Genomic DNA, 113,863 nt, shown 5'->3' with positions numbered 1-113,863 from the left:
CGAGACCCATGATCAGCATCCCGGCCGCGACGAGCCAGAAGCCCTGCAGCTGCGCGAACAGCCAAATGCCGGTCGTCATCGCGGCCATTCCCGTGACGAAGGTGGCGCGTCGTGATCGGGCGGCCATTAGAGCGAACAGTGCCGACCCCGCGAGGGCACCGACGGCGAACGCCGACATGGCGAGGCCCAACTGCCCGGGTTCGCCGATCTCGTTGAAGTGGCCGGGCAGCAGCAGGCTGATCATCGGCGGGGTGACCAGGCTCGCGAGAAACGCGAATATCAGCATTGCCCGCAGGGCGGGTGTGGTGCGGATCAGGTCCAGGGCACTCCCGGCGCCCGCGGCAGCAGTCTGGAATGCCTGCCCCATGACCGGAACCAACGCCGTGAGCACCGCGGCGGCGGCCGATGAGGCGGCGGTGACGGCAACGACGTCGATCGGATCCAGCACGCTGAGCAGCAGGCCAGCCAGAGCCGGTCCGGCCAGGAACGCCAGTGAGAACCCGGTCTGAAAGAACCCGGCCACCGCGGTGACCGACGTTCCCGAGATCGACGCGACGTCGGCGAGCATCGACTGACGAGCCGTCATCCCCGGAACATCGAAGACAGCGCCCGCAACACCCAGCACCACGAACCACGGCACCGACAACCCCACCGTCGAACTCACCACGATCAGGCCGAGTACCGATGTGGCGCTGCCGAGATCGGAGACGACAGCCACGTTGCGTGCCCCGAATCGGTCGATCAGCCGACCACCGGCGAACGTTGCCGGCACCGCAGCGATACCCGCTGCCGCAGCGATCAGACCTGCCGACGACAGGCTTCCGGTCGTCGCCAGCACCAACCAGGGCAGGACGATCGTGATGGCCGAGTTGCCGAACAGCGACAACGAAGCGCCACCGATGTACAGAGGGACGGCAAGACGGATTCGACTCATGCTTCGATGATCGGCATTGACGTTGCGTCAAGGTCAAGATGAATCTGCAGTTGTTGCCGAAGACCTAACCGTCGAGCATGTCCGCAGGCTTGGGATCGAATCCGGCCAATAGCGCTCGGAGTCCATATTCGAAGGCATCCTCGGATCGCTCGCGCAGGTCTCCCGCGGTGTCCAGTGCAGCTCTCAGTTCCGGTTCCACGTCGCGGCTGCTGAGCCACGGCGCCTCGGGAGCTGCCAGATCCAACGCCGAACCCAGCACGTAACTGTCGAGCACGGTGATGATGCGGAGCACGTCGGCGGGCACGAAGCCGGCGTCTGTCAGCACCCGCGCCAGCGTGTTGTACATCCCGAACGCAGCGCTGCTGTTCACGGCCTGAGCCGTCAGCAGCGGAATCAGCCGCGGGTAGCGTCCGTAGCTGTTTCGGTAGCCGCGTGCGATCCAGGCGAGCGCCTCACGCCACGGCACACCGACCTCCGGCATCGCCACCTCGGACATCGCCCGGCCCCGCAGCAACTCGATGATCTCGTCACGTCCGGACACGTGGTTGTAGAGCGAGGACGGACTGACCTTCAGCTTCTTGGCCAGCTGAGGCATGGTGAATCCACCCGACTCTTCGACGAGAGCCAGGGCCGCCGTCGTGATGCGATCGAGGTCGAGCAGGGGTGCCGACGGTCGTCCCACAGCATTTCTCCCGTATCTGTTGCGTTCGAGGCAGACATCCACGATACTTAACGAATTACATTCGTTTTAACAGGAGATCAGCATGCTGACACTCACTAATCTCTCGGCTCCCGAGGCTCTGACCCGCACCACCCCGACCGATCGCGCGCCGCTCCGCGTCGGACTGGTGCAGCATCGCTGGAACCCCGATGCCGCAGCGTTGAAGACCGAACTGCTCGACGCCATCGCCGCTGCCGCGGACCTCGGGGCGAAGGTCGTCTTCCTGCCCGAGATCACCCTGTTGCGCTACCCCGCCGACACCCGCGCCGGAGCCAACCCGGGCAGTGAAGCCGAGGATCTGCTGACCGGGCCAACGTTCACTCTCGCCGCCGAGGCCGCAGCCGCGAACGGGATCGTCGTCCATGCCTCGCTGTACGAGAAGTCCGAAGCCGCAGACGGATTGGGGTTCAACAGCGCCATCATGGTCTCGCCGACGGGAGAACTGCTGGCCAGAACCCGCAAGCTGCACATCCCCATCTCGGCCGGCTATTACGAGGACACCTACTTCCGGGCCGGTCCGGCCGAGGACCCGTATCCCGTGTACTCCCCCGCGGAACTCGGTGGAGCGAGAGTGGGCCTACCCACGTGCTGGGACGAATGGTTCCCCGAGGTCGCGCGCAGTTACGCGCTCGGCGGCGCAGAGATTCTCGCGTATCCGACGGCCATCGGGTCCGAGCCGTCGTTCCCGGCCTTCGACACCCAACCGCTGTGGCAACACGTCATCGTCGGCCACGGCATCTCGAACGGCCTGTTCATGGTGGTACCCAACCGCTGCGGCAACGAAGGCGAGATCACCTTCTACGGCTCGTCGTTCATCTCCGATCCGTTCGGCCGCATCCTGATTCAGGCACCCCGAGACGAATCAGCCGTCCTCGTCGCCGATCTCGACCTCGATCAGCGTCGAGAATGGTTGGAGCTCTTTCCGTTCCTACTGACACGCAGACCCGACACGTACGGCCGCCTCACCGAGCCGGTGAACACCGACGCCCCGTACGGTGACGGACATCCCGCGACTCCGGTGATCAAATGACAACCACTGCAAGAACATTCACGATGCCGTCCGAGACCGCTCCGCAGGACAAGGTGTGGATGGCGTTCCCGTGCGAGGGCTACTCCCTCGGAGACGACCCGGCGGCCAAGCACGAGGCCCGCTCCACGTGGGCGGCCGTCGCACACGCTGTTGCCGCGTTCGAGCCGGTGACCGTCGTCGTCGATCCGGCCGAACGCGCCGTCGCGTCGACATACCTCTCGCGCGACATCGACATCGTCGAAGCACCGTTGAACGACGCCTGGATGCGCGACATCGGTCCGACATTCGTTCACGCACAGGACGGTTCGGTCGCGGCCGTCGACTGGGTCTTCAACGGCTGGGGTGCGCAGGACTGGGCGCAGTGGGACAAGGACAGTCGTATCGGCGAGTTCGTTGCGAATCACGCCGCAGTGCAGCGAATCACGTCGCCGATTGTCAACGAGGGCGGCGGCATCGCGGTCGACGGCGCAGGCACCGTGCTGGTCACCGAGACCGTACAGCTCGATCCTGGGCGCAACCCCGGGCTGTCGAAAGCCGACATCGAAGCGGAACTGGCACGAACCATCGGTGCGCAGCACGTCATCTGGCTGCCGCGCGGACTGACGCGCGATTCCATGCGTTTCGGTACCCGAGGACACGTCGACATCGTCGCGGCCATTCCGTCACCGGGAACAGTGCTGGTGCATCGGCAACACGACCGGGCTCACCCCGACTACGAGGTCAGTTCACTGATCGTCGACACCTTGCGGGCCGCCCACGACGGCTCGGGCGCGGACTGGAACATCGTCGAGGTGCCGGCTCCGCGGACATTGCGTGATGCCGACGGTTTCGTCGACTACAGCTACATCAATCATCTGGTCGTCAACGGCGGCGTGATCGCCTGCAGTTACGACGACCCGTCCGACGCCGAAGCGGCTGCGATCCTGCGCGACGCGTACCCGGGCCGGGATGTGGTGACCGTGGATGCGAGGCCACTGTTCGAGCGAGGCGGCGGGATTCACTGCATCACCCAGCATCAGCCTGCGGCGAGGAATCTCGAGTGAGAAGTGGGGCCCTACGAGCTGCGACGAACCTCGAGCTCTTCGCCGACGGTGACGGTGAGCGATTCGGTCACGCAGTCCAGGCGTCCGTCGAGACGCAGTGAGACGTTGTATTCGCCCGGCTTGAGGTTGAACGTGGTGATGGTGATGCTGGTGGCGTTCTCGTCCACGATCACGCGCTGACTCAACGACAACATCCCGTTGTGCAGTACTTCGCACATCTGCCCCGGCAGGACGTTGTCGACGTGGACCGTGATGGCCTTCGGTCCGCCGAGTGCCTCGATGGTGGGCTGCGGCGTGCTCGACCCGACGAGTCTGAGGTAACTCTTGTCTCTGCGCACGGCCTCGACTTCCCTGTTAGCGTGCTCCACCAGAAGGTGGACGTCCGACGTGGTCTCGTTGGTGCTTCGTGGCGCGATGGAAGACGGATTGGTTTCACACGTCGTCATCGGCCTCGACCCCGAGCCTCTCTTTACATCGGGGGCGCAATCGTCCGCGTTACGAACCCGCCTCCGACCAGCCCACCCACAGCCGCGAACATCCAGGGAATCTCGATGTCATCGGTCAGAACATACCTCTCGCTCCTCCGATCTGCGAGCGGACTGTTCGAAACGATATCTTTACGTATCCTTGCGCCCTGTAATACTCGGCGCGAGTGATCAAGGACACGAGAGTCAGTCCGTTTCCTCGAAGCCCTGTAGTTCGGCCTTCTCGGCGGCGAGCTCGGCTTTGCGTACCCGACGCTGCCTCAGCTTGACGATCACGATGGACACGCAGGCTCCTGCGGCCGCACCGGTTGCCAGACCCACCCACGTCGCCAGACTGCCGTCGCCGAATGTGTCGAACAGTCGAACGATTGCACCGAGACTACCGACGAGGTAGAGAACGACGGCTATCGCGAGGCGCGGGCGACGAAACTCCTGCGCCGAATACACCTCGACGCCCCTCGATCGGGCATATCCCTGCACTACCGTCGACGCGACGATCAACGCGAGCAGAATCCCCAACGCCACCCACGCTCCGGTCACGCCCGCCGCATAGGGCAGGATTGCCGCCGAGATCAATCCGATCCACAGCAGCGACTGGAATCCGACGGCCGAGGCCTCGTTCCAGATGTCGCGTTGGAGTTCGTCGGCGTAGAACTCGTCGTCGAGGTCGCCGACGAATCGGGCTGCTCTGACGAATGCGCTCATGATTCTGCCTCTCCTTCGTTTCCGAACAGTGTTTCCACCGTCGTATCGAGTGCACGGGCCAATCGCAGTGCCAGGTAGACGCTCGGCGCATAGTCGCCGCCCTCGACGGAGACGATGCTCTGTCGGCTCACCCCGCAGATTTTGCCGAGTTCTGCCTGGGTGATCCGTGCCTGTTTGCGATGTGCGCGAACGTTGTTCGTTCCGGACATGCCAGAAAGTCAACTCTGCTTGTCATAAAATGTCAAGAGGAGTTGTCATCCTGCGGCATTTACGTCCACGTAACGCGGGAAACAGACTCGTGACCGCAGAACATACCGACGCAATAACTTCCCTTTACTGTTCGCAATCGCGAATACAACTCCGTATACAAAACCTCCGAAAGGGCCGTAGATGCCTGCTGTCTCGAAGCGCATGTCCTTCAAGCGCGTCATGGTCGTTCCCGCAGCGCTGGCTGCATTGAGCCTCGTTGCCACCGCCTGCGGAAGCAAGGCGAGCGATACCGCCTCTGCCGACGGCGGCGGCAGTTCTGCCGCCTCGTGTGTCGACACCTCCGGTGACACCATCAAGGTCGGCTCGCTCAACTCCCTGTCCGGCACCATGGCGATCAGCGAAGTGACGGTGCGTGATTCGATCGCACTGGCCGTCGAGCAGATCAACGCAGCGGGCGGCGTCAACGGCAAGCAGATCGAGGTCGTCGCCGAGGACGGCGCGTCCGAGCCGACGGTGTTCGCCGAGAAGGCCGAGAAGCTCATCAGCAGCGACTGTGTCGCAGCGGTTTTCGGTGGATGGACCTCGTCGAGCCGCAAGGCGATGCTGCCCGTGTTCGAGGACAACGACGCTCTCCTCTACTACCCCGTGCAGTACGAGGGACTCGAGGCGTCGGACAACATCTTCTACACCGGAGCCACCACCAACCAGCAGATCATTCCGGCGCTGGACTATCTCAAGGAGCAGGGCGTCAAGTCGCTGTACCTCGTCGGTAGCGACTACGTGTTCCCGCAGACCGCCAACCGCGAGATCAAGGCCTACGCCGCGGCGAACGACATCGAGATCAAGGGCGAGGACTACACCCCGCTCGGCTCGACGGACTTCTCCACCATCGTCAACAAGGTCCGCTCGGCCGATGCGGACGCGGTGTTCAACACCCTGAACGGCGATTCCAACGTCGCGTTCTTCCGCGAGTACACCAACGCCGGCCTCAAAGCTGCTGACATGCCGGTCATCTCGGTCTCCATCGCCGAGGAAGAGGTCGCCGGCATCGGTGCGGCCAACATCGAGGGCCAGCTGACCGCCTGGAACTACTACCAGACCGTCGACAGCCCCGAGAACACCAAGTTCGTCGCCGACTACAAGGCGAAGTACGGTGCCGACAAGCCCACCTCGGACCCCATGGAAGCCGCGTACACCTCGGTCTACCTGTGGAAGAACACCGTCGAGAAGGCCGATTCCTTTGCCGTGGCGGACGTTCAGGCCGCGGCCGACGGAGTCAGCTTCGCCGCTCCCGAAGGCGAGGTCGTCATCGACGGCGACAACCACCACATCTCCAAGACCGCCCGCATCGGTGAGATCCGCGCCGACGGACTGATCTACACGGTGTGGGAGTCCCCCGAGCCCATTGCACCCGACCCGTTCCTCGAGACCTACGACTGGGCCTCCGACCTCAACTGACCGAGAGTGCCTGCGGCAGTGGTGCGGTTGAGCGCCCTCTGGGGCACCTAACCGCACCACTGCCGTAGGCACCACCGAAGGAGCTCCCCTATGGACGTCGTGATCGGACAGTTGTTCACCGGCCTGTCGATCGGATCCATTCTCTTGCTCGCCGCCCTCGGGCTCTCACTGACGTTCGGTCAGATGGGCGTCATCAACATGGCGCACGGCGAGTTCATCATGGCCGGTTCGTACACGGCCTACGTGGTGCAGCAGATCGTCTCCACCGGCGGCGCATCACTGTTCATCTCTCTGATCGTCGGCTTCCTCGTCGGCGGCGCCATGGGAGTGTTGTTGGAGGTCACGCTGATTCAGCGCATGTACCACCGACCACTGGACACCCTGCTCGTCACGTTCGGCGTCGGGCTCATCCTGCAGCAGCTCGCTCGCGATATCTTCGGGGCACCGGCGGTCAACGTCGTGTCCCCGGGTTGGCTGACCGGCGGCGTCGACATCCTCGGTGCCGTGGTGCCCAAGACCAGAATCTTCATCCTCGTCCTCGCGGTCGTCGCCGTTGTTGCGCTGTCGATCGCGCTGAAGAAGACCGCGATGGGTCGACGCATCCGCGCGGTGGTGCAGAACCGCGATCTCGCAGAGACCTCGGGCATCTCGAGCCGCAGGACCGATATCTCGACGTTCTTCCTCGGCTCCGGACTCGCCGGCGTGGCCGGCGTCGCACTCACCCTGATCGGTTCCACCAGTTCCACTGTGGGACAGAGCTATCTGATCGACGCCTTCCTGGTGGTCGTCGTCGGCGGTCTCGGCCAGATCAAGGGCGCGGTCATCGCGGCCTTCGCTCTGGGAATTCTCAACTCGTTCATCGAGTACAGCACCACGGCCTCGATCGCCAAGGTCATCGTGTTCGTGCTCATCGTGATCTTCCTGCAGGCCCGACCGCAGGGCTTGTTCGCCGTCAAGACAAGGAGCCTGGTATGAGCGAGTTCATCGCCAAGCGCGGCGCTCTACTGGGATTCGCGCTCGCCGCGATTCTGTTGTTCGCAGTCGCTCCGGCCGTCCTCAGCGACTTCCGGCTGAACCTGCTGGGCAAGTTCATCTGCTACGCCATCGTGGCCGTCGGAATCGGATTGGCATGGGGCCGAGGCGGAATGCTCACCCTCGGTCAGGGTGTCTTCTTCGGTATCGGTGCCTACATCATGGCCATGCATCTGAAGATCTCCGACGCCGATCTCCGCGGCGACGACGTACCGGACTTCATGTCGATCGCCGGAATTCGTGAACTGCCCTCGTACTGGGTGCCGTTCACCTCACCCATCACCACGATCCTGGGCATCCTGTTCGTGCCGGCCCTGGTGGCGCTGGTACTCGGTCTCGGCGTGTTCAAGCGTCGGGTCAAGGGCGCGTACTTCGCGATCCTCAGCCAAGCACTGGCTGCAGCGTTCGCGATTCTGCTCATCGGCCAGCAGACCACCGGTGGATCCAACGGCCTCAACAGGTTCCGCACCTTCTTCGGGTTCAACCTCAACGACCCGGCCAACAAGCAGATGCTGTTCTTCATCGCTGCAGGCGTACTCCTCGTCGTCGTCGCCATCACCCGCCAGCTGATGTACTCGCGCTACGGCGAACTGTTGGTGGCGGTACGCGACCAGGAGGAGCGAGTGCGGTTCCTCGGCTACGACCCCGCCAACGTCAAGATCGTGGCCTACGTGGCGGCGGCGTTCTTCGCGGGTCTCGCAGGCGCGCTGTTCGTTCCGATCGTCGGCATCATCTCCCCCAACGACGTCGGCATCGTCCCGTCCATCGCGTTCCTCATCGGTGTCGCGATCGGCGGTCGTACCACCCTTCTCGGCCCGGTCCTCGGCGCGCTCGGTGTCGCCTGGGCTCAGACCACGCTGTCCGAGCAGTTCCCGTCCGGCTGGACGTACGCGCAGGGGCTGCTGTTCGTGGTGGTCGTCGGGTTCTTCCCGGCGGGTGTCGCCGGTGTGTTCGCGCTGCGCAAACGCAAGAAGCAACCCGATCCCCAACCCGAGTCGAGCGACGAGCCAGAGAAGGAACTCGCACGATGATCCACGTCGAAGGTCCACAACCCACGTTCGGCGGCAACGCCGGCATGTCGAGTCAGTACCTCGAAGTCCGAGACCTGACAGTCAGTTTCGACGGCTTCAAGGCCAACACCAACGTCGATCTGACGCTGATGCAGGGCGATCTGCGTTTCCTCATCGGGCCCAACGGCGCAGGCAAGACCACGCTGATCGACGCCATCACCGGCCTCGTCCCGGCGACCGGCTCGGTCACCAAATCCGGCGTGGAACTGCTCGGCAAGAAGGTGCATCAGATCGCCCGCCTGGGCATCGGCCGAACCTTCCAGACGGCCAGCATCTTCGAAAATCTGACGGTATTGCAGAACCTGGACATCGCCGCCGGGTCCGGTCGGTCCGTGCTGACGATGTTGCGTCGTCGAGGATCGGTACTGCCGCAGATCGAGGAGGCTCTCGAGACCATCGGCCTGACGGCCGAGCGGGACAAGCCGGCAGGAATTCTCGCGCACGGTCAGAAGCAGTGGCTCGAGATCGGAATGCTGTTGGTGCAGAACGCCGACGTGCTGCTGCTCGACGAGCCGGTCGCCGGCATGAGTCACGAGGAACGTGAAGAGACGGGACAGCTGCTGCAGCGCATCGGCGGTGAGCGGACGGTCGTGGTGGTCGAGCACGACATGGACTTCATGCGCATGTTCGCCACCTCGGTGACGGTGTTGGCAGCCGGACGGGTCCTGGCCGAGGGCACGGTGGCCGAGGTGCAGGCGGATCCGAAGGTCCAAGAGGTCTATCTCGGTACCGCGGCTGCGGGCGAGGAACTCGATCAAATCGCAGAAGAGGGAGCCGGTCATGCTTGAACTGGTCGATGTGCGTACCGGTTACGGCCGCAGCGAAGTCATTCACGGTGCGTCGCTGACGGTTCCGGCCGACGGTGTCGCCGCCGTGATGGGACACAACGGTGCCGGCAAGACCACCCTGCTGCGGGCAGCGGTCGGGTTGCTCAAGGTCAATTCCGGCAAGGTCATGTTCGACGGCGAGGACGTGAGCGCGTTGCGCCCCAGCGCCCGCGTCGCCCGCGGGCTCGCCTATGTGCCGCAGGGCCAGCAGTCGTTCGGCCAGCTGACGACGGCCGAGAATCTGCAGGTGGTCGCCGACGGCCGCAAGCGCGGCAAGACGCTGATCGACGAGGCACTCGATCTGTTTCCGGCTTTGAAGGAATTGCTCGGTCGTAGAGCGGGATTGCTCTCGGGCGGTCAGCGCCAGCAGCTGGCGATCGCGAGGGCCCTGATCACCGAACCGCGAATGTTGATCCTGGACGAGCCCACCGAGGGTATCCAGCCGTCGGTGGTTGCCGAGATCGAACGCACCGTCATCGAACTGACTCGACGCGGCGGTCTCGGAGTGTTGTTGGTGGAGCAGCACATCGGCTTCGCTCTGGAGTCGGCGCAGAACTATTACATCCTCGAGGCCGGCCGCATCACGTCCACCGGCGTGGGCGGAGCCGAGTCCGAGGCCGACGTCCGCGCAGCCATGGCGATCTGACCGGAAACATCGTGCCGCGCAGGGACCTTCGCGAGAAGGTCTATTCGTCACTGCGCCGGGATCTGATCTCCGGTGCCATCAGTTCCACCGAACGGCTCGGCGAGGAGCGTCTCGCCGAGCTGTACGGTGTCTCGCGCACTCCGGTGCGTGAGGCCTTGGCCAGATTGCAGGCCGATGGTCTCGTCACTCGCGACGACGCCGGGCTGCACGCCTATCGTCCGCGACTGAGCGACCTGCCCGATCTGTACGAGCTCCGCTCCACTCTCGAGGCTCGCGGCATCACGCGCTCGACATCCCAGTCCGTCGACCGGGCGTCGCTGTCGAACCTGTTGGACACCTGGAACGGTTTGCGGGACGACCCTCCCGGCACCACCGACGATCTGGTGTCCCTGGACGAGAACTTCCACGTCACCTTGCTGGCCGCGTCGGGTAATCCGGCTCTGACCGAGGCGCTGTGCACCGTGAACGCCAAGGTACGTCCGGTTCGGATACTCGGCGGACTCGACGCCGCAGCCGTGGTCTCGGCCATCGATCAACACATCGACATCGTCGAACGCGTGCTCGCCGGGACCCTGGACTCGGCACTGGAACTGCTACTCGCCCATATCGATTCATCACGCGATCGAGTGGTCGCGCGGGCGCAGCAGGCGGCGGCGCTGGCTGGCGCGGTCCGGATCTGATGCGTCAGCCGCGACCCGAGAGAATCCGATCGATGTCGTCGAGCACGGTCTGCCCACCCATGGGCCCGACCCCGGTGATCCAGTACGACATGTCCACCGCGTGTGGGTTCGGCAGGATCGAGGCGTTGGCGGTGATCGACGCCGGAATTGCCGCGGGGTCCGACGGGTCGGTGGCGGTGACGACGATCAGATCCGCTGCCGCCTGAGCCGCCAGCTCCGGCGAGATGTCGACAGAGATCTCGTCCGCCCATTCCGGCCGCGGCGGAGTGGTGAAGCCGGCACATTCGAGGGTGCTCCCGGCGAACGACGACGGCCCGTACAGGGTCAGCTCACCGTTGCGCGGCCTGATCAGTTGTGCCGTCTGCCCGGCAGTGTCGAATTCCTCGGAGATCTCCACACACCGGTCGTCGTAGTCGGTGAGCAGTTCCTCGGCGTCGTTCTCCTTGCCGAGAGTGCGCCCGACGAACCTGACGTTCTCGCGCCACGGATCGGACTGGGATGCCATGAACACCGTCGGTGCAATGGCGGCGAGTTGGTCGTAGTACTCGGCGTGTCGAGTCTCCGTGCCCAGGATCAGATCTGGTTGCAGGGCCGCGATGTCCTCGATGGTCGGTTCGGCAACCGTACCGACGGTCGCGATGTTCGCCGCTTCGGTACCGAGGTACGACGGCACGCCGCTCGTCTCGCTGAGCACGGCGGTGCCGACGGGCATTACGCCGAGGGCGACGGTGGTGTCGAGCTCGACCGGCTCGAGGGTGACGATGCGCAGCGGGGTCTCGGGAACCTCGACCGTTCCCCGGACGGTCTCGATCGATCTCGTGGCGCTGCCTGCGCTGTCGGGGGCAGCGTCGGTGGACGAGCACGCCGTCGCAGTCACTCCGAGGGCGGCGATGGTGAGCGCGAGGGCCGTGATGCGGGCCTGGGACTTCGTCAAGGGTCCTCCGAGGAAAAGTTGTGCCGAATGACAAGAAGGGTAGCCTAGCCTTTTACGACCCGGTGACGTCCGGCCGGGCAATCGGTACGGTGTGGCTGTGACCACACCACGCATTCCGTCCGGTACCGCCAGAACCCTCGGGCCCATCAACTGGGTCATCTGCAAGGTGATCGCCAAGGGTGCGGGGGTGCCCAATCCTCACTTGTTCACCACCCTCGGGCGCACCGGTGGGCTGTATCGGGCATGGCTGTTCTACAGCGGCCACCTGATGCCCGGCGGGAAGATCTCACGCAAGGAAACCGAAATGGTGATCCTGCGCGTGGCGCACCTGCGCGATTCCGCCTACGAGATGGACCATCACATCCGGCTGGGCAAGCGGGCGGGCATCGACCGCGATCTGCTCGAGCTGATCAAGACCGGACCGGACGCACCGGGACTCTCGACGCGGTATCGGACCATCCTCGCTGCGGTCGACGAACTCATCGCCACCAAAATTCTCTCCGACGCGACCTGGAACCGACTCGCCACCCAGTTCGACGAACGACGACTCATCGAATTCGTCCTGCTGGTCACTCAATACGACGGCCTGGCAACCACTCTCGGCGTTCTGCGAGTGGAGCGGGACTACGGCGACCGGCCTCCGCGACCATGATCGACTCTGCCGAGACCGCATTGCACCGCGCACTCGAGATGATCGAGCCCGAGGTGCTGCGGGGGCTGGCGCGCACCGACGGCGGGTACGTCGAACTCTTGCCGAACGTGCCCGCACCGAATCCGTCGCCGGCCAGCATCGCGATGAACAACCGCGTGGTGGCGGCGATCTACGAGAAGGTGTGGCGCCCGTTCGGTGTATCGATGATGGGCGTCGCCGGCATGTCCATGTCGGAAGAGCGCGCGAAAGCCGTTGCCGACCTTCGATTGAACGGCCCGCAACGGGTACTCGATGTCGCATGCGGGCCGGGCAACTTCACCAGGTTCCTCTCGGAGGCTCTCACCGGTGACGGGCTCGCCGTCGGGTTCGACATCTCCGAGGCGATGATCGCCCGCGCCGTGCGAGACAACCGTGGCCCCCGCGCAGCGTATGTGCGAGGAGATGCCGCCCGACTGCCCTATGCCGACGGCGCGTTCGACGCCGTGTGCTGCTACGCCGCCCTGTATCTCGTTCCGCAGCCGATGACGGTGCTGGACGAGCTGATTCGCGTCGTGCGCCCGGGTGGACGCATCGCGATCATGACCAGCTGCGAGCCTCGCCCGGCACCGCTGGGTACCGTCGTCGGCTTCGGAACCGGCCTGGCCGGTGTCAGGATGTTCCCGAAGAACCTGTTCGTCGACGTGTTCGAGGCGTCGGGACTGACCGAGGTCCAGCAGGACGTCCGGGGGCTGGCCCAGTTCGTCAGTGCCACGAAACAGTAACGGGCAGAGACGAACCGGACGGCCCCGGTTCAGCCGGCCGGTGGGGTCATGTTCTCGCGGCCTTCTTGCCGGCTGCCGCCCCGAGGCGATTGAGAGGTGCGAGCAAGTCCTGGTACCGCGGACCGAAGACGCGCGGAATCGCGTCGAACACACGGGCATCGGGGCCGATCAGCACCCGGGGCTTGTTTCGCTCGACTCCTGCGAGTATCACCTTGGCTGCTCGCGTCGGGGTGGTCAGCGCGATTTGTTGGAAGCGGCGCGAGGCCTCGTCCGGGGTGCCGAGATCGTCCATTCCGCGGGCGTTGGCCACGATGTTGGTCTTGATGCCGCCCGGGTGAACGCACGTCACTCCGACGGGATGTCGGGCGACCTTCATCTCCTGACGCAACGCCTCGGTGAAGCCTCGAACGGCGAACTTCGCCGAGTTGTACGCGCTCTGGCCGGGAATACCCATCAGGCCGAACACGCTCGAGACGTTGACGAGGTGGCCGTCACCGGAATCGATCAACGCCGGCAGAAAAGCTTTGGTGCCGTTGGCCACCCCCCAGAAGTCGATGTTCATGACCCACTCGAAATCGTCCCAGATCATGTCCACCACATCGGCACCCAGCGCGACGCCCGCATTGTTGGCGACGAAGTTGACCCGACCGAAATCTGCGATGACGGCGTCGGCATGCGAGTACACCGCAGCCCGGTCCGATACGTCCAGCCGGTACGGCACCGTCCTCGCCCCGATCTTCTCGCACAGGACCACGGTCTCGCCCAGTCCTTCTCCGTCGATATCGGACAGCGCGAGCTGTGCTCCACGGTTCGCCAGATTCAGCGCGAGCGCCCGACCGATCCCCGAACCTGCACCGGATACGACGGCTACCTTGTTCTCGAAATTTTTCATGTCCGCACTTCTTCCGCGTTCTGCTTGTCGGTACCGGCTCCGGTCGGGAGCAGGGATTGATTGTCGGCCGGGTCGAACTTCTCCGTGCTGAGCCAGTGACTCCTCATCGCCGATCGTTCGGCGGCACGACTCCGGTCAGCCTCCACAGCGCCGCGGTGACGGTGCCGTCGAGCATGCCGGCCGACTGCAGGAAGGCGACGGTGTTCGCGGAATCCCGTCGTCGGATCTCCGCTCGTCGACGCCGCGACGCGAACGCGCCCCGAACGGGGCCGATGCCGATGGAGCGGTACACCTCGAACGACACACCGAGACGGAGAATCACGTTGGCCAGGACGGCCAGGAGGACGCGGTTGTACGCGCGCGCCACTGCATTCGACTTGCTCTGAGCTGCAACCACTTCCGAGCGGGCGAAGGCAAAACGGTCCGCACTCTCGAGCCGGTGGATCTTCACGGCCTGCCGAACGTGGGGTTCGATGCCGGGATCCGTCACCGCAGCGGCCATCGACCGGGAGAAGGTCTCCTCGACCAGCAGGGTGGATGCGTGCGACGCCGCACCGAGCGGCAGGAAGACCAACAGTTTGACGGCAGTGGTCGTGCCCCGTGGCGGCTTGTAGGGTGCCACGTCCGTGGCGCGCACCAGCCGTCCGAAAGTGATCGTGGTTCGTGAACTGCCCGCGACCTCGTCGAATGCATTGCGAGACGCAGCGCTGTTGAGCCCCTCCTCCGCTGCCCGTCTGAGTTGGTTACCGGTCAGCATCGCCGTCAGGTACGCCACCGTGCTCCATCTGCTCACCGCCTCGTGCAGGGCCAGGGTGCGCTTGTCCTGCTGGGCCAGCCTGGCCCACAGCCGAGTGCCGTGCAACGTCACCGAATCGGGAGGAAGTGCGAAATCCTCACTCTGCCAGGGGGATTCCCAGTCGATATCGACATGGGGATCGTACTGCACCGCCGACGATCTCGGACTCATGCCAGATCGTCCGGCATGGCGCGGGTCATCTTCCACAGTCGACGGGTGACGACACCGTCGCACATTCCGGCGTCGGCGAAGAAGCGGATCATGGGCTCGGAGAAGAACTGCATGTTGGTCTTGTAGGTGGGGCTGGCCATCGCGGTGACGATTCCGCGAATCGGGTTGATACCGACGGATCTGTACACCTTGGGGTTGATCAGGGCCAAGTACGTGAAATTGGCGATCGTCGCGAGGATGACGCGGTGGACGGCACGGTTCACCCGGTTCGTCGCGTTCATCGCGCGCACCATTTCCTCACGCGCGTAAGTGATGTGACGTGATTCTTCGATGACGTGGATTCGCATCATCTGGCGTAGGTGCGGCTGCATCTCGGGATCGTTCTGGGCTTCCCGCTGCGCCCGATCGAGCACCTCTTCGATGAGCAGCACTCCACCGTAGGTTGCCGGTCCCAGCGGCAGAAATTGCCCCAACTTGCCCATGAGCAGGGCGGGTTTGGGCATCAGATACGGAGTCAGCCCGGTCTTCTCGATCAGCTTCCCGAACATGATCGAATGGCGGGATTCCTCGCCGATCTCGGCTATCGAATACAACGAATGATCGGAGAACGTGCCTCTGCCGAAAACTCGCAGCAGGTTCGTACTGAGCATCCCTTCGGCGTAGATCCCGAACGAGAGAATGCTGACGATCTCGTGCCGGCCCAGTTCGCGACGCTGCTCTTCGGTCAGCTTGTCCCACAACCTGGTTCGGTAGAGCGAGATGCGGTGCTCTGGCATCCATCGAAGGCCTTCGACCACCGGAGAATCCCAGTCGATGTCTACTTCGGCGTCGTAGAACTTGTTGGCAGTCGACTTCAGCAGCCGACTCGCGGTCTTGTCCCGTGGTCCCACCGTCCGCGCCCCCGCCGCAGACAAGTCCTCGGTCGCCAACCTGGTCGACGGCCTTGCCGCCGCAGACCCCGAGCCATCCACTCCGTCACCGAACAGTGCACGCTTCACAACCGATCCCCCCTCGCGATCGACGACTCCCCCGAGACCACATCTATCCGAAACTCACGGTAGCCAGTACCGGCGGTAGTAGGTAATGTACGAAGTGTGGTTCAAGTCACCGGACGTGTCAACCCCGAGAATGGGCGGCGCTCGACACCGTGCAAGAAGATCGATGCGCGCACCGAACGCTGGCGTGAGCACCGGCTCGCGGTGCGACGAGAGTTCGTCGCCGCCGCTCTGGTCGCCATCGACGAGCACGGTCCGAACGTCAGCATGGGCGACATCGCGAAGGCTGCGGGCACCGCCAAGCCCAAGCTGTATCGGCATTTCGCCGACCGGTCCGATCTCTACGCCGCAATAGTCGAGCATGTCCAGACAATGCTGTGGGAGACCATCATGAGCACGGTGGACCTGCTCGAGGATTCGGTCACCGAGCTCATCGATCGCAGTGCCGCCGGCTATGCCTCGGTGGTCGCAGACCACCCCAACCTGTTTCGCTTCCTCGTCCACGGCCACTTTCTGGCCCGCACGAGCGGCCGAAAGTCGGAGGCGTCGTCGTCGGACCCGGCGTTGGAGTCCGCGCGTGCCGCATCCGACAGCGTGGCGCGAGCTCTGGCCGACGCCGTCCGAGGACCGGGCGTCGACACCGCGACGGTGGAGATGATCGCGTACTCGACGTTCGGTGCCGTGGCGACTGCGACGGACTGGTGGCTCGGAGGTTCGGACGACCATCGGCCCGCCATGTCCATCGACGCGTTCACCACACATCTGGCCGCCATCGTGCGCGGTCTCGTCGAGTCCTCGTGTGCACTCACCGGCATCGACATCCGATCCGATCGACCCCTGCACGTTGCGTTCGTTCGCGAGGAAGGAAACGACAACCTGTGAGCGATCTTTCCGGAAAGCCCGACTACCGAGGCCCGGCAGTGCTGGCGTTCGACACCCCAGCAGCCGAGTTCGAGGTGCAGATCGATCTACGCGGGCACTCTCAACCCATCGACGGCATCTTTCGTTGGTACGGCCGCGTCCGGCCGCACGAAGAGCTGCGAGAGTTCATGGACGCTGCAGGCAGCAGCCGCAAGGGCCGGCTCAGCACCGACAGCGGCGAGGCGGCGGTACTGGTGAGCGACGTGGACTTCTGGGGCCGATATCGCCTGCAGGGCACAGGAATGCCGCCGTATCCCGTCGAGCCCGAGACCGACCGGGACAGCGACGTCGGTGCCATCGATGCGGGTGCGCCCTCTCCCGAATTCCTGGCTCTGCAACGCGCTCTGGCGCTGATCGAACCTGCCGAGTTGCGCGGCACCGCCGACACGACCGGCGGCTACGTGGAGCTGCTGGGCGGCACGCCCGCACCCTCGCCGACTGCCGCGAGTCGCGCCATGAACAACCCGGTGGTCGCGTCCATCTACGAAAAGCTGTGGCGGCCCGCCGGTGTCGCGATGATGGGGGTCGGCGGCATCTCGATGTCCGCCGAACGCGCCAAGGCCGCGGCGGACCTGCGACTGTCCGGAGACATGAGAGTGCTGGACGTGGCCTCCGGGCCCGGGAATTTCACCAAATACCTCTCGAACCACCTCAGCGGAGAGGGCGTCGCCGTCGGGTTCGACATTTCCGAACAGATGATCCGCCGCGCCGTTCGAGACAACCGCGGGCCTCATGCCGCCTACGTGCGGGGAGACGCACGAACGCTGCCGTTCGCAGACAACACGTTCGACGCCGTATGTTGCTTTGCCGCACTGTATCTGATCCCGCAACCGCTCGACGTGGTCGAGGAACTCGTCCGTGTTCTGCGACCGGGCGGCCGCATCGCGATCATGACCAGCTGCGGCCGCAGCGCCGCCCCGGTCAAGTCGGTGCTCGGTGCCGTATCGGGGCGTCTCGGCGTGCGCATGTTCGAGAAGGACCAGTTCACGTCGATCTTCTCGGCCGGCGGCATGACCGAGATCAAGCAGGAGGTACGCGGCCTCGCGCAGTTCGTCAGCGCTACCAATGCCCGCGCAACGGAGAGAATCTAGGTCTTGGGACCGTAGTCGCTGACGATCCACTGACCGTCCTGGTCGGTGACCGTCACCAGCAGGAGATTCGGAACGTTGCCGGGGTCGGGCTGCTGTACGTTCTGTGTCGTCTGCTGCGCGAACACCGCCACCTTGTACTCTCCACCGGATTCGGAATCGATTGCCGCCGAGAGGACCTCACCGGTCGCCACCACCTGGGACTCGTTCATGATCGCGGTGAGTGCTTCCCGGACACCGTCGTACCTGTCCTGCAGTGACTGCGACGCCCCTTGGTCGACTCCTTCGAAGAAGGCGTCGAGGTTGCGGTAGTCGTACGTCAACGACCGTGCGGTGTACTCGGTGGCCGTGTTCAGCGCCATCTGCCGGTCCTGCTCGTGTGCACGTTCGGCTGCCAGATCGCCTGCCGCAGAATGCCACAGCACACCGAACACCACCGCCAGCACTGCCCCCGGTACGGCCGCACCCACGACGGACCACCGGATTCGGCGTCGCCGCGTCGAGTTCTCGGGCGCGGTCGCTGTCTTGTCCTCGGGCACTGCTTCTGTCTTCTTTTCGGATGCATCTACTTCGACCATGAGGGGGTCACTCCAATCAGTTCGGAATCTGGACGGACAGTTTGGCCGGTCCGCCCGGAGGGAAGACGGCCTGCAACATGTCGACGATGGAACCGGTGTCCACTCGCATCGGCTTGATGGGCGCGGTGTACGGCTTCAGAAGCGTTGCGATGAGGGCAAGGTCGGGTGACAGGGGCGTCAGATACTGATCGATCTTCGGGCCGATCTTGCCGAGTGGATCGTCCCAGACGTCCGCGCCGACGTACGAGTAGTCGTTGAAGCCCTCGAGCAGATTGGCCACACCCGAACCCGTCGCACCGACCCACGGCGCCGCGTCGGTCATGACCGGGCCGTAGCCGTAGGCGTTGCGTCCGCCCTGTTGAGCGTTGTCGTAGAGCCTTCGGATCTCACCGCTCTTGTCACGCAGCGTCGCCGACAGATATCGGAAGGCCTCCACCAGGCGATCGACATCGCCTTCGCGACCGTCGACAGCTGCCGACGCGGTCTCGGTCAGCCCCCTCACTGCGTTCGTATCGAGCTGCGCGGCAAGGGAATCACCCAGGCTCAGGGCCTCGCTGACGGTGATCGACGCGCGGACCTGCTCGTTGCCGATCTCGTCCCCGTCCGTCAGGTCGGGACCTCCGGTTCCTCGCGGGCGCAGATCCAGGTACTGCTCCCCGGCAGCGGACAGATTCGCAACGACCACCTCCGAGTCCGCGGGAATTCGATGATCGGCGTCGAGGGCGAGAGTGACGTCGAGCCCGCCCGGAACCACCGCGATGCTCTCGACCCGACCGACGTGGATTCCGCGCGAGGTCACCTGCGAGGTGTCCATCAAACCGCTCGACGTATCCATGTGCACCACAACGCGGTTGGTACTCCGCGTGGGGTTCATGTCCAGGACGCCGACCGTCAGGTAGACGACACCGACAACCGTCATGGCCATCAATGCGAGGAGTGAAACGACTGTGCCCGGCCTCATCGCACGATTCCTATCCCGCGCAGGATCCCGATCATGTCGTCCGCCAGTGCACCGGCTCCGCCATCGGTCGAGACCGAGCGCACTGCGATGTTCGGTGTCGACTCGAAGTAGGGAATCAACCGCTCCCGCAACAGGGTGTTCGCCTTCTCCATGTTCATCGGTACCGAGGAGTCGGAATTGGCGATCGCGATCAGTGCCGGTGAGATCGTCTCGACCGCGCCCTCCAGTTCCGGGTACGGACCGGCGAGAACGTCACCGATGTTCTGCGACATGTACCCCAGCGTGAAGATCATGTGCACGACGCTGAAGAGCACATCGGCCAGTCCGTCCGATCGTCTCGGACCGAGTTCGAGGACGCGTTCGACGCCGTCTCGCTGTGTCACGACGGTGTTCGACACCTTCTCCGCCGCTCCGAGGATTCGATCGATCTCGGGGGTGTTGTCGCCGAGGTCGGTCAGTGCGATCCGCGCCGCGTTGTTGACCTTGTCGATCTCCGCCGGATCGGGAGAAATGGCGGCGTTGACGTTGTTCACCGCCTCCTGCAGCTGAACGTAGTGACCACCGGTCACCAGATTCGACACTCCTCGCAGCACGTCCTCGACGTTGTCGGCCGGAACCGTACGTTCGACCGGAATGACATCGCCGTCTCGAAGGTACGGCCCGGCGTCGCCCCCTCCGGCGCGAGTCGAATCCTCCGGCGGTTGCAGCGAGATGTAGATCTCGCCCAGAATCGACGACTGCCGAAGCTCGGCGACGGTGTCGGACGGCAGCTGCACATCGGCGGACAGGTCCACCGTTGCCACGGCGGTCGACCCCACCAACTCGACGGTGTCGAGGACACCCGCGTCGACGCCTTCGACGATCACCTTCGCTTTTTCCGGAAGATTGAGCACGCTCGCGAATTCGATTCGCAAGGAGTACTTGTCGCCTGCCACGTAGCTGCCGGGAATCGGCAGGTCGGCCGGGTCGACGCTGCACCCGGACAGCAGGGCGACACAGCACAGCCCGGTGATCGCGCGCCTCATCGCCATCCCGCCGAACCCAGTATCAGCTGCACCAAACCGACATCTATGACATCGCCTCGTTGCTGGTCCGCCGAACACGTCGGTCTGTACTTGTTGAGCAGAGCGCAGACCTCGTTGGGAGAATTGGTGTCGATCTCGAACTGCGGCGGGTGGTAGATCACCCGACCGCTCCTGGAATCGTTGTCGTACATCGTCATCAAGTTCTCGCCTACGGTCGGCACCTGCGCCAGGATGTCCTTGATATCGCCCACCCGCCCGAGTAGTACGTCGACCACCGGCACCGCTTGGTCGAGAAATGCGTAGACCTTCTCGTCGTACTTCGCGACGTTGCGCGCCAGCGGCGGAATGAATTCGGTGGTCAGAGCGACCGTGGTGCCGAAGGACTGGGTGAACTCCGACAGCGTGATCATCCCCCGCTTCAGATTGTCGAGCAGCTTCGCCACCTCGGGCCAGCTCACCACGAACGTGTCGATCAGGCCGTCGAGGTTGTCGATCAGACGCCGCACGGTGGTGTCCTTGTCGGCAGGATCGCCGACCAGCTGCGCCAGTTGCCGAAGACTGTCGTTGAGCTGGGTGCCGGAGCCGCGGAGCGAATCGTCGACCGAACGCAAGGTGTCGCCGAGGATCTCGTCGTGGTTGCCCTCGGCGTCGGCCGGACCGAGCAGATCCGACGCCAGACCCGACACGGCGTTGAGTGTGTCGCTGATTCCCAGTGGAGTTCTGGTGCGATCCAACGGAATACAACTCGACCGGTCGAACTCGGGACCGTCGATGTAGGGCTGTGTGAATTCCACGTGCCGGTCGGTGACGATCGAATTCGACAGTGTCACGGCCCCCACCTCGGCGGGCAGCCTGAGGCTGTCGTCGATATCCATGGTGACCACCACCGCGGCGTCGCTGTTCTCGATGCGTGTCACCGTTCCGACGACCACACCGAGCATCATGACCGAATTACCCTCGTACAACCCCACCGTGTCGGTGAACTCGGCACACAGCGAGGAGTTGCCCGCACCGGGGTCGATGACCGATGTGGCGGACGCAACCGAACCGACGAGCGTGACTACGACTGCTGCCGCCACGGCGATGCGTACCGATCTGCGTCTCATCAGCACACCCTCCCCGGCAACGGAATGCACACGCCGACACCGACGACCGTGTCCTGCGACTGGTCGATCACGGGACCCTGCCCGCCGCCGATCAGAGCGGCGAGACCGTCCGAGCTTTCCTTCATGGTCGTGATCGCCCCGTCCACGTCACCCAACTGTGCGAAGAGCTTCTGCGTGATCTCCTCGAGTTGGACGATCGACGGCTCCAGCCCCTTCTCGAATGCGACCACGGGACGGTGGAAGAGCTCGAACATTCTCCCGAGCAGGTCGAAAGCACTGACGACCTCGACGCGCTTGTCGCCGAATCCTTTGGTCAGGGTGCCGAGCTCGCGTACGAGTTCGGTGAGCATGACCCGATCGGCGGCCAATGCACCGACGTACTCGTCCGATACGACGAGTCCGCGCTCGAGTTGATCGGACCGCGTCGCGAGCGTGTCGGTGAGCGCAGACAGGTTGTCCACGATCGCGCGAGTGGACTGCGGCTGTTCGCTGACGGCCTTGTCCAACTCGGCCACGGTCTCCCGCAGCGTCGAACCGTCGATGTCGCGAACCAGCGGTGTTGCCGACTCGATCGCGTCGGACAGTTCGTAGGGCAGCTCCACCCGCTCCGGCGGAATCGGTGCCGAGCCGAGCTCGCCGTCACCGTGCGAGGTGAGCATCACGTAGTGACCGCCGATCGGTGTCAACAACTTCACCGTGACGGTCGACGCATCGCCGACGAAAACATCGGAGCGAACGCTGAATTCGACGTCGACATGCGCACCGGCCAGCTCGACCGAGCGCACCGACCCGACCGCGATACCGGCGATCCTCACTTCGTCGCCCGGCTTCACCCCGGCTGCCGAGCCGAACTCCGCGGTGTAGGTCCGCTCGCCGAACGGAATCGTGTACAACGCCGCCGCGATCAGGAGCAGGACCAGAGAGGCCGCGACACCGACCGCGCCCCAGAAGAAGTGGGCTTTGTTCTCCGATTGCTCGTCACGAACGCCCTTGCGCAGTACGCGGCTCATCGGCACACCACCAAATTCTGTCCGCCGAGCACGATCTGCCCGATCCCAGGGATGTCCTGCTGTCCGCGACTGCAAGAGTACGTCTGTGCGCCCGGCTCCGGAATGCTCGCATTGAGTCCGGTCAGCAATCCCGGCGCGAGTGCCAACATCTCGGTCACCTGTTCGGTCTGCGGAAGCATTCGACGCAGTGCCCCGTCGACCGGCGCGTAGCTGTTGTCGTACGCCCGCTCGAGACCCTCCATCAGTCCCACGAACGGTCGCAGCCCGTAATTGGCCTGATCCAGCGACGCGAGCACGCCGTCCATCTGGGTGCTGAGCTTGGAGACCAGACCGTGCAGTTGCTCGAGAAGGTCTGCGACCGAGGCGGATTGGCCGCCGATCGAGTCCGAGATCTGGCCGAGGTTCTCGATCAGCAGCCCGATGATCGATTCACGCTGTACTGCGAATTGGGTGATGCGATCCACGTCGCGCAGGACCGGACCGAGTCCGGACCCATCACCCTGAACCATCCGGAGAATGTTCTCGGTGAACTGATTGAGCTGTGCGGTGTCGAGGGTGTCGAAGATCGGCTCGAAACCGTTGAACAGCTTCGAGATGTCGAAGGACGGAATCGTTCGATCCTTGGAGATGGTTGCCCCGACCGCCAACGGGGCTCCGGTCGCCGAATCCTTCTGCACGAGTTCGACGTACCGCTGCCCCAGAAGATTTTGATACCGAACCGCAGCCTGGGTGTTGGCGAAAATCGGCCGTCGGTCTTCGATCTCGAACTCGACCCGCGCGAGGGCACCGTCGAGTTCGACCGACGACACCTTGCCGATCTGCACCCCGGACATGCGCACGTCGTCGCCCACGTACAAGCCCGACACGTCGTCGAACTCCGCGCCGTAGGACGACAGCGGTCCGCCGACCGGGGTGCGAAGAGCAGCGACGATGATCACCGCACACACCGCGGTCACCGTGAAGAAGACGAGCAGTTTGACCGCGGGGCCCGCTACCTTCTTCATCCGTTCGCCTCCTCTAGTGCGGCAACGGCTCCGGCCAGATTGGGCATGGTTTCGACTATCAGGTCGAGTTGCAGCTGAGGCTTCCCGTCGACGACGGGAAATGCGTCGGAGATACCGTCGAGCACCTGCGGCACTCGGTCGTAGCTGGGTGCCAATGTGCCGATCGACGCGGTGATGGGCACCAGCAGGTCCAGCACGGTGGACAGCAGCTTGGACAGGTTCGGATTGTTCGCCTTCAGCAAGTCGCCCACCGGAATCATCAGCTGATCGCTCAGACCGTCGTTGGCGGCGATGGTTCGCGCTCGGTCGGCGGGTGCCTCGACGTACACGCTCTTGTCCACCACTCCCACCACCAGATCGAGCAAGGGCGGAACCAGGTTGCCGATTCCTTCGCCCAGTTCGGCACCGCGATGCAGCTTCCAGGCCAGCGGGTCGATCTGGTTGTTCGCCATCATCTGAGCAGTCTCGAAGTACGGCTTCAGGTTTCGACTCACCTCGACGGAAGTGTTCGCGATGAGGTCCAAGAGGTGGTCCACCTGCTCGGTGTCGAGAACCTCGGTGAGGTCGGCGACTCGCCGGAAGACTCCGGTCACCGTTGCGCCTCGCAGGTCTTTCGACACTTCGAGGGTCGAGTTGTCGGCCAGGGGTGCACCCGTGCCGTCGGAGACCAATTCTATTGCAGTGGAACCGAATACGTTCGACGACGAGAATTGGGCCTGCATGGTGTCGGTGAGCTCGCCCGCCTGGCTCGGATCGATCTCCAGTTGCAGCCGCTGCCGTCCGAAGCCGACGGTCTCGATGTTGTCGACCGTGCCGATGGACAGACCACGGAACTTCACCTCCGAACCGGGCGTCAGACCGTCCCCGACCGATGCTGCGTCGAGTGTCAGCTCGAAGGGCGAATCGAAGGCCCCGCGTGCGTAGGCGGTGAGGCCGCCGGCGAACACTGCCACGGCAACGGCCACCGCCAGCCCGCGCAGGCGTAGCGTGGCCGGCCCGGCCGATCGTCCCGTCAGATCGTCGAAAACTGCCATCTCTACCCCGAAATCCTTATGCCCGAGTCGAATCCCCACAGGACGAGCGTCATGATCATGTCCAGTACCACCACGGCAACGAGGCTGGCCCTGATGGCGCGGCCCGAGGCGCGCCCGACTCCCTCCGGGCCGCCCGAGGCGTAGTACCCCTGATAGCCGTGGATCAGGATGATCGTCACGACGAACACCGCGGCTTTCAGGAGTGAGAACAGTACGTCGACCGGCTGCAGGAATGCACTGAAGTAGTGGTCGTAGGTGCCCGAGGACTGTCCACCGACAACGCGAACCACCACGGCACACGACAGGTAGCTCAGAATGAGGGTCAGCAGGTAGAGCGGCACGATCGTGACGATTCCCGCGATCACCCTGGTGGTCACGACGAAGGGCATCGACTGAATCCCTTGAGCTTCGAGGGCGTCGATCTCCTCCGAGATGCGCATCGCCCCGATCTCGGCCGTCATCCGGCAGCCCGCCTGCGTCGCGAATCCGATGGCCGCGATCATCGGGGCCAGCTCGCGGGTGCTCGCGTAGGCGGAGATGAATCCGGTCAACGGCTCCATTCCCACCATGCCGAGGGAGTTGAATCCTTCGATCCCGACGGACGCACCCACCGCGACCCCCAGCACGACCAGGACCGACACGGTTCCGCCACCGACGATCAATTTGCCACTGCCCCAGGTGATGTCGCTGAGGATCAGCAGCATCTGACGCCGATAGGAGCGGACGGTATGGGGTATCGCGGCGAGAACCTTGACGCAGAACGTCAGTTGATGGCCCAGCATTTCGAGTACGTCGAACGGCCTGCGCCCGAGGTATCTCACCCCACGTGTGAGGTGAGCGGTGCCGTGCACGGTGTAGCGCGAAGGGGTTGCCATCTCAGCCCAACTTCTGTGGCATGAACATCGCAACCAACTGCGTGATCACGACGTTGACGGTGAATGCGGACACCACACCGAGCACGACGGACGCGTTGACCGCGTTGGCTACCCCGCGCGGTCCGTGGGCGGCGGACAACCCTCGCTGGCAGGCCACGATGATGACGATGACCCCGAATATCTCGGTCTTCACCAGGGCGACGACCAGATCCGTCACCGAGGCGAAGGACGCGAACGAGCTGATGTAGCTACCGGGCGTCCCACTCTGAAAACCGACGTTGATCGCATAGCCCGCGGCCAGTCCCATGAAGATGATGAGGATGCACAGGAACGGTGCCACCAGGAGGATGGCGGCCAGCCGTGGTGTGACCAGCCGGCGAACCGGGTCGATTCCCATGGTCGACATCGCGTCGATCTCGTCCCGGATGGTGCGCGCACCCAGATCGGCTGCCACTGCTGCGCCGGCTGCACCGCCCAACAGCAGTGCCGCGACGATCGGTGCGCCCTGGCGGATGACCCCGAGGCCACCCGCGGCTCCGGCGATGGACGTCGCACCGATCTGATCGGTGAGACTGCCGACCTGAACGGACACGATGACGCCGAACGGAATGGATACCAGTATTGCCGGCACCACCGTGACGGTGACGACGAACCAGGCCTGATCGATGGTGTCGCGCCACGGATGTCGCAGTGTGAGGATGTCGCGGACGAGGTGGACGAAGGCCAGTACGCCCAGCTCCAGAGTTCGGCCGAACGTCCGGAATCCACCGGCAACTCCGTCGCTGACGCGTGCGAGCGTCGATGTCGGCGACGACAATTCCCCACCCCCCGGCTTCCTGTTCGGCGCGACTCCCCCGCGCAGGAACGGAAATTACCAGCCGACCGTCGACCAAGTGACGTTTTCTTCACTTACCGAGCTATGACAAGTCACAGACTTCGCCGGGCCGCGTGAGGGTTCCGAAAAGCGACCGGGCCGAGGGGCACCGACGACAACGGCGGCGACCACCGAAGTGGTCGCCGCCGTTGGTCCGTGCAGTGAAGATCAGAAATTGATCATGTGCCCTGCGAGGCCGTGGATCGCTTCCTGCAGTGCCTCCGACAGCGTCGGGTGCGTGTGGACGTTGCGGGCCAGCTCGTTGACCGTGAGGTCCCACTTCTGGGCCAAGGTCAGCTCGGGTAGCAACTCGGAGACGTCCGGTCCGATGAGGTGTCCGCCGAGCAGTTCGCCGTGCTCGGTGTCGGCGATGAGCTTGACGAAGCCGGTGGCGTCGCCCAATCCGTGCGCCTTGCCGTTGGCGGCGAACGGGAAGTTCGCGACCTTGATGTCGGAACCGCGGGCCTGGGCCTCTTCGCGGGCCTGATCCTCGGTGAGTCCGAAACTCGCGACCTGCGGCTGACAGAACGTCGCACGCGGCATCATGCGGTAGTCGTCGATCGGCAATGTCTCTGCGCCGCCGATGGTTTCGGCTGCGACGACAGCCTGCGCCTCCGCAACGTGGGCCAGCTGGAGCTTGGCCGTGACGTCGCCGATGGCGTAGATGTGCGGGACGTTGGTTTGCATGGTGTTCGTGATGCCGATGGCACCGCGATCGGTGAGCTCCACGCCGGTCTTCTCGAGGCCGAATCCCTCGACGCGGGGCGCGAATCCGACGGACTGCATCACCTTGTCGACGGTGAAGGTCTCGCTCTCACCGGACTTGTTGTGCTTGATCTCGACGGTGACCTTGGAGCCGTCGTCGTCGATGCTCTGCACACCTGCGCCGGTGATGACCTTGACGCCCAGCTTCTTGTACTGCTTCTCGATTTCCTTCGAGACGTCCTTGTCCTCGTTCGGAAGCGCGCGATCGAGGTACTCGACGATGGTGACGTCGACTCCGTAGTTCTTCAGCACGTAGCCGAACTCCATGCCGATCGCACCGGCACCGACGATGAGGATCGAGCCCGGGAGCTCCTTCGTCATGATCTGCTCTTCGTAGGTGACGACGTTCTTGCTCAGCTCGGTACCTGGAAGCAGCTTGGTGGTGCTGCCGGTCGAGATGATCGCGTTGTCGAACGTGATCGTCTCGGTGCCCCCCTTGGTCAGCTCGACCTCGATGGTGTTGGCATCGGTGAACGTGCCCTTGCCGTCGTACTCGGGGATCTTGTTCTTCTTCATCAGGAAGTGAATGCCCTTGACGCGGCCGTCGGCGACCTTGCGGCTGCGATCGAACGCTGCGCCGAAGTCGAAGGACGCTTCACCCGAAATGCCGAACAGCTTCGCCTCTTTGGTGAAGAGGTGCGCCAGCTCGGCGTTACGGAGAAGTGCCTTCGAGGGGATGCAGCCGACGTTCAGGCAGACACCGCCCCAGTACTTCTTCTCGATGATGGCAGTGCTGAGTCCGAGTTGTGCCGCGCGGATAGCGGCGACGTACCCACCGGGACCGGCTCCGAGGACAACGACGTCATAGTGTGAGGTCACGAGTCCCCAGCGTAGTCGTGCCATCCGACGCTGTCTCGACCTGGTCTTCGTTACCAGCCGGTAGCTGCGCGGGCGCCGACCGACCCGGCGGCGCATCTGCTGCTAGAACTGTGGAATGGCAATCTCGGACGACCCGTACCTCTGGCTCGAAGACGTCACCGGCGAGGAGGCTCTCGATTGGGTCCGCACTCGTAACGGGGTGACCGTCGAGGAACTGGCCGGAGACGCGTTCGATGCCACCGAGTCCCGCATCCGCGAGGTACTCGACACCGACGCCCGCATTCCGTACGCCCGTCGTCGTGGGCAGTTCCTGTACAACTTCTGGCGCGACGCCGAACATGTCCGCGGCCTGTGGCGTCGAACGACGATGGACGAGTACCGAACCGAGAATCCGGTGTGGGACGTGCTGCTCGACCTCGATGCACTGGCCGGCAGTGAGGACGAGAACTGGGTGTGGGGTGGCGCGCAGGTGCTGCGTCCCGATCAACGACTGGCACTGGTGACGCTCTCCCGCGGCGGGGCCGACGCGACGGTGGTCCGTGAGTTCGATCTCGACTCCCGCACCTTTCGCGCCCCGGAGGACGGCGGATTCGCCCTACCGGAGGCCAAGACCGACGTAGGTTGGATCGACGCCGACACCGTCTTCGTGGGAACGGATTTCGGACCCGGTTCGCTGACCGAATCGGGCTATCCGCGTATCACCAAGCGGTGGCATCGCGGCACCCCGCTCGCCGACGCCGAGACCGTGTACGAGGGTGCAGCACAGGACATCTCGATCTCCGCCTGGCACGACCGGACCCCCGGATTCGAGCGCGACTTCGTCCAGCGTGCCACCGACTTCTACAACTCCGAGACCTACGTGTTGGACGGTTCGGCCCTCACCCGGATCCTGACGCCGACGGACGCGTCGACCTCGGTGCACGAGAACTGGTTGCTGATCCGCACGATGACGCCGTGGACGGTCGGCGACCGAACCTATCCGGCCGGCGCGCTGCTCGCTGCAGATTTCGACGAGTTCGTCTCCGGCACAATCGCTCTGACGGTTCTCTTCGCCCCGGACGCGCACACGTCACTGCACCAGTACGCGTGGACCGAGAATCACCTGCTGCTGGTGACGCTGCAGGACGTACGGACGAAGTTGCACGTGCTGACCCCCGGCGCGAAGGAGTGGGACGTCAGCACGATCGACGGGCTGTCCGACCTGACGTCCACCGAGATCGTAGGCACCGACGCCGAGGAGAACGGTGACGAGTACTTCCTCTCGTCGTCCGGCTACCTGACACCGGCGACACTGCTGGTGGGCACGGTGGGCGGCGAGCTCGAAGTCCTCAAACAGGCTCCGGCGTTCTTCGACGCCGACGGCCTGACGGTGGAGCAGTTCTTCGCCCGGTCCGACGACGGTACCGACATCCCGTACTTCGTCGTCCGACGCGCGGATTCCGGACCCGGACCGACGTTGCTCTACGGTTACGGCGGCTTCGAGATCTCGATGACACCCGGCTACAGCGGTGCAACCGGACGCGCGTGGCTCGAACGTGGTGGCACCTACGTCGTCGCCAACATCCGCGGCGGCGGCGAGTACGGACCGTCGTGGCACACCCAGGTACTGCGTGCCGGACGCCATCTGGTGCACGAGGACTTCGCCGCTGTCGCACGCGACCTCGTCACCCGAGGCATCACCACCACCGAACAGTTGGCCGCTCAGGGCGGCAGCAACGGCGGCCTGTTGATGGGCATCATGGTGACGAAGTACCCGGAACTGTTCGGCGCGTTGGTATGTCAGGTCCCACTACTGGACATGAAGCGGTACCACCTGCTGCTCGCGGGCGCGTCCTGGGTGGCCGAGTACGGCAATCCCGACGACCCGGACGAGTGGGAGTTCATCTCGCAGTACTCCCCGTACCAGAACGTGGTCGCCGCATCCGAGCGTCGGTATCCGCCGATTCTGATCGCCACGTCCACCCGCGACGATCGCGTCCATCCGGGACACGCACGCAAGATGGCCGCTCGGTTGGCCGAACTCGGTCAGGACGTGAGCTACTACGAGAACATCGAAGGTGGGCACGGCGGGGCGTCGGACAATGCGCAGTTGGCGTTCAAGACGGCATTGACCTACGAATTTCTGTGGCGGCACCTCGCTCGCAGCTGACGCTCAGCCGGCGAGCGCGTCCTCGAACATCGGCCAGGAATCGTGCAGGTCGTCCTGCCAGTAGCCCCACGAGTGGGTGCCGCGCTCACGCAACTCGAAGTGGGCCGGGATGTCGAGCTGCTCGAGGGCCGTCTTCAGCCTCCGAGTGCAGTCTCCGGTCGCCACCTCGATGGCACCGCCCACGACCATCTGGTTGAGCAACACGAAGCCGGGCCCGTTGGGATTGGTGCCGTCGAGGGTGTCCGATGCCCCGGCCAGTCCGCTACCGTTGGAGACGTACAGCGCTGTGCCTCGCAGCTTTTCGGCGTTGACCACCGCATCGTTGCGTACCCAGTCCTGATGGTCGTCCGGCCCCCACATGTTCGTCACGTTCGCGCCGAGCGCCATGGACACGACGGTCTTGACGTATGCCCGTCCCAACGGGTCGGTGGTCGACGCGCATCCGCTGTAGGAACCGACGGCTCGATACAGCCCCTGGTGGTGAGCGGCGAGGTTCAGGACCGAGGTCGCGGCCATCGAGATACCTGCAATCGAGTTGCGGCCGTTGGTATCCAACAGATCGTCGACGAGCGGCGGCAGTTCGGCCGTGAGGAACGTTTCCCACTGGTTGCGTCCGAGCCTCGGATCGTCGTGCTGCCAGTCCGTGTAGTAGGAGTAGGCCCCGCCGACGGGAGTCACCACGTTGACGTTCTTGTCGGCGAAGAACGACACGACGTCGGTCTGGGTGTACCAGTCCATTCCGTCGAGTCCGCCGCCCGCGCCGTTGAGCAGGTACAGAGTGGGGCTCGGAGTCGTCCGATCAGGAGATCGCAGGATCTTGAGTGGGATCGTTCGGTTCATCGCGGCGGAGTGGACGAACGCCGTCATGGCGGTGTCGTCGGCCACCTCGGTGCGCACCACGTACGACTCCGTCGGACCGGCCACCGAGTCGGCCGGGGCCGCGGAGGCGTGTGGGTGCGCTACTGCCGCGACGCATGCCACCACGCACAGGACGACGACTCTGCGCAGCGCACGCGATCGGCGACACCGCTCCCCACCACCGATTCGACCTACCGAATCCCCCTGGCCGTTCATAGTCGTGCTCACTATCGTCGTCGAACAATTGCTGGTTCAAAAACTTTCTACACCAAAACGAACCGAAAGTAGGTAAAAATGACGAATAGCGTGTGAAACGACCAAAAGTTAGTTCGTGCGAATTACCTGTGCATCCACTCCGCAACGAGGTCGGCGACCGCCGTGGGGTTACGGATCCAACCGTTGTGCCCGAGTGGCTCGTCGACGTGCACCGAGGTGACATCGGCACGGGCGAGCTTGCGTACGAGGTTGTCCATCGAGCCACGAGGCGCGAGGTCGTCGCCCTCGATGGTCACCGCAAGCACCGGCAGCGTCAGACGGCCCATCCGTTCCTCGTAGTCCATGTCGGCCCCAGCAGGCTCGATCGACCCACTGCGCGCGAACCGGGACCAATCGTCGATCAGAACCCGCGACTGCCGACCGAATCCGCCGATGCCGATGCGATCCCCCGGCCAGAACCCGGCGATGTTGCTGGTGATCGCCATCGCCGCCGCGCCCACGTACAGCGGTACACCTCGGGTCGTACCGAAACCGCGGTGATACGGCGAGCCCGACGCCACCAGGATCAATCCGCCGAGCCTGCCCCTGATGCGCGCGGCGTACATCGAGCCGAGCTGCCCACCCATGCTGTGCCCGAGCAGGTACGGCGTCGCCTCCGGGAACTGCTCGCGAACCACCTCGAAGATCGCCGGTAAGTCGACCGACACCAGCTCCTGATACCCGTACCGACTCGCCGAACTCGGCTTGGGCACACTGTCTCCCTGGCCGCGCAGGTCGCCGATCGCGGCATGGAAGCCGCGCGCGACGAGCGCCTCGGCGAACAGTCGGTAGTAACCACCGGGAATGCCGAGGCCGGGAAGAACGACGATGACGGGCGCATCGTCGCGGCCTTCACCGGGGAACAGTGAGACCGGCACCGTCGAACCGTCGGGCATCTGAATCGGAACCGTCTGCATCGGGCAACCCTATGCCGAGGACTCACCGGCCCGCCCCGATGCCCCTGGGAATCGGACCGCTACCGAATCATCGAGTCTTGCAGGACTTCTCGACCGATCCAACTACTTCGAACCACGAAAGCCGGGCCCGACGTCGCGTCGAGCCCGGCTGATGGTCGTGGATCAGATGGACGGACCGGGGATCTCGACGGTGCCCGAGCCGCTACCTTCCGAGCTACCCAGCGCGAGCAGCTGAAGCAAGATCGCGAGCAATTCCATGAATTCTCCTTGAAGAGAGTGGGATTCGATGCCGAACCGGCATCACGAATACCGCGCCGATGTCGCGGGTGGACCTTGCTGGAGGCTCCGACCGGTTCTCACGAATCCGAGGCCGACGGTACGGAACCGAGGTACGTCAGTCCGAAGAGGAACTGATACCGGAGAACAGCTGGAGGAGGATCGCGAAAAGGTCACCGAGGTCAGCGGACATGGAACTACTCCTTCATCGAGGGGGGTATGCAGATCTGCTGTGACTTGTGTCACGCAATGATCTCTGCAAGAAGATTTCTACCTCAGAAGGTCACGCTCTGTACACGGAAATGACAGTAAAAGTCGAAAATCTTGGTGCGATATCACAAAACGGTGACGGTGCCGAGACGTCGCGGCCGCCCCCGACTGCGACCGCGACGCGCTACGGACGATTAAGCGGCGCTACCCGATGTCAGCACGCCGACGATCTGATCGACGATCGCGTCGACGATGCCGTCGTAGACGCCCGAAGCGATGTCGGAAATGAACTGTGCTGCTGAACCCATGAGAACTCCTGATGCTCGGGTGTACGTACAGCCGTAGGTAATACGACCTCCCTCGTTCTTACCGCACGCTAAGGTTCGGCGCAGCACCCGGTACCAACTCGAGACCCCGGAAAGATGATGCCGCAACGGTTCACCGGAAATCTCACCGGTTCTACAGTGAAAACTATTCGCCGATCACGTCTTTCGCGCGACCCACGAGCAACGGGTCTGTTTCGCCGACTATCTCGGGATCCTTGTTGGCATAGTCGAACTTGTTGAGCACAAAACGCATCGCGTTGATGCGAGCCCGCTTCTTGTCGTTGCTCTTGACGACCGTCCACGGTGCGAGATCGGTGTCGGTGGCGCGAAAATTCTCTTCCTTCGCCGCGGTGTACGCATCCCACTTGTCCAGCGAGGCGAGGTCCATGGGCGAGAGCTTCCATTGCCGCACCGGGTCGACCTGCCGAATGGCGAAGCGGGTGCGCTGCTCGTGCTGCGACACCGAGAACCAGAACTTGGTCAGACTGATGCCGTCGTCCACGAGCATCTGCTCGAACAGCGGTGCCTGGCGAACGAAGTGGGCGTGCTGCTCGTCGGTGCAGAAACCCATGACACGCTCGACGCCCGCCCGGTTGTACCAGGACCTGTCGAACAGGACGATCTCCCCGGCCGCGGGCAGGTGTGCGATGTAACGCTGGAAGTACCACTCGGTCGACTCGCGCGCCGACGGCTTCTCCAGCGCAACCACACGGGCACCGCGCGGGTTGAGGTGTTCCATGAATCGCTTGATCGTGCCGCCCTTACCGGCGGCATCTCGGCCCTCGAAGACGATGACGTGCCGTCGTCCGGTCTCCTTGGTCCACATCTGCAACTTCAGGAGTTCGATCTGCAGCAGGCGCTTCTCTAGCTCGTACTCGGCACGCGTCATGCGCTCGTCGTAGGGGTAGTTCTCGCGCCAGGTGTCGACGACGTGGCCGTCGGGGACGGTCAGCAGTATCGGATCGTCGTCATCGGAGTCGTCGACCGCGAAGCCCGAGGTGTCGGCAAGATCTACCGCCTTGGTGATGTCGAGCAAGTCGCTCAGGTTCGTGCGTGGAGCCTCACCGTTGCGCAGATCATTGTCGGTCATGTGCCGAAAGTTAGTGCTCATCGGTGACCGACCGATGGCGATTCGGTGAACACCCGATGCATCCGGTTTCAGCGCCCCCGATACCGCTCCGCAAGGGGGACGGAACGGAATCGGCGGCGTCGAGTACCGACCGTAGCCACCGAGGAACAACCAGGTCCAGCGCTCGAGTCAGAAAAGTCCAGGACCTTGGTACGGCACCGATCGATCGGCGAACGGTCCGATTCGATCGATACCGGCCCCCGATCGAACAGCAGCCGGCTTCACGCCGCTGCCTTCCGACAGATCTCTTCGGACATCTCTCCCGTCGAGCACAGGTAGGCGAGTTGCGCGTCCGCTGCTGTGGTCCCCTCGTCCAGGACGGGTGGAACCGGGTATCCGGATGCGGCGCACAGATCCGGATCTGCATCGCCGAGTGAACACAGGTACTCGAGTTGGGCCGAGGCGTTCGAGGTGCCGGAGTCAGCAGGCGGCGTGGGATATCCGGACCGCCCGCACAACGCGAGGTCGGCTTCTCCGGTCGAGCAGAGGTACCTCAGCTGAGCCTCGGCTGCCGACGATGCATTGTCCACGGACGCCGGATAGGGGTATCGCGACTGCTCGCACAGCAATCGGTCCGCTTCACCCGTCGAGCAGAGGTACTTCAGCTGAGCTTCGGCACTGTTGTTCGGTCCCTCCGGCTGCGTGGTCGGTATCGCGGAGGCACTGGTCGCGTCGGCACTGCCGGTGCGCTCGGGTGGCGGCGTCACCGAGCTTGCCGTCGTCGACGAAGCCGGCTGAGTGGTCGACGACGCGGCGGTGGCCGAAGGGGACGAGGATTCGTCGGCACTGTTCGAGCTACACGCACCGAGCGCCACGGTGGCGAACGCGAGCGCGGTCACGGCGAGGAGTTTCATTGCGAGGCCCTGCTTTCTGTCGAGGGCCGGGTGACCGACCGGTTCGGTGATGCGACGGGCTCCATCTCTCGGTTGCCCGAATCCAGGAGTTGACAACGGTTTCGACGCACCCGGGCGTGAGACTCGACGCGAAGGCCCCGGACATGAATTCCTGCACGGGGGAGCCGGCGAAACGAGTCCGTGTTCCGTCTCTGGTGAGGTCGGCGGCCGACAACTGTCCGGGTATCGACAGGTGACTGGCGGGGCTTGCCGACCCGTCCTTCCGGTAGGCCAGAAGATGCAGAGTGGACACCGGCCCGGAGGCGTCGCAGTAGTACGGCGACAAGTCGTCGAACAGCGCCGAACTCATGCAGTCCGATGCCGGCGGAACAACGGACACGCTTGCGTCCTCTGCCGGCATGCAGTGAATGATCGAGTCGTCCATGCCTTGGCCGATCAAGATCGGGACGGGCTTTCCCTCGGACATGGGCACTTCGGGGTACGGGCTGGTTCCACGCGGACCGGGCATGTTCCAAGTGATCCAATCGCACCAGGCACCGATGCCTTCGTCGGGCGGCGCGGCACAGGCCGCGTCGAGCCCACCGGGAAAGTACTCACCGACCGTGTACGGGTCGGGCAGATTCCAGATCGACTGCACGAGCATCTGATTCGTCCGCGCGTCCCGGTACGGAGCGGTCGCTGCCTGTACCTTCTTCGATTCGGTTTCCAGGCACAACGACGTGATCGTCCGGACGCTCTGCTGCCCCTGAGCGGTGAGAATGGCGTCGGGAGTGATCGCACCGATCCCGGGGAACGCCGGAAGTGCGGCGTCCGGAGACATCGGCACAGATGTCGCGAAGTTCGACCACGACCCGAATATGTAGGAGAACAGCGCCGGTCCGATCTGCAGTTCGAGCGCGGGTATCGGCAGTCCGACAACTTCGATCGTCTTGTGCATCTCCCAGTCCGCCAGGCCTCGGGCATCGGAACCGGGCGCGGCGACGAAAGTGGAGGCCGGAGCCAACCCGACGACGCCGGCAAGTTCGATCGTCGGAGTCGGCTTCGACGGCGAGGTGCTGGAGTAGTACGTGTCGGCCATCTGCCCGGCCCACAGCGCGGCATGACCACCCTGCGAATGGCCCCAGGTCACCATCTCGTACGTGTCGATCTTCTCCGAGTCCGCATGCTGCTCCTCGACCAGTTGGGCAAGTGCGCGTACCGAATCGAGGACATTTGCCGCAGCGACCCGGCCGACGACATACGTGTCGTTCGGTTGATAGTCCGTCGCAGCGACCGACCACCCTTGGTCGAGCGCGTACTGCAGTGCGCCGTTGTCGGGCGTTCCTTCGTACTCGCCGAGTTCGTTCCCGATCCCCACCGCGCCGATTCCACCCGGCATAGGTCCCCAGAACAGTTTCTCGGGGTTGCTCGATGGAAGGCACCGCTGATCCAAGCCGACCGTTCCGTGCGACCAGGCCAGAATGTCGGCCTTTCCATCGACTACCCGGGGACCGGATTCGGGAATCGCCGCCATGCCGCACACCAACTGCAGATCGGTCTCGTCGACGCCCATCGACACGTAGAGAATTCGCCATACTGTTGCCCGTACCGGAAACCCTTCGGCTTGTTTGCCGACGGGATTCAACGGCTCGGATTTGATCAGATCGCCGGTTCCGGCACCCTCGGGCACTTGCGAACCGACACCCATCGGACCACTGCACACCGAGGTGTCCTGCGACACGGGCTGTTCCGGCGTCGACGGCTCATCCGAGTGGCGACCGCACGCCGCGAGCACCAAGACGAGTGTCAACAGCATCGAAGTGGTAGAAGATGCCTTGCCCAGGCGACGGCGCATGGCGCACAGCGTAAGTCAGGTACGGCTACGGGCGCAGGGATTCGCAGATCGAGGTCCGTGGAACACCTCGGAACGCAAACGGATCCGTTTGTCGGGGTAGATATGGGTGAAATCCCCGATGCGCCGAAAGGCGTTGATGACGCAGACTTTTCACCATGACATTCGAGAGCGGTTCCCCCAGAGAATTCACCCGGTCCAGTTCGCAGAAGATGATCGGAGGTGTATGCGGCGGCGTTGCCGAATATTTCGGCTGGGACGTCAACATCGTCCGCCTCGCCACCGTTGCCGGCACGGTCCTGACCGGCGGCACCGTCGTGCTGATCTACCTGGCGGGGTTGATGTTGATGCCGCTCCGGGCGTGACCCGGCGACGGACACAGAAAAGGCCCCGCCGCCTCTGATCAGAGACGCGGGGCCGATCTGTACCGAATCTAGCTGGAGCCGAAGCTACCGGTGCTGTCTCCGAGGAGTCCCTCGAGCAAGCCGTCGAGCAGTCCGCCGGTGATGAGGTCGCCGAGGCCGCCTTCCTCGCCGCCACCGAGGATGGGCAGGAGATCGGTGATGAGGTCCAAGAACATGGGTAAGGCCTTTCGAGAAACGTCGAGGGGGTATTACGGGTGATGCAAGAGCGTCAGAAACATATCGTCGGCAACTCGGTACAGTCCATCGTTTCGGACAAAAAGGACCCACCGACTGTTTCGGGCCCCGAAACGCGACGCAGACTCAGCCCTCGGTCTTCCCGGTGATCAACCAGCCGCAGGGTGCGGCGAGCTCGTCCGCCTCGGCGGGTCCCATCGAACCGGGCTCGTAGCTCTTCACCTCGGGCGGGTTGCTCAGCAAGGGAGCCGCGACATCCCACACGTGCGCCAGACCGTCCGGCCTGGTGAACAACGATCGGTCTCCGCTGAGCACATCGAGGATCAGGCGCGCGTAGGGGCTGAGCGGCTCCGCGTCGGGCACCGACTTCAGCGGCAACGCCAGATGGCCGACCGACAGATCGAAATCCGGGCCCGGCTCCTTGACCGTCATGGCGATGTCGATGCTGCCGTCTCCGGACAGATCGAAGGACAGCACCGCCCCGTCCTCGGGCAGCTCGGTGAGCGGACTGTCGGCGGGCTTGCGGAACACCAACGACACCCGCTGCGCTCCGACACCCAGCATCTTTCCGGTGCGCAGCAGGAACGGCACTCCACGCCAGCGGTTGGTGTCGACCCACAGCTTGGCCGCCACGAACGTGTCGACCTCGGAATTGTCGTCGACTCCCTCGACGTCGCGGTAACCGTCGTACTGACCGAGTACCACCTCGTCGGTGTCCAGCGCCCGGAACTTCCCGATCACCGTCTCCCGAGCCGATTGCAGATCCTCGGCCTTCAGTGACGCCGGCGGTTCCATCGCCACCTCGGCCGCGACCTGGAACAGGTGCGTGACGAGCATGTCCAGCACGGCACCGGTCTCGTCGTAGAACTCGGCGCGGTCGTCGATGTCGAGGGTCTCGGGGACGTCGATCTGCACCTGCGCAACGTGCTCGGAGTTCCAGATGCCGCTGATCATGCCGTTCGCGAACCGCAGCACGTGCAGATTCTGGGTCGCTTCCTTGCCCAGGAAGTGGTCGATTCGGTAGACCTGCTCTTCCTCGACAACCTCGTGAACGGCTTTGTCGAGTTCCTCGAAATTGCTCTGAGAGGTGCCGAAGGGCTTCTCGTAGACCACCCGGGAACCCTCGGCGAGATCGTGTGCACCCAGGGCCTTCGTGTAATCGACGAAGGTGCTCGGAGGCAGAGCGATGTAGTGCACCAGTTGGGCATCGTCGCCGATGTCCTTCTTCACCTCGGCGACGACCTCGGGCAACTTACCGGGATCGTCGACGGTGAAGCCGTTGCCCGCGAAGCGGATTCGCTCGGAGAATTCGGACCAATCGCCGTCGTCCACGTTCTCGGCGAACTCGTCGAGGACGCTGCGGACGTGATCGCGGAACTCGTCGTCGGAGGTGTCCTTGCGGCCGTTGCCGATCAGGACCCATTTCTCGGGCAGCAGGCCCTCGATATGGAGTTGGTAGAACGACGGCAGGACCATTCGCTTCGCGAGGTCTCCGGTTGCGCCGAACAGGACGAATACAGTGGGTTGCGAGGACGCCATGACCTCCACTATGCACCGACCCGGGCCGAGCATGGCTACAGTCGGTGTGATGACCAGATCACGGTTTCACGGTGAGATCTACGGGGTAGGTACGACGTCCGGCGTGCGGATCGTCGTCGGGCATTGGACGCGGTCGCCGCTCGGAGAATTCACCGACGTCATGGTCCAGTTCGCAGACGGACAGCGCCTGCTGATAGCCCCCAACGAGGATGTGCGCGAATTCGTCACCGCCACATACACATTCGACTCCACCGAACTGGTTCCGGTGACCTTCGCCGCGGAGCCGAATGGATGGCGATCGGTGCAGGCCGGTGACCTGTCGATCAGGATCCGCGTCGCCGGGCCGACCGTGCTCGGTCGCGCATTGAGCATCGTGCCCGACGCGGTGTCGACGGCACCGTGGTTCTGCGCGATCAGCGACCCCATCGCCCGAGTCGTACTGCGCGGAGTCCGCACCCGCGGCAGCGCAGGCGGGGGCCGACGCGAGTACTACGGTGCCAGGCACCAACATCGCGTCACCGACGTCTCCGCATCGTGGCAGGGCGAGGACCTCGGATCGCTCACCCCCGTCACTCCCCCGGTGACATTCGGATTCGGCAGCACCCCGGCGGCACCGTCGGTCACCTCCATCACCACGACGATCGACAGTTAGAAAGCCACCCGAGGGACGAAGGTCCCTCGACGTCGGGACGTAAAGGGCTGCTGCGACAGCAGCGCAGCGGCCAGGGTGGTGACGTGACCCTCACTGCACCACCCCGCCCCTCGTCCGACACCCACCCCGCTCTGTCTCCCGCTGCCGAGGCCGTCGTCCGAGCCACTGCCGGTGTGGTCGCGGAACACTCCGAAACGATCAGCGCCCGCTTCTACGAGTCGATGCTCGGCGAACGCCCCGAGCTGTGGCGTCTGTTCAATCGCGCGAATCAGGAAACCGGAGAGCAGAGTCGGGCACTGGCCGCGTCGGTAGTCGGCTACGCCGTGCAACTGATCGACCCGGACGCACCGTCGTTCGAGCCGGTGTTGCGCCGCATCGCCGGCAAGCACATCACCCTCGGCATCACCCCGGAGCAGTACACCCTCGTCGGCCGACACCTGCTCGGTGCCGTGGCCGACATCCTCGGCGCTGCCGTCACTCCCGCCGTCGCCGCCGCGTGGGACGAGGTCTACTGGCTGTTCGCCACGCAGCTCATCGCCACCGAAGCGCGCCTCTACGCAGCGGCAGACATCGACCCCCACAATCCGCTGCGCCCGTATCGCGTGATGCGGCGCACGCAGGAAAGCCCCGGCACGGTCTCGCTCGTCCTCGAACCCGCGGACGGCGCTCCCCTTCCCGCACTCGCGGCCGGCCAGTACGTCACGGTGTTCGTCGACCTCGCCGACGGCACCCGGCAGCCGCGTCAGTACAGCGTCTCGTCCATCGCCTCCGACACCCGCCTGCAGATCACGGTGGCACAGGTACGCAACGGTCCGCCCGGGCAGGTCTCGACTCACCTCCAGGAGGCCGTCGACGTCGGCGACATTCTCGAAGTGAGCGGTCCTGCAGGTGATTTCGGAGTACCTACCGGCGAAGGACCGCTGCTGATCGCCACGGCCGGTGCCGGAATCACCACCGTGCTGCCGCTCGTCGAGCATCTCGCTCGAACCCAGCCCGGCCGCAAGCTGATACTGGCCCACGCGGACCGCAGCCGCGCCGACCACGCATTGCGACAGGCGATCGCCACTGCGGCCGAAGCACTCGACGACGTCGTCGATCACGCCTGGTACGAGACCGTCGACGCGGACGATTCGACGTCGTTCACCGGATTGATGGATTTCGACCGGCTCGACTTCACCGCGGACACCCACGTGCTCAGCTGCGGACCGTTGCCGTTCCTGCGCGCCGTCCGGCTCGCGGCCCTTCAGCGCGGCGTACCGCCGGAGCGCATCTCCTACGAGGTGTTCGGGCCGGACCTGTGGTCTCCCGTCACCGTGACCGAATGAAGAAAGTCTCGCTCGACGCACTCGTCGACACGCAGATCGCGGCAGCCACCGCCGCCTCGTCGCGTCGGGCGGCGGTGGCGGTGTACGGGGGCCACGACCACGCTCTCCGTCAAACACTGATCGCGCTCGCTGCCGGTGCCGAACTGTCCGAGCACAACAACCCAGGAGAGGCCACCGTGCATGTCCTGTCCGGTCGGGTCGAATTGGTCAGCGGCAGCAATGTGTGGTGCGGAATGTCCGGAGATTTCTTGATCGTCCCCGAAGCGCCGCACTCCTTGCGAGCCATGACAGATGCGGCCGTGCTGTTGACGACGGTGGTCGCGTCGGCCTAGACCACCGAAGCGCCGGATGCTCTCAGATCGTCCAGGGCCGCGGCGGAGGTCTCGGGAGCAACCCCGGCGACGAGGTCGGTGAGGACGCGGACGTCGAATTTCTCGGCGACGGCATCCTTGGCCGAGGCCAGCACGCAGTAGTCGGTCGCAAGCCCGACGACGTCGATGTCGGTGACCTCGTTGGCGGCGAGTATCTCGGCCAGGGGTGTCCCATCCTCGGTGACGCCCTCGAACGCCGAGTACGACGGCTTGCCCTGCCCCTTGTAGACGTGCACGTCCACCGAACCGGTCGCGTAATCGGGGTGGTACTCGGCACCGACCGTGCCTGCCACGCAATGCACCGGCCACGTGGTGACGAAATCCGGTGCGGCATCGGTGGCGAAATGCCCGCCGTTGTCGCCCTCCGCGTCGTGCCAATCCCGCGAGGACACCACGAGGTCGTAGTCGTCGCCCTGGCGCGCCAAGTACGCACTGATCCTGCGAGCGACCTCCGCCCCGCCGGCCACCGCCAGCGCGCCGCCCTCGGTGAAATCGTTCTGCACATCCACAACCAACAGCGCACGAGTCATGGATCCCAGTATCCTCGACGGGTGCGCGTGTCTTCTCTGCTGACCTACCCAGTCAAGGGATGCGCAGGTGCAGCGTTGGATTCTGCCCACGTGAGCGCTACCGGCCTCGAGCACGATCGCGCATTCATGATCGTCGACGCCGACGGCGCATTTCGTAGTCAACGTAGCGACCCAGGCCTCGCGGTCGTTCGATGCTCGGTGACGGACGAGTCGCTGACGCTCGACCACGCAGCGATGGGTTCGGTGACCGTGGCCATCGACCGCGACTCCGAGTCGCGCGACATCACCATGTTCCGAGCGCCGATGCGGGGCATCGATCAGGGCAACGAGGTCGCGGGCTGGCTGACCGAGGTGATCGGAGAACCGTCGAGGCTCGTCGCCGCGCCGCGCGACCTAGGCCGGATCACCGACGGAATATCGCCCGGCGCAGCCCAATTCGCCGACAGTGCGGCAGTCCACATCCTCTCGACCGCCACGCTAACCGGGCTCAATTCCCGACTCGACGCCGCATTGCCGATGAATCGATTTCGTCCCAATATCGTCGTCGACGGCTGGGACGAACCGCATCGGGAAGACGAGGTGCGGGAGGTGACCATCGGATCCACGCGTCTCGCGTACACCAAGCTGGCGATCCGGTGCGCCGTCACCACCGTCGAGCAGACAACCGGTGAGCGCACCGGCCCCGAGCCGCTGCGCACCCTGGGTGACTACCGCCGCGGCCGACAGAAGGGCGTTGCCTTCGGGTCGAAATTCTCCGTGCTGCAGAACGGCACGGTGACCGTCGGCGACGAACTACGCGTCGAGAGTTGGGGCGAGTCGGAGCTGTAGCTCGCGATGATTGTCCACTCTGTGCGTTCGCAGACGGCTTTCCGTCTACGAGAACGAATTGTGGACAACCATCGCACTTGCTTCCGCTGCTATCAGCGCCGCCAACTGGATCCGTGCCTGCCCTGCCCGCAATTCCCGGGAGAACACCGCACCTGCATCGACCAGATCGTGTCCACCCCCGCCGCCGCCGTACGTCGGCGAGGTCTCACCGAACGGCACCCGCGTCGTGACGACCACGTGCACCCCAGCAGCCACTGCTTCTTTCACCGCATGCACCACGCCGGCGTTGGTGTTGCCCGAGCCCAGAGCCTGGAGCACGATGCCAGACGCCCCCGCCTGGCGGCACGCATCGACCTGCAGACCGTCGGCACCGGGATACAGCGCGACGATGTCCACGCGGACCCCGGCAATGGATTTCCACGGCAAGGGTTTCGGTCGCGGCAATGCGGCGGAGCGGAACGCGTCGAGCTCGGTGGTGTGTTTCTTGATCGCACCACGCGCGGGCAGCAAGCGCCCACCGAAGGCGATCAATACACCCCGCTCGGACTGCGCTGCTGCCACTGCCGCAGCAATGTTGCCGGGGCCGTCCGGATCGGCATGATCGGCAGTGCGCTGCGCACCGGTGAACACCACCGGACGCTCGTCGTCGTGGAACAGATCGACGTACAACGCCGACTCCTCCATCGTGTCCGTCCCGTGCAGCACCACCACTCCGACGCATCCGTCCTCGGCGAGCGCGTCCGCCACCGCCGTCCGGATGGTGTCGAGATCCGCGAAGTCCAAGGCCGAGCTGTCCTTCGACATCACCTCGCGCACCGCGACGCCGTCGACATCCACCCCGACACCGGCGACCGGACGAGAGACACCGTGCTCGTCGCGACTACTGGCAATCGTCCCACCGGTGGTCAACAGGGCGACAAACTTACTCACTGCGCGCCGCCACCTCTCGGATTCGTTTGCGGCACAGGAACCAACCACCGACGAGCATCGGCGCGATGAGCAGGATCGACGCCACCGTCCAGGTACCGACCGGTTTGTCGAAGGCCATCAGCACGAGTACACACGCCAAGAAGCCTAGCGTTGCGTATCCGGTGTACGGGGCACCGAACAATCGGAACGCAGGTCGAGTGACCGCACCGGTCTTGGACAGCGACCAGAACTTCAGCTGACACGCCACGATGACGGCCCAGGCGCTGATGATGCCGAGAGCGGCGAGGTTGAGGACGATCTCGAATGCCTGCGCCGGGACCACTGCGTTGAGCACGACGCCGAGCAGCGTCACCACCGACGTCAGTGCGATTCCGCCGTACGGCACACCCGATTTGTTCATCCGCGCAGCGAATGCGGGAGCCGAACCGGCGATCGCCATCGAATGCAGGATGCGTCCGGTGGAGTAGAGGCCGGCGTTGAGCGAGGACAGTGCCGCAGTGAGGACCACGAGGTTCATGATCGCGTCGGCGCCCTCGACGTCGATGGCTCCGAAGAACGTCACGAATGGACTCTCGCCGGCCTGATAGCTGGTGTACGGCAACAACAACGAGAGCAGCAGCACCGAGCCGACGTAGAACACGACGATACGGATGATAACGGTGTTGATCGCCTTGGGAATGACCTTCTCGGGGTTCTGCGTCTCCCCGGCAGCGGTGCCGACCAGCTCGATCGAGGCGTACGCGAACACCACGCCCTGGATCACCACGATTGCAGGCAACAGCCCGTTGGGGATCAGTCCGCCGTTGTCGGTGAGCACGCTCAACCCCGGCTCCTGCCCGTCGATGGGCGTTCCGAAGATGACGAAGTAGGTACCGATCAACAGGAACGTCACCAGTGCAACGACTTTGATGAGCGCGAACCAGAACTCGAGCTCACCGAACACCTTCACCGACACCAGGTTCAGACCGAGAACGAGCAGCAGGCCCCCGAGTGCGAACACCCACTGGTCGATGTCGCCGAGCGGGGCCCAGTACTTCCTGAAGAAGTTCATGTACAACGCCACGGCCGTCACGTCGACGACCGCCGTCATCGCCCAGTTCATCCAGTACAGCCAGCCGGCCGCGAAAGCGACCTTCTCCCCGAAGAATTCGCGCGAGTACGAGACGAACGAGCCCGAGGTCGGCCGGTGCATCACCAGTTCGCCCAGAGCGCGCAGGATCAGGAAGGCGAAGAATCCGCACAGCGCATACACCAGTACCAGCGCCGGACCTGCGTCACGGAGGCGGCCACCGGCTCCCATGAACAGCCCGGTCCCGATGGCACCGCCGATGGCGATCATCTGAATCTGACGTGGGGCCAGCTCTTTTCGATAACCGGGGTCTTCCTCGGTGAAGGCCTTGCGGGTATCGACACTCCTGTTCTCGGTGCTCATCGCGTCACCTCGTCGACGTCTCGGGAGCATCTGCATGCTCGACGGGTGCCACTCGAAGGTTGGCGAGGTGCTCGGGACTCAGGAGCCGATCGAGCTCGTCCCGGGCCAGCAGCCCCTTCTCGAGTACGAGGTCGACCACATTGCGCCCACTGACCAACGCTTCCTGGGCAATCGCAGTCGATTCGACGTATCCGAGATACGGGCTCAGCGCGGTGATCAGGCCGATGGAGTTCTCGACGCGCTCACGCAGCAGATCGACGTTTGCGGTGATGCCGTCCACGCAGCGATGCGCGACGGTGCGGCACGCGGCACTCAGATGCGCCATACCGTCGGACAGGGACTTGACGATGATCGGCTCGAATGCGTTGAGCTGCAACTGTCCGGCCTCGGCCGCCATCGTGATCGTGACGTCGTGCCCGATCACCTCGTAGGCGACCTGATTGAGCACCTCGGGGATGACGGGGTTGACCTTTCCGGGCATGATCGACGAACCCGCCTGCATCGGAGGCAGATTGATCTCGTTGAAGCCTGCCCGCGGACCGGACGACAGCAGCCGCAGATCGTTGCAGATCTTCGACAGTTTCACCGCAACCCGCTTGAGCACACCGGACAGGTGGACGAACTGGCCGACGTCCTGCGTTGCCTCGATCAGGTCCGTTGCCGTCACCAGCGGCAGACCGGTGATCGTCCGCAGATGTGCGACGGCCGATTCGGTGTATCCGGCAGGAGCGTTGAGTCCGGTACCGATGGCGGTGGCTCCGAGGTTGATCTCGTGCACCAGCAGCGCTGCTTCCTCGAGCCGCGAGCAGTCCTCGTCGATCATGATCGCGTAGGTGCCGAACTCCTGACCGAGAGTCATCGGCACCGCGTCCTGCAGCTGTGTGCGGCCCATCTTGACGACGGTGGCGAACTCGCTTGCTTTGCGGCCGAACGAATCCCGCAACACCTTCATCGAGGCGATGAGCTCGTGGACCGCGAAGATGGTCGCGATGTTCACCGACGTCGGATACACGTCGTTGGTGGACTGCGACGCGTTCACGTGCTCGTTGGGGTGCAGCATGCTGTACTCGCCGTGGGCGTGCCCGAGGATTTCCAGCGCACGGTTGGCGATGACCTCGTTGGCGTTCATGTTGGTCGAGGTGCCCGCACCGCCCTGGATGACGTCGACGACGAACTCCTCGTGCCACTGGCCGTCGAGGATTTCCTGGCACGCCGTGCGGATTGCTTCCCCGCGGGTGGCGTCGAGAATTCCGAGATCCTGATTGGCCGACGCAGCCGCCCACTTCACCGCTGCTAGTCCGCGAACGAGGTGCGCATTGGTGGAGATCGGACGCCCGGTGATGGGGAAGTTCTCGAGAGCGCGCAGGGTGTGGATCCCCCAGTACGCAGTCGTCGGGATGTCGCGTTCCCCGAGAAGATCCTTCTCGATGCGGGTATCGGCCACGGTTGCGCTCCTAGGTGAGGGTGTCCAGCTGTCCGGCTGTCTGACAGGTAAAGTGTGGCGCAGAACACCTCATCGGTCAACCCCAGGCTAGGATTGCGTCATGAACCTGTCGGACAGCTGGGCAGTCAGTGCGCCCACGAATGCCCGAATGAGCGCAGCCGAGGCGGTGTTCGCCGACCTCCGCTCGGCGATCGCGTCGGGCGATCTCCCCGTCGGGCAGAAGTTGCCTTCCGAGGCCGCGCTCGCCACCCGGCACAGCGTCAGCCGCTCGGTCATCCGTGAGGCGCTACGTTCCTGCCATGCCCTCGGCCTGACCGAAACCAAAACGGGCCTGGGCACTTTCGTCGTTCGCGACCGCGTCGGAAGCGACCTCGACATCGGCAACTACGCCGCCCGCGAGCTCATGGAGGCCCGCCCCCACGTGGAGATTCCCGCTGCCGGCTGGGCCGCGGAGCGTCGCACCGACGAGGAGTTGACGGTGCTCGCCGGTCTGGCCGACGAGATGCGCTCCGAGGACGACCACGAGGCCTGGGTACTGCTGGACGCGCAGTTCCACACGGCGATCGCGCGAGCGAGCAAGAACCGCGTATTCGAGGCGATCATCGTCGATATTCGGGATGCGTTGACGCGGCAGTCGGAGACCCTCAACCTCGTCGCACATCGGCAGCAGCAATCCAACGTCGAACACGACGCGATCGTCGACGGCATCCGATCCGGCGAATACGACGCGGCAGCCCGCGCCATGACCGTGCATCTCGATGCGGTCCGGGGTGCAGTGGAGTCGCTCGCCGATAGGCCGGATCAGTAGTACGACTAGGCCGGGAGTGGAGCCTGCGGAACGATCCCTACTAGGCCGGGAGTGGAGCCCGCGGAACGACCCCTACTAGGCTGCTGCCGTGACGAAGGTATTGAACTCTCTCCCGGTCGGTGAACGAATCGGCATTGCATTCTCCGGCGGTCTCGACACCTCGGTGGCCGTGGCGTGGATGCGCGAGCACGGCGCAGTGCCGTATGCGTACACCGCCGACATCGGCCAGTACGACGAGCCGGATCTGTCCGATGTGCCCGAGCGCGGCCTGGCCTACGGGGCCGAGCAAGCGCGGCTCATCGACTGCCGCGAGCCGCTCGTCGAGGAGGGCCTGGCTGCACTGACCTGCGGCGCATTCCACATTCGTTCGTCGCTGCAGACGTACTTCAACACCACCCCGCTCGGCCGCGCGGTCACCGGCACGATGCTGGTCCGCGCCATGCAGGAAGACGGCGTCTCGATCTGGGGCGACGGATCGACGTACAAGGGCAACGACATCGAGCGGTTCTACCGCTACGGCCTGCTCGCCAATCCGCAGCTGCGGATCTACAAGCCCTGGCTCGACGAGGCATTCGTCGCCGAGCTCGGCGGCCGGCACGAGATGTCGCAGTGGCTCAGCCAGCGCACGCTCCCCTACCGCGACTCTGCCGAGAAGGCGTACTCCACCGACGCCAACATCTGGGGTGCCACCCACGAGGCCAAGAGCCTCGAATACCTCGACACCTCGCTCGAGATCGTCAACCCCATCATGGGCGTGAAGTTCTGGGACCCCGAGGTGGAGATCGCCGCCGAGGAGGTCACCGTCGAGTTCGAGCGCGGCCGCCCGGTCCGCATCAACGGCAAGACCTTCGACAGCGCTGTCGACCTCGTCATGGAGGCCAACTCCATCGGCGGTCGCCATGGTCTCGGCATGAGCGACCAGATCGAGAACCGCATCATCGAAGCCAAGAGTCGCGGCATCTACGAGGCCCCCGGCATGGCGCTGCTGCACATCACCTACGAACGCCTCGTCAACGCCGTCCACAACGAGGACACCGTCGCCTCTTACCACAACGAGGGCCGTCGACTCGGACGCCTGCTGTACGAGGGACGCTGGTTCGATCCGCAGGCGCTGATGCTCCGTGAGGGCCTGCAGCGGTGGGTCGGCAACGTCGTCAGCGGCAGCGTGACACTGCGACTGCGCCGCGGCCAGGACTTCACCATCGTCGACACCCAGGGCAGCAACTTCAGCTACCACCCCGAGAAGCTGTCGATGGAACGCAGCCAGGGCCAGGCATTCTTCCCCGGCGACCGCATCGGCCAGCTCACCATGCGCAACCTCGACATCGCCGATTCACGCAGCAAACTCGAGCAATACGCCGCGCAGAATCAACTCACCGCTTGGGGCGACCTGATCGGCGAACTGCCCGCAGGCGGAGCCGACGCCATCGCAGCAAGCGGCCCCGACAGCTCCGTCGACTCCTCGGCACTCGACCACGCCGCCATCGAGTCCGGTACCGACTAGAACTGCTTGCGCAACTGGGTCGTTCCGCAGGCTCCACTCCTGCCCGAACTCGCAGTTATGCACGGATTTCCGCCGATTTCCGTACATAACTGCGAGTTCGGCGGGGTCAGTCTTCTGCAGGCTCGACCAAGCCCTGATGCTCGTCCCGCTCCGCCCATTCGAGTAACTCGTCGATGGCGAACACTGCGTCGTCGATGCCGGCGTGCAGGTCACCCAACTCGGCGAATCTGGCCGGCACCGTGAACATCGTGAACTCGCGCGGGTCGACGCTCGCGACCTCGTCCCAGGAGATCGGCGTCGAGACCGTCGCCTGTTGATTTCCGCGCACCGAATACGCGCTGGCGATGGTGTGATCGCGGGCATTCTGGTTGTAGTCGACGAACAATTTCGACGGGTCGCGGTCCTTGCGCCACCACGTCGTGGTCACGTCCTCGGGTGCGCGACGCTCGACCTCACGCGCGAAAGCCAGCGCAGCCCTTCGTAAATCCTTGAATCCGTAGGCCGGGTCGATGCGCACGTAGATGTGCAGTCCATGACCGCCGGAGGTCTTGGGCCAGCCGACGGCTCCGAGGTCTTCCAACACCTCCTGAACGACCCCGGCGACGCGTCGCACTCGGTCGAAGGGGCAGTCGGGCATCGGGTCGAGGTCGATGCGCCACTCGTCGGGCATCTCCACGTCGGCGCGGCGGCTGTTCCACGGATGGAACTCGACGGTCGACATCTGCACCGCCCAGGCCACGTGCGCCAACTCCGTCACGCACAATTCGTCGGCAGTGCGGTTGTAGCGGGGGAAGGTAACCTGCACCGTCTCGAGCCACGGCGGCGCTCCGTTGGGTACGCGCTTCTGGTGCACCTTGTCTCCGGCGAGACCCTTGGGGAAGCGGTGCATCATGCAGGGCCGCTCCCTCAGTGCCCGCACGATGCCGTCGCCCACGCTCAGGTAGTAGTTCACCAGATCCAGCTTGGTGGCACCGCTGTCGGGGAAATACACCCGATCGGGGTTGGAGATTCGTACGGTGCGGTCGCCGACCGGCAACTCGATCGACGGTGAGCTACTGGCCATGAGATCGAGCGTAGGCGATCACGAACGCAGCGTGATGCCGTATCGGTCTCGCTTGCGGTAGATGGTCGCTCGGCTCATGCCGAGTTCCTCGGCCGCGTCGTTCATCGTGATGCCGGGTTGCGAGAGCACGCGAATCATCTCGTCCCGCTCGAATGTCTCGATGCGGGTGAGTCGATGGGTGGTGTGCGACAGCACCTCCGGCGACAGGTGTTCGATGCCGATGACGTCTGCGCGGATCGCGGCCCGATGCATGACCGTCGCCAGTTCCGCGACGTTTCCCGGCCAGGCGTACTCCCGCAGCGCCCGCTCGGCGGCGGTGGTCAGCCTGACGGCCCGGCCGCGTACCCGGCCCGCGAGGTGCAGGGCGAGCGGCGCGATGTCGTCGGGCCGATGTCGCAGGGAAGGCAATTCGACGACTGTGCGCAGCAATCCGGCGAGTGCATGCGGAACGTCGTCGTAGTTCGATGCCGTGACGGTCACCGGCACACCTGCCCCTGCACGACGAAGCAGTTCCGCCAACGTGTCTGCCGCACGGGCGGGCAGCCTGTCGACGTCGCGGATGACCACGGCGGTATCGGGTTTCGGCAATTCGGGGGTCCACAGGTCGAGCCAGGCCTCGACGTCACGGGCAGCGGGCGCACCGGCGCTGAGGATGCGGCCGCGGGGCCGAGATGTCCGCAGCGCTCGGGCCAGGACGGTAGCTCGTCCCGATCCCGCCTCGCCGACCATCAGCACCGAACCGTGATCGGCCAGCGCCGATGTCGCCGAGCCCAGTGCACTGCGCCAGGCCGACGAGAGGTCGTCGACGATGCCGGATCCTGCTCCGCTGTGCGCGGTCTCGACTCGGAAGACCTCACCGCGCGGTGCGGGCCTGGGCTGCTGGCCCTGCGACCGTGCGAGCATCATCGCCGAGGTGTTTCCGGCCGCCGATTGAGCAAGGGCCAGAAGCAGATCCGAGGACGACTGCGACCACGTCGTGAGATTCACACACCCCTCCACCCGGCCGGTCAGTGGATCGAGAACGGGAGCGGCCGCACACGTGTACCCGGCCAACGAGAGCGAGTAGTGTTCGTCCGCCTTCACCACCGCAGGTACCCGATCCGCCAGCGCGAGTGCGAGTCCGTTGGTGCCGGTCTGATCCTCGGCGTAGGAGAACCCGGGTGCCAGGTGCACGCGATCGAGCGCGGCCAGCAACTCGCGGTCCGCGCTGACGCGATCCAGTACGAGACCGTCGGCGTCGGTCAGCATCATCGATACCGGCTCGTTCGCCAGCGTGTCGCGCAGACCGTCGAGCACCTCCCGGCCGCAGCGATAGAACAGGGATTCGCCGTCGTACGTTCCGGAGAAGACGGGAGCAACCTCGTCGAGCGAGACCCCGTACCGCTGACTGCGGTGCCAGGATGCGAGCAGCCGGTGCGAGACGGCAGCGAGGGGCTCGGAGTGGAGTCGGGCTCGCACGAGACCCTCCGGTTCAGCCATGTGACCCACGTTACATTCGCATGTCGCAATCTCACCCCGCCGATCGTCTCGAATTGAGACGTCGCGGGGCCCTCGAGGCGGCCCCACAGCCCTACCGTCGTGCACAGATCAACGTGACCCACGTCACGCACTGCAATTCGGGAGGCCCACCGCATGTACACGAAAAACGGCGAGAACTACTTCATCGTCGACGCACACATCGCCCTGTGGGATGCGCGCGCGGAGAACCAGCGCAACATCCACGGCAAGCAGTTCATCGACTGCTTCTACGACTACCACCGCAACCTGTCCCCCGAATCCGAGCTGTGGAGCTACGAGGAGTACCTCTACCAGGGCGGTGAGCGGCTGATGCACGACCTGTTCGAGATCGGCTACGTCGATCACGCCATCTTCCAGCCGGCCCACCTCGGCGAGTTCTATCACCGCGGCTTCGGCCAGACCGACGAAGCATCGGCACTGGCTGCGGCCAACCCGGACAAGCTGACCTACAACCACCACTTCGATCCTCGCAACGGCGAGCGTGGCCTCGACCAGCTACGCGCGGACGCAGAACGATTCGGGCTGAAAGGCGTCAAGCTCTACACAGCCGAGTGGAACGGCGATTCCCGCGGCTACAAGCTCGACGACGACTGGACGCGGCGCTACCTCGAAGTGTGCCGCGAGGTCGGCATCAAGAACATCCACGTGCACAAGGGCCCGACCATCCGCCCGCTCGACCGTGATGCCTTCGACGTGGCGGACGTCGACCACGTGGCCACCGATTTCACGGACCTGAACTTCGTCGTCGAGCACTGCGGACTGCCGCGGCTCGAAGACTTCTGCTGGATCGCCACCCAGGAACCGAACGTGTACGCCGGACTTGCCGTGGCCATTCCGTTCATGCACACGCGTCCGAAGTATTTCGGGCAGATCATGGGCGAGCTGCTGTACTGGCTGGGCGAGGACCGCATCTTCTTCTCCTCCGACTACGCGCTGTGGACGCCCAAGTGGTTGGTCGAAGGATTCGTCGATTTCCAGATCCACGAGTCCCTCGACGAATACGCGCCCATCACGATCGAGCAGAAGAAGAAGGTGCTCGGGCTCAACGCCGCGAAGATGTACGACATCCCGGTGCCCGCCGAGCTGCAGCTGCCCGACGCCGACGAAACCGAGACCGGACCGCGTCAACCCGAACGCGCCGACCTCGCGGGGGTGTGACGTGTCGGTAATTGCAACCCTGTCGAGGCACGACGAGGCGTTCGCCGCTCTCGGACTCGTCCTCGATCCCGAATTGGACGAGCCCATCACCGATCTCGGGTTCGTCCGATCCCTCGAGGTCGACGACGGCGTCGTGCATGTTCATCTCCGGCTGCCGACGTCGTTCTGTTCACCGAACTTCGCGTATCTGATGGCGGGAGACTCCAAGGACGTGCTGACGGCGTTGCCATGGACCGAGCGAGTGCTGGTCGAGCTCGACGATCACCACGACTCGGACAAGATCAACGCCGGCCTTGCCGCCGACGCCGGCTACCGCGGCACTTTCGGACACGAAGCCGAGGAGAACCTCGACGAGCTACGAGCGACGTTCCGCCGCAAAGCGTACGTAGCTGCGATGGAACGCTCGCTCAAAGCATGGTTGCGGGCGAATCCCGATGCGACCGAGAACGATCTGTCGACGGTCGTGCTCGGGGATCTTGCGGACGACCGAACGTCGAACGCATTGCTCCGCCGCCGTGAGGCACTCGGACTTCGCACGGATCCGGCCGCCTCGGCTCTGGTCGATCACGCCGGCCGCCCGCACACCGGGGACCTGACGATGGTGATGCGGCGAGCCCGCGCCACCCGCGTGTCGATCGACGGCAACGCCCACTTCTGCCGCGGACTGCTGCAGACCCGATACCCCGGCGCCGAGGAACAGCAAGTCCCACGCGCAGAGGGCGCATTCATTCCCCTGACCACTGTCGCTGTCCCACAACGCACTACACAGGAGCATTCACGATGAGCACGATGCGCGCCGTCCAGGTTGTCGGCTACCACCGGAAGCTGGAGATGACCGAGGTCCCGATTCCCGAAGTGCAAGGCCCCCTCGACGTGATCGTGAAGATCGGCGGAGCAGGCGTGTGCCGCACCGATCTGCACATTCTCGAAGGCCAGTGGGCCGAAAAGTCCGGTGTCACATTGCCGTACACGATCGGCCACGAGAACGCTGGCTGGGTGCATGCGGTGGGATCGGCCGTCACCAACGTCACCGAGGGCGACAAGGTGATTCTGCATCCGTTGGTCACGTGTGGACTGTGCCGCGCCTGCCGGTCCGGCGACGACGTTCACTGCGAGACAAGCGATTTCCCGGGAATCGACACCAACGGTGGGTACGCGGATTACCTGCGGACCAATGCCAGGACAGTGGTGAAGATCGACGACTCGCTCGAGCCGTCCGCGGTGGCCGCACTCGCCGACGCCGGCCTGACCGCCTATCACGCGGCGGCGAAAGCGGCCCGACGGCTCACACCCCGCGACAAGTGTGTCGTCATCGGTGCGGGCGGTCTGGGCCACATCGGCATTCAGGTTCTCGAGGCACTCTCCCCCGCCGAACTCATCGTCATCGACCGCAACGCCGACGCGGTCAAGCTTGCGCTGACCCTCGGTGCCGATCACGCGGTGGTCGCCGACGGCAGTCAGGTGGACCAGATCATGGAGCTCACCGGCGGGTTCGGTGCCGAGGTGGTGCTCGACTTCGTCGGCGAAGGTGGTTCCACCGCAGAAGGATTGGCGATGACCAGACGAGCCGGCGACTACCACGTCGTCGGATACGGCGAGAACATCGACGTCCCGACGATCGACCTGATCTCCGAGGAGAAGAACATCGTCGGCAACCTCGTCGGGTCGTACAACGACCTGTGCGATCTGATGTCGCTCGCCGCGCGAGGCGCGGTGAACCTGCATACGCAGACCTATGCGTTGGACGACTTCCAGAGCGCCATCGACGACCTCGACAACGGACGTGTTCGCGGACGCGCGATTCTCGTACCGTGAAAACGGGTAGTAGCAAGAACCATCACTTCGACCACGAGGAGCACCGTTGATCTTCATCACCGCCAAGTTCAAGATCAAGCCCGAGCACGCCGACAACTGGCCCGAGATCTCACGCGACTTCACCGAAGCGTGCCAGGCCGAGGAAGGGTGCCTCTGGTACTTCTGGTCGCGCACTCTCGACGACCCCACAGAGTACGTTCTGGTGGAGGCCTTCAAGGACCCCGATGCCGGTGCGACGCACGTGAATTCGGATCACTTCAAGCAGGCACAGAAGGATCTCCCGCCGTACCTGCAGGAGACGCCGAAGATCATCAGCCAGGAAGTGGACGGCACCGACTGGAACGAACTGGGCGAGCTCGCGGTCGACTAGTTCGAGCCGCGATCCCGGACCACCTGGCCCAGCGTCACGATGGCGTCGGCGAACTGCCCAGGTAGTTCCTGAGGCGGGTTGTGGCCGCAATCGACCTGACGAACGTCGATCAGATCGTCGAAGTGTGCCGCGTGGTCCGGGCGGCCGTACAGCGAGGCGACGGTGTCCTCGGTCGGATCGATCACGACCGTGGGCACCGTGATCCTCGGTTGCTCGGTCAGCAACTCCTGGGTCGCTGCGTAGGCTGCGTCCCCCACCTCGATGCCGTAGCGGTGCCGGTAGGAATGCACGGAGACGTTCACGAAGTCGGGGTTGTCGAACGACGGTGCGGTGGCCGCGAATTCGGAGTCCCCGAACCGCCAGGTGGGCGACCAGTCCGTCCACAGTGTCTGTGCGATCTCTGCGCGGTACTCCGCGAGCCCGGCCCGACCCCGCTCGGAGTGCAGGTAGTACTGGTACCAGAACCGCTTCTCCAGGTGCGGGGCCACCGGCGTCGACACCGCCGCGGCGATGTCCTGGATCAGATAGCCGGAGACGCTCACCAGGCCCGACACCAGCTCCGGCCACATCGCGGCAACGACGCAGGCCGCTCGCCCACCCCAGTCGTAACCGGCGACGATGGGCTTGTCGAGTTCGAGCGCAAGGATCAGCTCGCGAAGATCGTGGCCGATCGCAGCCTGTTCACCGGAGCGCATCGTGGCCGCGTCTACGAACCGGGTCGGACCGAAACCGCGCAGGTACGGCACCACCACGTCGTAACCGGAATCGGCGAGCAGCCTCGCGACGTCATCGTAACCGCGCGGGTCGTAGGGAAACCCGTGCAGCAGCACCACCGAACGCCCGGACGGATCACCGAATCGGTCGAAGGCGACGTCCAGCACCCCTGCGCGAATCATCATGGGTCCATGTTCGCATTGTCGGGCAGAGGGTCAGCTGCTCAGCACATCCTGCATGCCGGGAGCGAGGACATCCGACAGATCCGCCCATGGAACTGTGATCGTGACGAGGCCGATTCCGTAGGCCCCGACCTGGTAGTCACCGAAGTGAATGTTCATCCCTTCCGGTGACGCCGTCCAGTTTTCGAAGTTGGCCACGGTCGGCTCGATGCCCGAGCGCTCGAAGCTCTCGCCGGCCCGGGTGGTCGGAAGAATTCTTGCTGCCTGATCGGAGAGCCGAGCCAGACCTGCGTCGAGATCGGTGAACGCATCGTCGAGGGAGATCGGTTGCGCGGTGTCCGCGTCGATCGTCACGGTCGCTATCAGAGAGTTGCCATGCGCTCCGGGCGGGACGGCGATCCACCCGGTGATCTGCTCGGCACTGATCACGCGGCTCCCCACGTGGGTCGTCCCCGTCGAGTAGCCGTCGCTGAGAGCGAAGTCGTTCCCGTAGTCACCATCGATCTGATCCTGGAGCGCCGCGCGCATCGACTCGTTGAACTCCGCCGTCACGGCGGAGTCCCCACCACTGAGCTGCGGAATGGCCACGTCGTACGTCGCATTCCCCGTGGAACCGGCGACGCGGGTGCTGCCCAGAACGTACGGCTCGGCGGCGTCCGGCTCCTCGGTGGGCTCGGTCGCTGCTGTCGCGGTCGGCTCGACGCTCACCGTCGTAGCCGGTGCCGCGGTAGCAGGAGGTGCGGGCTCCGGCGTTGCAGTTCCCGAGGTGGAGCATCCCGCGAGGACCACGGTCACGGCCAACGCGACGGTCATCGAGCGAATACAAGCCATTACCCACACTAAACACAACGCGGCCGCTCACTCAACCACCGCACATCCGGCGACTCCGCTGCTAGCGTCGAACGTCCAGGTTTCCTGCCGTCCACGAATTGGAGGAGAGTTCGATGAGAACGAGGAACATCATCACCAATCTGCGGGTACCGAACGTGGACGCGGCCAAGTCGTTCTACACCGAGTTTCTCGGACTGCGTTCGGAGGAGTTCGACATGGGCTGGGTTGCGCGGCTGACGTCGCCCGATCGCCCGGTCAGCGTTCAGTTGGTGACGGGCGACCAGAGCGCACCGGAAGACTCGGTGATGTCGGTGCTCACCGACGATGTCGACGGCGCATACGCCGAAGCCCAGAAGTTGGGTTTCGAGATCGTGTATCCGTTGACCACCGAGCCGTGGGGCGTGCGCCGGTTCTTCGTTCGCGCTCCCGACGGCAACGTCATAAACATCGCGTATCACCGGGACTGACTGCATCGAATCGGGTGCAGCCGACCGCGCTGAGCGCGGCTGGTTGCACCCGATTCGAAGCTCCGCCGCACGAAAAAGCCCGGCACCTCGAAAGGTGCCGGGCTTCTTCAGTGCAACAAGGGACTCAGAAGTCCATGCCGCCCATGCCACCGGTCGGATCGCCGGCGGGCGCTCCGGCCTTCTCGGGCTTGTCGGCGACGACGGCCTCGGTGGTGAGGAACAGAGCCGCGATGGACGCTGCGTTCTGCAGTGCCGAGCGGGTGACCTTGACCGGGTCGTTGATGCCTGCAGCGAGCAGGTCCTCGTACTCGTTGGTCGCGGCGTTGAGGCCGTGGCCTGCGGGCAGGTTGGAGACCTTGTCCGCAACGACGCCGGGCTCGAGGCCGGCGTTGAATGCGATCTGCTTGAGCGGGGCGGACAGTGCGACGCGAACGATGTTCACGCCGGTTGCCTCGTCACCGTCGAGCTTGAGGTTGTCGAGTGCGGGCGCTGCCTGGAGCAGTGCCACGCCGCCACCGGCGACGATGCCTTCTTCGACGGCTGCCTTGGCGTTGCGCACGGCATCTTCGATGCGGTGCTTGCGCTCCTTGAGCTCGACCTCGGTTGCCGCTCCGGCCTTGATGACTGCAACGCCACCGGCCAGCTTGGCCAGGCGCTCCTGCAGCTTCTCGCGGTCGTAGTCGGAATCGGAGTTCTCGATCTCGGCGCGGATCTGGTTGACGCGACCGGCGATGGCGTCGGAATCTCCCGAGCCTTCGACGATGGTGGTCTCGTCCTTGGTGATGACGACCTTGCGTGCCTGACCGAGCAGCTCGAGTCCGGCGGTCTCCAGGGAGAGGCCGACCTCTTCGCTGATGACCTCGCCGCCCGTGAGGATGGCGATGTCGGCGAGCTGCGCCTTGCGACGGTCACCGAATCCGGGTGCCTTGACGGCAACGGACTTGAAGGTGCCACGGATCTTGTTCACCACGAGGGTGGAGAGAGCTTCGCCCTCGACGTCCTCGGCGATGATGACGAGCGGCTTGCCGGACTGGATGACCTTCTCCAGCAGCGGCAGCAGGTCCTTGACGGTGCTGATCTTGGAGCTGACGAGCAGGATGTACGCGTCTTCGAGGACGGCTTCCTGGCGCTCTGCATCGGTGGCGAAGTACGCCGAGATGTAGCCCTTGTCGAAGCGCATGCCCTCGGTGAGCTCGAGCTGCAGGCCGAAGGTGTTGGACTCCTCGACCGTGATGACGCCTTCCTTGCCGACCTTGTCCATTGCCTCGGCGATGAGCTCGCCGATGGACGGGTCGCCTGCGGAGATGCCAGCGGTAGCAGCGATCTGCTCCTTGGTGTCGATCTCCTTGGCGGACGCGAGCAGCGACTCGGTGACGGCTGCAACAGCCTTCTCGATGCCGCGCTTGAGGCCGAGCGGGTTCGCGCCGGCTGCGACGTTGCGCAGGCCTTCACGGACGAGTGCCTGAGCGAGAACGGTAGCGGTGGTGGTGCCGTCGCCTGCGACGTCGTCGGTCTTCTTGGCGACCTCCTTGACGAGCTCGGCACCGATCTTCTCGTAGGGATCTTCGAGCTCGATCTCCTTGGCGATGGAAACACCATCGTTGGTGATCGTGGGAGCTCCCCACTTCTTCTCGAGTACGACGTTGCGACCCTTGGGGCCCAACGTCACCTTTACTGCGTCGGCGAGGGCATTGAGGCCTCGCTCGAGGCCACGGCGTGCCTCTTCGTCGAACGCGATGATCTTGGCCATTGCGAAGTGATCCTCCGGATTGGGGGTGACACATTGCTGGCCGAGCTCGGTGCCCGCGACGGACGACCAGGGGTGTCGTTGATTCCCCGGCCTCACCGTGTCCCGACCTGGCACTCACGTGTCGAGAGTGCCAACTGCATTTCTAGCACTCGACCATGGCGAGTGCAAGGTCGACCATTCATGCAAGCCGAGGGGCGAACCACCGCCACCCCCATGCCCGACGCCACCGCGCGGCGACAGCCGCGAGCGGATGCTCACCTTCGCGAGGGTCCTTCACGCACTGTTCACATCTGTACGCGTTGTTAACATCCGAATACTGTGCTTCGAACCATCGGCGCTAATACCGTTGAGCCACAACAGCTTCGACGCCAAAAAATTCGGACAAAACCCTACAAAAACGACAAGAAGGATCGAAACATGTCCGATACGGTCGACACCTCGTACGACAATTCGGCGATGGACCACGAGGAGGAGGGCTACCACAAGGGCCTGAAGCCTCGGCAGTTGCAGATGATCGCGATCGGCGGCGCAATCGGCACCGGCCTGTTCCTCGGCGCGGGTGGACGCCTCGCCAGCGCCGGACCCGGCCTGTTCCTTGCCTACGCGCTCTGCGGAATTTTCGTCTTCTTCATTCTGCGGGCCCTCGGCGAGCTGGTGCTGCACCGTCCGTCGTCGGGCAGCTTCGTCTCGTACGCGCGGGAGTTCTTCGGCGAGAAGGCCGCTTTCGTCGCGGGCTGGATGTACTTCCTGAACTGGGCGATGACGGCCATCGTGGACGTCACCGCCATTGCGACGTACATGCACTACTGGGGCAGTTTCGAGGTGATTCCGCAGTGGGTCATCGCGTTGATCGCGCTGGTCATCGTCATGAGCCTGAACCTCGTGTCGGTCAAGTGGTTCGGCGAGATGGAATTCTGGGCCGCCATCATCAAGGTCATCGCGTTGGTGACGTTCCTGATCGTGGGCGTGGTGTTCCTCGCGGGCCGAATCCCCGTCGGCACCCAGATGCCGGGCATCAGTCTCATCACCGACAACGGCGGCTTGTTCCCATCCGGCGCATGGCCGCTGGTCATCGTCATCTCGGGTGTCGTGTTCGCCTATGCCGCAGTCGAATTGGTGGGTACCGCAGCCGGTGAGACCGAGAACCCGGAGAAGATCATGCCGCGGGCGATCAACTCGGTCATCGCCCGTATCGCACTGTTCTACGTCGGCTCGCTGGTGCTGCTCGCCCTGCTGATGCCGTACACCGCGTACCAGTCCGGCACCTCGCCGTTCGTGACGTTCTTCTCGAGCATCGGCCTCGGCGGCGCGGGCACCATCATGAACATCGTCGTGCTCACCGCGGCACTGTCGAGCCTCAATGCCGGCCTGTACTCCACGGGCCGCATCCTGCGGTCGATGGCGATGAACGGCAGTGCGCCGGAGTTCACCAAGAAGATGACCAAGGGCGGCGTTCCGTTCGGCGGCATTCTGCTCACCTGCTTCATCACGCTGTTCGGTGTCGCGCTCAACGCCATCGCCCCCGGCGAGGCCTTCGAGATCGTGCTGAACATGTCGGCACTGGGCATCATCGCCAGCTGGGCCACCATCGTGCTGTGCCAGATCCAGCTGTTCCGCTGGTCCCAGAAGGGCATCGTGGAGCGGCCCAAGTTCCGGCTGTTCGGAGCGCCGTACACCAGCTACGCGACCCTGGTGTTCCTGTTCGGAGTGCTGGTGCTGATGGCCTTCGACGCCCCGATCGGCAGCTGGACCATCGCCACTCTGGTGGTCATCGTCCCCGCACTGATCGGTGGTTGGTTCCTGGTGCGCACCAAGGTGCTCGCGGTGGCAGAAGAACGCCTCGGCTACACCGGCCAGTACCCGGTGGTGGCCAACCGCCCGACCGAACCGGAGGAGTAGCCGATTCGCGTGACGGGGCCCGAAGACCGGTGCCCCGTCACGCGGCCGCGGCGGCGTTGTTGATCAGCTGCACCACCGCACGCGGATCCTCCACCGTCAGAATCAGCCGCTGATACTCCTGCTGCTCGAGCTCTATGACGATCGTGTCGGCACTGCCGGTGACGTTGTAGAACGTCTTGACGCCGTCGCGGTGAAACGTGCCCGCGGTCTTTCCCGGCAGACCGAGCCCCGGTGCTCGAATTCCCTTGGGCTCCTTGCTTGCTCCCGGATCGTGGGTAGCTCCGCGCACGCTGCTCAGCGGGATCTCGAGCTTCCGAGTGAACGACCACACCTTGTCCAGCCCCTGCGGCTCCACCACCAGGGTGCCGTCGACGACGGTCACGGAATTCATCTGAGTTCTCCTTCGATAGCAATGGTCGAGTCGATACCGGCGCGCACCAGTAACCGTTCGCCGAGGGCGCGCGCGACGTCTTCGGTGGCACCGGAAGCAAGGCTGCTCGCGCAGATTTCGCGGACATGGTCGTCGAACGGCGCAAGTTCCAACAACGCCACGAGCAGCAGATCCACGTCCCATCGGGTACTGGTCAACGCGGCGAGAAACAATCCTCGCTTACTGCCGAACGCCTGGTAGAGACTGCCGCGATGCAGTCCCGTGGCGCGCAGCAGATCGTCCAGGGACGTCCCTTCGTAGCCGTTGGATCGAAACTGCTCGGCGGCCGACGCGACGACGGTGGCCTCGTCGAAGCTTCTGGTACGTCCCATGCATCGAGCATGGCAGATTGATGACCGATCGGTCAAGAACGATCGGTCAAGAAAACTTGAGCCACCGCGACCTCGTGAACGGCGAGCGTCGCGGCGGCGGTTCCGGAACTCCTGCTTCCACTGCAGCCGCGACGGCGTCGCTGAGCTCGACGCAGGTTCGGAAACGGTCCGATGGATCCTTCGCCAACGCCCTCGCGACCACCGCGTCGAGCCCCCGCGGCAACGACCGTCGACGACGGGTCACCGACGGCGGCTCGGCCGTGAGATGCGCGGCGGTGATGGCCAACGGCGTGGCCAGTGGATACGGAGTGCGGCCGGTCGCCAGTTCGACGAGCGTCGCCCCCAGGCCGTAGACGTCGGTCTGCGCGCTCAGCACTCCCCCGCGCAGCAGTTCCGGTGCCGCGTACGGGATGGATGCCATCACCGTCCCGCCTGCCACCAGCGGCGTGGAATCATCGAGCAGGCGCGCAATTCCCCAGTCCGACAACAACACCTGTTCGTAGCCGTCGAATCGCTCGGTGGAGATGAGAATGTTGGCGGGCTTGACGTCCCGATGCACGACGCCCTGCGAGTGGGCGTAGTCGAGTCCCTTGGCCACCTCGGCGACGATGCGCGCCACCCGAGAGACGTCGAGGGCTATCTGTCCGCGGGCGACGAGCCGCGCAGCACTGTAGCCGTCCACGTAGTGCATGGACATCCACAGCTGGTGCTCGAACTCACCGTGCTCGTGCACCGACACGATGTTCGGGTGCACCAACTGTGCGGCGACGGCCGCTTCCATCCGAAACTTGTTGCGCAACCTCGGAGATCGCGACGCCTCCCGGTCCAGAATCTTGAGGGCCTCGTACCGATCGTGGCCGCGGCCGAGAACCAGATACACCTCGCTCATACCGCCGACCCCGAGGCGGCGCTGGACCCGGAATCCGGCGAACTCCGAACCCGGCTGCAATCGACTGGTCACCGAATCACCTGCTGCGCAACATTTTTCACGCCGCGAAATACGAGGGGTGACACAATCGGACACGTCCGCAGCATCGGCAGAACTGTAGTCCGTTCGACTGTTCGAGGCGACTCGACAGAGTGCGCACCCACGCCCGTTTCCCAGTTCGGCCGCCCTCGCACGTTTCGCCACCTGGGCCGATGTCGTTTATGGTGATTACCGGTACTTGACCGAAACAAGAGAAAAAGAACGGCAAGCCGATAGTGGTCAGCCGATTACGGTGACTCGAGTTGTAAGGAAGTCAAGTTAAGTGAAAGCAATAAAAGAAGCCTGGGGTGGCCTGCTCAAGCCGGTTTTCATCCCCGCATCGATCATCATCTTCGTGATGATCGCCTTCTCCGTGGTCTATGCGAGCACGGCGGCGGATTCGTTCGAGACGCTCAACGAAGCCATCACCGCAGGCGTCGGCTGGTGGTACATCCTGGCCGCGACCGGCTTCGTGCTGTTCGCCCTGTACTGCGGCCTGAGCCGAGTGGGCAACATCCGCCTCGGCCGCGACGACGAGAAGCCCGAGTTCGGCGTCCTGTCCTGGTTCGCCATGCTGTTCAGCGCCGGCATGGGCATCGGCCTGGTGTTCTACGGCGTCGCCGAGCCGCTCTCGCACTACGTGACGCCACCCGAGGCGGGCGGCGTTCCCGGTAGCACCGACCCCGCTGCTCGCCAGGCGATGGAGCTCACCCTCTTCCACTGGGGCCTGCACGCCTGGGCCATCTACGTCGTCGTCGGACTCGGCATGGCGTACATGACCTACCGCAAGGGTCGCCCGCTGACCGTCCGCTGGCTGCTCGAGCCGCTGCTCGGTCGCAAGCGCATCGAAGGTCCGATCGGCCACGCCATCGACACCGTCGCGATCGTGGGCACCCTGTTCGGTGTCGCAACGTCGCTCGGCTTCGGCGTTCAGCAGATCTCGGCCGGCCTCGACTACCTCGGTTGGGTCGAGACCACCAACTTGTTCGTGATCGTGCTCATCGCCGTGATCACCGGTATCGCCACCTTCTCGGTGGTCAGTGGAGTTTCCAAAGGACTCAAGTGGCTCTCGAACATCAACATGGGGCTGGCGGCTGCGCTCGCCCTGTTCGTGCTGCTCCTGGGACCGACACTGTTCCTGATGCAGTCCTGGGTGCAGAACCTCGGCGGCTACGTCCAGGCTCTGCCCGAGCTGGCGCTGCGCACCTCGCCGTTCTCCGACGACGGCTGGGCCGGCGGCTGGACCATCTTCTACTGGGGCTGGTGGATGAGCTGGGCGCCGTTCGTCGGCATGTTCATCGCGCGTATCTCCCGTGGCCGCACCATCCGTGAATTCGTGTTCGGCGTGCTGCTGGCTCCGACCATCGTCGGGTCGCTGTGGTTCACCATCTTCGGTGACACCGGCATCCTGCGGCAGCGCAACGAGGGAGACCTGCTCGACGCCGAAGGGGCAGTGAACACCAACACCAGCCTGTTCCAGGTGCTCGACGGCCTCCCGATCGCCGCGATCACCAGTGTCATCGCCATCGCGGTCATCGTGTTCTTCTTCGTGACGTCCTCGGACTCGGGCTCGCTGGTGATCGACATTCTCTCGACGGGTGGCCAACTGGAAACCCCGAAGATCACCCGCGTCTACTGGGCCGTGCTGCAGGGCATCGCCGCAGCGGTGCTGCTGCTCGTCGGCGGGACCAGCTCTCTGACGGCGTTGCAGACGATGTCGATTGCGACGGCCGTGCCGTTCTCCGTGGTGTTGGCGCTGGCGTGTGTGTCGATGCTCAAGGCGTTCCGCTACGACGTCGCCACCACTCCGCGGTACGTGCGGGTGACCACCACCTCGGAGGTCACCGGGGACGACACGGACACCCCCGCTCGGCCGGCTCCACGCAAGAAGGCGACGTCGGGTATCTCGAGCACGTTCTCCGGCCTGACGCCGTCGCAGGAGGGGTTGACCTCGGCTGCTTCCGGCGGAACCGTCGTACTCGCAGTGCACGAGGTCTCCACCGAGCAGCTCGAAGTCCATCCCGAGACGGGAGCCGTCGAGTACTCGAGCGACAACGCTCCGGTCGACCCCCTGGGTGGAGAGGTCTTCGACACTCAGGAGTTCGCCGAATCGGCCGAGGGGCAGAACCAGAACAACCCCAGCTGAGCCGTTTTCACCACTCTCTGACCCTCGCGAACTTTCGCGGGGGTCAGAGGTTTTTCGAAGCCCAGTCGGTGAGAGCCTCCAGCGACGGCAGCAGTGCCTCTCCCGACGGCGTCAGGCTGTATTCCACCGAGATGGGCGGACCCTCCGTGACGGCCCGTGCCACCAGCCCTGCTCTGCCGAGCTCACCGAGGCGCTCGGACAGCACCGAGTCACTGATCCCGCCGACGGCGCGGCGCAGGTCCGAGAATCCCATCGGCCCGTTCATCAGAGTCGCCAGCAGCAGGCCGTTCCATCTCTTGCCGAGAAAGCCGAATGCTTTGGTCAGCGCTCCATCACAGGCACGAGGGTCGTGAGGCTGCTCGTTCGAGACCATGCCTCCACCCTACCGAGGTGCTAGAGTCCGCCTTGCTACTTCGCAATTACTAGTGACCTCAGAAATGAAAGCAGGGCACATGTTCATCGCCACCCTCGTCGTCTCGGTTCTGCTCGCTGTCGCACTCACGTTCTCCGCGATCGGAAAACTGACGAAGAATCCCTCCGTCGTCCCGATGCTCGAGCAGGTCGGGGTTCCCGCCGACAAGATCCCGTGGCTCGCCTACCTCGAGATCCTCGGTGCCGTCGGCCTCCTGGTCGGCTTGGTCGTCTGGCCGATCGGCGTCGCTGCCGCCGTCGGCGTCATCCTCTACTTCGTCGGAGCCGTCGTCGCGCACCTGCGCGCCGGGGACAAAGACTTCGCACCCGCCGCCGGACTGGCCGTGTTCTCCGTCGTCGCGCTGGTTCTACGGGTGCTCAGCGCCTGACCAGTCGTAATCCATCTGGCCCGCGGTGGCGAGAGCATGATCGGCTCCCGACCACCGCGCGACCAGATGCAGCGCCAGATCCAGACCGGCACTGATACCAGCCGACGTCGCCAGGTCGCCGTGATCGATGTACCGAACACCCTCGTGAACGACGAGCGCGGGCCACCGTTCGCGCAGAAGTTCCAAGTCCTCCCAGTGCGTGGTGACCGGACGACCGTCGAGCAGTCCCGCAGCCGCGAGCACGAACGCACCGGTGCACACCGACGCGACCAACTCGGCGGTGGGCCGAAGACCCTGCAGCCACTGCAGAACGCTGCCGTTCGCCTCGACTGCGTCCACGACGCCACCGGGTACCAGGACGAGGTCGTAGGGCCGTGGGTCGTCGATCGTGGTGTCGACGCCGATTCTCATTCCGCCCCGAGCAACAGCTGCCCTGTCGTCGATCCCGACGAGCGTCACCTCGAACGGCGCTGCGCTGCCTGCACGTTCGGCCACCCGGTTGGCCACCGAGAACACCTCGAACGGTCCGCACGCGTCGAGTACCTCGACCTCGTCGAACAACAGAATGGCAATGCTTCTGGTCATTTTTTTCCTCAACTGCTCGTGGTGGAGACGATGACGGGCACCATGACCGCGGCCATCACTGCGGCATTGACGTCCGAGACGGCCTTGCGCACAGCCGCGCCGGCCCACTCCCCCTCGGCGATCTCCTTCGCGCGCCGCTTCAGCAGCTTCTTGTCCGCATCCTCGATCACCTTGTGTGTCAGATCCACCGCCGAGATCAACGAGATCAACGCAGCCGTGTGCGGCGACGGCGTCGTCCCGTCCACCAGTGCGCTGCGTAGCGCGTCTCGCAGCACCTTCTCACGCGAGGTGTCCTGGGCAGGCCACGTCGTCGTCGGGAACAACCCCCACACCTTGTCCTTCTTCTCCGTGACGCAACCCTGTGCGACGAGTCGCGCAGCCAGTTCCTTCGCCAGATTCTTCTGCGACTTCTCGATCACCTTCTGCGGCTTCATCGGCCGCGACGCCGACGCGACCAGATCGAACACTCGACGCAAAAACTCATCTTCCGGCCTCGAGCCTGCGACGACCACGTGATCCTTCTTGATCTGCTCGTCCAGACCGGTGATGCGCAGCGACCCGATCATGGCGAGCTCGACGACCAGCGCACCTGCCAGTACCCGTGGCAACTTCGTGCTGTCGGCCAGCGGCTTGCCCGAGTCGTCGTCGAGCAACAGCAACAGCAGGTCCTCCGCGATCAAGGTCATGACGCGAGGCTACTCAGAATGTACGGGTAGTTGTATGCCAGCAGTTGTTCGAGAATCGCTATGTCCACATCGACGAGCTTGTTCACGTACAGGCAACCCGCTCCTCGCTTGTGCTTTCCCAGCCGTTCGAGCAAGCTCTCCGACTCCGGGGCGTACGTGGCGCCGTACACCGACAGATTCGCCTTGCGCGGTGAGAACCCGACGACGAAGTACTCTCCCCGGCGGCCACTGCCCGTCGTGTATCGATAGCTTCCGAAACCCACCATCGTCGGACCCCACATCACCGCCGGTTGCCCGGTGACGCGGCCCATGATCTCGGCGAGCGCGAACCCGTCCGCACGGCGAACCGGGTGCTCCACAGCCGCCAGGAAATCCTCGGCCGATACGTCGGTGGGTCGCGTCAGGTTCTCGTTCAATTGATCAGGGCCTGCCAGTTCGACGGCACCCGCTCGCGCGGACCGGGAACCGTCTGATCGAGTGGACGATGCTGCGGCGGAGCCAGTTCCGGCCCGTCGTACATCTGCTCGTCCTCGTAGTTGTAGAACCATTCCTCGCCGGGCTCGTAGCTGCGCACGAACTGGTGCCGGGTGGACTCTGCATGTTTGCTGGCATGCTGCGACGGCGAGGAATCGCAACATCCGATGTGCCCGCACTGCGCGCACCGCCGCAGATGTACCCACCACCCCTGCGTCTGCGTGCACTCCACACAACCCGGTCCCGACGGCGGAATCTTCGGGTCGATGCCTTCGATGGTCATGGTTCCTCCTCGATTGCAGGGTCGACGGGCAACCGCACGACGAATCGTGTGTCACCGGGTTCGGACACCAACCGCAGCTCACCCTGATGCTTGTTCACCACGATGCGCCACGAGATGTCCAGGCCGAGCCCCGTGCCCTCGCCGACCGGCTTGGTGGTGAAGAAAGGCTCGAAAATGCGCGACCGAATCTCCTGCGGCACACCGGGTCCGGTGTCGCAGATCTCGATCTGGACCTGATCCTCGTCCAACGACGTCCGCACCGTCAGCACCCCCTTCTCCTCGGGGGTAGCCGCCATCGCCTGCACGGCATTGTCGATCAGATTGGTCCACACCTGGTTGAGTTCGGCGGCATAGGCCGGGATCGGCGGCACCGCGGGGTCGTAGTCCTTGACCACCGTGATGTCGTCACCGATCTGGCGGCCCAACATGATCAGGGTGCTGTCCAACAGTTCGCGCACATCCACCGTTCGATACGGCGCACGATCCATCTGCGAATACTGCTTCGCGGCACCGACGAGCGTGGAGATGCGCGTGGTCGAATCCGAGATCTCGTTCATCAACAACTCGGTTTCGACGGTGTAGTTGAGCCACCGAATTGCGCCCTCGAGCAACGCTGGATCGTCGACCGTCGCGGAAACCCGATCGAGCCACGGCACGTCGAGACCGGCCGAGACGAATGTCGGAGCCAGATCCCAACCGTCACCGATACCCTTGTCCTCGAACCACTCTCCCAGTTCGTCCTCACGGTCCGACGCCTCCATCGCGGTCAGCTTCGGGGCCTTGGCGACCAGCTCCACGGCCTCGTTCTGCAGTCCGACCAGATGCGCCAAGCTGCCGCGATCGAGAGTGCCACCGGCGATCATCGCCAACTTCTGCCGCATGTGCGCCACCCGATTTCGCAACGCCGACGTCGCCCGCACCGCAGCCGCCGCGGGATTGTTCAGCTCGTGCGTCAACCCGGCCGACAGAGAACCCAACGCCAACAAGCGTTCTCGCTGTTCCACTATCTGCTTGGTGTTCTGATTGCCGAAGAACAATCCCTCGAGCAGATGTAACGCCATCGGGAACCACTCCCGCACGATGGACGCGAAGCACTCGGCGTCGAGCACGAAGAACCGGGAGCGCTCGGTCACCCGCATCGAACCCTGGTACGTCTGCGGCACCCGATCGCCCAGGTACGCCTGCCACGCACCCGCGTACACCCCGCGTTGCGAGGTGCGATTGACCACCAGGTCCTCGCCACCGGAAAGCTTCGAGAGGACGACGGCCCCCTCCATCAGAACGTAGAAGCACGTCGCCGGATCCCCTTCCGCGTAGACCGGTCCCGGCTCGATCGTTTCGATGCGCCCGTCTCGGCACAACTCCGCCAACTGCGCGTCGGTGAGCTGCTCGAAAAGGAACAGCGTCCGTAACTCCTCCGGGTCACATGCGGGCGTGTTCTGCGTCTGTTCGGTCATGGGTTCGCCAGATATCTGTGCACCAACATCACGGCCATCGCTCCCTCTCCGACCGCCGACGCGACGCGTTTGGCCGAGTCGGATCGCACGTCACCGGCAGCGAACACACCCGGCACACTCGTTTCGAGGTGGTGTGGGAGACGGGCAGGCGTCCACCCGGCAGGCCCGCGCCCGTCGACGACGAGATCCGGCCCGGTGACCACGAATCCATGCTCGTCCCGCACGAGAACCCCGTCGAGCCACTCGGTGCGCGGCGCCGCACCGATGAACAGGAACAGGTACTGCGCGTCGACCGTCGTCGTCTCCTCGGTCGCTCGGTTGTGCAGCGTGATCGACTCGAGGTGACCGTCTCCCGCTACGCCGACGACCTCGGTGCACGGCCGCACGCTGATCTTCGGGTTCTCCTCGATCTGCTTGATCAGGTAGTACGACATCGACGCTTCGAGCGAGGTGGCCCGGATCAGAATGGTGACCGACTTGGCCCCGCGCGAGAGATACACCGCCGCCTGACCGGCCGAGTTCGCCCCACCCACGATGTAGACGTCCTGCTCGGCGCAGCGCGCGGCCTCCGTCATCGCCGATCCGTAGAACACGCCGCGTCCGGTGAAGTCGTCGATTCCGGGTGCGTCCAAACGCCTGTAAGCGACACCGGTGGACAGGATGATCGTCTGCGCGCTGATGCTGCGGCCGTCGGCGAATCGCACTGTGCGCGCAGCACCGTTTGCTTCGAGGCCGACGACGTCCTGGGTGGTGACCACCTCGGCACCGAACTTCAGTGCCTGACGACGAGCCCGCTCGGCGAGCTGGGCTCCCGAGACCCCGTCGGGAAAACCCAGGTAGTTCTCGATCCGTGAACTCTGTCCGGCCTGACCGCCCGTCGCGGTCCGCTCGATCAGGGTGGTCCGCAGGCCTTCGGACGCGCCGTACAGCGCGGCTCCGAGTCCGGCCGGACCGCCGCCGATGACGACCAGATCGTAGAACTCCTCCGACGGCGAGACGGTCAGACCGAGCCGATCACCGAGTTCGGCATCGGACGGCTCGATCAACGCGGCGCCCTCGGTGGTGATGACCACCGGCAGCCGTCCGTCGTCCACGCCCGCCGCGGCCAACAGCCGCGCGCCCTCGGCCTCGTCGGACATGTACCAGCGATACGGCAGCTGGTTGCGAGCGAGGAACTCGCGGATCTCCGACGAGCGCGCCGACCAGCGGTGGCCGACGATCTTGGTGTCCTCGACGGCTCGGTGGTCGTACGCACACCAGGCCTCGAGCTGGGCGTCGAGCACAGGGTAGAGCTTTTCCTCGGGCGGATCCCACGGCTTGAGCAGGTAGTAGTCGAGATCGACGACGTTGATCGCGTCGATCGCGGCGTCGGTGTCCGCGTATGCGGTGAGAAGAATGCGACGGGCCGCCGGAAAGATGTCCATGGCCTGCTCGAGAAATTCCATGCCGCTCATCTGCGGCATGCGGTAGTCGGCCAACAGAATGGCGACGGGGGTACCGCGCAACGCGAGTTCTTTCAACGCGTCGAGAGCGCCTGCACCGGACTCCGCCCGCACGATGCGGTACTGCTCCCCGTAGCGCCGACGTAGGTCGCGGGCGACCGACCTCGACACTCCTGGGTCGTCGTCGACGCTGAGAATGACCGGTTTCATGACCCTCCAGAACTGGTGCTCATCAACGACATGAGCATGCCACCGCGTCACCCCGAATGGGAGGCAAGCAGGCCTGGAAAGAGCGGGGTCAGATTCGGCCGCGTCGAATCAGGTCGAGTTCCTGCGGGGTGAGGAGCCGCTCGAGCTTCTCGGCGGGCCACGTACGTGGGCTCCCACTCATCCTGGCGGTTTTCAACAGGGGGAGATCACTGCTGGTACGACGCATTATCGACTGTAATTTCACGGTGGATCACTCCGAACAATTTCTTCGTTGGTCCCGACACTCCGCTTGCTACATCGATCAGTGTCCGCCCGGTGTTAACGCCTCGGTGGGATCTCGTGCGGCGTTTCGCAGCTCGAGACAGTTTCCTGCGCCTACGGTCGGGGTAAACGGCTGCCCAAATCAACTGATCGGGGAACGTTCGTGAACACGTCGGGAAATTCTGTGGCCAGTTCCGTGCAGAACAACGGAGCATTCGAGAAAGCAGCGCGCGCCGGTCACTTCGTCAGCGGAGTGCTGCACATTCTGATCGGATACATCGCCGTCCGGTTGGCGTTCGGCCAGGCCGGCAACGCAGACCAGTCCGGCGCACTCGCCGAACTGGCCGAGAAGCCCGGCGGAAAGATCGCGCTCTGGGTGGCGGTGGTGGCTTTCGTGGCGCTGGCGCTGTGGCGCATCGTCGAAGCGATCGTCGGCAAGAAATCCGACGCCGGCGCCGGGAGTGCCATGGACCGTCTCAAAGCAGGCGCGCTGGCCGTCGTCTATATCGCGTTCGCCTTCTCGACCTACGGCTTCGCCACCGGCTCGGGCAAGTCCAGCGGACAACAGAACGCGGGCTGGTCGGCCCGACTGATGGAATCCGGCGGCGGCAAGCTCGTGCTCATCGCCGTCGCGCTGGTCGTCATCGGAGTCGGCGGATACCACGTCTACAAGGGCGTCTCGAAGAACTTCCTCGACGATCTCGAAGGACACCAGAGCGGGGCCGTCGTCAAACTCGGCATCGCCGGATACGCAGCCAAAGGCGCTGCCCTCGTCGGAGCCGGACTCCTCGTCGTGGTGGCAGTTCTGCAGTCCGATCCGTCCAAGGCCACCGGCATCGACGGTGCTCTCAAGACTCTCGGCTCGCAGCCGTACGGTCAGGTCCTGTTGATCCTCGCCGGCGTGGGCATCGCGCTCTACGGGCTCTACGCCTTCGTATTGGCTCGCTTCGCTCGCATGTGAGCGAAACTTCGTAGCCTGCTACGAGTTTCCGTTCACCTGTGGAAGGTTGCTCGATCACCGTGGATCGAACAACTCGTCGACGCTGACCTCGAACAGCCGGGCCAGGCGGAACGCGAGAGAGAGCCGCGGGTCGAAGTGGCCCTTCTCGATCGAGATGATCGTCTGCCTGCTGACGCCGACCGCGTCGGCGCACTGCTGTTGTGACAAACCGGCAGCAGTGCGCAGCCGGTGCACGTGATTCGAAGTCACCGCTGCGTACGCGAGACGACCAGGTACCGCACGGCCACGTCGGCCATGGCCAACACCAGAAACGCGACTACCGGAACCAACTCCGTGTCGAGTATCGCCGAGGCAGCCGACGCGAGGCCGAGTGCGATCATCAGGTCGAAGAAGGCACCGGACGACGCGTGCTGCAACCACTGGAACTCGACGGAATCCTCCGGATTCTCCGGCATCTTCGGTGATCGTTGCGGAACCAATGTCCACATCGCGCCGACGAGGGCAGGGGCCACCGCCGCGGCGAACACCAGACCTACCTGCCACCCGCCTTCTTCTCGCACCGATGCGGCGACGATCCCGACACCGGCGGCGAGGGCAGTTCCGAGAACGGTTGCGGACACTCGTGACAGTCCGACCCTCATGACAACCTCCCGTGCGTGTACGAGTTCTTTGACATATCTCACCCCCATTCGATTCCGATGTCAAACTTCTCTTACATTCCCGGTCGCCCCGTTTCGCTATGAGCTCGGACACACATATGCTGTGACCGATTTGTCGTAACGTTCAGTCACACGTACCTGGAGGCCCACGTTGAGCAAGACTCTCGAAGCCACGATCGACATCGCCGCGAGCCCCGAGACCGTCTGGTCGATCGTCTCCGACCTGCAGCGCATGGGCGAGTGGAGCCCGCAGTGCAAGAAGATGAAGGTCTTCGGCGGACCGGTCGGCAAGGGCACCAAGACGCTCAACGTCAACCGCAAGGGGATGCTCGTCTGGCCGACCACCGCCAAGGTCGTCACCTTCGAACCCAACCGCGAACTCGCGTTCCGCGTCGTGGAGAACAAGACGATCTGGTCCTACACGCTCACTCCCACCGCGACCGGAACGACCGTCGTCGAGAAGCGGGAGGCACCGACGGGCACCACGGCAGTGTCGTCACTGCTGGTCAAGCGCATCCTCGGGGGCATCGACGAGTTCGACGTCGAACTCGTCGAGGGCATGAACAAGACCCTGCGTCGAATCAAGGCCGAGAGCGAGAAGTCCAGCCAGAAATAACTTTTCTCAGGAAGGTTTCAGGTTTGTTTCCCGCGGGCATCCGTCGTTTCGGTAGCAAGATCATGAAGACGGATGCTCAGATGGGCATCATCCTGAACATCGTCGTCGGCATCATCGGCGGCCTCCTGGGCGGATTCCTGCTCAGCACGTTCCTCGACGTCGAGGGCGGCGGAATCATCTTCAGCTTCATCACCTGCCTGCTCGGCGCGTGCATCCTGCTGTTCCTGGTCAAGCTCGTGACGGGCCGCAGCCGCGTCTGATCTCACTCGCACCTCTCGACTGCCGGGGCCCTCACGTACGCTGTGATGGCTCCGGCAGTCGCGTGTTGACGCACGATTCGCTCGCAGCACCACGACCTGCCGACACCTGTCCGACAAAAGTTAGAGGAGACCGTGGCACGCCGTCCCGCCCCGATGTGTCAACCGCCCCGCACCGGAGCGGCTCACATCGTCGACTTGGTCCGTGAAACGATTCCACCGCTACACCCCGCAGGGCTGCCGTTCGTCGGCGGTCCGCTGGCCGTCGCCGTTCTCGGTCGACGCTCCAAGTGGGTCCGCAACGCCGGCCTCGTTGCCGCCGGAGCCTGCGCCACCTTCTTCCGCCACCCGTCGCGAGTGCCGCCGAATCGCCCCGGCGTCGTCGTCGCTCCCGCCGACGGCCTGGTCACACTCGTCGACACTGCCGTTCCTCCGGCCGAGCTCGCTCTCGGCTCCGAGCCGGTCCCGCGCGTCAGCATCTTCCTCTCCGTCCTCGACGTCCACGTACAGCGTGTTCCCGTCGGCGGAAAAGTCGTGGAAGTGGTGCACCGTCGCGGCCAGTTCAAATCCGCCGACCTCGCCGAGGCCAGCGAGGTCAACGAGCGCAACAGCATGCACATCAGAACCGCTTCCGGTCAGGATGTCGCCGTCGTGCAGATCGCCGGCCTCATTGCGCGACGCATCATCAACAACGCCAAGGTCGGCGACACCTTGTCGATCGGCGACACCTACGGACTGATCCGATTCGGATCCCGCGTGGACACCTACTTCCCGGCGGGCACCACCCTGCTGGTCGAACGCGGCCAGCGGGCCGTCGGTGCCGAAACAGTGCTCGCCGAGCTTTCGCAGTAGAAACCGACATGATCACCAGACGCGCCAAGCCACCTGCTGCCATTCGTCTGCTCCCGTCCGTCGTCACGATTCTCGCGCTGTGCTCCGGCCTGTCCGCGGTCAAGTTCGCCCTCGACGGCCAGCTCGGCACCGCACTCGCCATGATCGGTGCCGCTGCGATCCTCGACGCGTTGGACGGTCGCATCGCCCGACTGCTCGACGCCACCAGCAAGATCGGTGCCGAACTGGACTCGCTGTCCGACGCCATCTCGTTCGGTGTAGCCCCTGCGCTGGTGCTGTACGTGACACTGCTCGAGGGCAGCAGCGGCGGCTGGATCGTGGCGCTGGTCTACGCGGTGAGCATCGTGCTCCGCCTCGCGCGCTTCAACACTCTGCTCGACGAGGACGACACTCCTGCCTACGCGCGCGAGTACTTCACCGGTGTTCCCGCACCGGCCGGGGCGCTCATCGCCATGGCACCGATCGCGGGTTTCGAGCAGTTCGGCGACGGCTGGTGGGCCTCGTTCTACGTCGTCGCCGGATGGGCGATCCTCACCGCCGGTCTCATCGTCAGCCGCATCCCCACGCTCGCGCTCAAGACGGTCTCGGTGCCGCCGCAACTGGCCGCGATCCTGCTGGTGCTCGTCGCACTGCTCGCAGCCGCGCTCATCACGTTCCCGCTGATCCTGCTGATGGGCCTGGTGTTGGCCTACCTGGTGCACATCCCGTTCGCAGTGCGCTCGCAGCGGTGGACCGCCGCGCGCCCGTACACCTGGGACGCCAAGCCGGCCGAGCGTCGCGCCGAGCGTCGGGCCATCCGCCGGGCGCCGGGTAACAACCGGCGGTCGCAGGCTCGTCTGGGACTGCGTCGGCCTCGCAGCTGATCCGCGCGGAGCCGACCCGTTAGTGTGGCTGTGGTGACCGAATCTCGCTCGACGACGCCTGAGCTCGTTCTCACTGCCCGCCTCAACACCTCGGCGGCCGATGCCCGACGCGGCGTCGTGCGCCTGCATCCGGAAGTCCTTGCGGCTCTGGGCCTGCGGGAATGGGATGCGGTGTCGCTCATCGGTTCTCGTCGCACAGCCGCCGTCGTCGCCGTGGCTCCGGAGGGATCACCTCAGGGCACCGCGTTGCTGGACGACGTGACGCTCTCCAACACCGGCCTTCGCGAAAATGCCTCTGTCGCAGTCGGACCCGTCACCGTCTACGGGGCCAAGGCCGTCACTGTGACCGGCTCCGCGCTCGCCACCGGTTCCATCTCCGACGCCACCCTGCGACAAGCGTTGCTCGGCAAGGTGCTGACGGTGGGCGACACCGTCTCACTCCTCCCCCGCGATCTCGGCCCCGGAACCTCGACGACATCTGCGACTCAGGCGCTGTCGAGGACATTCGGGGTCGCGTGGACCACCGAGCTGTTGACGGTCTCGGCCGTCGACCCGTCGGGTGGGCCGGTGAGTGTGCAACCCAATTCGGCGGTCGGGTGGGGCTCCGGCACCGTCGCTGCATCGGCATCCGCACCTGTGACAGCGCCACCGAAAGCCACGGCACCGAGGGTGAGCGCGGCCGATCTGGTGGGAGTGAGCGCGCAGGCGGCCAAGCTGACCGAGTGGCTGCGGCTGGCGTTGGACGAGTCGGAGTTGTTGGCGACGCTCGGCGCATCGCCGCATCTGGGGGTGTTGATCACCGGACCGGGCGGGGTCGGCAAGGCGACGTTGGCGTGCGCGGTCGTCGGTGAACGCGCATGCGTCGTGCTGGACGGACCGTCGATCGGTGCGCTCGAGGCGTCGGCCCGGGTCGATCGCGTCACCGCGGCAGTGGACGAACTCGCCGGCTCCGGGGTTCTGCTCATCACCGACATCGACGCGTTGTTGCCCTCCGAGCCCGAACCGGCGTCCACGTTCGTCCTCGAAGTACTGCGCCGGGCCGTCGACACTCCGGGTCTCGCCCTGATCGCGACGACGGCCCATCCGGAGGCGACCGATCCCAGACTGCGCGGTCAGGACCTGTGCGATCGTGAACTCACCCTGACCCTGCCCGACGCGGCAGGCCGCAAGGGATTGCTGGAGCATCTGCTCCGAAAAGTTCCGCAGGGCGACGTCGACCTGGGCGAAATCGCCTCACGGACACCGGGTTTCGTGGTCGCCGATCTGGCCGCCCTGACGCGGGAGGCGGCGCTGCGGGCGGCGGCGCGCGCATCGAACGATTCGGCCGCGGCCTCGTTGACGCAGGACGATCTGGTGGGCGCTCTGCAGGTGATTCGCCCGCTGTCGCGTTCGGGAAGCGAAGAACTGGCGATCGGCAGTCTCACGCTCGACGACGTCGGCGACATGGTGGAGACCAAGCAGGCACTCACAGAGGCGGTACTGTGGCCGCTACGCCATCCGGATTCGTTCGCGCGCTTGGGAATCGAACCGCCGCGGGGAGTTCTGCTGTACGGTCCGCCCGGCTGCGGCAAAACGTTCCTCGTGCGCGCACTGGCCAGCTCCGGGCAGCTCAGCGTGCACTCGGTCAAAGGCGCGGAGCTGATGGACAAATGGGTCGGCTCCTCGGAAAAGGCTGTCCGAGAACTCTTTCAACGCGCCCGAGATTCCGCTCCCTCGCTGATCTTCCTGGACGAGGTGGATGCGCTCGTGCCCCGACGCGGCCAGAGTTCGGATTCCGGCGTCGGCGATCGAGTCGTCGCGGCGCTGCTGACCGAACTCGACGGCGTCGAACCGTTGCGTGACGTCGTCGTACTCGGGGCAACCAACCGACCCGATCTGATCGATCCCGCACTGCTGCGGCCGGGCCGACTCGAGCGGCTCGTCTTCGTGCCGCCGCCGGATTCCGATGCCCGCGTGGACATCCTGAGGGCGTCGGGCAAATCCATCCCGCTCGCCGAGGACGTGGATCTGGAGTCGTTGGCGCGCGATCTCGACGGCTACTCCGCGGCCGACTGCGCGGCGTTGCTGCGCGAGGCCGCGTTGACGGCGATGCGTCGGTCGATGGATGCGGCCGACGTCACCGCCGCCGATGTCGCCGCCGCTCGGGCGACGGTCAGACCGTCACTCGATCCCGAGCAGGTGGCGCATCTGCGGGCCTACGGGAGTGCCTAGCGGCAGTGGTGCGGTTAAGTGCCCTCTGGGGCGCTCAACCGCACCACTGCGCAGCACTCACTTCCAGCGGCCGAGGATTTCCTCTGCCCGCTTGGCCAGTTCCATCTGGAAGATCGGGCCGAAGCTGATGCGACCCACGCCCAGGGAGGCGAAGTGCGACAGGTCGCCCTCGGCCGGGTTGGCGATGGCATTGATCGGCAGCGGGAGTTCCTCGGCGAGACGCTTGTAGTCCGCGTCGTTGTGGAAGCCGACGGGGTAGAGCGAGTCGGCACCGGCTGCGGCGCACAGCTTCAGCCGGGCGATGGCGCGGTCGACGCGGTCGCTCTCGTCGCCGATCGCCTTGACGAACAGGTCGGTGCGGGCGTTGATGACCACGTGGACGTCGGTGGCGTCGGATGCTGCGCGCAGTGCTCCGACGAAGTCGGCATGTTCCTGCGCTTCGCGGAGGCGTCCGCCTTCGCTGTGCACGGTGTCCTCGATGTTGAGGCCGACGGCTCCGGCAGAGATCAGTCCGTCGATGAGTCGCTTGGGGTCCTCGCCGTAGCCGGATTCGATGTCGACCGACAGGGGTGCGTCCACGGCGGCGGAGATCTGCGAGATGCGGGTGAGCAGTTCGTCGAAGGTGATGCCCTCGTTGTCCGGCTTGCCGATGGAGTCCGAGACGGGGTGGCTTCCGACGGTCAGCGCGGTGAACCCGGCGGAGACGGCGAGGTTGGCAGACCAGGCGTCCCACACCGTCGGCAATACGACCGGGTTGCCCGGCTGGTGCAGCTCGAGCAGGGTGGTGGCTTTCTGGGACAGGTTCGTCATGAGACTCCTTCGCGGTGACCGACAGAGAACGTACGTTCTCTCTACGACCAACATACGCGCTTCAGTCGATCAAATCGAGCGCTTTCATCCGGTCGAACACCATCAGCGATCCCGGAGCGACGTCCGGCATGGCGGCGTACTCGTCTCGGGTGAAGTACCTGATCTCTGCGATCTCGCTGGTCGGCGTCGGCTCGGTCGCCAGATCGGCGAGGAAACACGTGATCTCGAGCGGGGTTCCTGCCGGGTGCCCCCAGGCCTCACATTCGAACACCCCGAGGAGCCGGGCGTCCGTCACCGCTGCATCGAGCTCTTCCCTGATCTCGCGATGCAGTGCTTGCTCGGGCGTCTCGCCCGGGTCGATCTTTCCACCCGCCATGTAGAACGCGGATTTTCCGGCCGATCGGGTCTGGATCATTCGACGATCTCGGACGTACGCCAGCCCGGCGGTCCGAATGAGCCTCGGATCGGTCACCGACGCGCTCCCCTCACTCACGGACCCGCACCGTTCTGTACCGCCTGGCACGCCGCCTACCTCGCAAAGTAAAGTGGACAACGACAACTCGCGGCTGCCGCTCGGCAACCGGTTCATTATTTCTCAAAGCTTCACATCGAACTTCACACGGACTTCGCACACCCTACTCATCGCCGCCCTACGACCACCGCTCGGTTTCATCGCCGATGCGACCGAGACGACGGAGTGATTTTTGCTCGCCATTCTTCTTGCGCACGCCGCCGCCGCGCTGCTCGCGCCACTGTTCGTCCGCTGGTGGGGTCGCAATGCCTTTTTCCCGCTCGCGCTCGTACCCCTGCTCAGCCTGATCTGGGTGTTCGGCAACTGGGGAACCGAACAGAAACTGAACATCGAATGGGTCCCTGGCCTGTCGATGAACATCGACATGCGGTTCGACTCCCTCGCGGCCATCATGTCGCTGCTGGTCCTCGGCATCGGCGCACTGATTCTGCTCTACTGTGCGCGCTACTTCGAGGACGACGAGCCCCGGCTCGGGCTGTTCGCCGCCGAAATGGTCGCCTTCTCCGGTGCGATGTTCGGCCTCATCACCAGCGACAACATGCTGGTGCTCTACATCTTCTGGGAAGTCACCACCGTCCTGTCGTTCCTGCTCGTCGGCCACTACGCCGAGCGAGCGTCGAGCAGACGAGCGGCCACCCAGGCACTGCTCGTCACCACCGCGGGCGGCCTGGCGATGTTGGTCGGCATCATCATCCTCGGCCAGGTGTCCGGCACCTACAACCTCTCGGAGCTGGTCGCGAACGCGCCGGGCGGCTGGTTGCCCGGTGTCGCGATCGTGCTGGTCCTCATCGGCGCACTGAGCAAGTCGGCCATCGTGCCACTGCACTTCTGGCTCCCCGGAGCCATGGCCGCCCCGACACCGGTCAGCGGCTATCTTCACGCCGCTGCCATGGTCAAAGCGGGCATCTACCTGGTCGCGCGCCTGGCCCCGGGGTTCGCCGATTCCGGCCCGTGGCGAGCCACGGTGATCAGCCTCGGACTGCTGTCGATGATCCTGGCGGGGTGGCGAGCTCTACGCGCATTCGACCTCAAGCTGATACTCGCGTTCGGCACCGTCAGCCAGCTCGGCTTCCTGATGGTGTTGGTCGGCATCGGCTCGGAGAAGGCGATGCTCGCCGGCCTGACGATGGTGATCGCCCACGCGATGTTCAAAGCGGCGCTGTTCATGGTCGTCGGCATCATCGATCACACCACCGGCACCCGCGACATCCGCAAACTGGCCCACCTGGGCAAGAAGGCTCCCTGGCTCGCCGCGATAGCCGCGCTGGCCGCGGCCAGCATGGCCGGACTTCCGCCGATGCTCGGGTTCGTCGGCAAGGAGACGGCGTTGTCGGCCGTGATCAGCACCCCGACGCTCGATCCCACGGTCGCGGCCTTCGTCGTCGCAGGCCTGGTGATCGGCTCGATACTCACGGTCACCTACAGCATTCGGTTCGTCTGGGGCGCGTTCGCGCGCAAGCAGCTCAAGCGGGCGAGTCCGTCGGTCAAGGCGATGCACGCGCCGGCAGCCCTGTTCCTCGCCGCACCCGCCTTCCTGGCGGTGCTCGGTCTGGTCGCCGGATTCGCGTCCTCCATCGTCGATCGCATCGTCAGCCCGTACGCTCGCACGCTGCCGTCGTACGGCCAGGAGCCCTACCACCTGGCCCTCTGGCACGGTTTCAACCTTCCGCTCGCGCTGACCGTCGTCGTCGTCACCGGTGGTGTCGGACTGTTCGTCGCCCACCGCGTCGTCAACCGGCTCAAGTTCGAGCATCCCCCGCTCGGCAACGCAGACCGCATCTACGACAACGTGCTCAAGTCCATGGACACCCTGTCGATTCGCCTCACCGGCACCACGCAGCGCGGTTCACTCCCCCTCACTCAGGGCACCATCCTGTTGACACTGGTGCTGCTACCGATGATCGTGCTGCTCGTCGGCCAGGACACGGGCTTGGACTACACGCTGTGGAACACCCCATTGCAGCTGGTCATCGGGGTGATCATGATCGCGGGTGGCCTCGGAGCCACGGTGATGCGCAACCGTCTGGCCAGCGTCATCCTCGTCGGGCTCACCGGCTACGGCTGCGGCGTCATCTTCGCCATTCACGGTGCACCGGACCTGGCACTGACTCAGTTCCTGGTCGAGACCCTCACCCTCGTCGTGTTCGTGTTGGTGCTGCGCAAGCTGCCGGCCGAGGTCGACGACCGCGGCTCGGCCGGATCGCGCGGCCCCCGTGCCGTGTTGGCCGTCGCCGTCGGAGCGACCGTCAGTGTGCTGGGCGCATTCGCGATGAACGCCCGAAACACGGCCCCGGTGTCACTACTCCTACCGGACGCCGCATACGACCTGGGCGACGGCAAGAACGTCATCAACGTGATCCTCGTCGATATCCGCGCCTGGGACACCCTCGGCGAGATCTGCGTTCTGCTCGTCGCGGCAACGGGCGTGGCCAGCCTGGTCTTCCGCAACCGCCGGTTCGGCAGCGCTCCGCGGGTGTCCGACGCCCCCGCATCGTCCTCGGATGCGAACTACGCGGCGGAGACGACGTGGCTGCTCGGTGGTGATCTGATCGATCCGCGTCATCGCTCGTTGATTCTCGAGGTCACGACACGGTTGATCTTCCCGACGATCATGGTGCTCTCGATCTACTTCTTCTTCTCCGGCCACAACGCTCCGGGTGGTGGTTTCGCCGGTGGTCTCACTGCCGGCTTGGCGCTGGTGTTGCGGTACCTCGCAGGTGGGCGCTACGAACTCGGCGAGGCGGTGCCGATCGATGCCGGAAAGATCCTCGGTCTCGGGTTGATCTTCGCGGCAGGCACGGCAGTGGCGTCGATGTTCCTCGGAGCGCCGGCGCTGTCCTCGGCCACGTTGGAGGTGACGTTGCCGATCCTCGGCGACATCAAGTTGGTCACCGCACTGTTCTTCGACCTCGGTGTGTACCTCATCGTGGTCGGGTTGGTACTCGACGTGCTCCGTAGTCTCGGTGCCCGTCTCGACGCACAGGTGGAAATGCAGAGCCAAGGCCGAGTGAGCGCCCAATGACCGCAGATCTCGGAATGCTGATCATCACCGGTGTCCTCGTCGCATCGGGTGTCTACCTGCTGCTCGAACGCAGCATCACCAAGATGCTGCTCGGGTTGCTGTTGTTCGGTAACGGCGTCAACCTGCTGTTGCTCACCGTCGGCGGCCCTGCGGGAGCCCCGCCCATCGTGGGCCGCGACAACGCGGTGAACCAGCAGATGGCGGATCCCCTGGCCCAGGCGGTGATCCTGACGGCAATCGTCATCACGATGGGAATCGCGGCGTTCGTGCTGGCCCTGGCGTACCGGTCCTTCACCCTCAACACCAAGGACGACGTCGAGAACGACCCCGAGGACACCAAGGTCTCCCGGCGTCGCTCGATGGCCGAGGCCCCCGACCGCGACCGCTCGGACGACCCGGTCACGGGTGAGCCGAGTTTCGGCGGAGACGCGTTCGACTCGAAGGGCAACCCGATTCCGATCGAGCAACTCGTCAATCGCGAGGACCTCGAATGCTACGAGGATCTGCACGACGGCGACTTCGACAACGACGACGACGATCCGCAGGTGCGCGGGCTCGACGGCATCGACACAGCCGAGAAGGACGACAGCAGGCCACATAAGAAGGGAGACGACCAGTGACGATCTCCCCAGGAGTGATCGACGTTCTGACTCCGCTGCCGGTACTGATTCCCATGCTTGCGGCAGCTCTGACTCTGGTGCTGGGCCGACGTCCCCGCGCTCAGCGTTTCATCACGATCGTCGCGCTGACCGCTGTGGTCGCGATCTCGTCGGTGATGCTCTACCTCGCCGATCGCGACGGCACCAGCGCGCTGCAGGTCGGCGGTTGGGACTCCCCACTCGGCATCTCCCTCGTGGTGGACCGCCTGTCGGCGATGATGCTCGTCGTCTCGTCGATCGTGCTGCTGGCCGTCATGGTCTACTCGATCGGCCAGGGCATCCGCGACGGCAGCGAGAACCAGCCCGTCTCGATCTTCCTGCCGACCTACCTCGCGCTCACCGCAGGTGTCTGCAACGCGTTCCTCGCAGGCGACCTGTTCAATCTGTTCGTCGGCTTCGAGGTGCTGCTCGCGGCGTCGTTCGTGCTGCTGACACTCGGTGCGAGCGCGGACCGCGTCCGTGCGGGCGTGTCGTACGTGATGGTGTCGATGGTGTCCTCGCTGATCTTCCTGATCGGCATCGCGCTGGTGTACGGCGCAACCGGGACGCTGAACCTGGCCCACATCGCGGTACGGATGGACGACATCACCCCCGGAACCAGAACCGCGATCTTCGCGGTCCTGCTGGTCGCGTTCGGCATCAAGGCCGCGGTGTTCCCACTGTCGACGTGGCTGCCCGACTCCTACCCCACCGCCCCGGCACCGGTCACCGCCGTGTTCGCCGGCCTGCTGACGAAAGTCGGTGTGTACGCGATCATCCGAGCCCACACCCTGCTGTTCCCCGACGGCTCGCTCGACAACGTACTGATGGTCTGTGGCCTGCTGACGATGCTCGTCGGCATCCTCGGCTCCATCGCTCAGAGCGACATCAAGCGACTGCTCTCGTTCACCCTCGTCAGCCATATCGGCTACATGATCTTCGGCGTCGCGCTGTCGACGCAATCGGGATTGTCCGGCTCGATCTACTATGTCGCCCACCACATTCTGGTGCAGACGACGCTGTTCCTCGTCGTCGGTCTCATCGAGCGTCAGGCCGGTTCGTCGTCTCTCCGACGCCTCGGCGGTCTGGCTGCGGCCAGCCCGGTCCTGGCGATCGTGTTCTTGGTGCCGGCCCTCAATCTCGGTGGCATTCCGCCGTTCTCGGGCTTCATCGGCAAGGTCGCACTGCTGCAGGCCGGTAGCGAGCAGGGCAGCGTGTTGGCCTGGTTGCTCGTCGCGGGCGGAACGGTCACCAGCTTGCTGACGCTGTACGTCGTCGCCCGTGTCTGGACCAAGGCGTTCTGGCGCGCCCGCGCCGATGCTCCCGAGGGCGACCTGGCCGACAACAGCCCGTCCGCTCTTCTCGACGACTCGTCCGATATCCAGTTCGGTGATCGCGAGGACGTGGGCCGGATGCCGGCCTTCATGTTGCTCCCGACGATCGGGCTCGTTGCCGTCGGCTTGGCCATGACGGTGTTCGCCGGGCCCATCATCGACATCAGCGATCGCGCCGCGGCGGACCTTCGCGACCGATCGGTGTACATCGATGCGGTTCGCGGAGCGGAATTCGTCGGAGATCGGGCCGTGGAGCAGGCACGAGGAAACGAGGAAGGCACTCGATGAAGATGAACCGTTCCTTCCTGCTTCGCCTGTGGACTTTGGCATGGTTGACCGCCATCTGGGTTCTGCTGTGGGGCAACGTCTCTGCGGCGAACATCCTCGGCGGCATTGCCGTGGGACTGCTCATCATGGTGCTGCTGCCGTTGCCTCGCGTTCCGGTCGAGGGCCGCATCCACGTGTTCTCACTCGTCAAGCTGGCCGTCGTATTTCTCTACTACGCAATGGAATCGAGCTTCAGCGTGGCCTGGTTGGCCATCCGGCCCAAGGCTCCACCGGTCACCGGGGTGCTGCGCTGCCGTATCGCGATCAAGTCCGATCTGGTGCTCACCCTGTTCGTCGACGCGATGAATCTCGTGCCCGGCACCATGGTGCTCGAGATCGACCGGACCAGACGCCTGCTGTACGTGCACGTGTTGGACATGGGCACCCAGAAGGCCGTCGACGGCTTCTACGCCTACGTACGAAACCTGGAGAAGCTCTTCATCGCCGCGTTCGAGCGAGACTCCGACTGGAAGCCGAGCCCGCTGCACTACCAGGAGTACGAGCAGTACCACGGAGTGCTCGGCGACGATCCGGCTGAGGCCGATTCGGACGCTCCCCGGGACGACAAGAAGACCGACGACAAGAGGAAGGGGGACTGGTCGTGACCGTCGTACTGGCGATTGCCGGAGCCCTCCTGATCGGTGCCGCGATTCTCACCGCGTACCGACTGCTCGACGGACCGAGCACGCTCGACCGCCTCGTCGCGATGGACACGATCCTGGCCGTCTCGATGTGCGGTCTCGGCGTGTGGGCCGTCTACAGCCGCGACACCACCCTCGTACCGGCCATCGTCGCGCTGTCCTTGGTCAGCTTCGTCGGGTCGGTCAGCATCGCGCGATTCAGAGTGAGGGACGAATGAGTGACACAGTGAGGGACGAATGAGCACCGTAGCCCAGGTCATTGCCTCTGCCTTCATCCTGTTCGGAGCACTGCTCGCCTTCACCGCAGCCGTCGGCATCGTGCGCTTCCCCGATACCCTCTCGCGGATGCACGCGGCCACCAAGCCGCAGGTGGTTGGTCTGATCATGGTGCTGATCGGTGCCATCATCAGCCTGCGCGGCAACGTCGACATCTGGATGCTCGTGCTGGTGGGCATCTTCACGCTGGTCACCGCTCCGGTGATCGCGCATACCGTGGGCCGCGTCGCCTACCGAGAACAGCGGGGTCGCGACGGTCTGCTGATCGTCAACGAGATGGAACCGAACGACCCCGACGAGTAGTGCGAGCCGCGCCGGATCAGGTGCGGAGGTCGGTGACCAACGATTCCACGACGGCTCGCAGGTCACCGTTGGATTTCGCTGCCACCGCCCGCTGACGCTGGTAGGACGCCCCGAGCCGCGGAATGTCGGCCACCGCGGCCAACTCGTCGACGCAGTTCAACCGGACGGCCGTCGGCGTCAGCTTCTCGAGCAGGTCGTTCAGGTCGTCGGTGACCAGACGTTCGTTGCTGTCGGAGTCGAGAATGATCTCGGCATCGAGGCCGTACCGGGCAGCCCGCCACTTGTTCTCCTGCACGTGCCACGGCGGTATCGACGGCAGGGTCTCCCCCGCTTCGAGACGTTCGTCGAGATGGACGATGAGGCAGTGCGTCAACGCGACGAGAGCCGCGAGCTCCCGCTTGGTCGACGCCCCGTCGCACACCCGAACCTCGATGGTTCCCCACTTGGGGGCAGGGCGGATGTCCCAGTGCATGCCGCCGAGTTGCTCGATGACGCCGGTCTTGAGCTGATCACGAACGAATCCCTCGAACTGCGGCCAGTTCTCGAACTGGAACGGCAGCCCGGCCGTCGGCAGCTGCTGGAACATCAACGCACGATTGCTGGCGTAGCCGGTGTCGTTGCCCGCCCAGATCGGTGAGGACGCCGACAGTGCCAGCAGGTGCGGGTACTGCAGCAGCAGTGAGTTGAGAATGGGAAAGACCTTGTCGGGAGACGACACTCCCACGTGCACGTGCACACCCCAGATCAGCATCTGCCGACCCCACCACTGCGTCCGAGCGATCAACTCGTCGTAACTCGGGGAACTGGTGAGCTGCTGGGTGGACCACTCCGCGAACGGATGGGTCCCCGCCGAGAACAGATCGATCCCCAGCGGATCCGCTGCGCGCTCGACGAGCGAGAGAGACTCACCGAGGTCTGCCATCGCCTCCCCGACGTTCTCGCACACTCCGGTGACGAGTTCGACGGTGTTGCGGAGCAGTTCCTTCGTCACCCGCGGGGTGTCCCCGGCCAGGTCGCGCACACCGTCCATGACCGCCTCGGCGGAGTTGACCAGGTCTCGCGTGTTCTTGTCGACCAGCGCGATCTCCCACTCGACGCCGAGCGTCGGGCGCGGTGAACTCGCGAAGTCGATCCGGGGAGCGCTCAAACTACTGCAGTACCGCGCACGCCGCCCGCGAGCCGGCATCGCCGGTCATCAGAGTCGTCATGTCCGGCACGGCGGCACCGTCGGGCAGGGTGTACCGCGGCGGGATGTTGGCGAAGTTGTCGGCACCGTCGTGCACGATCACCGAGGTTCCGGCACCGTCGGCACGCAGATCGTCGAGTGTGATCGCGTCGGTGGTGGTGACGAGCATTCCGGTGCCGTCCTCGCCGACCTGGATGGACGTCAGGTCACCGCTGGACGGGTGCTCGGTGCGGCCGTCGACCTGCAGGTGACCGCCCGCGGACAGGAATGCGCCGGGCTCCCCGCCGGTCGGTGCCACGGAGTTCGGCTCGCAGGCGGCGACGGTGTGAACGTGGAAGCCGTGGAAGCCGGGGGTCATGCCCTCGACCTCGGCGGTGACGGTGAGCTTGTCGCCCTCGGACGCGAACGACACCGTGCCGACCTCGGCACCGGAGGCGTCGCGCAGTGCGGCCTCGATGATGTCGCCGGAGCTCGACTCGGCCGGGCTGTCGCCGGCGACAGCTTCTGCCGACGGATCGGCCTCTCCGGTCCACACCGGCGGGACGGTGCCGGGGACGTCGGACGGGACCTCGCCGTTGCTGCAGGCGGAGAGCCCGAGAGCTGCGATCGCGAGGACCGGGGCCACGTAACGCAACGATCGGGTCGCGGCAGTGCGTCGCTTGAACATGTCCATCGGAAATCGCTCCTCTTTCAGGCAGTTTCGCCGGGCTCGGAAATGATAACGTGCCGACCGATTCGGCCGAATCGGGCACGGAGGTCGACGCTGTGGAACTGGCCGCTGCAGGACTACTGGGTCACGATGACGACGACGCCTGCCGTGGATTCGAGCGAGGTCGGCTTGGGTTCGGCCGGGACGCCGAGCTGCGTGGCGATGGTCTGCGCGGCCTGTTCCTCACCTGCCGTCGTGCCGTAGTACACCGCGGTCTGCGCGAACTGGTCTTCACTGAAGTTGCCCGTCTCGGCGACGTTCCAACCCTCGGCGGTCAACGTGCTGGCGGTACCGGCGGCCAGGCCGGAGACGTTGGAGTTGTTGAGTACCCGCACTTCGACGTCGGCGGGTGCGCCCGAGGTGGTGGTGGGTGCCGCGGCACCGGTCGACGAATCGCCCGCGGGAACCTGGGCTGCAGGAGCCTGTGCGGTCGGTGCGACCGCGGCCGGTGCGCTCGTCGTCTCGGCGGCGGGCTCGGCGGCCGCATCGTCGGAATCGGAACCCGTCAGAGACAACGCCCCGATCGCTGCGAACAGGATCGCGAGCGAGATCAACACCATGGCCAGGGCGCGGAGTGGTGGCCCGGTCTGTTCCGGGTTCGGGCTGCTCACCTGATCGACCCTAGCCGACCGTCGACGGCGACTCGGCACACGGAACGCAAGACCTGCTCAGACGTCGAAACCCAGCCGACGTGCCGCACGAGCCTTCTGCCTGCTCGCACGCAACCGGCGCAGGCGCTTGACCAACATCGGATCCGCGGCGAGCGCCTCGGGACGATCGACCAACGCATTCAGGATCTGGTAGTAGCGGGTCGCCGACATGGAGAAGAGTTCCTTGATGGCCTCTTCCTTGGCCCCGGCGTACTTCCACCACTGCCGCTCGAAGGACAGGATGTCGTGCTCTCGTCGACTCAGTCCGTCCGCACCGACCTCGTTCGGATCCTGAGAGCCGTCCGAACTTCCCGGTTGCTGAGACTGGTTCGAGTCACGCGCTGCTGCGCCGTCCATCCCACTCCTCGACTTCTCGACTTCCCAGGGTCGGCAGGATCACCCACCCGGAGAAATCTGCTTCCCCCAGTACTGCCGACACCCGTAGGAGCGCCGACCGAATTACACAGTTGTACTTCGGGGATCATTCAACCATGTCCGACGCCGGGGACACGGCTCCTGCGGGCTGCCCGCGCGTGGCGTGTTCCACCTACTCGACCGCATGCGCGACGCACACCACTGGGTCATTCCGCAGGCTCCACTCCCGCACCACTGGGTCATTCCGCTGGCTCCACTCCCGGTATCCTTGTCGACCATGGCAATTCTTCCCATCCGGATCGTCGGCGATCCGGTGCTGCACACCGCAACCGCTCCCGTCACCGAGTCACCCGACGAGCTGGCCGAGCTGATCGCCGACATGTACGAGACGTTGGCCGCCGCGAACGGCGTCGGACTCGCCGCGAATCAGGTCGGCGTCGGCAAGCGTCTGTTCATCTACGACTGCCCCGATCAAGGCGAGGACGGCAAGGTCTTCCGCCGCCGCGGCGAGGTCGTCAACCCGGTGCTCGAGACGTCGGAAATCCCGGAGACGATGCCCGACCCGGACGACGACGACGAGGGCTGCCTGTCCGTCCCCGGCGAGCAGCACCCCACCGGGCGCGCCGAGTGGGCTCGCGTGACCGGTACGGACGCCGAGGGCGAGCCCGTCGACATCGAAGGTCGCGGCTTCTTCGCTCGGATGCTCCAGCACGAGGTGGGGCATCTCGACGGTTTCCTCTACACTGACGTGCTCATCGGTCGGCACGCACGGGCCGCGAAGAAGGCCATCAAGCGCGCCGGGTGGGGCGTGCCCGGGCTGAGCTGGACGCCCGGCACGGTGGACGACCCGTTCGGCCACGACGACGAGGACGACGACTGACCGTTCCGGTGGGTACGCGGGTGATGCTTCGCTATCGGTTGCCACCCGGCCACACCCACCCGATGACGGACGTGATCGGCGAACTGGTGTCGATCGACGCCGGTGCGGTCGTGGTGCGCGGCAGGGACGGCACACTGGTGCAGGTTGCAGCCGAACGAATCGTGGCGTTGAAACCCTTGGGGCCCAAGCCGATTCGAACCTCGGAAATTCGCTCCCTCGAGGCTGCCGCTGCCGACGGCTGGCCGGGCGTCGATCGGGAATGGATCGACGGCTGGCAACTGCGTTTCGGTCACGGGTTCACCGGCCGCGCCAATTCGGCCGTGCCGCTCGAGCCCGGAGCGTCGACGGCACCCGAGACGCTGGCACGCATCACAGCCCGATACGCCGCTTGTGGATTAACGCCGACGCTCGCCCTTCCCGATCGCCTCGGCACTCTCCCGGCGGGTTGGTCGACGTACAACGAAAGTGCCGTCATGGCCGCGGACATCTCGAAACTCGTTCTGCGAGATGGAGATTCGGCCACCGCCGTCACCGCGGAGCCGACAGCCGAGTGGCTGGATCGCCTGTACTACCAGGGCCGCGCGGCTCCCGCGGGCGCAGCGGAGGTGGTCTCGGCGGTTCGGGGCGGAACCCTCGGTTTCGGCATGATCGGCGCGCGCTCGTCGTCGGCAGCCGCCGTCGGTCGCGCTGCCGTCACCACCGCCCCTGACGGTCGCTGCTGGGTGGGATTGACCTCGCTCTGGGTCTCCCCCGAGCACCGCCGCAACGGGCTCGGCACCTTGATGTGCGGCGAACTGGTCCGCTGGGGTCGCGAGCACGGCGCGACGCACGCTTACCTGCAGGTGGCGGTCGAGAACACCCGAGCCGTTGCCCTGTACCGAGACCTGGGCTTCGAGGACCATCATCGTTATCGCTACGCCCGGCCCGAGAGCGCGACGGGTCCGAACCCTGTCGGGGGCGTTCGATAGGGTTCGTTCCCGTGCGCTTGGCTACTTGGAATGTGAACTCCGTCCGCTCTCGTCAGGATCGAATCGTCGATTGGCTGCAGCGATCCGATGTCGATGTGCTGGCGATGCAGGAAACCAAGTGCAAGGACGCACAGTTTCCGTATCAGCGGTTCACCGACATCGGGTACGAGGTGGCCCACGTCGGGCTGAGTCAGTGGAACGGCGTCGCGATCGCGTCTCGCGTCGGCCTGGACGACGTGCAGGTCGGGTTCGAGGATCAGCCCGGGTTCAGCAAAGATCCCGAGATCGACCCCGCTCAGGAGGCCCGCGCCATCGGTGCCACGTGCGACGGGGTTCGGGTCTGGAGCCTGTACGTGCCGAACGGCCGCGAACTCGCCGATCCGCACTACACCTACAAGCTCGAGTGGCTCGCTGCGCTGAAGGCCGACGCACAGGCGTGGGTGGCAGCGGATCCGCAGGCGCAGATCGCACTCGTGGGCGACTGGAACATCGCGCCCACCGACGACGACGTCTGGGATCCTCCACTGTTCGAGGGCAAGACCCACACCTCGCAGGCCGAGCGCGACGCCTTCACCGCGTTCGGCGACGCCGGCTTCACCGAGGTGACGCGGCAGTTCACCCCCGAGCCCAGGACGTACACCTACTGGGACTACACACAATTGCGCTTCCCGAAGAAGCAGGGTCTGCGCATCGACATGGCGTTGACCTCCCCTGCCCTGGCGACTCGAGTGACCGGTGCGTCGATCGCCCGCGAGGAGCGCAAGGGCAAGGGGGCGAGCGATCACGCTCCGGTGATCGTGGAGATCGGCTGAACAGCGTCCGCCGACCTGTTCGCCACGGCCCTGGCGGCAACAATCGCCCCGACGGCGATCAGCACTCCATGCGCGATCCGCACGGCCGGCGGGGTGTAGAACTGCGGGAGAAAGAGCACGAACCCTGCAGCGAGCACCACGGCGTAGCGGTTGCGTAGAGCGAATGCCACCAGCCCGACGCCGATCAGCACCAGTCCGAGCCCGAACATGACGGACTGCACGAGCGAGTACCGAATCGGGTCGGCCAGATCGATCAGGCCCGGGTTCGCGTTCTGTACGGCATCGACACCCAGCGCATGCAGGGCAAAGGTTTCTGCGCCGTAGTACGGCAGCACCAACCCGACGCCGATCCAGGTGGTCACGACCGCAAGATCGGACCGTCGACCGGTGTAGAGCACGGTCAGCGCGAGCGCGACGAAGCCGAGCATGGCGAAGGTGTGGGCGAGCACCCAATTCGAGGATGCGAAGGCGTCGGCTCCCGCGACGCCTACCTCGTCCGAGTAGGGGCGCAGTGCGGGATATGCGGCGAACATGACTCCGACGAACAGATACAGGGCTACAGGCATCGGGAAAGGCCATCCTTTCGAGAGCGGCGCTCTCTACAGGAAGCAGCATTCACTCGATGTAGCGGTAAAACAAGAGCACTGCTCTCTAATCGGCGATCAGATCCAGGAACTCCTCGTGTTGCGCCAGATAGCGCCGGACGTACGTGCAGATCGGGACGATGCGCCACCGCCGATCGCGAGCAGTGTTGAGCGAGGCTCGCACCAGCACGCCCGCCCACCCGCGGTCGCCGTACTCCTCCTTGACGACGGTGTGCATCAGCGCGACGACCGGGCCGACACCGCCGTCGTCGCCCTCACCGAAGCGGTACCCGAGAATGCCGACGAGTTCGTCGTCGACGAAGAGATCGAACCTGTTGCGATCGACGTCGTCCTCGATACGAACGACGGGCCGGTCGACAGGAGCGGGCCCGTGAACCCGACGTGGAAGTATGTGACTCATGTCACTCATGAGACCAGTGTTGTCCATGTGACGCGAGGCGAGTGCATCGATCGTCGCCGAGTCGTGCCCTGAATGTGACCGGCCCTACCGTGACCGATCGACAACCTTGGAAGAAACGTCAGAGCGCGACGAGCATGTCGTTGTACTCCGGGTTGGCCGCGGCGAAGCGCTGCACGTAGGTGCAGACCGGCTTGACCTTCCAGCCGTAGGACCGAGCACTGTCGAGCGCGCGGCGCACCAGAATGCCGGCCAGCCCCTGATGACCGAAATCCTCGGTGACGACCGTGTGCATGAAGGACACGACATGGGTACGCGTCGCACGCTTGCCGTTTCCCTCGACCTCGTAGAAGCCGACGATCCCGACGAGATCGCCGTTCAATCGAAGCTCGAACCGGTTCTGGTCTTTGTTGATCGAGACATCAGCGCTAGGAGAACTTGCCAGCATGGGACGCCTCCTTCGCTGTGTGTGGAGTGATGAACGAATGAAACCGATGTGACGTGCACCACTATTAAACATGCGCATGGTGGCTCTGTCACCTTTTCTACCAACAAACCTTCGGATGCGTAGGTTCGTCCGTCCCACCCGACAGGAATGCTGGTACGGATCATAAGCAACCCTGTTCGACGTTGTGATACAACAACATTCAAGGCCGGCCCATGTTTTCGCCACGAACTCGCCGCTCCGATTCGCCTGCCGAGACCGCCGTCTCCCCTCCCGCCGGTACTGTCTTCTCTCGTGAAGTTCCTACCGCTCACGCCCAACGGCGAGACTCCCGTCCGCGCGCTGACCATCGCCGGAACCGACTCCGGCGGCGGTGCCGGAATCCAAGCGGACAGCCGAACGATGGCGCTGCTCGCCGTCCACGCGTGCGTTGCCGTCGCCGCGGTCACGGTCCAGAACACCGTCGGCGTGACGGGCTTCCACGAGATTCCGCCGGACGTCGTCGCAGCGCAGGTTCGCTCCGTCGTTTCGGACATCGGAGTCGGCGCAGCGAAGACCGGAATGTTGGCCTCCACCGCGATCATCGAAGCGGTCACGGCCGTCTGCACCGAGGTGGGCATCGGCCGAGATCAGCCGGTTCCCCTGGTCGTCGATCCGGTGTGCGCGTCGATGCACGGCGACCCGCTGCTGCACGCCGAAGCCCTCGACGCCATCCGCCACACCCTGTTTCCCATCGCCTCGCTCGTGACCCCAAACCTCGACGAGGTTCGGCTGATCACCGGCATCGATGTGGTCGACGACTCCAGCGCACACCGCGCCGCCGAGGCCCTACACGGATTGGGAGCGCAGTGGGCCCTGGTCAAGGGCGGTCACCTGCGGACGTCGACGCACAGCACCGATCTGCTGTTCGACGGCGACACCTTCCTCGAGTTCACCAGCGAGCGCATCGACACCGGCAACGATCACGGCGGCGGAGACACCCTCGCCGCATCGATCGCCTCGGCCCTGGCGCACGGATACTCGATGCCCGACGCGGTGGCGTTCGGCAAGGAGTGGGTCACCCGCTGCCTGGCCGCGTCCTACGATCTGGGCGCAGGCCACGGGCCGGTGTCACCGCTGTGGCGACTGCACGAGTCGGAGGATGCGTAGGTCGTCGGGTGCGCCCTTGATCTTCGGAGCGAAGAAGCTGCGGCGATAGGGCTTGGAGACCACGCGCAAGGCGTCGAGCACCTCCGGCGGGACCGCCTCGAGGGCCGACGCGGAGATCATGACGTTGCCGTTGCCGCCGGTCTGCATCACCCGGGCGGCGACGGTGACGTCGACGCCCAGCCAGTCCGATCCCACCTGACGTGGGCTGCCGGTGTGGATGCCGACGCGCATCGTCGGGGTGTAGCCGTCGACGTCGACGCCCTTCAGGGCCTCGCGGGCCGCGAAGACCGCGTCGACGGCTTTGCCCGCATCGGCGAACACCGCCATGATGCCGTCGCCCAGCCTCTTGACGACGTGGCCACCGCGGAATGCGACCTCGGGTTCGACGGCCTTGGAGACCTTGCGCAGCAGCGTCAGGGTCGCGGTGTCGCCGGCCCGGAGCGACCAGGACGAGAACCCGACGAGGTCGGTGAACACGATGGTGACGTCGTGCTCACCGCGACCCCGGCCTGCACGTTCGAGGATCGCCTGCCACAGCTGCAACGCCCCGAGGCCCACTTCGCGGGACGCGCCGGGTTCGTCGTCGAGTCCGTTCGCAGCCAGGAACCTGTCGGCGACGCGGGCGACCGCCAGGGCTCGGCCCGGACCGTCGATCGACAGGGGATCGCCGAACGTGGGGTCACCCGGTAGCGCGCGACGCACGCGCCGAACCGCCCCGACCACCGCGGGCGCTCGGTTGGTGGTGCGGACCCACTCCACGACCGAGGAGACGACTGCGTTCACAGCATCGAGCGTAACCCACGGTTACACATACTTTCCCTCACCCTTCGGCGCGCGCGGCCTCGCGCTCGGCACCCACCGGAACCCCGTTGGGGCCCTCCACCGACTGCGCGTAGACGCCGATGCCGTAGGCCACGGCCGCACCGTTCTTCGCCAGTGCGGCGCGGTCGACGTTCGCCAGGGTGTCCTGGTCGGTGTGGTAGTTCTCGTCGAACGTCTGATCCGCGGTGCCGCCCCACTTCTCGGCCTGCGCTGCGGTCTTGTTCTCGTCCGCTCCGCTGAACACACCACCGGCGGGGATGCCGACCTCGATGAACGGGCCGTAGTCCGAGCGACCGTCGAAATCGGTCCCGTCGACGGCTACGCCCTCCTCGGCCAGTCGCTCGACGAAAGTGCGCTCGATGGCGTCGGATCCGGCCGGTCCGGCGGGCTCACCCACCTGGTCGGAGTCGTCTCCGTCGTAGGCGAGGTAGCCGGCGTTGTGCGAGCCGATCATGTCGAAGTTCAAGTACAGAGCGATGTTTCGCTTGTCCTCGTCGGACAGGCCCTCGACGTACTTGGTGGAACCGACGAGTCCGTTCTCCTCGGCACCCCAGAACGCGAAACGCACCGCGTTGGTGACCTCGGGGGCACTGCCCATCTGCAGCGCGGTCTCGAGGACAGCCGCCGTGCCGGTTCCGTTGTCGTTGATGCCGGGCCCGTCCGGAACGCTGTCGAGATGGGCACCGGTGACCACGACGTTCTCGGTGGAGCCGGTGGTGGTCTGGGCAATGATGTTGCGACTGGTGGTCGTTTCGGTTTCGGTGACGAGCGTCAGCGTCACCTCGGGTGCGGCGAGAACGGCCGCGCCGTCCTCCTGGCTGACACCGCCGGTCGGAATCCGAGCGGTGTCGGCGTCGCCGAGCGTGCCCGAATCGAGCGGTCCCGGTTCGTTGTTGACGATGATCGCGGCGGCCGCACCGAGTTCTGCTGCGACGGTTTGCTTCACGCCGAACGGGCACACTCCGCGTGGCACGACCGCGACGGCTCCTGCCAGGTCGAGACCGGTGTAATCGGCTGCCTCGCAGCCGTCTGCGCCGGCGGGAGCGCCGACGACGCGTGCGGTGATCCCCTCGGCAGTGGTGGTTGGCGAGTAACTGAGCGCGAACACCGGAATCTCGGTGCCCGCCAGCGAGAGGGTCTGCGTCTGCGCCTCGAAGGTCTCGAACTCGAATTCCGGGGTGGTGACCTCGAACCCGGCCGATTCGAGTTGCGAGACAACGTAATCGACACTCGCGTCGTAACCGGCGGTGCCGGCCGCGCGGTTTCCGTCGTTCTCGGCGGCGATCGCTTCCAATTGTTCGAGGTGCCCCACCAAGGCCTCCTCGGTGACCGCGGCAGACAGGCCGGGCCCGTCGGGTGTCGCGAAAACTCTGGCCGGTTCCTCGTCCGAGGTGGACGAGCAACCGGCCAGAATCAAGACAGTGACAGCGCTACCTGCAAGTAAGGAAATCCGCATAGCGGACACCCTACCGGCGAGTGGCGTCAGGCGTCCCGACGATTGACGACGAACACCGCTGCCCCGAAGATCACCGCGGTGAACGCGACGAAGTAGATCAGTCCGCCGATCGGGCCCCAATGGAAGTCGATTCCGCCGCTGGAGCCGAGAAAGTGATTGGCATTGAGGAACGGCAGGAACGGCTGAATCTTGTCGCCCACATTCGGAATCACTCCGACGAGGTTCTCGATGAGCAGTGGCCACAGCAGCAGGATGGCGATTGCGCCTGCGGACTGCCGGATGAGAGCGCCGACGCCGATCGCCAGAACGACCTGCAAGAACGCCAGGATGGCGGTGCCGTAGAGGATGCGCCACGTTCCGTCGACGTCGAACCCCAGCAATACGCCCGCCTGCTCGCCGGCGAGAGCTTTCGCCAGGTAGAGCCCGATCACGGCGAGAACGAACGACAGGATGGCACCGTAGACGCCGACCAGCAGAGCCTTCGCGGCCAGCACCGATCCCCTGTTGGTCACCGCCTGGAACGTGGTGCGGATGAGCCCGAACCGGTACTCGCTGGTCACGGTCAACGCGGCCAGGATCATCAGCACCATCGAACCGAACGTGCCGACTCCGAGTCCTACGACGTCGGAAGCCGTTGTGGGCGGAATACCGTCGGGCGCGTCGAGGCTCAGGGCCGACTTCGCAGCCCAACCCAGAATGGCCGCGAACCCGAGACCGAGCACCACGATGATCGCGCTGCACCACCACGGCGACTTGGTCGAGGTGAACTTGATTCTCTCTGCTGCCAGAACGCCCATCAGAGTGCACCGCCCATCGCTTGCTGAGGACCTGCTTGCTGAGTGTTGGGAGTGTCGGCTCCCGCGCCGTGATACTGCACTGTGTCTCCGGTGAGTTTCATGAATGCTTCCTCGAGCGAACCTCGCTGGGAGGCCAACTCGTGCAATGTGATTCCGGCTCGGCCGGCGATGTCGCCGATCGCGTCGGTGGTCGAGTTCAGCACCACGAGCGAGGGCTGAAGTTCGTCGGTCTTGTCCGGCTCACGCACGGTCAGACCGGCGGTGGTCAGCGCCTGGCGCAGACCGTCGAGCTGCGGGCTGCGGACGCGCACCGATGCCTCGGAAGCATGGTCGATGAATTCCTGCACCGAGGAATCGGAGATCAACTTGCCGCGTCCGATGACGATGAGATGCTCTGCAGTCTGCGCCATCTCCGAGAGCAGGTGGCTCGAGACGAGCACCGTGCGCCCCTCGGCGGCCAAGCGCTGCATGAACTTTCGGATCCAGACGATGCCCTCGGGATCGAGTCCGTTGACCGGCTCGTCGAACAGCAGCACCTTGGGGTCACCGAGCAACGCGCCGGCGAGCCCGAGCCGCTGCGACATACCGAGCGAGAACCCGCCCGCATTCTTCTTGGCCACCTCGGACAGGCCCACCAGACGCAGCACCTCGTCGACGCGCGACTTCGGAATGCCGTTGGAGGCCGCCATCCACTCGAGATGTGCACGCGCCGAACGGTTCGGGTGCACCCATTTGGCGTCGAGCAGTGCGCCGACGGTACGCAGTGGCTGCTTGAGTTGGCTGTAGTTCTTGCCCTCGATGGTCGCCGTTCCCTTGGTGGGGCGGTCGAGGCCGAGGATCATCCGCATGGTCGTCGACTTGCCTGCGCCGTTGGGGCCGAGGAAGCCGGTCACGATGCCGGGTCTGATGGTGAAGGTGAGGTTGTCGACCGCCGTCACCGCGCCGTATTGCTTGGTCAGTCCTGTCACTTCGATCATGGGTACAACTGTCCCCCACCGACAAGGGTCTGCACATCGACCCACAGTCGTCAGTTGCATCATCCTTTCGGATGACAGAACCCTGAGACAGTCGGTCACTTCGGCGGCACGCGGCTGCTGGGCACGCGGTCACATGGGCGCGGCCGCAAAAGCGCGCGCGTTTGCCAGACGCGCGCGGAATCGTCCCCGTACTCGCCACTATTCCGCACGCGTTTCACGAACGCGCGCGCGTTTGCTGGATGTGAGGAGGCAGCGGTCACATCGTCGGCGTCGGCGGCGTCGGCGTCGGCGTCGGCGTCGGCGGCATCGGCGTCACGCGGCCACATGAGCGTCGGCAGCAGCGGCCACATCGGCGTCACACGGGCACGGCCGCAAAAGCGCGCGCGTTTGCCAGATGCGCGCGGAATCGGCCCCGTATCCGCCACTATTCCGCGCGCATTTCACGAACGCGCGCGCGTTTGCTGGAATTCAGCACCCCAGGCAACGCAGCACCACAGGCAACGCAGCACCCCAGGCAACGCAGCTGATCACATGGGCGAGCTGGCCTGCGCCCAGAATCGTTTCGGGATGCGGCCGGCGTGTCGGGCCTGGTATCCCGCCGCCACCGCGTTCCGCATCGCCGACGCCATCAGCGCCGGATCCTTCGCCCGAGTCACCGCGGTCGCGAGCAGCACCGCGTCGCAGCCGAGTTCCATCGCGAGGGTGGCGTCGCTTGCGGTGCCGATGCCCGCGTCGAGGATCACCGGAACCGATGCGGCGTCGACGATCATCTCGATGTTGTGGGGGTTGGAGATGCCGAGGCCGGTGCCGATGGGTGAGCCGAGCGGCATGACGGCCACGCAGCCGATGTCCTCGAGCCGCTTCGCCAGTACCGGGTCGTCGGTGGTGTACGGGAGCACCTGGAAGCCGTCGTCCACGAGTTGTTCTGCGGCCTTGACCAATTCGATGGCGTCGGGCAGCAGGGTCCGCTCGTCGGCGATCACTTCGAGTTTCACCCAGTCGGTCTCGAGTGCTTCACGGCCGAGTTGCGCGGTGAGAACTGCTTCGGCCGCGCCGCGGCAGCCTGCGGTGTTCGGCAACGGGGCGATGTTCAACCGGCGCAGCAGATCCAGCACTCCCGTCCCACCGGCGGCGTCGACGCGACGCATCGCGACGGTGGTCAGTTCGGTTCCCGACGAGACGAGGGCCTCCTCGAGTACCGCGAGATTCGCCGCTCCCCCGGTGCCGGTGATGAGCCTGGAGGTGAAGGTGCGGTCGGCGATGACCAGTTGTTCAGCCACCCTGAACCGCCGTGAGAACGTCGATGGTCCAACCCTTTTCGACGCTGGTGCTGTCCCAGCGACTCTTGGGCAGTACCGCTCCGTCGACGGCGACGGCGATGCCCTTCTCGGGCATGCCCAGGAATTCGAGCAGCCGACGCATGGTCATGTCCTCGGTGAGCAGGTGGTCCTCACCGTTGACGGTGATACCGATCGCGACCTGTGTCATGGTGTCCTCTCGATCTGCGGAAATCTGTTGGGGTCGGCTGCTTTCGCCTCGGGGAGCGTCTCGCCGGAGATCAGCGTGGCGACGGCGTCGGCGGTGATGGGCGCGAGCAGGATGCCGTTGCGCCCGTGTCCGGTCGCGGCGATCAATCGCGGAGACAGCCTGCCGATCAGCGGTAGCCCGTCGGGGCTCATGGGCCGTAGTCCGGCGGCTGTTTCGTACAGCTCGTATTCGCCGATGCTCGGCATGAGTCGTTCGGCGTCGGCGATGAGGTCTCGTACCCCGGCGACGGTGACCTGGGTGTCCTGGCCGGATTCGTATTGGGTTGCGCCGACGACCAATCCGTCGCCGCGCGGTACCAGGTAGATCGCGCGGCCGTGCACGGTTCCGCGAACGGTGCGCGATGGTGGCGGTGCGGCGCTCGGCCGTCTGCGCAGTCGCAGGATCTCGCCCTTGACCGGCCGGACCGGCAGCGTGGGCCACAACGCGGCCGACTGCGCACCGGCGGCCAGGACCACCTGGTCGGCGTCGGGCACGGTCTCCACCGGGGTGGTCACCAACTCGACTCCCGCGTCCAGGCACGCCTGCTCGAGCGCGGCGATCAGCGCCCGATTGTCCACCGACAGTTCGCTCGGAGCCAGCAGGCCGAGTCGAATGTTCTGCGCCAGAGCAGGTTCGAGCTCGCGCAGCTGCGCTCGTCCCAGAATCTCGAGTTCGTGTCCCTGCTCACCCACCCACTCGGCGATGGTTCGCAAGTCGGCGGCGTCGGCGGAGTCGAGGGCAACCGTCACCGATCCGGTTGCGGAGAACACCGAGGGGCCGGGGAGGCGTCGGGCGAAGTCCGGCCAACGCGCCAACGACGCAGCGCCCAGGTGCAGCAGTTCGTGTTCGCCGGGCCAGCCCTCGGACAGCGGGGCCAGCATTCCGCCTGCGACCCAGGATGCGCCTCGACCCAGCGCGGGATCGTGCACGACCACTCGGTGACCGTCCTCGGACAGGCGCAGCGCCGTCGACAACCCGATGACGCCTCCGCCGATTACGACGATATGCACGCGATTCACGTCCTCACTCCCTGCGCCCGCATGATCGGGTTCAGGTATTGACGGTAAGGGCGGCGAACCCACTCTCAGCCCCACGATCCCCGGGACTCCCGCGATTTCTCGGCCACTCCGTCGTCGGTGGCGGCCACCATGAGAATACAGTTCGCTTTGTGCATCCATCTCAGACCGCCCGCAACCAGACTCCCCGTGAGCGTCTTGCGTCCGCTCGCCTGTACCTGTGTACCGATGCCAGGCGCGACAAGGGCGACCTCGCGCAGTTCGCCGAGGCCGCGTTGTCCGGTGGCGTCGACATCATTCAGCTGCGCGACAAGAACTCCGCAGGCGAGCGCGAGTTCGGTCCCCTCGAGGCCAAGGACGAGCTCGCGGCGCTGGCGATTCTGCTCGCCGCGACCAAGCGGCACGGTGCGCTGTTGGCAGTCAACGACCGTGCGGATCTGGCGTTGGCCTCGGGCGCCGACGTTCTCCATCTGGGTCAGGGAGATCTGCCGGTGCACTACGCCCGTCAGATCCTGGGGCCGGACGTGGTGATCGGCCGGTCGACGCAGAACCGCGCTCAGTCCTCGCTCGCCGCGATCGAGGACGGCGTCGACTACTTCGCCGTCGGGCCGGTGTGGCCGACGCCCACCAAGCCCAATCGCAAGGCCGCGGGACTCGAAGCTCTTCGGGCGACCGCGGACGCGCTGCCGGAACGGCCGTGGTTCGCGATCGGCGGCGTCGACGCGACCAACGTGGACGAGGTTCGAGCAGCCGGTGCCGATCGCATCGTGGTGGTCCGAGCGATCACCGAGGCGCGGGACCCGCAGGCCGCCGCCCGTTCGTTGGTGCAGGCGCTGCAGGCCTAGAGCCAACCCAGTACCGCGGACGGCGTCAGGACCTGCACCGATTCCGGCAGCCGGTCGCGTAGTCCGCGGTCGGCGGTGACGAGCGCGGTCAGGTCTCCGTCGATGTCGGCCTGCTCGGCCAAGGTGTCGTCGCCACTGCCGTCGGCGAGAATCGTCCGAGTGCGGGGGTCGTCGACCACGGCGTCGCGGGCCTGGCCTTCGAGCACGGCGTCGATGCGGGTGAGCCAGCCGTACTGACCGCTGGGCAGTTCGACGGTCCGCGGCAGCGTCTCGGCGAGCGCGGTCAGCAGTGCACCGGTGGATCCGGCGCGGTCCTTCCACCATCCGTTCGGCCGGGACCCCAGCACGTTGGCGGTGTCGAGCAGCACCCGCAGCGGCACGGTGCGCAGCGACGGCCAGCTGGACGCGAAGCCCGGGTGCAACGGGAGTTCGTCGACGATCGACTCCGGCACCCAGCGCAGCTCGGTGCTCTCCCCGTTGGGCACGGTGGTCAACGGATGATCGGTATCGGCGACGACGGTGGTGTACGACCAGCCGCTCTCGACACTCGCGGTGACGCGCTCGCTGCGAACACTGAGCTGGTCGGCCGTGATGCCGGCTTCTTCGTGGGCCTCGCGCACCGCGGCGTGCGCGGTGCTCTCGTGGGAATCGCGGGCTCCGCCGGGTAGTGCCCAGGTTCCGCCCTGGTGACTCCACAAGGCACGGTGCTGCAGCAACACCATCGGCTCGCCTGCGTCGGACGGTGCACGCAGCAACAGTCCGGCGGCTCCGTGCTTTCCCCAGTGCCGTGTGCCGTTCTCGCCGATCACCCAGCCGTCACCGTCACCACGCATGCTCACCACCCTAGGTGAATCACCTGCCTGTAGTGGCTGCAGTACGGTCCGCCTGCTTATATGCTCGGGTGCGTGATCGCGGCCGGTATTACCCCCTCCGCTGCCGTCCCCCCGACAACGGCTACGCACGTCGGTGTCGCTGCAGGCAAGCCACCGGTTCGCTACACGATGCGTTCGACGCCTGCGCGGTTGGTCGCAATGGGAATCGCGCTGGTGGTGCTCGCGTTGACGGTCGGGAATCTCGCGTCCACGGCCGTGCACGATCGGGTCGACACCCTCGGCACCCTGTTGGTGCGCACCGAGCCCTTCGCGAATTCGGCACAGAATCTGTACGGGGCTCTGTCGGTGGCCGACGCAGCCGCGGCCACCGCGTTCATCGCCGGTGGTCTCGAGCCGGCGGAGGTACGCGAGCGTTACTCGCAGGCGCTCGGCGAGGCGTCGTCCGAGCTGATCGCGGCCTCGGCCGGGGTGACCGAGAACGACGCGGCCACCAGCGCGGTGCTCACGCAGATCGCCGCTGGGTTGCCGGTCTACAGCGGTCTGGTCGAGACTGCGCGAGCCAACAACCGCAGCGGAAATCCGGTCGGCGCGGCGTATCTCGGCGAGGCGTCGACGATGATGCAGTCCAGTTTGCTGCCGCTGGCCGAGAAGTTGTACACCGAACAGGCGTCGCGGGTCTCGGCCGATCAGGAACGATTCACCAGTCCGCCACTGTTCGCGATCGGCTCGCTGGTGTTCCTGTTGCTGATGACCGGCCTGGCCCAGTGGTACCTGTCACGGACCACTCGCCGAACGTTGAACGCCGGATTCCTCACTGCCACAGCCGCTGTCGCCGGACTGCTCGGCTGGATGCTGGTGGTGGGACTGATTTCGTCGATCGCCACCGATCGCGCGATCGACCGCGGAGTGTCCCCGCTGAAGTCCTACACGACGGGTTTCATTCTGGCGCAACAGGCCAGAGCGGACGAGACACTCGACCTCGCCCGCCGCGGCGGCGGTCAGGATTACGGAGAATCGTTCGACGCCAACGTCTCTCGGCTGACCGAGATGTTCCAGGGCGATACCGCGGTGATCGATGCACTGAACACGTGGTCGGTCTCGCACTCGAGGATCGATTCCGCACTCGAGGTCGGCGATTTCAACGGCGCGGTCTCCATTGCCACCGGCACCGGCGAGTCCGATTCGGCGGCCGCGTTCACCGCGCTCGACAGCGTTCTGGTCGACGGAATCGAGAATGCGCGAAGCGAACTGCGGTCCAACATCGACCGATCGGTGTGGGTGCTGTCCGGACTGTCGAACGGCGCATACGTGCTCACCGTCTTCGCGTCGGTCGCCTTCGGTGTCGGCCTGTTCCCGAGGCTGCGTGAGTACCTGTGAAACGTCTGCTCGCCGTCGGCATTCTGGTCACCGCGCTCGTGGTCGGCTGCGCCACGCCGGACAACGCTCCGCCGCAAGCGGAGACGACGTTCACCGAACCGCCGCTACCGGACGGCGCGTCCGTCGCCGCCAGGCCCACCGAGAGCCCGGCCGACGACGAGTGCGCACGCCCCACCGCCAGCCTGCGACCGCTGACGGTAGGCACCGATGCTCCACCGCCGCCACAACCGACACTCGACGCGCTGCGCGCCAAAGGCCGGTTGGTCGTCGGGTTGGACACGGGCAGCAACCTTTTCAGCTTCCGCGATCCGATGACCGGCCAGTTGGTCGGGTTCGATGTCGACATCGCACGGGAAGTCTCACGAGACCTGTTCGGCGATCCGAATCGGTTGGACTTTCGCATCCTCACCTCCGCACAGCGGCTCGAAGCTCTGCAGGATTCTTCGGTGGACATGGTGGTCAAGACCATGACCATCACGTGCGCTCGCCGCAAGGACGTGCAGTTCTCCACCGTGTACTTCCAAGCGCAGCACCGTGTTCTGGTGGTGCAGGGATCGGGCATCCGCGGTGTCGAGGACCTGGCGGGCAAGCGAGTATGCGCCGTGGAGGGCACCACCTCGCTGCGACGCCTTCAACGCGTCCAGCCCGCCGCGACCGTGGTGACGGTACCGATGTGGTCGGATTGCCTTGTGGTGCTGCAGCAACGGCAGGTCGACGCCATCAGCACCGACGACGCCATCCTCGCCGGCCTCGCCGCTCAGGATCCCTACCTCGAGATCGTCGGCGACAGCCTGAGCCCGGAGCCGTACGGGGTGGGAATCAACAAGAACAACGAGGATCTGGTGCGCTTCGTCAACGGGACGTTGGCACGCATCCGCTCCGACGGCACCTGGAATCGCATCTACGACCGATGGCTGACGGTGCTCGGCCCCTCTCCCGGTCCGCCCAGCGCGACGTACAGCGATTAGGGGGCCCGGACATGGACGACGACGAACAGCAGCCCACGGCCCCGGCGGAGCGAACGCAGGCGGTCTCGCGCGCCGACGACAGCGAACGCACCCGGGCAGTGTCGAGAACGCAAGCAGTCTCGGGAACGGACGGCGTCGAGCGTACTCAGGCCGTATCGCGGTCATCGGTCGGTGATCGGAACCCGACATCCACCGCGTCACAGTCCGCTTCCACTCGCTCCAAGACGGGTCGGTCGAGATCCGGTCGATCGCGCAGCACCGGCATTCGGCGTCGACTCGGTGGCGGTCTGGTGGACGTGCCTCGCGTCGAACCGATCGATCCCGCCACTGCCGTGATGTCGGATCCGACGGTGCCGCAGCACAAACGGTTCTGTTGGAAGTGCAATGCCAAGGTCGGCCGCAGTGAACCGGGTGAGCCCGACGTGGCGATGGGTATCTGCCCGCACTGCGGTGCCACGTTCGACTTCACTCCGTTGCTCGAGCCGGGCGATCGCGTGGTCGGCCAGTACGACGTTCAGGGCTGCATCGCACACGGTGGGCTCGGCTGGATCTACCTCGCCATCGACCGTAACGTCAGCGACCGTTGGGTGGTCCTCAAGGGACTGCTGCATTTCGGGGACGAAGAGGCCCACGCCGTCGCGGTCGCCGAGCGGCAGTTCCTCGCCGAGGTCGCCCATCCCGGCGTGGTGAAGATCTACAACTTCGTCGAGCAACCCCGCAGCGACGGGTCGACCGTCGGCTTCATCGTGATGGAATACGTCGGCGGCCGCTCACTGCGCGACATCCTCACCGCCTGCGGCGACGGTGCCCGTCTGCCCGTCGAGCAGGCGCTGGCCTACGTTCTCGAAGTGCTTCCGGCACTGGGCTATCTGCATTCGATCGGGCTGGTCTACAACGATCTCAAACCGGAGAACATCATGGTCTCCGACGACCAGATCAAACTCATCGACCTCGGCGCGGTCGCGGGCATCGAGGACTACGGCTACCTGTACGGCACGGTGGGCTACCAGGCACCGGAGATCGTGAAAACGGGACCGACGGTGGCGTCGGACATCTTCACCGTCGGCCGCACGCTCGCGGTGTTGACGCTGGACATGCCGTCGAAGAACGGCAAGTACCTCGACGGGCTCCCCTCCGCCGAGGAATCCGAGGTACTACAGCAGTTTCCGTCGCTGTATCGACTGCTGCTGCGCGCGACGCACGAGGACCCCACTCGGCGGTTCCGATCCGCGGACGAGTTCGCCGGGCAGGCCACCGGGGTGCTGCGTGAGATTCTGGCCATCAGGACAGGTGTCGAGCGGCCGGGACTGTCGACGGTGTTCAGCCCGCCGCGTACGACGTTCGGCACCGAGCAGTCGGTGGGCCGCACCGACACCTACGTGGACGGCACGGTACGCCACGAACGAATGACCGCAGCCGAAGTGGTTGCCGCGCTTCCGGTTCCGCTCGTGGACCCCAACGACCCGAGCGCACCGCTGCTGGCGGCGGCCGTACACGTCGAACCTCGACAGACCCTGGACTCGCTGCAGCACGCCAAACGCAACGGCATCGAACGCGTCACCGCCGGAGCCGAATCGAACCGTTCCGCAGGCTCCTCGAGTCCGGTGGAACTGAGTCTCGAGATCACCCTGGCCGAGGTCAAGGCCCACCTGGATCTCGGGAACGTCGTCGACGCAACCGACATTCTGGCCAAGGTGCAGTCGACCGACCACACCGCGGACCCGTGGCGAGTGCAGTGGTACGCGGGCCTGATCGCGCTGTTGCACCACGAATACGACTCTGCATTCACCAATTTCGACAACGTTCTCGGTGCGATGCCCGGCGAACTGGCACCCAAGCTCGCTCTCGGAGCCACCTCCGAACTACTCGGGCATGTGGCCGCGGGCAACAAAGAAGAAGCCGAGAAGTGGCGGGCCCGCGCCGAGGGCCTGTACCGAGCAGTGTGGCGAACCAATCGTGGCATCGTCAGCTCCGCGTTCGGCCTGGCCAGGCAGTTGCAGCGCCGCGGCGATCAGACCGGTGCCATCGCCGCGCTCGATCAGGTACCGATCAGCTCGCGACACTACTCCATGGCCCGCATGACCAGCGTGTTGACGTTGCTGATGGATCGCTCGCGAGCCGAGCTGTCCGAGGCCGATTTCCGTTCTGCGGCACGGCGAGTGGCGTTGCTACCCAAGGCCGAGAGCCGGGCGCTGCAGATGCGCACGCTGGTGCTGGCGATGGCCCTGGACTGGATCGTCTCCGGCCACGCTGCGACAGCCGAACGAGAACCCATTCTCAGCGTCCCGTTCACCGAAGACGGGCTGCGGCGCGGCACCGAGAAGGGCCTACGCGCACTGGCCCGCAACGCCACCGATCGCGCCCACCGTTTCTCGTTGGTGGACCTGGCGAACGCCATTCGGCCGCGTTCGCTGTTCTAGCTGCGTACCAGGCTGTCCGCTGCCCGAGCGATCGCCAGCTCCTCGTTGGTGGGCACCACCATCACAGTGACGGTCGACGAGTCGGTGGAAATCACCCGAGCCTGTTTGCTGCGCACCGCATTACGCTCTGGGTCGATCTCGATGCCGAAGCCCTCGAGATTCGCCAGGGCATCGGCGCGCACTGCTGCGGCGTTCTCGCCGACACCGGCGGTGAACGTGATGGCGTCGAGCCGGCCCAACCCGATCATGTACGCACCGATGTACTTGCGCAGACGGTGAATGTAGACGTCGTATGCCAAGCGTGCGGAGGCGTCGCCGTCGTCGATCCGTTGCTGCAATTGCCGGAAGTCGTTGACCCCGGACAGTCCGATCAACCCGGAGCGACGGTTGAGCAGGGCGTCGATGTCGTCGGCGCTCATGCCTGCACTGCGACGCAGATGCAGAATCACCCCGGGGTCGATATCCCCACTGCGGGTACCCATCACCAGACCTTCGAGGGGAGTCAGTCCCATCGAGGTGTCGACCGCCTTGCCGCCGGCGACGGCCGAGGCCGAGGCCCCGTTGCCCAGGTGCAGCACGATCTGATTCAGCTCCGCGAGATCGCGTTCCAGGAACTGCGCCACCTGGTCCGAGACGTAGTGGTGCGAGGTGCCGTGGAAGCCGTAGCGCCTGATGTCGTGCTCGGCGGCGACGTTCGCGTCGATGGCGTAGGTCGCGGCCGCGTCGGGCAGGGAGTGGAAGAAGGCGGTGTCGAACACTGCCACGTGCGGCACGTTCGGCAGCTGCTTCCTGGCGACCTCGATGCCCAGCACGTTCGGCGGATTGTGCAGTGGTGCAAGACTACTCAGGTCCGAGATCTGCTGCACGACGGCGTCGTCGATGATCGTCGGCCGGTAGAACACGGTCCCGCCGTGGACGACACGATGCCCGACCGCGGTGACCGCCTCCAGTTCGACGCCTGCGTCGGCGAGCATCTCGAACGCCAGCGCCAGACCGGCACCGTGGTCGTCGATGTGCTGGATTCGCTCGACACTCTCACCCCGATAGTCGAGTTCGACTCGGCCGTCGGATTCACCGATGCGCTCGACGAGCCCAGTGGCCACGGACTCTCCGGAGCCAGGGTCGACGAGTTGGAACTTGACCGAGGACGAACCGGAGTTGACGACGAGGATGCTCACTTGCCCTCCTGATCGGCTGCGGCGGCAATCCCCTGCGCCTGAATCGCAGTGATGGCGACGGTGTTGACGATGTCCTCGACCAGCGCACCGCGCGAGAGATCGTTGACCGGCTTGCGCAGGCCCTGCAGAACGGGGCCGACGGCAACCGCACCGGCGCTGCGCTGGACGGCCTTGTAGGTGTTGTTGCCGGTGTTGAGGTCCGGGAAGATGAACACCGTCGCTCGGCCTGCCACGTCGGAATCGGGCAACTTCGACGCGGCGACGGACGGTTCGATCGCCGCGTCGTACTGGATCGGACCCTCCACGAGCAGTTCCGGATTGCGTTCGCGCACAAGCGCTGTGGCTTGCCGCACCTTGTCGACGTCGGCTCCGGAACCGGATTCGCCGGTGGAGTACGACAGCATGGCCACCCGCGGCTCGATCCCGAACTGGGCCGAGGTCTGCGCCGAGGACACGGCGATGTCGGCGAGCTGCTCGGCCGTCGGGTCGGGTACGACTGCGCAGTCACCGTAGGCGAGAACACGATCGGACAGGCACATCAGGAAGATCGACGACACCGTCGACACGCCCTCGGTCGTCTTGATGATCTCGAACGACGGCTTGATGGTATGTGCGGTGGTGTGCGCCGCTCCCGAGACCATGCCGTCGGCAATTCCCTTGTGCACCATCATGGTTCCGAAGTACGAGATGTCGGCCATGATCTCGCGGGCACGGTCGATCGTCATACCCTTGTGCTTGCGCAGCTCGGTGTACTCGGCCGCGAAGTCCTCGGCGTAGTCGCAGTTCTTGGGGTCGAGAACCGTCGCACTGTCGAGATCGACGCCCAGTTCCGATGCGCGTCGTCGAATGGGGCCTTCCTCGCCGAGGATCGTCAGGTCCGCAACCTGACGCTGCAGCAGACGTCCGGCAGCCCGGAGGATGCGATCGTCGCCGCCCTCGGGGAGCACGATGTGCTTGCGATCGGCGCGCGCCCGGTGGATCAGCTGGTACTCGAACATCTGCGGGGTCGTGATGGTGGGAATGGCGATGTCGAGCCGCTCCAGAAGAGTTTTCGCGTCGACCCGCTGTTCCATCAGACCTAGCGCGGTGTCCACCTTGCGCTGCGAACCCACCGCCACGCGGCCGCGCGTCTGCGCTGCAGCAGAAGCGGTGTCGAAGGTGCCGAGCTCGGTGGTCAGGATCGGCAACCGGGGGCCGAGCCCTGCCACCAGACGAGCGATCGCCGGATGGGGCTCGATGCCGCCGTTCATGATGATTCCGGCGAGAGACGGAAAGCCCTCCGCCTCATGGGCATTGACGAGGGCGAGCAATACGTCGGATCGATCTGCAGGCGCGATGACGACGACGCCCTCGGTGAGGCGTTCGAGGATGTGCTCGGCCGTCATGCCACCGACCATGACCCGCAACGCTTCTCGCTGCAGCAACGACGAATCACCGGAGTACAGTTTGCCGTCCACCGCCTCGAGCAGTTCCGCCATCGTCGGCGCGACGAGGAGCGGAATCTCCGGCAGAGACCACGCGGGCACGCCGACCGACGCCAACGCGTCGGTGACCGCATCGAGATCCTCGGGGGCGCAACGGTTCGCCACGATCGCAGCCAGGTGGGCATGATGCTGACGCAGTTCGCCCTGGCACAGAGTGGCCAACTGCGCGATTTCGTCGGGCATGCGACCGGACCCGCGCAGCGCAAGCAACACGGGGGCACCGAGATTGACCGCGATGCGCGCATTGAAGCCGAGTTCACTGGGGCTGCCGACGTCGGTGTAATCACTGCCCACGATCACCACGGCGTCGCACTGGGACGCCACCTCGTGATAGCGATTGACGATCTCACTGAGCGCTGCATCCTGATCGGCGTGCACCTGCTCGTACGTGACACCGAGCGACTGCTCGTACGTCAGATCTGCGGTGGTGTGCTCGACGAGCAACTCGAGGATGTAATCGGGTTCGTCGGTCGATCGAGCAATGGGACGGAACACCCCCACCCGGGCCGCGGAAGCGGCGAGCATCTGCAGCACACCGAGCGCGATGGTCGATTTCCCGGTATCCCCTTCCGGTGACGCGATGTAGATGCTCGAGGGATACATGTCCGACGCGTCGGTGCCGCTGGGCTCAGCCATGACCGCCAGCCTAGTAGGGGTCGTTCCGCGGGCTCCACTCCTGGCTGGTAGGGCTCGTTCCGCAGGCTCCACTCCTGCCCAGTGGGTTGGGGTGTTGACACCGGGCGCGGTCGGGTTGTCCCATGAACCATGGCCGAATCACCGTTCCCGGATGTGCGCTGGGGCAGCGAAACATCGTTCATCCGCAAGCCCGCCGTGAAGTTCGCGTCGACGAAGCCCGGTTCGTGGGTAATCCGGAACCTCGCAGGCGTCGACCGGTGGCTCTTGACCAAATCCGACGGCCGCTTCACCGTCCTCGGGCCGATCGCGGCTCCGGTGGTGTTGCTGACCACCACCGGCCGAAAATCCGGCAAGCCCAGGACGAGTCCGCTGCTGTACTACCGGGAGGGCGACAAGATCTACGTCGTCGGATCCAATTTCGGTCAGCAGCACCACCCGGCGTGGACGTCGAACCTCCTCGCAGACCCGAAGGCCGTGGTGGCCATCGGCGGCAAGAAGATTCCGGTGACGGCCACCCGGATCACCGGCGACGAGAAGGCTCGTATCTACCGGCAGTTCGACGCGATGGTCGAGGTCTACGGCGAATACGAGACCCGGACCGACCGCGACATGCGATTGTTCGCACTCGCGGCCGATCTCTAGTCTCTTCGGGATTCAGCCGAGCTTGCGCAGGCGCGGGGCCAGGTCCTTCTCGAACAGCTCCAGGAACCGCTTCTGATCGTGTCCGGGCGCGTGGAACACCAAGTGATTCAGGCCGGCATCGGTGTACTGCTTGACCTTCTCCACTGCCTCGTCCGGGTCCGATGCGACGATCCAGCGCTTGGCGACCTGCTCGATCGGCAACTCGTCGGCGGCCTTCTCCATCTCGATCGGATCGTCGATCGAGTGCTTCTGCTCGGGCGTCAGTGACAGCGGGGCCCAGAAACGGCAGTTCTCCAGCGCCAGTTCGGGATCGGTGTCGTAACTGATCTTGATCTCGATCATCTTGTCGATCTCGCCGGCGTCGCGCTCGGCCTTGCCCGCGCCCTCTTCGACGGCCGGAAGCAGCTTGTCGGTGTAGAGCTCCATGCCCTTGCCCGACGTGCAGATGAATCCGTCGCCCGCACGTCCTGCGTACCGCGCCACCACGGGTCCGCCGGCCGCGATGTAGACCGGAATACCGCCCTCGGGGACGTCGTAGATCGACGCGCCCTTGGTGGTGTAGTACTCGCCCTCGAAGTCGACGCGGTCGCCGAGCCACAGCTCACGCATCAACCGCACCGACTCACGCAGGCGCGCGAATCGTTCCTTGAACTCCGGCCATTCGCCGGTGAATCCGGTCGCGATCTCGTTGAGCGCCTCTCCGGTGCCCACACCCAGCATGATGCGTCCGGGGTACAGGCAACCCATCGTCGCGAACGCCTGCGCGATGACCGACGGGTTGTAACGGAACGTCGGCGTCAGTACCGAGGTGCCGAGCTGAATCGTGTTCGTCCGCTCCCCGACCGCCGTCATCCATGCCAGCGAGAACGGCGCGTGGCCACCCTCGTGCCGCCACGGCTGGAAGTGATCGCTGACCGTCGCCGAATCCATACCGTGCTGCTCGGCGAGCACACCGAGCTCGACCAACTCCCGCGGTCCGAACTGCTCCGCCGATGCCTTGTACCCCAGCTTGAGACCCTGCGCCACGCCGAACTCCTGTCGTTGGTCGTCCTAGTTCTTCGATTGTGCACCTGTGGTGGTTCGCGGCGTACCCCAAGGGTCGTTCCGCAGGCTCCACTCCTGCCCCACGGGTCGTTCCGCAGGCTCCACTCCTGGGCTGCTACTGGATCCCCAGAACCGTGACCACTGCCGCCAGTACCGCCACGGACCCGATACCTACAGCGAAGATCCACAGATCTCGTGACTCGGGCATCGGTGCACCACTTTCGAGGGCGTCGCGAACGCGCATCCACCGTCGCAGACCGATGATCGGTGCCGCCGCAGCGAGACCGATCAGAATCAGGCCCAGCGCCGTCCGAACCCACCCGGTACTGAAATCAGGAACCAGGTGGACGATCGCGATTCCGCCGGCGAGCAGGCCGAGAGAGGTTCGCAGCCAGGCGAGAAATGTGCGTTCGCTGGCGAGTGTGAACCGCTCGTCGGGGCGCGTCACACCCGTGGGGTCATGCGCTCGCGAATCAGATGGGCAACCTGGTCCGGGTCGTCGGGGGTGAAGACCGGCGAGATGCGGCGGAGAGTCAGCACCACTGCAGTGTCCTTCTTGGGACGCATCACGTCCAGCGGGAGCCACTGATCGATTGTCGACGCACCCCACAGACGCCAACGACCGTTCCAGTTGCCGAGGACGGCGGTGTCTACGGCGCGAATCCTGTCGTACGGTACGAACTTCTTCGTGGCGAAGGGGAAGTAGTAGTACCTCAGAGTGACGCCTGCCTCGTCGAGACGGACCGGTCCATCGTCGTAGATGACATCGCCATTTATTCGCACAGGTAACGATAAGCGTCCAGGTCATGGCCCGCAACAGCGGTTATCGAAACCTGTCGGTGGGTCCGGTTAGTCTTCTTCTTGTTCGAACAGGCGTTCTTGTTTCGGCTCACCGGGGGGTGAAAAAATGGGTGCAATACCGACCGTGTCATTGGAGGCGTTGACCGCTGCCGCGCGTGAGGAGAATCGGCAGGCGGCCCGCAAGATCACCGCCTGCTATCGCGTGCACTGCGACTGGATCGCGCGGGACGCCAAGCACGAGCATTACAGCCGATACGGGCGCACGGAGATGTCAGTGGCGTTGGGCTGCTCGGCGACCGTCGCCGAAGCGTATGTCTCCGTCGGCGTCGCCCTGCATACCCGGCTTCCCCAGGTGAAGACCACGTTCGAGACCGGTGAGATCGATCTCGCGCGGGTGCGGACGGTATGCCGAATCCTCGACAATCTCTCCGACGACATCGTCAGGTCGGTCGAAGCCGAGGTGGTCGAGGCGGCGCGGAGGTCGTCCCCGGGCCCGCTCGAGCAGGCGATCTGGGACATCCTGCTGCGCGTTGCACCGGAGGAAGCCGCCGCGTTGCGGGAGTTCGCGAAGAAATTCCGCACCGTCACCTACAGCCCCGCCGGAGAACTCGCCCGCATCCGAGCCGAGCTGACCGCCCCCGAAGCCGCCGCCGCATGGCAACTGCTCGAGGAGATGGCCGACACCCTCTGCCCCAAAGACCCGCGCGGGAAGAAAGAACGCCTGTGCGATGCATTCATGGCCCGCATGCACGGCGAACCCCGACTGGCATGCCTGTGCCAACGCACCGACTGCCCCAAAACCGAGGCAGTGCTGCCGGATCGGCGGGTGCCGCTCACGATGATCACCGTCGACATCGCCACCCTCATCGGACTACTCGCCAACCCGGCCTATCTGGCCGGGCACGGTTCCATCGACCCGGATCTCGCACGAGAGTTGGCACGCAACAGTCACTGGCAGATCCTGCTCACCGAAGCAGTGACCCTCGCCGAGAAACTCGGACTCGCTGTGCAGAACCCGGAGACCGGGCAATGGGAACGACGCTCGGACAGCGAGAAGGCATCGGCTGCAACAGAACCCGAAACGGAAACAGAGAAGGACGAAGACGCGGGCTTGGGCTTGGGCTTGGCTGCAGACTCGGCTGCGGATGCTGACGAGGGAAATGGGTCGGAAGCGGACTCGAGGGCGGCGACAGATTCCTCGACCGAACCGACCCCGGCAAGTGCACCTGCACCTGCACCTGCGCCGGGGAACACCTCGACACCAACACCGGAACCAGCAGCACCCGCATCGGCACCAGCGCCACCACAGGCACCGGCACCGGCACCGGCACCAGAGTCACCAGAGTCACCAGAGTCACCAGAGACACTCTCAGATGAGGTCGACGAGACCGGCGAGACCGGCGATGCCGAGGAGAACGACGAGTCCATACCCGCACCTGCGACCGACCCGCCGGCAACTCCCGACCCAGACACCGATCCTGTTCGGAAGCACGCAGCGACACGCGCAGGGACGCCAGTGATCGACCCTCCCGCTCAGGCAACATCGGCCACCGGCCCTGACGTCGCTGCTTCGCCTGAACCGGCTTCAGCGTCACTATCACCTGCGGGACAGACACCACCGGCACCTGATATCACATCGAACTGTTCGGAATCACACTCTCCCACAACACCATCCGACTCCTCGGCATCCGGGGCGACGTCAGCCCGAGGCCCGGAACCGGGAACAGGCCCGACCGACGCTGCCACTGCCGCCAGCGACAATCCACGCCAGCGTCGCCTGGGATCACTGACCTCCGCCGCAGCCCTGTTCTGCACCCACACCCCCGTCGGCCGGGGCACACGGCACAGCTCTG

General features: G+C 65.1%; 120 protein-coding genes (1 of these 120 cut by a window edge). 50 read left to right on the top strand and 70 right to left on the bottom strand.

Going from position 1 to position 113,863, the window contains the following annotated elements; all coding sequences use genetic code 11:
• Both QM615_RS19545 and QM615_RS19540 read right to left on the bottom strand, forming a co-directional pair.
• Nucleotides 1-934, bottom strand: partial view of an MFS transporter gene (locus tag QM615_RS19545; RefSeq protein ID WP_149406619.1) — the 5' portion only. Its footprint begins 278 nt before the window's first position; the window shows 934 of its 1,212 coding nt (coding positions 1-934); the start codon lies at nt 932-934; its stop codon lies off the left edge, out of view.
• Between the two features lie 64 nt (nt 935-998).
• Nucleotides 999-1,616: a TetR/AcrR family transcriptional regulator C-terminal domain-containing protein gene (locus QM615_RS19540; protein WP_262498444.1), complete on the bottom strand. Its 618-nt coding sequence runs from the start codon at nt 1,614-1,616 to the stop codon at nt 999-1,001.
• An 82-nt stretch (nt 1,617-1,698) separates the two neighbouring features.
• Here QM615_RS19540 and QM615_RS19535 point away from each other — a divergent pair, with 82 nt between their 5' ends.
• Nucleotides 1,699-2,685 carry a nitrilase-related carbon-nitrogen hydrolase gene (locus QM615_RS19535; RefSeq protein WP_149406618.1) on the top strand — a complete coding sequence of 329 codons (987 nt, stop codon included), beginning with the start codon at nt 1,699-1,701 and terminating at the stop codon, nt 2,683-2,685.
• On the top strand, nt 2,682-3,728 hold the full coding sequence (locus tag QM615_RS19530; protein WP_188078702.1) for an agmatine deiminase family protein: 1,047 nt from the start codon (nt 2,682-2,684) through the stop codon (nt 3,726-3,728). Before QM615_RS19535 ends, QM615_RS19530 begins: the two co-directional genes overlap by 4 nt.
• A gap of 11 nt (nt 3,729-3,739) precedes the next feature.
• On the opposite strand, the gene QM615_RS19525 is transcribed toward QM615_RS19530, so the two are convergent.
• From QM615_RS19525 to QM615_RS19515, 3 genes are all read right to left on the bottom strand, one after another.
• Complete coding sequence (locus QM615_RS19525) at nt 3,740-4,174, bottom strand: hypothetical protein (protein WP_068046230.1); 435 nt, start codon at nt 4,172-4,174, stop codon at nt 3,740-3,742.
• Between the two features lie 225 nt (nt 4,175-4,399).
• Entirely contained in the window at nt 4,400-4,918 is a 519-nt protein-coding gene (locus QM615_RS19520) for a hypothetical protein (RefSeq protein WP_149406617.1), read from the bottom strand.
• Nucleotides 4,915-5,127, bottom strand: a complete 213-nt coding sequence (locus QM615_RS19515; protein ID WP_068046235.1) for a helix-turn-helix transcriptional regulator — start codon at nt 5,125-5,127, stop codon at nt 4,915-4,917. The genes QM615_RS19520 and QM615_RS19515 overlap by 4 nt, the downstream gene beginning before the upstream one ends.
• 181 nt (nt 5,128-5,308) lie before the next feature.
• Between QM615_RS19515 and urtA the strand changes: the two genes are divergently transcribed.
• From urtA to QM615_RS19485, 6 genes are all read left to right on the top strand, one after another.
• Entirely contained in the window at nt 5,309-6,586 is a 1,278-nt protein-coding gene (urtA, locus tag QM615_RS19510; protein ID WP_149406616.1) for an urea ABC transporter substrate-binding protein, read from the top strand.
• Between the two features lie 90 nt (nt 6,587-6,676).
• On the top strand, nt 6,677-7,561 hold the full coding sequence (gene urtB / locus QM615_RS19505; RefSeq protein WP_037186827.1) for an urea ABC transporter permease subunit UrtB: 885 nt from the start codon (nt 6,677-6,679) through the stop codon (nt 7,559-7,561).
• Nucleotides 7,558-8,649: an urea ABC transporter permease subunit UrtC gene (gene urtC / locus QM615_RS19500; protein ID WP_094687888.1), complete on the top strand. Its 1,092-nt coding sequence runs from the start codon at nt 7,558-7,560 to the stop codon at nt 8,647-8,649. The genes urtB and urtC overlap by 4 nt, the downstream gene beginning before the upstream one ends.
• The gene (gene urtD / locus QM615_RS19495) at nt 8,646-9,476 is read left to right on the top strand and encodes an urea ABC transporter ATP-binding protein UrtD (RefSeq protein WP_094613984.1); all 831 of its coding nucleotides are present in this window, start codon (nt 8,646-8,648) and stop codon (nt 9,474-9,476) included. The genes urtC and urtD overlap by 4 nt, the downstream gene beginning before the upstream one ends.
• Entirely contained in the window at nt 9,469-10,161 is a 693-nt protein-coding gene (gene urtE, locus QM615_RS19490; protein WP_149406615.1) for an urea ABC transporter ATP-binding subunit UrtE, read from the top strand. Before urtD ends, urtE begins: the two co-directional genes overlap by 8 nt.
• A gap of 11 nt (nt 10,162-10,172) precedes the next feature.
• Complete coding sequence (locus QM615_RS19485) at nt 10,173-10,841, top strand: GntR family transcriptional regulator (protein ID WP_149406614.1); 669 nt, start codon at nt 10,173-10,175, stop codon at nt 10,839-10,841.
• Between the two features lie 4 nt (nt 10,842-10,845).
• On the opposite strand, the gene QM615_RS19480 is transcribed toward QM615_RS19485, so the two are convergent.
• The gene (locus tag QM615_RS19480) at nt 10,846-11,775 is read right to left on the bottom strand and encodes an ABC transporter substrate-binding protein (protein WP_149406613.1); all 930 of its coding nucleotides are present in this window, start codon (nt 11,773-11,775) and stop codon (nt 10,846-10,848) included.
• A gap of 91 nt (nt 11,776-11,866) precedes the next feature.
• Here QM615_RS19480 and QM615_RS19475 point away from each other — a divergent pair, with 91 nt between their 5' ends.
• Both QM615_RS19475 and QM615_RS19470 read left to right on the top strand, forming a co-directional pair.
• A complete protein-coding gene (locus tag QM615_RS19475; RefSeq protein ID WP_149406612.1) occupies nt 11,867-12,427 on the top strand; it encodes a carboxymuconolactone decarboxylase family protein in 561 nt (186 codons plus the stop codon).
• The gene (locus QM615_RS19470) at nt 12,424-13,188 is read left to right on the top strand and encodes a class I SAM-dependent methyltransferase (RefSeq protein ID WP_262498443.1); all 765 of its coding nucleotides are present in this window, start codon (nt 12,424-12,426) and stop codon (nt 13,186-13,188) included. The genes QM615_RS19475 and QM615_RS19470 overlap by 4 nt, the downstream gene beginning before the upstream one ends.
• A 46-nt stretch (nt 13,189-13,234) precedes the next feature.
• On the opposite strand, the gene QM615_RS19465 is transcribed toward QM615_RS19470, so the two are convergent.
• The 3 genes from QM615_RS19465 to QM615_RS19455 form a co-directional block, all read right to left on the bottom strand.
• Nucleotides 13,235-14,080, bottom strand: coding sequence for an SDR family NAD(P)-dependent oxidoreductase (locus QM615_RS19465; RefSeq protein ID WP_149406611.1), 846 nt, complete (start codon nt 14,078-14,080; stop codon nt 13,235-13,237).
• Between the two features lie 103 nt (nt 14,081-14,183).
• Nucleotides 14,184-15,047: a diiron oxygenase gene (locus tag QM615_RS19460; protein WP_149406610.1), complete on the bottom strand. Its 864-nt coding sequence runs from the start codon at nt 15,045-15,047 to the stop codon at nt 14,184-14,186.
• Entirely contained in the window at nt 15,044-15,976 is a 933-nt protein-coding gene (locus QM615_RS19455; RefSeq protein ID WP_149406727.1) for an AurF N-oxygenase family protein, read from the bottom strand. Before QM615_RS19455 ends, QM615_RS19460 begins: the two co-directional genes overlap by 4 nt.
• Nucleotides 15,977-16,141: 165 nt before the next feature.
• Between QM615_RS19455 and QM615_RS19450 the strand changes: the two genes are divergently transcribed.
• Together QM615_RS19450 and QM615_RS19445 are read left to right on the top strand one after the other, a co-directional pair.
• Nucleotides 16,142-16,924: a TetR/AcrR family transcriptional regulator gene (locus QM615_RS19450; RefSeq protein WP_262498441.1), complete on the top strand. Its 783-nt coding sequence runs from the start codon at nt 16,142-16,144 to the stop codon at nt 16,922-16,924.
• Nucleotides 16,921-18,054 carry a DUF4873 domain-containing protein gene (locus QM615_RS19445; RefSeq protein WP_283347792.1) on the top strand — a complete coding sequence of 378 codons (1,134 nt, stop codon included), beginning with the start codon at nt 16,921-16,923 and terminating at the stop codon, nt 18,052-18,054. The genes QM615_RS19450 and QM615_RS19445 overlap by 4 nt, the downstream gene beginning before the upstream one ends.
• Here QM615_RS19445 and QM615_RS19440 read toward each other — a convergent pair.
• The 10 genes from QM615_RS19440 to lpdA all read right to left on the bottom strand — a co-directional run bounded on the left by QM615_RS19440 (nt 18,051) and on the right by lpdA (nt 28,102).
• Entirely contained in the window at nt 18,051-18,629 is a 579-nt protein-coding gene (locus QM615_RS19440; RefSeq protein WP_269595105.1) for a hypothetical protein, read from the bottom strand. The genes QM615_RS19445 and QM615_RS19440 overlap by 4 nt on opposite strands.
• A 16-nt stretch (nt 18,630-18,645) precedes the next feature.
• Nucleotides 18,646-19,590 (bottom strand): MlaD family protein, encoded by a 945-nt coding sequence (locus tag QM615_RS19435; protein ID WP_269595104.1) that lies wholly within the window; start codon nt 19,588-19,590, stop codon nt 18,646-18,648.
• Entirely contained in the window at nt 19,587-20,621 is a 1,035-nt protein-coding gene (locus tag QM615_RS19430) for an MlaD family protein (RefSeq protein WP_283347791.1), read from the bottom strand. Before QM615_RS19430 ends, QM615_RS19435 begins: the two co-directional genes overlap by 4 nt.
• Nucleotides 20,612-21,721 carry an MCE family protein gene (locus tag QM615_RS19425; RefSeq protein WP_269595101.1) on the bottom strand — a complete coding sequence of 370 codons (1,110 nt, stop codon included), beginning with the start codon at nt 21,719-21,721 and terminating at the stop codon, nt 20,612-20,614. Before QM615_RS19425 ends, QM615_RS19430 begins: the two co-directional genes overlap by 10 nt.
• Nucleotides 21,721-22,731 (bottom strand): MlaD family protein, encoded by a 1,011-nt coding sequence (locus QM615_RS19420; protein WP_269595100.1) that lies wholly within the window; start codon nt 22,729-22,731, stop codon nt 21,721-21,723. Before QM615_RS19420 ends, QM615_RS19425 begins: the two co-directional genes overlap by 1 nt.
• The gene (locus tag QM615_RS19415) at nt 22,728-23,735 is read right to left on the bottom strand and encodes an MlaD family protein (protein WP_269595099.1); all 1,008 of its coding nucleotides are present in this window, start codon (nt 23,733-23,735) and stop codon (nt 22,728-22,730) included. The genes QM615_RS19420 and QM615_RS19415 overlap by 4 nt, the downstream gene beginning before the upstream one ends.
• The gene (locus QM615_RS19410) at nt 23,732-24,769 is read right to left on the bottom strand and encodes an MlaD family protein (protein WP_283347790.1); all 1,038 of its coding nucleotides are present in this window, start codon (nt 24,767-24,769) and stop codon (nt 23,732-23,734) included. The genes QM615_RS19415 and QM615_RS19410 overlap by 4 nt, the downstream gene beginning before the upstream one ends.
• Nucleotides 24,770-24,771: 2 nt before the next feature.
• Nucleotides 24,772-25,551 carry an ABC transporter permease gene (locus QM615_RS19405; protein WP_231893723.1) on the bottom strand — a complete coding sequence of 260 codons (780 nt, stop codon included), beginning with the start codon at nt 25,549-25,551 and terminating at the stop codon, nt 24,772-24,774.
• 94 nt (nt 25,552-25,645) lie between these two features.
• The gene (locus tag QM615_RS19400) at nt 25,646-26,461 is read right to left on the bottom strand and encodes an MlaE family ABC transporter permease (RefSeq protein WP_283347789.1); all 816 of its coding nucleotides are present in this window, start codon (nt 26,459-26,461) and stop codon (nt 25,646-25,648) included.
• Nucleotides 26,462-26,686: 225 nt separating this feature from the next.
• On the bottom strand, nt 26,687-28,102 hold the full coding sequence (gene lpdA / locus QM615_RS19395) for a dihydrolipoyl dehydrogenase (protein ID WP_243594456.1): 1,416 nt from the start codon (nt 28,100-28,102) through the stop codon (nt 26,687-26,689).
• Between the two features lie 115 nt (nt 28,103-28,217).
• Here lpdA and QM615_RS19390 point away from each other — a divergent pair, with 115 nt between their 5' ends.
• Entirely contained in the window at nt 28,218-30,251 is a 2,034-nt protein-coding gene (locus QM615_RS19390; RefSeq protein ID WP_283347788.1) for a prolyl oligopeptidase family serine peptidase, read from the top strand.
• 3 nt (nt 30,252-30,254) lie between these two features.
• Here the strand turns inward: QM615_RS19390 and QM615_RS19385 are convergent, their stop codons facing one another.
• The 5 genes from QM615_RS19385 to QM615_RS19365 all read right to left on the bottom strand — a co-directional run bounded on the left by QM615_RS19385 (nt 30,255) and on the right by QM615_RS19365 (nt 36,910).
• Complete coding sequence (locus tag QM615_RS19385) at nt 30,255-31,325, bottom strand: alpha/beta hydrolase (RefSeq protein WP_283347787.1); 1,071 nt, start codon at nt 31,323-31,325, stop codon at nt 30,255-30,257.
• A gap of 122 nt (nt 31,326-31,447) precedes the next feature.
• The gene (locus QM615_RS19380) at nt 31,448-32,281 is read right to left on the bottom strand and encodes an alpha/beta hydrolase family protein (RefSeq protein ID WP_094668700.1); all 834 of its coding nucleotides are present in this window, start codon (nt 32,279-32,281) and stop codon (nt 31,448-31,450) included.
• Nucleotides 32,282-33,238: 957 nt separating this feature from the next.
• Nucleotides 33,239-34,183, bottom strand: coding sequence for a polyphosphate kinase 2 (ppk2, locus tag QM615_RS19375; RefSeq protein ID WP_283347786.1), 945 nt, complete (start codon nt 34,181-34,183; stop codon nt 33,239-33,241).
• 260 nt (nt 34,184-34,443) lie between these two features.
• Nucleotides 34,444-35,061, bottom strand: a complete 618-nt coding sequence (locus tag QM615_RS19370; RefSeq protein ID WP_283347785.1) for a hypothetical protein — start codon at nt 35,059-35,061, stop codon at nt 34,444-34,446.
• The gene (locus QM615_RS19365; RefSeq protein WP_283347784.1) at nt 35,018-36,910 is read right to left on the bottom strand and encodes a lipase family protein; all 1,893 of its coding nucleotides are present in this window, start codon (nt 36,908-36,910) and stop codon (nt 35,018-35,020) included. The genes QM615_RS19370 and QM615_RS19365 overlap by 44 nt, the downstream gene beginning before the upstream one ends.
• Before the next feature lie 155 nt (nt 36,911-37,065).
• Between QM615_RS19365 and QM615_RS19360 the strand changes: the two genes are divergently transcribed.
• Entirely contained in the window at nt 37,066-37,272 is a 207-nt protein-coding gene (locus QM615_RS19360) for a PspC domain-containing protein (RefSeq protein WP_269595093.1), read from the top strand.
• 68 nt (nt 37,273-37,340) lie between these two features.
• On the opposite strand, the gene QM615_RS19355 is transcribed toward QM615_RS19360, so the two are convergent.
• Nucleotides 37,341-37,487, bottom strand: a complete 147-nt coding sequence (locus QM615_RS19355; protein ID WP_156516122.1) for a hypothetical protein — start codon at nt 37,485-37,487, stop codon at nt 37,341-37,343.
• 145 nt (nt 37,488-37,632) lie between these two features.
• Nucleotides 37,633-39,045, bottom strand: coding sequence for a glucose-6-phosphate dehydrogenase (locus QM615_RS19350; protein WP_283347783.1), 1,413 nt, complete (start codon nt 39,043-39,045; stop codon nt 37,633-37,635).
• A gap of 49 nt (nt 39,046-39,094) precedes the next feature.
• Here QM615_RS19350 and QM615_RS19345 point away from each other — a divergent pair, with 49 nt between their 5' ends.
• The 3 genes from QM615_RS19345 to QM615_RS19335 all read left to right on the top strand — a co-directional run bounded on the left by QM615_RS19345 (nt 39,095) and on the right by QM615_RS19335 (nt 41,354).
• Nucleotides 39,095-39,697, top strand: coding sequence for a hypothetical protein (locus QM615_RS19345; RefSeq protein ID WP_149406598.1), 603 nt, complete (start codon nt 39,095-39,097; stop codon nt 39,695-39,697).
• 83 nt (nt 39,698-39,780) lie between these two features.
• Nucleotides 39,781-41,022, top strand: coding sequence for a globin domain-containing protein (locus tag QM615_RS19340; RefSeq protein ID WP_283347782.1), 1,242 nt, complete (start codon nt 39,781-39,783; stop codon nt 41,020-41,022).
• Nucleotides 41,019-41,354, top strand: a complete 336-nt coding sequence (locus tag QM615_RS19335) for a cupin domain-containing protein (protein WP_283347781.1) — start codon at nt 41,019-41,021, stop codon at nt 41,352-41,354. Before QM615_RS19340 ends, QM615_RS19335 begins: the two co-directional genes overlap by 4 nt.
• Here the strand turns inward: QM615_RS19335 and QM615_RS19330 are convergent.
• Entirely contained in the window at nt 41,351-41,923 is a 573-nt protein-coding gene (locus tag QM615_RS19330; protein ID WP_283347780.1) for an isochorismatase family protein, read from the bottom strand. The genes QM615_RS19335 and QM615_RS19330 overlap by 4 nt on opposite strands.
• 21 nt (nt 41,924-41,944) lie before the next feature.
• On the opposite strand from QM615_RS19330, the gene QM615_RS19325 reads away from it, so the two are divergent.
• A complete protein-coding gene (locus tag QM615_RS19325; protein ID WP_283347779.1) occupies nt 41,945-42,751 on the top strand; it encodes an MOSC domain-containing protein in 807 nt (268 codons plus the stop codon).
• Nucleotides 42,752-42,796: 45 nt separating this feature from the next.
• Here QM615_RS19325 and QM615_RS19320 read toward each other — a convergent pair whose 3' ends face one another.
• Genes QM615_RS19320 through aspA form a run of 3 tightly spaced genes read right to left on the bottom strand, consistent with a single transcriptional unit; the run spans nt 42,797 to nt 46,557 of the window.
• The gene (locus tag QM615_RS19320; RefSeq protein WP_283347778.1) at nt 42,797-43,681 is read right to left on the bottom strand and encodes an asparaginase; all 885 of its coding nucleotides are present in this window, start codon (nt 43,679-43,681) and stop codon (nt 42,797-42,799) included.
• Entirely contained in the window at nt 43,674-45,113 is a 1,440-nt protein-coding gene (locus QM615_RS19315) for an amino acid permease (RefSeq protein WP_283347777.1), read from the bottom strand. The genes QM615_RS19320 and QM615_RS19315 overlap by 8 nt, the downstream gene beginning before the upstream one ends.
• Before the next feature lie 4 nt (nt 45,114-45,117).
• The gene (gene aspA, locus QM615_RS19310) at nt 45,118-46,557 is read right to left on the bottom strand and encodes an aspartate ammonia-lyase (protein WP_149406593.1); all 1,440 of its coding nucleotides are present in this window, start codon (nt 46,555-46,557) and stop codon (nt 45,118-45,120) included.
• A gap of 100 nt (nt 46,558-46,657) precedes the next feature.
• Here aspA and QM615_RS19305 point away from each other — a divergent pair, with 100 nt between their 5' ends.
• Both QM615_RS19305 and argG read left to right on the top strand, forming a co-directional pair.
• The gene (locus tag QM615_RS19305) at nt 46,658-47,365 is read left to right on the top strand and encodes a FadR/GntR family transcriptional regulator (RefSeq protein WP_283347776.1); all 708 of its coding nucleotides are present in this window, start codon (nt 46,658-46,660) and stop codon (nt 47,363-47,365) included.
• 88 nt (nt 47,366-47,453) lie between these two features.
• Nucleotides 47,454-48,869: an argininosuccinate synthase gene (argG, locus tag QM615_RS19300; RefSeq protein WP_068048189.1), complete on the top strand. Its 1,416-nt coding sequence runs from the start codon at nt 47,454-47,456 to the stop codon at nt 48,867-48,869.
• Between the two features lie 106 nt (nt 48,870-48,975).
• On the opposite strand, the gene ligD is transcribed toward argG, so the two are convergent.
• Entirely contained in the window at nt 48,976-49,932 is a 957-nt protein-coding gene (gene ligD / locus QM615_RS19295; RefSeq protein ID WP_283347775.1) for a non-homologous end-joining DNA ligase, read from the bottom strand.
• Between the two features lie 18 nt (nt 49,933-49,950).
• Complete coding sequence (locus tag QM615_RS19290) at nt 49,951-51,411, bottom strand: AAA-type ATPase lid domain-containing protein (protein ID WP_283347774.1); 1,461 nt, start codon at nt 51,409-51,411, stop codon at nt 49,951-49,953.
• A 153-nt stretch (nt 51,412-51,564) separates the two neighbouring features.
• On the opposite strand from QM615_RS19290, the gene QM615_RS19285 reads away from it, so the two are divergent.
• Genes QM615_RS19285 through QM615_RS19270 form a run of 4 tightly spaced genes read left to right on the top strand, consistent with a single transcriptional unit; the run spans nt 51,565 to nt 54,793 of the window.
• Nucleotides 51,565-52,608 carry an amidohydrolase family protein gene (locus QM615_RS19285; protein WP_283347773.1) on the top strand — a complete coding sequence of 348 codons (1,044 nt, stop codon included), beginning with the start codon at nt 51,565-51,567 and terminating at the stop codon, nt 52,606-52,608.
• A gap of 10 nt (nt 52,609-52,618) precedes the next feature.
• Nucleotides 52,619-53,392: an iron-sulfur cluster assembly protein gene (locus QM615_RS19280; protein WP_502941895.1), complete on the top strand. Its 774-nt coding sequence runs from the start codon at nt 52,619-52,621 to the stop codon at nt 53,390-53,392.
• A gap of 5 nt (nt 53,393-53,397) precedes the next feature.
• Entirely contained in the window at nt 53,398-54,423 is a 1,026-nt protein-coding gene (locus QM615_RS19275) for an NAD(P)-dependent alcohol dehydrogenase (RefSeq protein WP_094641432.1), read from the top strand.
• Nucleotides 54,424-54,469: 46 nt separating this feature from the next.
• Nucleotides 54,470-54,793: a putative quinol monooxygenase gene (locus QM615_RS19270; RefSeq protein WP_068048178.1), complete on the top strand. Its 324-nt coding sequence runs from the start codon at nt 54,470-54,472 to the stop codon at nt 54,791-54,793.
• Here the strand turns inward: QM615_RS19270 and QM615_RS19265 are convergent.
• The gene (locus QM615_RS19265; protein ID WP_068048175.1) at nt 54,790-55,692 is read right to left on the bottom strand and encodes an alpha/beta fold hydrolase; all 903 of its coding nucleotides are present in this window, start codon (nt 55,690-55,692) and stop codon (nt 54,790-54,792) included. The genes QM615_RS19270 and QM615_RS19265 overlap by 4 nt on opposite strands.
• Before the next feature lie 30 nt (nt 55,693-55,722).
• Entirely contained in the window at nt 55,723-56,502 is a 780-nt protein-coding gene (locus QM615_RS19260) for an RsiV family protein (protein ID WP_283347771.1), read from the bottom strand.
• Nucleotides 56,503-56,633: 131 nt separating this feature from the next.
• On the opposite strand from QM615_RS19260, the gene QM615_RS19255 reads away from it, so the two are divergent.
• Complete coding sequence (locus tag QM615_RS19255; protein WP_094641430.1) at nt 56,634-56,987, top strand: VOC family protein; 354 nt, start codon at nt 56,634-56,636, stop codon at nt 56,985-56,987.
• A gap of 124 nt (nt 56,988-57,111) precedes the next feature.
• On the opposite strand, the gene groL is transcribed toward QM615_RS19255, so the two are convergent.
• Nucleotides 57,112-58,737, bottom strand: coding sequence for a chaperonin GroEL (gene groL / locus QM615_RS19250; protein WP_008713461.1), 1,626 nt, complete (start codon nt 58,735-58,737; stop codon nt 57,112-57,114).
• Nucleotides 58,738-59,154: 417 nt separating this feature from the next.
• On the opposite strand from groL, the gene QM615_RS19245 reads away from it, so the two are divergent.
• On the top strand, nt 59,155-60,636 hold the full coding sequence (locus tag QM615_RS19245; RefSeq protein ID WP_068048170.1) for an amino acid permease: 1,482 nt from the start codon (nt 59,155-59,157) through the stop codon (nt 60,634-60,636).
• A gap of 37 nt (nt 60,637-60,673) precedes the next feature.
• Here the strand turns inward: QM615_RS19245 and QM615_RS19240 are convergent, their stop codons facing one another.
• Genes QM615_RS19240 through QM615_RS19230 form a run of 3 tightly spaced genes read right to left on the bottom strand, consistent with a single transcriptional unit; the run spans nt 60,674 to nt 62,359 of the window.
• Complete coding sequence (locus QM615_RS19240; protein ID WP_068048169.1) at nt 60,674-61,027, bottom strand: PH domain-containing protein; 354 nt, start codon at nt 61,025-61,027, stop codon at nt 60,674-60,676.
• A complete protein-coding gene (locus QM615_RS19235; protein WP_283347770.1) occupies nt 61,024-61,398 on the bottom strand; it encodes a TetR/AcrR family transcriptional regulator in 375 nt (124 codons plus the stop codon). Before QM615_RS19235 ends, QM615_RS19240 begins: the two co-directional genes overlap by 4 nt.
• Nucleotides 61,399-61,444: 46 nt before the next feature.
• Nucleotides 61,445-62,359 carry a serine/threonine-protein kinase gene (locus tag QM615_RS19230; RefSeq protein WP_094687872.1) on the bottom strand — a complete coding sequence of 305 codons (915 nt, stop codon included), beginning with the start codon at nt 62,357-62,359 and terminating at the stop codon, nt 61,445-61,447.
• A gap of 289 nt (nt 62,360-62,648) precedes the next feature.
• On the opposite strand from QM615_RS19230, the gene QM615_RS19225 reads away from it, so the two are divergent.
• Nucleotides 62,649-64,511, top strand: a complete 1,863-nt coding sequence (locus QM615_RS19225; RefSeq protein WP_283347769.1) for a BCCT family transporter — start codon at nt 62,649-62,651, stop codon at nt 64,509-64,511.
• Between the two features lie 43 nt (nt 64,512-64,554).
• Here QM615_RS19225 and QM615_RS19220 read toward each other — a convergent pair whose 3' ends face one another.
• Nucleotides 64,555-64,884, bottom strand: a complete 330-nt coding sequence (locus QM615_RS19220; RefSeq protein ID WP_094641009.1) for a winged helix-turn-helix transcriptional regulator — start codon at nt 64,882-64,884, stop codon at nt 64,555-64,557.
• A gap of 64 nt (nt 64,885-64,948) precedes the next feature.
• On the opposite strand from QM615_RS19220, the gene QM615_RS19215 reads away from it, so the two are divergent.
• Complete coding sequence (locus tag QM615_RS19215; RefSeq protein WP_283347768.1) at nt 64,949-65,311, top strand: DoxX family protein; 363 nt, start codon at nt 64,949-64,951, stop codon at nt 65,309-65,311.
• Here QM615_RS19215 and QM615_RS19210 read toward each other — a convergent pair.
• The 6 genes from QM615_RS19210 to QM615_RS19185 are packed head-to-tail and all read right to left on the bottom strand — an operon-like array spanning nt 65,291 to nt 70,448.
• The gene (locus QM615_RS19210) at nt 65,291-65,896 is read right to left on the bottom strand and encodes a DJ-1/PfpI family protein (RefSeq protein ID WP_283347767.1); all 606 of its coding nucleotides are present in this window, start codon (nt 65,894-65,896) and stop codon (nt 65,291-65,293) included. The two genes, QM615_RS19215 and QM615_RS19210, sit on opposite strands and share 21 nt — an antisense overlap.
• An 8-nt stretch (nt 65,897-65,904) precedes the next feature.
• Nucleotides 65,905-66,582, bottom strand: coding sequence for a GOLPH3/VPS74 family protein (locus tag QM615_RS19205; RefSeq protein ID WP_283347766.1), 678 nt, complete (start codon nt 66,580-66,582; stop codon nt 65,905-65,907).
• The gene (locus tag QM615_RS19200; protein ID WP_094641006.1) at nt 66,579-66,998 is read right to left on the bottom strand and encodes a DUF1801 domain-containing protein; all 420 of its coding nucleotides are present in this window, start codon (nt 66,996-66,998) and stop codon (nt 66,579-66,581) included. The genes QM615_RS19205 and QM615_RS19200 overlap by 4 nt, the downstream gene beginning before the upstream one ends.
• The gene (locus QM615_RS19195) at nt 66,995-67,339 is read right to left on the bottom strand and encodes a UBP-type zinc finger domain-containing protein (RefSeq protein WP_094641005.1); all 345 of its coding nucleotides are present in this window, start codon (nt 67,337-67,339) and stop codon (nt 66,995-66,997) included. The genes QM615_RS19200 and QM615_RS19195 overlap by 4 nt, the downstream gene beginning before the upstream one ends.
• A complete protein-coding gene (locus QM615_RS19190; protein ID WP_283347765.1) occupies nt 67,336-68,796 on the bottom strand; it encodes an ATP-binding protein in 1,461 nt (486 codons plus the stop codon). The genes QM615_RS19195 and QM615_RS19190 overlap by 4 nt, the downstream gene beginning before the upstream one ends.
• On the bottom strand, nt 68,793-70,448 hold the full coding sequence (locus QM615_RS19185; RefSeq protein ID WP_283347764.1) for an NAD(P)/FAD-dependent oxidoreductase: 1,656 nt from the start codon (nt 70,446-70,448) through the stop codon (nt 68,793-68,795). The genes QM615_RS19190 and QM615_RS19185 overlap by 4 nt, the downstream gene beginning before the upstream one ends.
• A 424-nt stretch (nt 70,449-70,872) precedes the next feature.
• Here QM615_RS19185 and QM615_RS19180 point away from each other — a divergent pair, with 424 nt between their 5' ends.
• On the top strand, nt 70,873-71,670 hold the full coding sequence (locus QM615_RS19180; RefSeq protein WP_149406577.1) for a DUF1206 domain-containing protein: 798 nt from the start codon (nt 70,873-70,875) through the stop codon (nt 71,668-71,670).
• 54 nt (nt 71,671-71,724) lie between these two features.
• On the opposite strand, the gene QM615_RS19175 is transcribed toward QM615_RS19180, so the two are convergent.
• Nucleotides 71,725-71,919, bottom strand: a complete 195-nt coding sequence (locus QM615_RS19175; protein ID WP_068048135.1) for a helix-turn-helix transcriptional regulator — start codon at nt 71,917-71,919, stop codon at nt 71,725-71,727.
• Nucleotides 71,916-72,311: a hypothetical protein gene (locus QM615_RS19170; protein ID WP_141215320.1), complete on the bottom strand. Its 396-nt coding sequence runs from the start codon at nt 72,309-72,311 to the stop codon at nt 71,916-71,918. The genes QM615_RS19175 and QM615_RS19170 overlap by 4 nt, the downstream gene beginning before the upstream one ends.
• 169 nt (nt 72,312-72,480) lie before the next feature.
• Between QM615_RS19170 and QM615_RS19165 the strand changes: the two genes are divergently transcribed.
• From QM615_RS19165 to QM615_RS19145, 5 genes are all read left to right on the top strand, one after another.
• The gene (locus QM615_RS19165) at nt 72,481-72,945 is read left to right on the top strand and encodes an SRPBCC family protein (RefSeq protein ID WP_068048129.1); all 465 of its coding nucleotides are present in this window, start codon (nt 72,481-72,483) and stop codon (nt 72,943-72,945) included.
• Entirely contained in the window at nt 72,942-73,205 is a 264-nt protein-coding gene (locus QM615_RS19160; protein WP_269595148.1) for a GlsB/YeaQ/YmgE family stress response membrane protein, read from the top strand. Before QM615_RS19165 ends, QM615_RS19160 begins: the two co-directional genes overlap by 4 nt.
• A gap of 132 nt (nt 73,206-73,337) precedes the next feature.
• Nucleotides 73,338-74,054, top strand: coding sequence for a phosphatidylserine decarboxylase (locus QM615_RS19155; protein ID WP_269595068.1), 717 nt, complete (start codon nt 73,338-73,340; stop codon nt 74,052-74,054).
• 8 nt (nt 74,055-74,062) lie between these two features.
• A complete protein-coding gene (pssA, locus tag QM615_RS19150) occupies nt 74,063-74,917 on the top strand; it encodes a CDP-diacylglycerol--serine O-phosphatidyltransferase (RefSeq protein WP_283347763.1) in 855 nt (284 codons plus the stop codon).
• Between the two features lie 33 nt (nt 74,918-74,950).
• Complete coding sequence (locus QM615_RS19145; RefSeq protein ID WP_269595067.1) at nt 74,951-77,128, top strand: AAA family ATPase; 2,178 nt, start codon at nt 74,951-74,953, stop codon at nt 77,126-77,128.
• 57 nt (nt 77,129-77,185) lie between these two features.
• Here QM615_RS19145 and QM615_RS19140 read toward each other — a convergent pair whose 3' ends face one another.
• Together QM615_RS19140 and QM615_RS19135 are read right to left on the bottom strand one after the other, a co-directional pair.
• Nucleotides 77,186-77,938 carry an isocitrate lyase/PEP mutase family protein gene (locus QM615_RS19140; RefSeq protein ID WP_269595066.1) on the bottom strand — a complete coding sequence of 251 codons (753 nt, stop codon included), beginning with the start codon at nt 77,936-77,938 and terminating at the stop codon, nt 77,186-77,188.
• A 61-nt stretch (nt 77,939-77,999) separates the two neighbouring features.
• Complete coding sequence (locus QM615_RS19135; RefSeq protein WP_197477955.1) at nt 78,000-78,410, bottom strand: NUDIX hydrolase; 411 nt, start codon at nt 78,408-78,410, stop codon at nt 78,000-78,002.
• Between the two features lie 232 nt (nt 78,411-78,642).
• Between QM615_RS19135 and QM615_RS19130 the strand changes: the two genes are divergently transcribed.
• The 6 genes from QM615_RS19130 to mnhG are packed head-to-tail and all read left to right on the top strand — an operon-like array spanning nt 78,643 to nt 85,011.
• Nucleotides 78,643-81,492, top strand: a complete 2,850-nt coding sequence (locus QM615_RS19130) for a Na+/H+ antiporter subunit A (RefSeq protein ID WP_269595065.1) — start codon at nt 78,643-78,645, stop codon at nt 81,490-81,492.
• The gene (locus QM615_RS19125) at nt 81,489-82,112 is read left to right on the top strand and encodes a Na(+)/H(+) antiporter subunit C (protein WP_283347762.1); all 624 of its coding nucleotides are present in this window, start codon (nt 81,489-81,491) and stop codon (nt 82,110-82,112) included. The genes QM615_RS19130 and QM615_RS19125 overlap by 4 nt, the downstream gene beginning before the upstream one ends.
• Nucleotides 82,109-83,752 carry a Na+/H+ antiporter subunit D gene (locus tag QM615_RS19120; protein ID WP_283347761.1) on the top strand — a complete coding sequence of 548 codons (1,644 nt, stop codon included), beginning with the start codon at nt 82,109-82,111 and terminating at the stop codon, nt 83,750-83,752. The genes QM615_RS19125 and QM615_RS19120 overlap by 4 nt, the downstream gene beginning before the upstream one ends.
• A 2-nt stretch (nt 83,753-83,754) precedes the next feature.
• Complete coding sequence (locus tag QM615_RS19115) at nt 83,755-84,396, top strand: Na+/H+ antiporter subunit E (protein ID WP_499218805.1); 642 nt, start codon at nt 83,755-83,757, stop codon at nt 84,394-84,396.
• On the top strand, nt 84,393-84,650 hold the full coding sequence (locus tag QM615_RS19110; RefSeq protein WP_032393772.1) for a monovalent cation/H+ antiporter complex subunit F: 258 nt from the start codon (nt 84,393-84,395) through the stop codon (nt 84,648-84,650). The genes QM615_RS19115 and QM615_RS19110 overlap by 4 nt, the downstream gene beginning before the upstream one ends.
• A 19-nt stretch (nt 84,651-84,669) precedes the next feature.
• Nucleotides 84,670-85,011 carry a monovalent cation/H(+) antiporter subunit G gene (gene mnhG, locus QM615_RS19105; RefSeq protein ID WP_068048100.1) on the top strand — a complete coding sequence of 114 codons (342 nt, stop codon included), beginning with the start codon at nt 84,670-84,672 and terminating at the stop codon, nt 85,009-85,011.
• A 16-nt stretch (nt 85,012-85,027) separates the two neighbouring features.
• On the opposite strand, the gene QM615_RS19100 is transcribed toward mnhG, so the two are convergent.
• From QM615_RS19100 to napA, 4 genes are all read right to left on the bottom strand, one after another.
• Nucleotides 85,028-86,197 carry a glutamate--cysteine ligase gene (locus QM615_RS19100; RefSeq protein ID WP_068048097.1) on the bottom strand — a complete coding sequence of 390 codons (1,170 nt, stop codon included), beginning with the start codon at nt 86,195-86,197 and terminating at the stop codon, nt 85,028-85,030.
• On the bottom strand, nt 86,160-86,870 hold the full coding sequence (gene sodC, locus QM615_RS19095; RefSeq protein ID WP_269595060.1) for a superoxide dismutase[Cu-Zn]: 711 nt from the start codon (nt 86,868-86,870) through the stop codon (nt 86,160-86,162). Before sodC ends, QM615_RS19100 begins: the two co-directional genes overlap by 38 nt.
• A 113-nt stretch (nt 86,871-86,983) precedes the next feature.
• Complete coding sequence (locus QM615_RS19090; protein WP_068048091.1) at nt 86,984-87,517, bottom strand: LytR C-terminal domain-containing protein; 534 nt, start codon at nt 87,515-87,517, stop codon at nt 86,984-86,986.
• A 57-nt stretch (nt 87,518-87,574) separates the two neighbouring features.
• Entirely contained in the window at nt 87,575-87,913 is a 339-nt protein-coding gene (gene napA / locus QM615_RS19085; protein ID WP_032393769.1) for a nucleoid-associated protein NapA, read from the bottom strand.
• Between the two features lie 295 nt (nt 87,914-88,208).
• Here napA and QM615_RS19080 point away from each other — a divergent pair, with 295 nt between their 5' ends.
• Genes QM615_RS19080 through QM615_RS19070 form a run of 3 tightly spaced genes read left to right on the top strand, consistent with a single transcriptional unit; the run spans nt 88,209 to nt 90,591 of the window.
• Entirely contained in the window at nt 88,209-88,811 is a 603-nt protein-coding gene (locus tag QM615_RS19080) for a peptide deformylase (protein WP_269595059.1), read from the top strand.
• A complete protein-coding gene (locus QM615_RS19075) occupies nt 88,808-89,779 on the top strand; it encodes an N-acetylglutamate synthase, CG3035 family (protein WP_502941894.1) in 972 nt (323 codons plus the stop codon). Before QM615_RS19080 ends, QM615_RS19075 begins: the two co-directional genes overlap by 4 nt.
• Before the next feature lie 11 nt (nt 89,780-89,790).
• Nucleotides 89,791-90,591 (top strand): exodeoxyribonuclease III, encoded by an 801-nt coding sequence (locus tag QM615_RS19070; protein ID WP_283347758.1) that lies wholly within the window; start codon nt 89,791-89,793, stop codon nt 90,589-90,591.
• Here the strand turns inward: QM615_RS19070 and QM615_RS19065 are convergent.
• From QM615_RS19065 to QM615_RS19055, 3 genes are all read right to left on the bottom strand, one after another.
• Complete coding sequence (locus tag QM615_RS19065) at nt 90,561-91,157, bottom strand: hypothetical protein (RefSeq protein ID WP_269595056.1); 597 nt, start codon at nt 91,155-91,157, stop codon at nt 90,561-90,563. The two genes, QM615_RS19070 and QM615_RS19065, sit on opposite strands and share 31 nt — an antisense overlap.
• Nucleotides 91,158-91,242: 85 nt before the next feature.
• The gene (locus QM615_RS19060) at nt 91,243-91,605 is read right to left on the bottom strand and encodes a GNAT family N-acetyltransferase (RefSeq protein WP_283347757.1); all 363 of its coding nucleotides are present in this window, start codon (nt 91,603-91,605) and stop codon (nt 91,243-91,245) included.
• Between the two features lie 109 nt (nt 91,606-91,714).
• Entirely contained in the window at nt 91,715-92,041 is a 327-nt protein-coding gene (locus QM615_RS19055) for a GNAT family N-acetyltransferase (RefSeq protein ID WP_037186711.1), read from the bottom strand.
• Between the two features lie 291 nt (nt 92,042-92,332).
• On the opposite strand from QM615_RS19055, the gene thiD reads away from it, so the two are divergent.
• A complete protein-coding gene (thiD, locus tag QM615_RS19050) occupies nt 92,333-93,187 on the top strand; it encodes a bifunctional hydroxymethylpyrimidine kinase/phosphomethylpyrimidine kinase (RefSeq protein ID WP_269595055.1) in 855 nt (284 codons plus the stop codon).
• On the opposite strand, the gene QM615_RS19045 is transcribed toward thiD, so the two are convergent.
• The 8 genes from QM615_RS19045 to thiO all read right to left on the bottom strand — a co-directional run bounded on the left by QM615_RS19045 (nt 93,149) and on the right by thiO (nt 99,776).
• Complete coding sequence (locus tag QM615_RS19045; protein ID WP_121872242.1) at nt 93,149-93,970, bottom strand: adenylate/guanylate cyclase domain-containing protein; 822 nt, start codon at nt 93,968-93,970, stop codon at nt 93,149-93,151. The genes thiD and QM615_RS19045 overlap by 39 nt on opposite strands.
• Nucleotides 93,971-94,007: 37 nt before the next feature.
• Nucleotides 94,008-95,465: a M20/M25/M40 family metallo-hydrolase gene (locus tag QM615_RS19040; RefSeq protein ID WP_269595054.1), complete on the bottom strand. Its 1,458-nt coding sequence runs from the start codon at nt 95,463-95,465 to the stop codon at nt 94,008-94,010.
• A 26-nt stretch (nt 95,466-95,491) separates the two neighbouring features.
• Nucleotides 95,492-96,262 (bottom strand): ABC-2 transporter permease family protein, encoded by a 771-nt coding sequence (locus tag QM615_RS19035; RefSeq protein WP_094613927.1) that lies wholly within the window; start codon nt 96,260-96,262, stop codon nt 95,492-95,494.
• Nucleotides 96,262-97,239, bottom strand: a complete 978-nt coding sequence (locus QM615_RS19030; protein ID WP_094613926.1) for an ABC transporter ATP-binding protein — start codon at nt 97,237-97,239, stop codon at nt 96,262-96,264. The genes QM615_RS19035 and QM615_RS19030 overlap by 1 nt, the downstream gene beginning before the upstream one ends.
• Before the next feature lie 95 nt (nt 97,240-97,334).
• Complete coding sequence (locus QM615_RS19025) at nt 97,335-97,598, bottom strand: hypothetical protein (RefSeq protein WP_283347756.1); 264 nt, start codon at nt 97,596-97,598, stop codon at nt 97,335-97,337.
• A 168-nt stretch (nt 97,599-97,766) separates the two neighbouring features.
• Nucleotides 97,767-98,519 carry a thiazole synthase gene (locus QM615_RS19020; RefSeq protein ID WP_283347755.1) on the bottom strand — a complete coding sequence of 251 codons (753 nt, stop codon included), beginning with the start codon at nt 98,517-98,519 and terminating at the stop codon, nt 97,767-97,769.
• Nucleotides 98,512-98,727 (bottom strand): sulfur carrier protein ThiS, encoded by a 216-nt coding sequence (gene thiS, locus QM615_RS19015; protein ID WP_094613924.1) that lies wholly within the window; start codon nt 98,725-98,727, stop codon nt 98,512-98,514. The genes QM615_RS19020 and thiS overlap by 8 nt, the downstream gene beginning before the upstream one ends.
• Nucleotides 98,724-99,776, bottom strand: coding sequence for a glycine oxidase ThiO (gene thiO, locus QM615_RS19010; RefSeq protein ID WP_283347795.1), 1,053 nt, complete (start codon nt 99,774-99,776; stop codon nt 98,724-98,726). Before thiO ends, thiS begins: the two co-directional genes overlap by 4 nt.
• A gap of 158 nt (nt 99,777-99,934) precedes the next feature.
• Between thiO and thiE the strand changes: the two genes are divergently transcribed.
• Nucleotides 99,935-100,627, top strand: a complete 693-nt coding sequence (thiE, locus tag QM615_RS19005) for a thiamine phosphate synthase (protein WP_094613923.1) — start codon at nt 99,935-99,937, stop codon at nt 100,625-100,627.
• Here thiE and QM615_RS19000 read toward each other — a convergent pair.
• On the bottom strand, nt 100,624-101,460 hold the full coding sequence (locus QM615_RS19000) for an NUDIX hydrolase (protein WP_283347754.1): 837 nt from the start codon (nt 101,458-101,460) through the stop codon (nt 100,624-100,626). The genes thiE and QM615_RS19000 overlap by 4 nt on opposite strands.
• A gap of 72 nt (nt 101,461-101,532) precedes the next feature.
• On the opposite strand from QM615_RS19000, the gene QM615_RS18995 reads away from it, so the two are divergent.
• From QM615_RS18995 to QM615_RS18985, 3 genes are read left to right on the top strand one after another with little or no spacing between them, the layout of a single operon-like run.
• Nucleotides 101,533-102,837, top strand: coding sequence for a GlnX family signal transduction membrane protein (locus QM615_RS18995; protein WP_283347753.1), 1,305 nt, complete (start codon nt 101,533-101,535; stop codon nt 102,835-102,837).
• A complete protein-coding gene (locus QM615_RS18990; RefSeq protein ID WP_094613921.1) occupies nt 102,834-103,805 on the top strand; it encodes a glutamate ABC transporter substrate-binding protein in 972 nt (323 codons plus the stop codon). Before QM615_RS18995 ends, QM615_RS18990 begins: the two co-directional genes overlap by 4 nt.
• An 11-nt stretch (nt 103,806-103,816) precedes the next feature.
• Complete coding sequence (locus QM615_RS18985) at nt 103,817-106,225, top strand: serine/threonine-protein kinase (protein ID WP_283347752.1); 2,409 nt, start codon at nt 103,817-103,819, stop codon at nt 106,223-106,225.
• Here the strand turns inward: QM615_RS18985 and QM615_RS18980 are convergent.
• Nucleotides 106,222-107,403: an acetate kinase gene (locus QM615_RS18980; RefSeq protein WP_283347751.1), complete on the bottom strand. Its 1,182-nt coding sequence runs from the start codon at nt 107,401-107,403 to the stop codon at nt 106,222-106,224. The genes QM615_RS18985 and QM615_RS18980 overlap by 4 nt on opposite strands.
• Complete coding sequence (gene pta, locus QM615_RS18975) at nt 107,400-109,523, bottom strand: phosphate acetyltransferase (protein ID WP_176460418.1); 2,124 nt, start codon at nt 109,521-109,523, stop codon at nt 107,400-107,402. Before pta ends, QM615_RS18980 begins: the two co-directional genes overlap by 4 nt.
• A 129-nt stretch (nt 109,524-109,652) precedes the next feature.
• Between pta and QM615_RS18970 the strand changes: the two genes are divergently transcribed.
• Nucleotides 109,653-110,165 carry a nitroreductase/quinone reductase family protein gene (locus QM615_RS18970; protein ID WP_068048034.1) on the top strand — a complete coding sequence of 171 codons (513 nt, stop codon included), beginning with the start codon at nt 109,653-109,655 and terminating at the stop codon, nt 110,163-110,165.
• A gap of 12 nt (nt 110,166-110,177) precedes the next feature.
• On the opposite strand, the gene fgd is transcribed toward QM615_RS18970, so the two are convergent.
• The 3 genes from fgd to QM615_RS18955 all read right to left on the bottom strand — a co-directional run bounded on the left by fgd (nt 110,178) and on the right by QM615_RS18955 (nt 111,992).
• Nucleotides 110,178-111,191, bottom strand: coding sequence for a glucose-6-phosphate dehydrogenase (coenzyme-F420) (fgd, locus tag QM615_RS18965; RefSeq protein ID WP_032401751.1), 1,014 nt, complete (start codon nt 111,189-111,191; stop codon nt 110,178-110,180).
• Between the two features lie 133 nt (nt 111,192-111,324).
• Entirely contained in the window at nt 111,325-111,657 is a 333-nt protein-coding gene (locus tag QM615_RS18960; RefSeq protein ID WP_269596505.1) for a YidH family protein, read from the bottom strand.
• Entirely contained in the window at nt 111,654-111,992 is a 339-nt protein-coding gene (locus QM615_RS18955) for a hypothetical protein (RefSeq protein ID WP_283347750.1), read from the bottom strand. Before QM615_RS18955 ends, QM615_RS18960 begins: the two co-directional genes overlap by 4 nt.
• 124 nt (nt 111,993-112,116) lie before the next feature.
• On the opposite strand from QM615_RS18955, the gene QM615_RS18950 reads away from it, so the two are divergent.
• A partial coding sequence (locus tag QM615_RS18950; protein WP_283347749.1) for a DUF222 domain-containing protein occupies nt 112,117-113,863 on the top strand: 1,747 nt, incomplete at its 3' end.

The organism is Rhodococcus sp. IEGM 1341 (assembly GCF_030056895.1).
Lineage (GTDB): Bacteria > Actinomycetota > Actinomycetes > Mycobacteriales > Mycobacteriaceae > Rhodococcoides.
This window is presented reverse-complemented; position numbering and strand designations above follow the sequence as displayed.

Coding starts and splice junctions, on each gene's coding strand:
- QM615_RS19435 (WP_269595104.1), bottom strand. CDS start 19,590: ATGAGGCCGGGCACAGTCGTTTCACTCCTCGCATTGATGGCCATGACG.
- QM615_RS19170 (WP_141215320.1), bottom strand. CDS start 72,311: ATGAGGGTCGGACTGTCACGAGTGTCCGCAACCGTTCTCGGAACTGCC.
- urtA (WP_149406616.1), top strand. CDS start 5,309: ATGCCTGCTGTCTCGAAGCGCATGTCCTTCAAGCGCGTCATGGTCGTT.
- QM615_RS19465 (WP_149406611.1), bottom strand. CDS start 14,080: ATGAAAAATTTCGAGAACAAGGTAGCCGTCGTATCCGGTGCAGGTTCG.
- QM615_RS19525 (WP_068046230.1), bottom strand. CDS start 4,174: ATGACGACGTGTGAAACCAATCCGTCTTCCATCGCGCCACGAAGCACC.
- QM615_RS19215 (WP_283347768.1), top strand. CDS start 64,949: ATGAAAGCAGGGCACATGTTCATCGCCACCCTCGTCGTCTCGGTTCTG.
- QM615_RS19275 (WP_094641432.1), top strand. CDS start 53,398: ATGCGCGCCGTCCAGGTTGTCGGCTACCACCGGAAGCTGGAGATGACC.
- QM615_RS19205 (WP_283347766.1), bottom strand. CDS start 66,582: ATGACCTTGATCGCGGAGGACCTGCTGTTGCTGTTGCTCGACGACGAC.
- QM615_RS19185 (WP_283347764.1), bottom strand. CDS start 70,448: ATGAAACCGGTCATTCTCAGCGTCGACGACGACCCAGGAGTGTCGAGG.
- mnhG (WP_068048100.1), top strand. CDS start 84,670: ATGAGCACCGTAGCCCAGGTCATTGCCTCTGCCTTCATCCTGTTCGGA.
- QM615_RS19030 (WP_094613926.1), bottom strand. CDS start 97,239: ATGATCGAAGTGACAGGACTGACCAAGCAATACGGCGCGGTGACGGCG.
- QM615_RS19470 (WP_262498443.1), top strand. CDS start 12,424: ATGATCGACTCTGCCGAGACCGCATTGCACCGCGCACTCGAGATGATC.
- QM615_RS19240 (WP_068048169.1), bottom strand. CDS start 61,027: ATGAATTCCGTGACCGTCGTCGACGGCACCCTGGTGGTGGAGCCGCAG.
- QM615_RS19245 (WP_068048170.1), top strand. CDS start 59,155: ATGTCCGATACGGTCGACACCTCGTACGACAATTCGGCGATGGACCAC.
- QM615_RS19410 (WP_283347790.1), bottom strand. CDS start 24,769: ATGGCAGTTTTCGACGATCTGACGGGACGATCGGCCGGGCCGGCCACG.
- QM615_RS19285 (WP_283347773.1), top strand. CDS start 51,565: ATGTACACGAAAAACGGCGAGAACTACTTCATCGTCGACGCACACATC.
- ligD (WP_283347775.1), bottom strand. CDS start 49,932: ATGGCCAGTAGCTCACCGTCGATCGAGTTGCCGGTCGGCGACCGCACC.
- QM615_RS19055 (WP_037186711.1), bottom strand. CDS start 92,041: ATGCTGGCAAGTTCTCCTAGCGCTGATGTCTCGATCAACAAAGACCAG.
- urtD (WP_094613984.1), top strand. CDS start 8,646: ATGATCCACGTCGAAGGTCCACAACCCACGTTCGGCGGCAACGCCGGC.
- QM615_RS19345 (WP_149406598.1), top strand. CDS start 39,095: ATGACCAGATCACGGTTTCACGGTGAGATCTACGGGGTAGGTACGACG.
- QM615_RS18970 (WP_068048034.1), top strand. CDS start 109,653: ATGGCCGAATCACCGTTCCCGGATGTGCGCTGGGGCAGCGAAACATCG.
- sodC (WP_269595060.1), bottom strand. CDS start 86,870: ATGGACATGTTCAAGCGACGCACTGCCGCGACCCGATCGTTGCGTTAC.
- QM615_RS19190 (WP_283347765.1), bottom strand. CDS start 68,796: ATGACCGAACAGACGCAGAACACGCCCGCATGTGACCCGGAGGAGTTA.
- napA (WP_032393769.1), bottom strand. CDS start 87,913: ATGGACGGCGCAGCAGCGCGTGACTCGAACCAGTCTCAGCAACCGGGA.
- QM615_RS19350 (WP_283347783.1), bottom strand. CDS start 39,045: ATGGCGTCCTCGCAACCCACTGTATTCGTCCTGTTCGGCGCAACCGGA.
- QM615_RS19420 (WP_269595100.1), bottom strand. CDS start 22,731: ATGAGCCGCGTACTGCGCAAGGGCGTTCGTGACGAGCAATCGGAGAAC.
- QM615_RS19530 (WP_188078702.1), top strand. CDS start 2,682: ATGACAACCACTGCAAGAACATTCACGATGCCGTCCGAGACCGCTCCG.
- thiS (WP_094613924.1), bottom strand. CDS start 98,727: ATGACACAGGTCGCGATCGGTATCACCGTCAACGGTGAGGACCACCTG.
- QM615_RS19535 (WP_149406618.1), top strand. CDS start 1,699: ATGCTGACACTCACTAATCTCTCGGCTCCCGAGGCTCTGACCCGCACC.
- QM615_RS19195 (WP_094641005.1), bottom strand. CDS start 67,339: ATGACCATCGAAGGCATCGACCCGAAGATTCCGCCGTCGGGACCGGGT.
- QM615_RS19140 (WP_269595066.1), bottom strand. CDS start 77,938: ATGACGAACCTGTCCCAGAAAGCCACCACCCTGCTCGAGCTGCACCAG.
- QM615_RS19355 (WP_156516122.1), bottom strand. CDS start 37,487: ATGTTCTTGGACCTCATCACCGATCTCCTGCCCATCCTCGGTGGCGGC.
- pssA (WP_283347763.1), top strand. CDS start 74,063: ATGATCACCAGACGCGCCAAGCCACCTGCTGCCATTCGTCTGCTCCCG.
- ppk2 (WP_283347786.1), bottom strand. CDS start 34,183: ATGACCGACAATGATCTGCGCAACGGTGAGGCTCCACGCACGAACCTG.
- QM615_RS19080 (WP_269595059.1), top strand. CDS start 88,209: ATGGCAATTCTTCCCATCCGGATCGTCGGCGATCCGGTGCTGCACACC.
- QM615_RS19125 (WP_283347762.1), top strand. CDS start 81,489: ATGACCGCAGATCTCGGAATGCTGATCATCACCGGTGTCCTCGTCGCA.
- QM615_RS19365 (WP_283347784.1), bottom strand. CDS start 36,910: ATGCGCCGTCGCCTGGGCAAGGCATCTTCTACCACTTCGATGCTGTTG.
- urtC (WP_094687888.1), top strand. CDS start 7,558: ATGAGCGAGTTCATCGCCAAGCGCGGCGCTCTACTGGGATTCGCGCTC.
- QM615_RS19385 (WP_283347787.1), bottom strand. CDS start 31,325: ATGAACGGCCAGGGGGATTCGGTAGGTCGAATCGGTGGTGGGGAGCGG.
- pta (WP_176460418.1), bottom strand. CDS start 109,523: ATGGCTGAGCCCAGCGGCACCGACGCGTCGGACATGTATCCCTCGAGC.
- QM615_RS19260 (WP_283347771.1), bottom strand. CDS start 56,502: ATGACCGTCGCGTTGGCCGTGACCGTGGTCCTCGCGGGATGCTCCACC.
- QM615_RS19290 (WP_283347774.1), bottom strand. CDS start 51,411: ATGGCTGAACCGGAGGGTCTCGTGCGAGCCCGACTCCACTCCGAGCCC.
- QM615_RS19315 (WP_283347777.1), bottom strand. CDS start 45,113: ATGAGCACCGAGAACAGGAGTGTCGATACCCGCAAGGCCTTCACCGAG.
- QM615_RS19415 (WP_269595099.1), bottom strand. CDS start 23,735: ATGAAGAAGGTAGCGGGCCCCGCGGTCAAACTGCTCGTCTTCTTCACG.
- QM615_RS19305 (WP_283347776.1), top strand. CDS start 46,658: ATGAACCTGTCGGACAGCTGGGCAGTCAGTGCGCCCACGAATGCCCGA.
- QM615_RS19330 (WP_283347780.1), bottom strand. CDS start 41,923: ATGACTCGTGCGCTGTTGGTTGTGGATGTGCAGAACGATTTCACCGAG.
- QM615_RS19115 (WP_499218805.1), top strand. CDS start 83,755: ATGAACCGTTCCTTCCTGCTTCGCCTGTGGACTTTGGCATGGTTGACC.
- QM615_RS19360 (WP_269595093.1), top strand. CDS start 37,066: ATGACATTCGAGAGCGGTTCCCCCAGAGAATTCACCCGGTCCAGTTCG.
- QM615_RS19060 (WP_283347757.1), bottom strand. CDS start 91,605: ATGAGTGACATGAGTCACATACTTCCACGTCGGGTTCACGGGCCCGCT.
- QM615_RS19040 (WP_269595054.1), bottom strand. CDS start 95,465: ATGCGGATTTCCTTACTTGCAGGTAGCGCTGTCACTGTCTTGATTCTG.
- urtE (WP_149406615.1), top strand. CDS start 9,469: ATGCTTGAACTGGTCGATGTGCGTACCGGTTACGGCCGCAGCGAAGTC.
- QM615_RS19460 (WP_149406610.1), bottom strand. CDS start 15,047: ATGAGTCCGAGATCGTCGGCGGTGCAGTACGATCCCCATGTCGATATC.
- QM615_RS19515 (WP_068046235.1), bottom strand. CDS start 5,127: ATGTCCGGAACGAACAACGTTCGCGCACATCGCAAACAGGCACGGATC.
- QM615_RS19335 (WP_283347781.1), top strand. CDS start 41,019: ATGAAGAAAGTCTCGCTCGACGCACTCGTCGACACGCAGATCGCGGCA.
- QM615_RS19255 (WP_094641430.1), top strand. CDS start 56,634: ATGAGAACGAGGAACATCATCACCAATCTGCGGGTACCGAACGTGGAC.
- QM615_RS19210 (WP_283347767.1), bottom strand. CDS start 65,896: ATGACCAGAAGCATTGCCATTCTGTTGTTCGACGAGGTCGAGGTACTC.
- QM615_RS19265 (WP_068048175.1), bottom strand. CDS start 55,692: ATGATGATTCGCGCAGGGGTGCTGGACGTCGCCTTCGACCGATTCGGT.
- QM615_RS19220 (WP_094641009.1), bottom strand. CDS start 64,884: ATGGTCTCGAACGAGCAGCCTCACGACCCTCGTGCCTGTGATGGAGCG.
- QM615_RS19430 (WP_283347791.1), bottom strand. CDS start 20,621: ATGGCGATGAGGCGCGCGATCACCGGGCTGTGCTGTGTCGCCCTGCTG.
- QM615_RS19100 (WP_068048097.1), bottom strand. CDS start 86,197: ATGCCGGCTCGCGGGCGGCGTGCGCGGTACTGCAGTAGTTTGAGCGCT.
- urtB (WP_037186827.1), top strand. CDS start 6,677: ATGGACGTCGTGATCGGACAGTTGTTCACCGGCCTGTCGATCGGATCC.
- QM615_RS19390 (WP_283347788.1), top strand. CDS start 28,218: ATGGCAATCTCGGACGACCCGTACCTCTGGCTCGAAGACGTCACCGGC.
- QM615_RS18985 (WP_283347752.1), top strand. CDS start 103,817: ATGGACGACGACGAACAGCAGCCCACGGCCCCGGCGGAGCGAACGCAG.
- QM615_RS19520 (WP_149406617.1), bottom strand. CDS start 4,918: ATGAGCGCATTCGTCAGAGCAGCCCGATTCGTCGGCGACCTCGACGAC.
- QM615_RS19405 (WP_231893723.1), bottom strand. CDS start 25,551: ATGCTGGGCCATCAACTGACGTTCTGCGTCAAGGTTCTCGCCGCGATA.
- QM615_RS19065 (WP_269595056.1), bottom strand. CDS start 91,157: ATGCCTGTAGCCCTGTATCTGTTCGTCGGAGTCATGTTCGCCGCATAT.
- QM615_RS19425 (WP_269595101.1), bottom strand. CDS start 21,721: ATGAGACGCAGATCGGTACGCATCGCCGTGGCGGCAGCAGTCGTAGTC.
- QM615_RS19440 (WP_269595105.1), bottom strand. CDS start 18,629: ATGGTCGAAGTAGATGCATCCGAAAAGAAGACAGAAGCAGTGCCCGAG.
- QM615_RS19235 (WP_283347770.1), bottom strand. CDS start 61,398: ATGGGACGTACCAGAAGCTTCGACGAGGCCACCGTCGTCGCGTCGGCC.
- QM615_RS19000 (WP_283347754.1), bottom strand. CDS start 101,460: ATGCGTGGTGACGGTGACGGCTGGGTGATCGGCGAGAACGGCACACGG.
- QM615_RS19380 (WP_094668700.1), bottom strand. CDS start 32,281: ATGCAGACGGTTCCGATTCAGATGCCCGACGGTTCGACGGTGCCGGTC.
- QM615_RS19035 (WP_094613927.1), bottom strand. CDS start 96,262: ATGGGCGTTCTGGCAGCAGAGAGAATCAAGTTCACCTCGACCAAGTCG.
- groL (WP_008713461.1), bottom strand. CDS start 58,737: ATGGCCAAGATCATCGCGTTCGACGAAGAGGCACGCCGTGGCCTCGAG.